This is a genomic window from Roseomonas genomospecies 6, assembly GCF_008365375.1.
Lineage (GTDB): Bacteria > Pseudomonadota > Alphaproteobacteria > Azospirillales > Azospirillaceae > Azospirillum.
In genome coordinates this window covers 224,602-338,627 of record NZ_QOKW01000002.1, presented here as the reverse complement: position 1 = coordinate 338,627, position 114,026 = coordinate 224,602, and the positions used below count along the sequence as shown (strand labels likewise).

100 protein-coding genes and 5 tRNA genes (2 of these 105 only partly in view) are annotated in these 114,026 nt (G+C 69.1%); 66 read left to right on the top strand and 39 right to left on the bottom strand.

The features are described from left to right. A protein-coding gene (locus tag DS843_RS04010; RefSeq protein ID WP_167525192.1) for a response regulator crosses the window boundary here: on the bottom strand, positions 1-2,179 show its 5' portion. It extends 893 nt beyond the left edge of the window; only the first 2,179 of its 3,072 coding nucleotides appear in the window; the start codon lies at positions 2,177-2,179; the stop codon falls past the left edge of the window. A 254-nt stretch (positions 2,180-2,433) separates the two neighbouring features. On the opposite strand from DS843_RS04010, the gene DS843_RS04005 reads away from it, so the two are divergent. Then, positions 2,434-2,634: a hypothetical protein gene (locus DS843_RS04005; RefSeq protein ID WP_149467600.1), complete on the top strand. Its 201-nt coding sequence runs from the start codon at positions 2,434-2,436 to the stop codon at positions 2,632-2,634. 60 nt (positions 2,635-2,694) lie between these two features. Here the strand turns inward: DS843_RS04005 and carA are convergent, their stop codons facing one another. Beyond that, a complete protein-coding gene (carA, locus tag DS843_RS04000) occupies positions 2,695-3,870 on the bottom strand; it encodes a glutamine-hydrolyzing carbamoyl-phosphate synthase small subunit (protein WP_149467599.1) in 1,176 nt (391 codons plus the stop codon). Positions 3,871-4,314: 444 nt separating this feature from the next. On the opposite strand from carA, the gene DS843_RS03995 reads away from it, so the two are divergent. From DS843_RS03995 to DS843_RS03980, 4 genes are all read left to right on the top strand, one after another. Further along, the gene (locus DS843_RS03995) at positions 4,315-4,776 is read left to right on the top strand and encodes a GatB/YqeY domain-containing protein (RefSeq protein ID WP_149467598.1); all 462 of its coding nucleotides are present in this window, start codon (positions 4,315-4,317) and stop codon (positions 4,774-4,776) included. 29 nt (positions 4,777-4,805) lie between these two features. Then, positions 4,806-6,728, top strand: coding sequence for a DNA primase (dnaG, locus tag DS843_RS03990; protein WP_149467597.1), 1,923 nt, complete (start codon positions 4,806-4,808; stop codon positions 6,726-6,728). Between the two features lie 185 nt (positions 6,729-6,913). Continuing rightward, positions 6,914-8,875, top strand: coding sequence for an RNA polymerase sigma factor RpoD (rpoD, locus tag DS843_RS03985; RefSeq protein WP_149467596.1), 1,962 nt, complete (start codon positions 6,914-6,916; stop codon positions 8,873-8,875). 147 nt (positions 8,876-9,022) lie between these two features. After that, positions 9,023-9,098 (top strand) — tRNA-Ile (locus tag DS843_RS03980). A gap of 5 nt (positions 9,099-9,103) precedes the next feature. Here DS843_RS03980 and arsN2 read toward each other — a convergent pair. Both arsN2 and DS843_RS03970 read right to left on the bottom strand, forming a co-directional pair. Further along, positions 9,104-9,562 (bottom strand): arsenic resistance N-acetyltransferase ArsN2, encoded by a 459-nt coding sequence (gene arsN2, locus DS843_RS03975; RefSeq protein WP_208852175.1) that lies wholly within the window; start codon positions 9,560-9,562, stop codon positions 9,104-9,106. A 132-nt stretch (positions 9,563-9,694) separates the two neighbouring features. Beyond that, positions 9,695-9,771: transfer RNA gene (locus tag DS843_RS03970), tRNA-Arg, on the bottom strand. A 211-nt stretch (positions 9,772-9,982) separates the two neighbouring features. Between DS843_RS03970 and DS843_RS31045 the strand changes: the two genes are divergently transcribed. The 5 genes from DS843_RS31045 to DS843_RS03950 all read left to right on the top strand — a co-directional run bounded on the left by DS843_RS31045 (position 9,983) and on the right by DS843_RS03950 (position 16,089). Beyond that, complete coding sequence (locus DS843_RS31045) at positions 9,983-10,480, top strand: hypothetical protein (protein WP_167525191.1); 498 nt, start codon at positions 9,983-9,985, stop codon at positions 10,478-10,480. 23 nt (positions 10,481-10,503) lie between these two features. Continuing rightward, complete coding sequence (locus DS843_RS31040; protein ID WP_167525190.1) at positions 10,504-11,157, top strand: phosphatase PAP2 family protein; 654 nt, start codon at positions 10,504-10,506, stop codon at positions 11,155-11,157. A 148-nt stretch (positions 11,158-11,305) separates the two neighbouring features. Next, positions 11,306-14,677: a DEAD/DEAH box helicase gene (locus DS843_RS03960; protein ID WP_149467594.1), complete on the top strand. Its 3,372-nt coding sequence runs from the start codon at positions 11,306-11,308 to the stop codon at positions 14,675-14,677. Positions 14,678-14,785: 108 nt separating this feature from the next. After that, positions 14,786-15,325 (top strand): hypothetical protein, encoded by a 540-nt coding sequence (locus DS843_RS03955; protein WP_149467593.1) that lies wholly within the window; start codon positions 14,786-14,788, stop codon positions 15,323-15,325. Next, the gene (locus DS843_RS03950) at positions 15,322-16,089 is read left to right on the top strand and encodes an endonuclease III domain-containing protein (RefSeq protein WP_286191921.1); all 768 of its coding nucleotides are present in this window, start codon (positions 15,322-15,324) and stop codon (positions 16,087-16,089) included. The genes DS843_RS03955 and DS843_RS03950 overlap by 4 nt, the downstream gene beginning before the upstream one ends. A 118-nt stretch (positions 16,090-16,207) precedes the next feature. Here the strand turns inward: DS843_RS03950 and DS843_RS31035 are convergent, their stop codons facing one another. Continuing rightward, entirely contained in the window at positions 16,208-16,468 is a 261-nt protein-coding gene (locus DS843_RS31035) for a hypothetical protein (protein ID WP_167525189.1), read from the bottom strand. 193 nt (positions 16,469-16,661) lie between these two features. Between DS843_RS31035 and DS843_RS03940 the strand changes: the two genes are divergently transcribed. Then, positions 16,662-19,313, top strand: a complete 2,652-nt coding sequence (locus DS843_RS03940) for a glycosyltransferase (RefSeq protein ID WP_149467591.1) — start codon at positions 16,662-16,664, stop codon at positions 19,311-19,313. Positions 19,314-19,392: 79 nt separating this feature from the next. On the opposite strand, the gene DS843_RS03935 is transcribed toward DS843_RS03940, so the two are convergent. From DS843_RS03935 to DS843_RS03920, 4 genes are all read right to left on the bottom strand, one after another. Continuing rightward, positions 19,393-20,250, bottom strand: a complete 858-nt coding sequence (locus DS843_RS03935) for a hypothetical protein (RefSeq protein ID WP_149467590.1) — start codon at positions 20,248-20,250, stop codon at positions 19,393-19,395. 87 nt (positions 20,251-20,337) lie between these two features. After that, positions 20,338-20,688: a hypothetical protein gene (locus tag DS843_RS03930; RefSeq protein ID WP_149467589.1), complete on the bottom strand. Its 351-nt coding sequence runs from the start codon at positions 20,686-20,688 to the stop codon at positions 20,338-20,340. A gap of 72 nt (positions 20,689-20,760) precedes the next feature. Beyond that, entirely contained in the window at positions 20,761-21,210 is a 450-nt protein-coding gene (locus DS843_RS03925) for a hypothetical protein (RefSeq protein WP_149467588.1), read from the bottom strand. Positions 21,211-21,350: 140 nt separating this feature from the next. Further along, positions 21,351-23,594 carry a DNA topoisomerase gene (locus tag DS843_RS03920; RefSeq protein ID WP_286191920.1) on the bottom strand — a complete coding sequence of 748 codons (2,244 nt, stop codon included), beginning with the start codon at positions 23,592-23,594 and terminating at the stop codon, positions 21,351-21,353. A gap of 45 nt (positions 23,595-23,639) precedes the next feature. Here DS843_RS03920 and DS843_RS03915 point away from each other — a divergent pair, with 45 nt between their 5' ends. The 8 genes from DS843_RS03915 (at position 23,640) to DS843_RS03880 (ending at position 33,280) form a co-directional block, all read left to right on the top strand. After that, positions 23,640-24,425, top strand: a complete 786-nt coding sequence (locus tag DS843_RS03915; RefSeq protein WP_286191919.1) for a trypsin-like serine peptidase — start codon at positions 23,640-23,642, stop codon at positions 24,423-24,425. Between the two features lie 112 nt (positions 24,426-24,537). Beyond that, positions 24,538-24,885: a RidA family protein gene (locus DS843_RS03910; protein WP_149467585.1), complete on the top strand. Its 348-nt coding sequence runs from the start codon at positions 24,538-24,540 to the stop codon at positions 24,883-24,885. A 229-nt stretch (positions 24,886-25,114) separates the two neighbouring features. Beyond that, positions 25,115-27,256 (top strand): elongation factor G, encoded by a 2,142-nt coding sequence (gene fusA / locus DS843_RS03905; RefSeq protein ID WP_149467584.1) that lies wholly within the window; start codon positions 25,115-25,117, stop codon positions 27,254-27,256. A gap of 208 nt (positions 27,257-27,464) precedes the next feature. Then, a complete protein-coding gene (locus tag DS843_RS03900) occupies positions 27,465-28,037 on the top strand; it encodes a tetratricopeptide repeat protein (protein ID WP_149467583.1) in 573 nt (190 codons plus the stop codon). 122 nt (positions 28,038-28,159) lie between these two features. Next, entirely contained in the window at positions 28,160-29,698 is a 1,539-nt protein-coding gene (locus tag DS843_RS03895) for a DegQ family serine endoprotease (protein WP_149467582.1), read from the top strand. 179 nt (positions 29,699-29,877) lie between these two features. Then, complete coding sequence (locus DS843_RS03890) at positions 29,878-30,555, top strand: winged helix-turn-helix domain-containing protein (RefSeq protein ID WP_149467708.1); 678 nt, start codon at positions 29,878-29,880, stop codon at positions 30,553-30,555. 31 nt (positions 30,556-30,586) lie between these two features. Then, positions 30,587-31,984 carry a sensor histidine kinase gene (locus DS843_RS03885; RefSeq protein ID WP_149467581.1) on the top strand — a complete coding sequence of 466 codons (1,398 nt, stop codon included), beginning with the start codon at positions 30,587-30,589 and terminating at the stop codon, positions 31,982-31,984. A 225-nt stretch (positions 31,985-32,209) separates the two neighbouring features. Beyond that, positions 32,210-33,280 carry an AI-2E family transporter gene (locus DS843_RS03880; RefSeq protein ID WP_149467580.1) on the top strand — a complete coding sequence of 357 codons (1,071 nt, stop codon included), beginning with the start codon at positions 32,210-32,212 and terminating at the stop codon, positions 33,278-33,280. Between the two features lie 19 nt (positions 33,281-33,299). Here DS843_RS03880 and DS843_RS03875 read toward each other — a convergent pair whose 3' ends face one another. Beyond that, positions 33,300-34,832 (bottom strand): MDR family MFS transporter, encoded by a 1,533-nt coding sequence (locus DS843_RS03875; RefSeq protein WP_149467579.1) that lies wholly within the window; start codon positions 34,830-34,832, stop codon positions 33,300-33,302. Positions 34,833-34,958: 126 nt separating this feature from the next. Here DS843_RS03875 and DS843_RS03870 point away from each other — a divergent pair, with 126 nt between their 5' ends. The 3 genes from DS843_RS03870 (at position 34,959) to DS843_RS03860 (ending at position 36,637) form a co-directional block, all read left to right on the top strand. Next, positions 34,959-35,552, top strand: coding sequence for an ABC transporter ATP-binding protein (locus DS843_RS03870; protein WP_149467578.1), 594 nt, complete (start codon positions 34,959-34,961; stop codon positions 35,550-35,552). Then, positions 35,552-36,355: an ABC transporter permease gene (locus DS843_RS03865; RefSeq protein WP_149467577.1), complete on the top strand. Its 804-nt coding sequence runs from the start codon at positions 35,552-35,554 to the stop codon at positions 36,353-36,355. The genes DS843_RS03870 and DS843_RS03865 overlap by 1 nt, the downstream gene beginning before the upstream one ends. 69 nt (positions 36,356-36,424) lie before the next feature. Next, positions 36,425-36,637 carry a hypothetical protein gene (locus DS843_RS03860; RefSeq protein WP_149467576.1) on the top strand — a complete coding sequence of 71 codons (213 nt, stop codon included), beginning with the start codon at positions 36,425-36,427 and terminating at the stop codon, positions 36,635-36,637. 87 nt (positions 36,638-36,724) lie between these two features. On the opposite strand, the gene DS843_RS03855 is transcribed toward DS843_RS03860, so the two are convergent. After that, positions 36,725-39,259: a PAS domain S-box protein gene (locus DS843_RS03855; RefSeq protein WP_149467575.1), complete on the bottom strand. Its 2,535-nt coding sequence runs from the start codon at positions 39,257-39,259 to the stop codon at positions 36,725-36,727. Further along, the gene (locus DS843_RS03850) at positions 39,256-42,339 is read right to left on the bottom strand and encodes a chemotaxis protein CheB (RefSeq protein ID WP_286191918.1); all 3,084 of its coding nucleotides are present in this window, start codon (positions 42,337-42,339) and stop codon (positions 39,256-39,258) included. The genes DS843_RS03855 and DS843_RS03850 overlap by 4 nt, the downstream gene beginning before the upstream one ends. 646 nt (positions 42,340-42,985) lie before the next feature. On the opposite strand from DS843_RS03850, the gene DS843_RS03845 reads away from it, so the two are divergent. From DS843_RS03845 to DS843_RS03835, 3 genes are all read left to right on the top strand, one after another. Next, complete coding sequence (locus DS843_RS03845) at positions 42,986-43,231, top strand: hypothetical protein (protein ID WP_149467574.1); 246 nt, start codon at positions 42,986-42,988, stop codon at positions 43,229-43,231. Positions 43,232-43,445: 214 nt separating this feature from the next. After that, on the top strand, positions 43,446-43,631 hold the full coding sequence (locus DS843_RS03840) for a hypothetical protein (RefSeq protein WP_149467573.1): 186 nt from the start codon (positions 43,446-43,448) through the stop codon (positions 43,629-43,631). Between the two features lie 4 nt (positions 43,632-43,635). After that, the gene (locus DS843_RS03835; protein WP_149467572.1) at positions 43,636-43,986 is read left to right on the top strand and encodes a hypothetical protein; all 351 of its coding nucleotides are present in this window, start codon (positions 43,636-43,638) and stop codon (positions 43,984-43,986) included. 39 nt (positions 43,987-44,025) lie between these two features. Here the strand turns inward: DS843_RS03835 and sppA are convergent, their stop codons facing one another. Together sppA and DS843_RS03825 are read right to left on the bottom strand one after the other, a co-directional pair. Then, on the bottom strand, positions 44,026-45,777 hold the full coding sequence (gene sppA / locus DS843_RS03830; protein WP_149467571.1) for a signal peptide peptidase SppA: 1,752 nt from the start codon (positions 45,775-45,777) through the stop codon (positions 44,026-44,028). A 27-nt stretch (positions 45,778-45,804) separates the two neighbouring features. Continuing rightward, positions 45,805-46,377: a peroxidase-related enzyme gene (locus tag DS843_RS03825; protein WP_149467570.1), complete on the bottom strand. Its 573-nt coding sequence runs from the start codon at positions 46,375-46,377 to the stop codon at positions 45,805-45,807. 220 nt (positions 46,378-46,597) lie between these two features. Here DS843_RS03825 and DS843_RS03820 point away from each other — a divergent pair, with 220 nt between their 5' ends. Further along, positions 46,598-47,692 carry a response regulator gene (locus DS843_RS03820; RefSeq protein WP_149467569.1) on the top strand — a complete coding sequence of 365 codons (1,095 nt, stop codon included), beginning with the start codon at positions 46,598-46,600 and terminating at the stop codon, positions 47,690-47,692. A 6-nt stretch (positions 47,693-47,698) separates the two neighbouring features. Here DS843_RS03820 and DS843_RS03815 read toward each other — a convergent pair whose 3' ends face one another. From DS843_RS03815 to fabI, 3 genes are all read right to left on the bottom strand, one after another. Beyond that, complete coding sequence (locus DS843_RS03815; protein ID WP_286191917.1) at positions 47,699-48,262, bottom strand: invasion associated locus B family protein; 564 nt, start codon at positions 48,260-48,262, stop codon at positions 47,699-47,701. Positions 48,263-48,267: 5 nt separating this feature from the next. Then, the gene (aroC, locus tag DS843_RS03810) at positions 48,268-49,344 is read right to left on the bottom strand and encodes a chorismate synthase (RefSeq protein WP_149467568.1); all 1,077 of its coding nucleotides are present in this window, start codon (positions 49,342-49,344) and stop codon (positions 48,268-48,270) included. Between the two features lie 205 nt (positions 49,345-49,549). Beyond that, the gene (fabI, locus tag DS843_RS03805) at positions 49,550-50,398 is read right to left on the bottom strand and encodes an enoyl-ACP reductase FabI (RefSeq protein WP_149467567.1); all 849 of its coding nucleotides are present in this window, start codon (positions 50,396-50,398) and stop codon (positions 49,550-49,552) included. A gap of 136 nt (positions 50,399-50,534) precedes the next feature. Here fabI and DS843_RS03800 point away from each other — a divergent pair, with 136 nt between their 5' ends. Continuing rightward, entirely contained in the window at positions 50,535-51,866 is a 1,332-nt protein-coding gene (locus DS843_RS03800; RefSeq protein ID WP_149467566.1) for a YihY family inner membrane protein, read from the top strand. Between the two features lie 132 nt (positions 51,867-51,998). Then, positions 51,999-52,580 carry a manganese efflux pump MntP gene (locus tag DS843_RS03795; RefSeq protein WP_149467565.1) on the top strand — a complete coding sequence of 194 codons (582 nt, stop codon included), beginning with the start codon at positions 51,999-52,001 and terminating at the stop codon, positions 52,578-52,580. Positions 52,581-52,590: 10 nt separating this feature from the next. On the opposite strand, the gene DS843_RS03790 is transcribed toward DS843_RS03795, so the two are convergent. After that, positions 52,591-53,601 (bottom strand): radical SAM/SPASM domain-containing protein, encoded by a 1,011-nt coding sequence (locus tag DS843_RS03790; protein ID WP_149467564.1) that lies wholly within the window; start codon positions 53,599-53,601, stop codon positions 52,591-52,593. Between the two features lie 138 nt (positions 53,602-53,739). On the opposite strand from DS843_RS03790, the gene DS843_RS03785 reads away from it, so the two are divergent. Together DS843_RS03785 and DS843_RS03780 are read left to right on the top strand one after the other, a co-directional pair. After that, entirely contained in the window at positions 53,740-54,876 is a 1,137-nt protein-coding gene (locus DS843_RS03785) for a sialidase family protein (protein ID WP_149467563.1), read from the top strand. Positions 54,877-54,950: 74 nt separating this feature from the next. After that, positions 54,951-56,111: a phosphoserine transaminase gene (locus tag DS843_RS03780; protein ID WP_149467562.1), complete on the top strand. Its 1,161-nt coding sequence runs from the start codon at positions 54,951-54,953 to the stop codon at positions 56,109-56,111. Between the two features lie 87 nt (positions 56,112-56,198). On the opposite strand, the gene DS843_RS03775 is transcribed toward DS843_RS03780, so the two are convergent. Continuing rightward, on the bottom strand, positions 56,199-57,908 hold the full coding sequence (locus DS843_RS03775; protein WP_149467561.1) for a hypothetical protein: 1,710 nt from the start codon (positions 57,906-57,908) through the stop codon (positions 56,199-56,201). A gap of 292 nt (positions 57,909-58,200) precedes the next feature. Between DS843_RS03775 and DS843_RS03770 the strand changes: the two genes are divergently transcribed. The 4 genes from DS843_RS03770 (at position 58,201) to DS843_RS03755 (ending at position 63,466) form a co-directional block, all read left to right on the top strand. Further along, a complete protein-coding gene (locus DS843_RS03770) occupies positions 58,201-59,364 on the top strand; it encodes an ATP phosphoribosyltransferase regulatory subunit (RefSeq protein ID WP_149467560.1) in 1,164 nt (387 codons plus the stop codon). Between the two features lie 87 nt (positions 59,365-59,451). Then, entirely contained in the window at positions 59,452-60,744 is a 1,293-nt protein-coding gene (locus DS843_RS03765) for an adenylosuccinate synthase (RefSeq protein ID WP_149467559.1), read from the top strand. A 117-nt stretch (positions 60,745-60,861) separates the two neighbouring features. Then, a complete protein-coding gene (locus DS843_RS03760; RefSeq protein ID WP_149467558.1) occupies positions 60,862-62,904 on the top strand; it encodes a serine/threonine-protein kinase in 2,043 nt (680 codons plus the stop codon). A 34-nt stretch (positions 62,905-62,938) separates the two neighbouring features. After that, positions 62,939-63,466 (top strand): hypothetical protein, encoded by a 528-nt coding sequence (locus DS843_RS03755; protein WP_149467557.1) that lies wholly within the window; start codon positions 62,939-62,941, stop codon positions 63,464-63,466. A gap of 51 nt (positions 63,467-63,517) precedes the next feature. On the opposite strand, the gene rpoH is transcribed toward DS843_RS03755, so the two are convergent. Together rpoH and DS843_RS03745 are read right to left on the bottom strand one after the other, a co-directional pair. Next, positions 63,518-64,402, bottom strand: a complete 885-nt coding sequence (rpoH, locus tag DS843_RS03750; protein ID WP_149467556.1) for an RNA polymerase sigma factor RpoH — start codon at positions 64,400-64,402, stop codon at positions 63,518-63,520. Between the two features lie 198 nt (positions 64,403-64,600). Beyond that, positions 64,601-65,653, bottom strand: a complete 1,053-nt coding sequence (locus DS843_RS03745; RefSeq protein WP_149467555.1) for an RluA family pseudouridine synthase — start codon at positions 65,651-65,653, stop codon at positions 64,601-64,603. A 46-nt stretch (positions 65,654-65,699) separates the two neighbouring features. Here DS843_RS03745 and DS843_RS03740 point away from each other — a divergent pair, with 46 nt between their 5' ends. The 4 genes from DS843_RS03740 (at position 65,700) to DS843_RS03725 (ending at position 67,330) form a co-directional block, all read left to right on the top strand. Beyond that, positions 65,700-66,026: a hypothetical protein gene (locus DS843_RS03740; RefSeq protein ID WP_149467554.1), complete on the top strand. Its 327-nt coding sequence runs from the start codon at positions 65,700-65,702 to the stop codon at positions 66,024-66,026. Then, the gene (locus tag DS843_RS03735) at positions 66,023-67,072 is read left to right on the top strand and encodes a threonine aldolase family protein (protein ID WP_149467553.1); all 1,050 of its coding nucleotides are present in this window, start codon (positions 66,023-66,025) and stop codon (positions 67,070-67,072) included. The genes DS843_RS03740 and DS843_RS03735 overlap by 4 nt, the downstream gene beginning before the upstream one ends. Before the next feature lie 69 nt (positions 67,073-67,141). After that, positions 67,142-67,217: transfer RNA gene (locus tag DS843_RS03730), tRNA-Glu, on the top strand. A gap of 37 nt (positions 67,218-67,254) precedes the next feature. Next, positions 67,255-67,330: transfer RNA gene (locus DS843_RS03725), tRNA-Glu, on the top strand. A gap of 75 nt (positions 67,331-67,405) precedes the next feature. On the opposite strand, the gene DS843_RS03720 is transcribed toward DS843_RS03725, so the two are convergent. Then, a complete protein-coding gene (locus DS843_RS03720) occupies positions 67,406-68,242 on the bottom strand; it encodes a transglycosylase SLT domain-containing protein (protein WP_286191916.1) in 837 nt (278 codons plus the stop codon). 753 nt (positions 68,243-68,995) lie between these two features. Here DS843_RS03720 and DS843_RS03715 point away from each other — a divergent pair. Further along, the gene (locus tag DS843_RS03715; RefSeq protein WP_149467552.1) at positions 68,996-69,691 is read left to right on the top strand and encodes a sigma-70 family RNA polymerase sigma factor; all 696 of its coding nucleotides are present in this window, start codon (positions 68,996-68,998) and stop codon (positions 69,689-69,691) included. A gap of 204 nt (positions 69,692-69,895) precedes the next feature. On the opposite strand, the gene DS843_RS03710 is transcribed toward DS843_RS03715, so the two are convergent. Beyond that, positions 69,896-70,060, bottom strand: a complete 165-nt coding sequence (locus DS843_RS03710; protein WP_149467551.1) for a DUF1328 domain-containing protein — start codon at positions 70,058-70,060, stop codon at positions 69,896-69,898. A gap of 329 nt (positions 70,061-70,389) precedes the next feature. On the opposite strand from DS843_RS03710, the gene DS843_RS03705 reads away from it, so the two are divergent. After that, complete coding sequence (locus DS843_RS03705; protein ID WP_149467550.1) at positions 70,390-71,022, top strand: hypothetical protein; 633 nt, start codon at positions 70,390-70,392, stop codon at positions 71,020-71,022. 22 nt (positions 71,023-71,044) lie between these two features. Here the strand turns inward: DS843_RS03705 and DS843_RS03700 are convergent, their stop codons facing one another. From DS843_RS03700 to tldD, 3 genes are all read right to left on the bottom strand, one after another. After that, positions 71,045-73,120 carry a YjbH domain-containing protein gene (locus tag DS843_RS03700; protein ID WP_149467549.1) on the bottom strand — a complete coding sequence of 692 codons (2,076 nt, stop codon included), beginning with the start codon at positions 73,118-73,120 and terminating at the stop codon, positions 71,045-71,047. Positions 73,121-73,330: 210 nt separating this feature from the next. Next, on the bottom strand, positions 73,331-73,855 hold the full coding sequence (locus DS843_RS03695) for a glycine cleavage system transcriptional repressor (RefSeq protein ID WP_149467548.1): 525 nt from the start codon (positions 73,853-73,855) through the stop codon (positions 73,331-73,333). 162 nt (positions 73,856-74,017) lie between these two features. After that, positions 74,018-75,451 (bottom strand): metalloprotease TldD, encoded by a 1,434-nt coding sequence (tldD, locus tag DS843_RS03690; RefSeq protein ID WP_149467547.1) that lies wholly within the window; start codon positions 75,449-75,451, stop codon positions 74,018-74,020. Between the two features lie 169 nt (positions 75,452-75,620). Here tldD and DS843_RS03685 point away from each other — a divergent pair, with 169 nt between their 5' ends. From DS843_RS03685 to DS843_RS03640, 11 genes are all read left to right on the top strand, one after another. Continuing rightward, positions 75,621-76,982 carry a DUF3422 family protein gene (locus DS843_RS03685; protein ID WP_149467546.1) on the top strand — a complete coding sequence of 454 codons (1,362 nt, stop codon included), beginning with the start codon at positions 75,621-75,623 and terminating at the stop codon, positions 76,980-76,982. 471 nt (positions 76,983-77,453) lie between these two features. After that, a complete protein-coding gene (coxB, locus tag DS843_RS03680; RefSeq protein WP_149467545.1) occupies positions 77,454-78,314 on the top strand; it encodes a cytochrome c oxidase subunit II in 861 nt (286 codons plus the stop codon). Positions 78,315-78,380: 66 nt separating this feature from the next. Continuing rightward, a complete protein-coding gene (gene ctaD / locus DS843_RS03675; RefSeq protein WP_149467544.1) occupies positions 78,381-79,994 on the top strand; it encodes a cytochrome c oxidase subunit I in 1,614 nt (537 codons plus the stop codon). An 82-nt stretch (positions 79,995-80,076) separates the two neighbouring features. Beyond that, complete coding sequence (gene cyoE, locus DS843_RS03670; protein WP_149467543.1) at positions 80,077-81,006, top strand: heme o synthase; 930 nt, start codon at positions 80,077-80,079, stop codon at positions 81,004-81,006. Then, positions 81,003-81,137 carry a hypothetical protein gene (locus DS843_RS31720; RefSeq protein WP_256380051.1) on the top strand — a complete coding sequence of 45 codons (135 nt, stop codon included), beginning with the start codon at positions 81,003-81,005 and terminating at the stop codon, positions 81,135-81,137. The genes cyoE and DS843_RS31720 overlap by 4 nt, the downstream gene beginning before the upstream one ends. 37 nt (positions 81,138-81,174) lie before the next feature. After that, on the top strand, positions 81,175-81,795 hold the full coding sequence (locus tag DS843_RS03665; RefSeq protein WP_149467542.1) for a cytochrome c oxidase assembly protein: 621 nt from the start codon (positions 81,175-81,177) through the stop codon (positions 81,793-81,795). 71 nt (positions 81,796-81,866) lie between these two features. Continuing rightward, on the top strand, positions 81,867-82,745 hold the full coding sequence (locus DS843_RS03660; RefSeq protein WP_286191915.1) for a cytochrome c oxidase subunit 3: 879 nt from the start codon (positions 81,867-81,869) through the stop codon (positions 82,743-82,745). Between the two features lie 31 nt (positions 82,746-82,776). Then, positions 82,777-83,211: a DUF983 domain-containing protein gene (locus DS843_RS03655; protein WP_475849037.1), complete on the top strand. Its 435-nt coding sequence runs from the start codon at positions 82,777-82,779 to the stop codon at positions 83,209-83,211. Between the two features lie 5 nt (positions 83,212-83,216). Next, on the top strand, positions 83,217-83,954 hold the full coding sequence (locus tag DS843_RS03650) for an SURF1 family protein (RefSeq protein WP_149467703.1): 738 nt from the start codon (positions 83,217-83,219) through the stop codon (positions 83,952-83,954). A 12-nt stretch (positions 83,955-83,966) separates the two neighbouring features. Further along, positions 83,967-85,478: a carboxypeptidase M32 gene (locus DS843_RS03645; RefSeq protein ID WP_149467541.1), complete on the top strand. Its 1,512-nt coding sequence runs from the start codon at positions 83,967-83,969 to the stop codon at positions 85,476-85,478. Between the two features lie 321 nt (positions 85,479-85,799). Continuing rightward, complete coding sequence (locus DS843_RS03640; RefSeq protein WP_149467540.1) at positions 85,800-87,143, top strand: glycoside hydrolase family 5 protein; 1,344 nt, start codon at positions 85,800-85,802, stop codon at positions 87,141-87,143. 127 nt (positions 87,144-87,270) lie between these two features. On the opposite strand, the gene DS843_RS03635 is transcribed toward DS843_RS03640, so the two are convergent. The 4 genes from DS843_RS03635 to DS843_RS03620 all read right to left on the bottom strand — a co-directional run bounded on the left by DS843_RS03635 (position 87,271) and on the right by DS843_RS03620 (position 92,770). Next, positions 87,271-88,608, bottom strand: coding sequence for an HlyD family type I secretion periplasmic adaptor subunit (locus DS843_RS03635; RefSeq protein ID WP_149467539.1), 1,338 nt, complete (start codon positions 88,606-88,608; stop codon positions 87,271-87,273). Between the two features lie 14 nt (positions 88,609-88,622). Beyond that, on the bottom strand, positions 88,623-90,359 hold the full coding sequence (locus DS843_RS03630) for a type I secretion system permease/ATPase (protein WP_167525187.1): 1,737 nt from the start codon (positions 90,357-90,359) through the stop codon (positions 88,623-88,625). An 80-nt stretch (positions 90,360-90,439) separates the two neighbouring features. After that, entirely contained in the window at positions 90,440-91,069 is a 630-nt protein-coding gene (locus tag DS843_RS03625) for a calcium-binding protein (RefSeq protein WP_167525186.1), read from the bottom strand. Between the two features lie 252 nt (positions 91,070-91,321). Next, a complete protein-coding gene (locus DS843_RS03620; RefSeq protein WP_149467536.1) occupies positions 91,322-92,770 on the bottom strand; it encodes an ATP-binding response regulator in 1,449 nt (482 codons plus the stop codon). A gap of 512 nt (positions 92,771-93,282) precedes the next feature. Here DS843_RS03620 and DS843_RS03615 point away from each other — a divergent pair. From DS843_RS03615 to DS843_RS03605, 3 genes are all read left to right on the top strand, one after another. After that, positions 93,283-93,675 carry a hypothetical protein gene (locus DS843_RS03615; protein WP_149467535.1) on the top strand — a complete coding sequence of 131 codons (393 nt, stop codon included), beginning with the start codon at positions 93,283-93,285 and terminating at the stop codon, positions 93,673-93,675. A gap of 265 nt (positions 93,676-93,940) precedes the next feature. Next, complete coding sequence (locus DS843_RS03610) at positions 93,941-94,345, top strand: response regulator (RefSeq protein ID WP_149467534.1); 405 nt, start codon at positions 93,941-93,943, stop codon at positions 94,343-94,345. A 29-nt stretch (positions 94,346-94,374) separates the two neighbouring features. Further along, positions 94,375-94,746: a hypothetical protein gene (locus DS843_RS03605; protein ID WP_286191914.1), complete on the top strand. Its 372-nt coding sequence runs from the start codon at positions 94,375-94,377 to the stop codon at positions 94,744-94,746. A gap of 74 nt (positions 94,747-94,820) precedes the next feature. On the opposite strand, the gene DS843_RS03600 is transcribed toward DS843_RS03605, so the two are convergent. From DS843_RS03600 to DS843_RS03590, 3 genes are all read right to left on the bottom strand, one after another. Then, positions 94,821-94,906: transfer RNA gene (locus tag DS843_RS03600), tRNA-Tyr, on the bottom strand. Between the two features lie 135 nt (positions 94,907-95,041). Further along, positions 95,042-95,680 (bottom strand): nitrogen fixation protein NifQ, encoded by a 639-nt coding sequence (locus tag DS843_RS03595; protein WP_149467533.1) that lies wholly within the window; start codon positions 95,678-95,680, stop codon positions 95,042-95,044. 121 nt (positions 95,681-95,801) lie between these two features. Continuing rightward, positions 95,802-96,245: an SRPBCC family protein gene (locus DS843_RS03590; RefSeq protein WP_149467532.1), complete on the bottom strand. Its 444-nt coding sequence runs from the start codon at positions 96,243-96,245 to the stop codon at positions 95,802-95,804. Between the two features lie 93 nt (positions 96,246-96,338). Between DS843_RS03590 and DS843_RS03585 the strand changes: the two genes are divergently transcribed. Next, the gene (locus DS843_RS03585; RefSeq protein WP_149467531.1) at positions 96,339-96,758 is read left to right on the top strand and encodes a secondary thiamine-phosphate synthase enzyme YjbQ; all 420 of its coding nucleotides are present in this window, start codon (positions 96,339-96,341) and stop codon (positions 96,756-96,758) included. Between the two features lie 18 nt (positions 96,759-96,776). On the opposite strand, the gene DS843_RS03580 is transcribed toward DS843_RS03585, so the two are convergent. Together DS843_RS03580 and DS843_RS03575 are read right to left on the bottom strand one after the other, a co-directional pair. After that, positions 96,777-97,166, bottom strand: a complete 390-nt coding sequence (locus DS843_RS03580) for a YkvA family protein (protein ID WP_149467530.1) — start codon at positions 97,164-97,166, stop codon at positions 96,777-96,779. Positions 97,167-97,173: 7 nt separating this feature from the next. Next, positions 97,174-98,490, bottom strand: a complete 1,317-nt coding sequence (locus DS843_RS03575; RefSeq protein ID WP_149467529.1) for a lytic murein transglycosylase — start codon at positions 98,488-98,490, stop codon at positions 97,174-97,176. A gap of 207 nt (positions 98,491-98,697) precedes the next feature. On the opposite strand from DS843_RS03575, the gene DS843_RS03570 reads away from it, so the two are divergent. From DS843_RS03570 to DS843_RS03545, 6 genes are all read left to right on the top strand, one after another. Beyond that, complete coding sequence (locus DS843_RS03570; RefSeq protein ID WP_149467528.1) at positions 98,698-99,048, top strand: hypothetical protein; 351 nt, start codon at positions 98,698-98,700, stop codon at positions 99,046-99,048. 43 nt (positions 99,049-99,091) lie between these two features. Beyond that, a complete protein-coding gene (locus tag DS843_RS03565) occupies positions 99,092-99,862 on the top strand; it encodes a DUF72 domain-containing protein (protein ID WP_149467527.1) in 771 nt (256 codons plus the stop codon). Between the two features lie 44 nt (positions 99,863-99,906). Further along, positions 99,907-102,585: a DUF2339 domain-containing protein gene (locus DS843_RS03560; protein ID WP_149467526.1), complete on the top strand. Its 2,679-nt coding sequence runs from the start codon at positions 99,907-99,909 to the stop codon at positions 102,583-102,585. A 93-nt stretch (positions 102,586-102,678) separates the two neighbouring features. Next, a complete protein-coding gene (locus DS843_RS03555) occupies positions 102,679-103,986 on the top strand; it encodes a hydroxyacid-oxoacid transhydrogenase (RefSeq protein WP_149467525.1) in 1,308 nt (435 codons plus the stop codon). A 112-nt stretch (positions 103,987-104,098) separates the two neighbouring features. Beyond that, the gene (locus DS843_RS03550) at positions 104,099-105,187 is read left to right on the top strand and encodes a CgeB family protein (RefSeq protein ID WP_149467524.1); all 1,089 of its coding nucleotides are present in this window, start codon (positions 104,099-104,101) and stop codon (positions 105,185-105,187) included. Between the two features lie 385 nt (positions 105,188-105,572). Further along, a complete protein-coding gene (locus DS843_RS03545; protein ID WP_149467523.1) occupies positions 105,573-106,652 on the top strand; it encodes a glycosyltransferase in 1,080 nt (359 codons plus the stop codon). Between the two features lie 35 nt (positions 106,653-106,687). Here the strand turns inward: DS843_RS03545 and DS843_RS03540 are convergent, their stop codons facing one another. Next, positions 106,688-107,788 (bottom strand): GNAT family N-acetyltransferase, encoded by a 1,101-nt coding sequence (locus DS843_RS03540; protein WP_167525184.1) that lies wholly within the window; start codon positions 107,786-107,788, stop codon positions 106,688-106,690. A 138-nt stretch (positions 107,789-107,926) separates the two neighbouring features. Here DS843_RS03540 and DS843_RS03535 point away from each other — a divergent pair, with 138 nt between their 5' ends. Further along, positions 107,927-108,418 (top strand): GNAT family N-acetyltransferase, encoded by a 492-nt coding sequence (locus tag DS843_RS03535; protein WP_149467521.1) that lies wholly within the window; start codon positions 107,927-107,929, stop codon positions 108,416-108,418. 91 nt (positions 108,419-108,509) lie between these two features. Here the strand turns inward: DS843_RS03535 and DS843_RS03530 are convergent, their stop codons facing one another. After that, a complete protein-coding gene (locus DS843_RS03530; protein WP_149467520.1) occupies positions 108,510-108,725 on the bottom strand; it encodes a hypothetical protein in 216 nt (71 codons plus the stop codon). Between the two features lie 368 nt (positions 108,726-109,093). Then, the gene (locus DS843_RS03525) at positions 109,094-109,348 is read right to left on the bottom strand and encodes a hypothetical protein (protein WP_149467519.1); all 255 of its coding nucleotides are present in this window, start codon (positions 109,346-109,348) and stop codon (positions 109,094-109,096) included. 214 nt (positions 109,349-109,562) lie between these two features. On the opposite strand from DS843_RS03525, the gene fumC reads away from it, so the two are divergent. The 4 genes from fumC (at position 109,563) to DS843_RS31030 (ending at position 112,537) form a co-directional block, all read left to right on the top strand. After that, entirely contained in the window at positions 109,563-110,969 is a 1,407-nt protein-coding gene (fumC, locus tag DS843_RS03520) for a class II fumarate hydratase (protein ID WP_208852174.1), read from the top strand. Between the two features lie 19 nt (positions 110,970-110,988). Next, a complete protein-coding gene (locus DS843_RS03515; protein ID WP_149467517.1) occupies positions 110,989-111,192 on the top strand; it encodes a ribbon-helix-helix domain-containing protein in 204 nt (67 codons plus the stop codon). 324 nt (positions 111,193-111,516) lie between these two features. After that, the gene (locus DS843_RS03510; RefSeq protein WP_286191912.1) at positions 111,517-112,218 is read left to right on the top strand and encodes a DUF599 domain-containing protein; all 702 of its coding nucleotides are present in this window, start codon (positions 111,517-111,519) and stop codon (positions 112,216-112,218) included. 142 nt (positions 112,219-112,360) lie between these two features. Next, the gene (locus DS843_RS31030; protein ID WP_167525183.1) at positions 112,361-112,537 is read left to right on the top strand and encodes a hypothetical protein; all 177 of its coding nucleotides are present in this window, start codon (positions 112,361-112,363) and stop codon (positions 112,535-112,537) included. Positions 112,538-112,589: 52 nt separating this feature from the next. Here DS843_RS31030 and DS843_RS03505 read toward each other — a convergent pair whose 3' ends face one another. Then, positions 112,590-114,026, bottom strand: partial view of an EAL domain-containing protein gene (locus DS843_RS03505; RefSeq protein ID WP_149467515.1) — the 3' portion only. Its footprint extends 246 nt past the window's final position; the window shows 1,437 of its 1,683 coding nt (coding positions 247-1,683); the start codon falls outside the window, past its right edge — the gene reads right to left on this strand; it ends in the stop codon at positions 112,590-112,592.

The following is a 114,026-nucleotide window of genomic DNA, read 5'->3' as shown; positions in this document are numbered from 1 at the left end:
CGTCCACCGTCTTCGGCTCCAGCCGCTGCCGGCGGGAGAAGGCCAGCAGGTGCTGGGTCAGGGTGGCGCCGCGCTCCACCGCCTTCTCGGCCATGTCCAGCGCCTGGAGATGGGCGCCGCCGCTCTCGCAGGCGGAGCGCAGGAGGTAGAGGGACGTCCCGATGGCCTGGAGCAGGTTGTTGAAGTCGTGGGCGATGCCGCCGGTGAGCTGGCCGATGGCCTCCATCTTGCGGGCCTGATGCAGCGTCTCCTCGATCTCGCGGAGCGCCTGCTGGGTGCGTTCCTGTTCCTCCACGTCGCGGGCGACGTGATAGGCGCCGATGCGCCGCCCGCTGGCGTCCAGGATGGTGCCGAAGGCCAGCTCGTAGCGCTTGCGCGTCAGGTCGGGGTCGCCCAGCTCCTCCACGATGGTGAAGCGCTCCCCGCCCAGCGCGCGGCTCCACAGGGACTCCGTGGTGACCTGCGCCGTAGGCAGATGCTTCAGCGTGTCCAGCAGGCTTTGGCCGATGGCGGGGCGGTGGCCGTACAGCGCCTCCATCTCCCGCTGGTAGGCGCCGTTGAAGAGGATGTAGCGAAGCTCCTGATCGACCGCGACGATCAGGTCCGTGGAGCTTTCGATGATCGCGGCGAACAGGCGGCGGTCGGAGGCGTGGCGGTCCACCAGCTCGCCCAACTGCATCTCATGGGCGCGGCGGCGCTCCGTCACGTCTTCCAGGATGCCGACGGCGCGGGCGGCGCCGTCCGGATCGGTCAGGCAGGACCCGCGCATCGCCAACCAGCGCACCTGCCCGTCGGGCGATCCCACCGGGAATTCCGCCTCCAGCTCGCCCTTCGACGGATCGTCGCGGTAGAGCGCGGCGCGGATGGCGTTGCGGTGGTCCGCCGCGACGTTGCGAATCCAGGATTCGACCGAGGCGCCGTCCAGCGCCGGGACTCCGAGCAGGGCGGCGGTGCGGTCCGACCCGTGGAAGCGGCGGCTGCGCGTGTCGAAGCGCCACACTCCCAGCCCGACGACCTCCATCACCAGCCGCTGCTGCGCCTCGCTGTCGCGCAGCCGGCGGGCGGCCCGGTTCAGGGCGCCGGCGACCGCGTTGACCTCGCGGATCGGCGCGGGGGCGATCATCGGCGCGGGGGCGTGCGGGCCGTCGCGCCCCAGCGCCAGGGCGGAGCCGGCCAGCGCCGCGACCGGGTCGGCGATGCGCCGCCCGACCGCCAGCACCATGGCCAGACTGACGAGCAGAAGCAGGCCGCCACCCGTCAGCACCAGCGTGACCGAGCGGCGCAGGGGTTCCGCGATCAGATCCTGCGGCACGCCGACGGCGACGGTCCAGCCCGACAGTTCCGATCGGGCGAAGGCGTTGAACAACGGCGTGCCATCCCGCGCGACGAGGGAGAAGGTGCCGGAACTGGCCGAAGCGGTCCGGCGGAACACCTCCGCCGGGATCGCCGTGCCGGTGAAGGAGTCGGGTGCCGCGGTCCGCGTGATGAAGAAGCCCTGCCGGTCCCACAGGGCGGCGATCCACCCGTCCGGAAGCCCCTGCCGGCGCAGGATGTCGATGAACAGTTCAGCCGGAATGTTCATGGTCAGGACGAGTTCCGACGGTCCGCTGCGCGTGATGGGCAGCGCGACGGCGACCAGGGGGCGCTGGGCGACGGAGCCGGTGAAGATCTCGGAGATCTGGGTCTGGCCGCTTTCCGCCGTCCGCCGGATCAAGCCGGCAACCGCGGCGCGGGGAAGCGGATCGCCGAACGGGCGGCGCGTGTTGACAAGCTGCTGGCCCTGGGCGTTGCTCAGAACGATGTGGACGCCCTCGCGCCGGGCGCTCTTGTGGTGAAGCACCTCGGTCGCCTGCCGGTGGAAGGCGGCGAGATCGCCCTTGTCGAGATGCGGGGAGGTGGTCAGGACCTGGAGCGCCGTCTCCATCGCCATGAGTTCGCGGTCCACGGCGACGGCCAGCGTCCGGGCCAGATCCTGGCCGGACCGCTCGATCGCGGCGCTCTGCGTCTCGGCCATGCGGAAGACCGTCCAGCCGGCGAACCCCAGCATCGGCAGCATCGCCGCCATGACCAGCAACACCAGCCCGGTGCGGAGCGACAGGCCGCCGGCCTTGGGCCGGTCGTCGCCGGGTGCTCCGCCGTTTTCGATGGCGGTGTCTTCATCCTCCGCGTGCACAGGCACGAGATACCATACTCCCGTATGAACGGTGCGGGGCGCGTCCATAACCATCGCAGAGTCCGGCGGCAAAGGACACAGCTTTGACTGCCCTTCGGCTGTGAGGGGGAATCTATAAAAGGTGGGTGGATAGAGGTGGAACCCGCCCAACCGGACGCTGTTGGCGGAAAAGGAGGCAGACCGGATGGAAGGGCCGGTGGAGGATGTCTGCCGGACCGGTTCGGACCGTGATTCCGGTTGCCGAACGGGGAGATTGCGCCATGGACGAACATCGGAAGGAAGGTCGGGCGGACCAGCGCCCGAAGGACGAGCCGCCGGCGGGGCGGGGCGCCGCGAGGGACAAAGCCGCGCCGGAATGCGACAGCGCCGATTTCGGACAACCCGCCGGATCGCCCGGCGGGCGCGGCGGAGCCATCCCCTATGGCGGGGTGAAGCGCATGGAGCCGCGGAACCGCTCCTGAACAGCGAAAAGGAGCCGCAAGCGGCTCCTTTTCCTCATTGGGCATCATGCCTTCAGGGCGTCAGGCCGGCTGCTTGCCGTCCATCAGAGCCACGAACCGGTCGAACAGATAATGGCTGTCCTGCGGGCCGGGCGAGGCTTCGGGGTGATACTGCACCGAGAAGACCGGCTTGTTCTTGAGCCGGATGCCCTCGTTGGAGCCGTCGAACAGGCTGACGTGGGTCACCTCGGCGTCGGCGGGCAGGGTCTCCTCCATCACCACGAAGCCGTGGTTCTGGCTGGTGATCTCAACGCGGCCGGAGGCCAGATCCTTCACCGGATGGTTGGCGCCGCGGTGGCCCAGCGGCATCTTCTTCGTCTTGGCGCCCAGCGCCAGCGACAGCATCTGGTGGCCCAGGCAGATGCCGAACATCGGCAGTCCGGTGTCCAGCAGGCCCTTGATGGTCGGCACGGCGTATTCGCCGGTGGCCGCGGGGTCGCCGGGGCCGTTCGACAGGAAGACGCCGTCCGGCTTGTGGCGCATCACCTCATCGACCGTGGCGGTGCCCGGAACGACCGTCACCTTGCAGCCGGAGGCGGCAAGACAGCGCAGGATGTTGCGCTTGGCGCCGAAATCCATCGCCACGACGTGGAAGCGCGGGGTCTCCTGCTTGCCGTAGCCGGCACCGAGCGTCCAGGCGCTCTCGTCCCAGCCGTAGGTCTGGCGGCAGGAGACGTCCTTGGCAAGGTCCATGCCCTCCAGCCCCGGCCAGCCCTTGGCCTTGGCGACCAGAGCGTCCAGGTCGAACCTGCCGTCCGGCGCGTGGGCGACGACGCCGTTGGGCGCGCCCAGATCGCGGATGCGGCGGGTCAGGCGGCGGGTGTCGATGCCGGCGAGGCCGACCAGCCCGTAGCTCTTCAGCCAGTCGTCCAGATGGCGGGTGGCGCGCCAGTTCGACGGATCGGTGATGTCGGCGCGCAGGATCAGGCCGCGCGCGGCGGGGGTCACCGTCTCGATGTCTTCCGGGTTGGCGCCGGTGTTGCCGATGTGCGGGAAGGTGAAGGTGATGATCTGGCCGGCGTAGCTGGGGTCGGTCAGGATTTCCTGATAGCCGGTCATGGAGGTGTTGAAGCACACCTCGCCCACCGAATCCCCCACTGCACCGATGCCTCGGCCCTTGAAGACGGTGCCGTCGGCCAGAACCAGGACACCGGTGTAAGCGCCGGCATCGCCCGCCGGGAGAGTCGATTGAGCCATCCTTCAGACCTTATCAAGAGCCGCCGCGGGCCACATATGACATGCATCGCGGAACGTCGGCGCCGCGTCCCGTCCCGCTGGGCGCACGCGTCGTCGTCGGTCCGTGCCCCGCCATCCCGGTTCCTTGCGGTCGGGTGTCTGAGCCTGGATCGATTAGTCGGGACGGGTGGGCCGGTCAACCGTATATGACGATTGGCACCCGGATTTCCAGCGGCGCGTTTGCATATTCGCCGTGTTCCGCCGGTGGGGCTTGGACTGGAGAGGGCTTCGGGAAGGGCGCAGGAGGCGGCTCTTCGGAATTGACGTGGCAATCCGATGCAAATTTAGGAATATTGCCGGTTCGCGCTGGCCCCCGCTGAAATCCCCCTGGGTTTCCGGAAACGGTGCGGATGTTCCCGATCCGATGTTGATCGTTATCGACCTGATGAACACGAGGACACACGCATGCTGCGCACGCGCCTGAACGAATCTTTGAAGCAGGCGATGCTCGCCAAGAACCAGCGCGCCGTCTCGACCGTGCGCCTGATCCTGGCCGCGCTGAAGGACCGGGACATCGCGGCGCGCTCGCGCGGCGTCACCGACGGCATCGACGAGGCGGAAATCCTCTCCATGCTGCAGACGATGATCAAGCAGCGCGGCGAGTCGATCAAGCTGTACGAGCAGGGCGGGCGCCTGGAACTGGCCGAGCAGGAGCGCGAGGAGATCGCCGTCATCGAGGGCTTCCTGCCCAAGCAGATGTCGGACGAGGAAGTGGCCGCCGCCGTGAAGACGGTGGTCGCGGAGGTCGGCGCCACCTGCATCAAGGACATGGGAAAGGTGATGGCGGAACTGAAGGTGCGCTACGCCGGCCAGATGGACTTCGCCAAGGTCAGCGGCACCGTGAAGCAACAGCTTTCGGCCTGCTGATCCTGCCATAGCTCGGGTGCCGCCTGCCCATGGCCTTCCCGCCCCAATTCCTGGAGGAACTGCGCACCCGTCTGGCCCTGTCGGACGTGGTGGGCAAGCGCCTGCGCCTGATCCGCGCCGGACGCGAATACAAGGCCCCGTGCCCCTTCCACAACGAGAAGTCCCCTTCCTTCTACGTCAACGACCAGAAGGGGTTCTTTCATTGCTTCGGTTGCGGGGCCCACGGCGACATCATCGGCTTCGTCATGCGCCACGACAACCTCGCCTTCCCGGAGGCGGTGGAGGCGCTGGCCGGCGAGGCGGGCATGCCGGTTCCCCGCGCCACGGAAGAGGACAAGCAGCGCTACGAGCGGCGCAAGACTCTGCATGATCTGGTGGAGCAGGCCGCCCGCTGGTTCGAGCAGCAGCTTCACGCCCCCGCGGGCCGCGCCGGTCTGGAGTATTTCCAGCGGCGCGGGCTGGACACCGACAGCATGGCCCGCTTCCGCCTGGGCTTCGCCCCCGGCGATTCCGGCGCGCTGCGCGGCCAGCTTCTGAAGCAGGGCTTCTCGGAAGAGGACATGGTCACCGCCGGACTGCTGAAGCGGCCGGAGGACGGGCGCGCGCCCTACAGCTTCTTCCGCAACCGGGTGATCTTTCCGGTGACCGACCGGCGGGGCCGGGTGGTCGCCTTCGGCGGGCGCATCCTGGAAGGCGACGGCCCGAAATACGTCAACACCGCCGACACGCCGCTGTTTCACAAAGGCACGCTGTTGTACGGCCTGTCGCGGGCGCGGCAGGCGGCGGCGGACGGCAAGCCGGTGATCGTCGCCGAAGGCTACATGGATGTGATCGCGCTGGTCCGCGCCGGCTTCGAGGGCGCGGTGGCGCCGCTCGGCACCGCCCTGACCGAAACGCAGGTGCAGGAGCTGTGGAAGCTGATCCCCGACGCGGAGAAGGTGCCCTTCCTCTGCTTCGACGGCGACAAGGCCGGGCGCCGGGCGGCGTGGCGGGCGGTGGAGCGCATCCTGCCGCACCTCGCCCCCGGCCAATCCGCGCGCGTCGCCTTCCTGCCGGAAGGGGAGGACCCCGACAGCCTGATCCGCCAGCAAGGCCCCCGCGCCATGCAGGAGGTGCTGGGTGCCGCCATCCCGCTGTCCGAGGCGGTCTGGCGCATGGAGACCGAGGGCAAGCCCACCGACACCCCCGAATCAAAGGCGGCGGTGAAGGCCGCGCTGGAGGCGCGGGTGAGCCAGATCGCCGACCGCGACGTGCAGGTCTTCTACCGCACGGAGATGCGCCGCCGCGTCGACGAGGCCTTCGCCCCGCCGCCGCGCCAGCGCAACGACCGCGGCCCCTGGGTGCCCGGCGGACAGTGGCAAGGGGGAGGGCGCTTCGGCCAGCCGACGCGCCGGCACACGCCGGGCCTGCCGGGCCTGCGCACCGCGCCGCCGCCCGGCCACCGCCGCCGCAACCCCGGCAATCTCGCCGCCGCGCGGGAGCGCGTCCTGCTGGCGGTGATCATCAACCACCCCGAACTTTTCGACGAGTTGGGCGAATCGTTGGGCATGCTGCCTTTTCCCGACCGGGAATTGGAGGAATTGCGCCAAGCCGTCATCGGATTGCTTGCCGAACGGCGGGAAAACGACTCGGGGCTTGACGCCGCATCGCTTTGTCGCCACTTGTCTTCCGCCGGCTATGATACCATTGTCCGCTCTCTGCTCAGCGAGTCGACCTATGTCCATGCCGGCTTTGCACGCCCGGACGCATCCTCCCTGGACGCGAAGCGGGGGTGGTGGCCGACATGGCATCACCTGCATCACAGGCAGGTGATGGCCGATTTGAGAGAGGCGGAGGCGGCATTGGCCCGTGACAACAGCGAGGCGAACTTCGCGCGGGTCGTGGCCCTTCAACAGGAGGTCATCAGGTCCGGAATGGGTATGACGGATGACGAGGATCTCGACGATGCATAGCGCCCGGCGCCGCCGGGCGTGGTGCGGAAGGGAAGGGCCGGAGGGAATGAGACCTGGAAGGGTCTGGCCGGACAAGGCTCCGGGCGGTTCACAACCGGTTTAAGCAGGTGCGGATCGACAGCGGGGGGCCGCTGCGGTGCGCGCTATGGGTTTTTATTATGGGGTAATGCGGGGGCATCGATCGCATGGCCACGAAAGCTGCGAACAGCGTTGAAGTTTCCGAAGCCCGGGACGAGGCCGGCGACGGCCCGCTCATGGACGGCATGGGTCTTGCCGTCAAGAAGATGATCGCCCGCGGCAAGGAGCGTGGCTACGTCACCTATGACGAGCTGAACGCTGCCCTGCCGCAGGACACGTCGTCTTCCGAACAGATCGAAGACACGATGGCCATGCTCTCCGAGATGGGCATCAACATCGTCGAATCGGAAGAGCAGGATTCGGAAGGCAACGCCAACGCCGACGGCGAGGGTGAAGGCCGGTCCGCCGGCAATCTGGACGACGACGACATCGGCCGCACCGACGACCCTGTGCGCATGTACCTGCGCGAGATGGGTTCGGTCGAGCTGCTGTCCCGCGAGGGCGAGATCGCCATCGCCAAGCGCATCGAGGCCGGGCGCGAGATGATGATCGGGGCGATTTGCGAATCGCCGCTGACCATCCGCGCCATCCTCGAGTGGCACGACGCCCTCATGGAAGGGAAGATGCTGCTGCGCGACATCATCGACCTGGACGCCACCTATGGTGGCGGCCCGGACGGTGAGGAGATGCCCGAAGGTCTGGCCGACGTGGTGGAAGCCGCGCCGGAGGAGACCGAGGAGGAGCGTCCGCCGCGGCCCGAGGGCGAGGGCGAGGAGGAAGGCGACGAGGATGGCGACAACAGCCTGTCCCTGTCCGCCATGGAAGCCGCGCTGAAGCCGCAGGTCATCGAGACCTTCGAGAAGATCAAGGCCACCTACGACAAGCTGCACAAGCTGCACGAAGGCCGCATCGCGGCCATCCAGAGCGGCGAGGACGTGGCCAAGCAGTCCGACAAGAAGTACGACAAGCTCAAGACCGAAATGGTCGAGCTGATGAACACGGTGCGCCTGAACAACCAGCGCATCGAGCAGCTCGTCGAGCAGCTCTACGCCCTGAACCGCAAGCTGACCGGCTTCGAGGGCAAGCTGCTGCGCATGGCGACCGACTGCCGCGTGAAGCGCGAGGACTTCCTGAACCACTATTTCGGGCACGAACTCGACCCGAACTGGCTGGAGCGCATCCGCGGGCTGAACCCCAAGACCTGGGGCAAGTTCTACGACAAGTACGAGGCCGACATCCGCAAGACGCGCGAAGGCGTGTCGAGCATCTCGGATGAGGCCAAGCTGCCGATCAGCGAGTTCCGCCGCATCGTCTCGACCGTCCAGAAGGGCGAGAAGGAGGCGAGCCGCGCGAAGAAGGAGATGGTGGAGGCCAACCTGCGCCTCGTCATCTCCATCGCGAAGAAGTACACGAACCGCGGCCTGCAGTTCCTGGACCTGATCCAGGAGGGCAACATCGGCCTGATGAAGGCGGTGGACAAGTTCGAGTACCGGCGCGGCTACAAGTTCTCGACCTACGCGACCTGGTGGATTCGTCAGGCGATCACCCGCTCCATCGCGGACCAGGCGCGGACCATCCGCATCCCGGTCCACATGATCGAGACGATCAACAAGCTGGTCCGCACCAGCCGCCAGATGCTGCACGAGATCGGCCGCGAGCCGACCCCGGAGGAGCTGGCCGAGCGTCTGATGATGCCGCTGGAGAAGGTCCGCAAGGTCCTGAAGATCGCCAAGGAGCCGATCTCCCTCGAAACGCCGATCGGCGACGAGGAGGATTCGCATCTCGGCGACTTCATCGAGGACAAGAACGCGGTCCTGCCGCTCGACGCCGCCATCCAGGCGAACCTGCGGGAGACGACGACCCGCGTGCTGGCCTCCCTGACGCCGCGCGAGGAGCGTGTTCTGCGCATGCGCTTCGGCATCGGCATGAACACCGATCACACGCTGGAAGAGGTCGGCCAGCAGTTCAACGTGACGCGCGAGCGCATCCGTCAGATCGAAGCCAAGGCCCTGCGCAAGCTGAAGCACCCGTCGCGGTCGCGCAAGCTGCGCAGCTTCCTGGACACCTGAGGGTTTCCCGGGCGAAGTCCCCGGACGGAACACGGTCGTATGGAGAGCGGGGGCCTTCGGGTCCCCCTTTTCATTTTGGGCCTTCTGCGGCGTTGAACGGGGTTGCATAAGTTCCCCATTCTGGGCACATTCGGCCTCCCTCGGACAGGGCCTGTAGTTCAGCGGTTAGAACGCGCCGCTCATAACGGTGTTGTCGTCGGTTCGAATCCGGCCGGGCCCACCATTTCCTCAAATGTTTTGCTGAACCAGATCGCGGCGCAGGCAGACGGCGCTGCCGGGGCACAGATCGGTGAACTGCGCGCTGGCACGGATGTCCGGCGGCGCCTCGCTCCGCTCCGCCCGTTCGAAGCCGATGCGCTCGAAGAAGCCGGCGGCGCCGGTGGTCAGAAGCCACAACCGGTCCAGGCCGAGCGCCATGGCCTCCCGGCACACCGCCTCCACCGCCGCGCGTCCATCGCCCTTGTGGCGCCGCTCCGGCGGGATGACGACCGAGCGGAGCAGCCCGTCGCGTCCGTAGACCTCCAAACCGCCATAGCCGACAAGCCCGCCGGGGCCGTCGAGGCGCCAGAAGCGCCGTCCTGGGGCCGTGATATCCTCGTTCGGCAATCCTTCGGAGGCGAGGAGGGCGGCAAGCGCCGGCAGTTCTTCCTCCGTCAATCGCGTGGCCATCACCGGTCGCGTCATCATGGCTTCCTCCGGTTCGGCGCGCCCGCGATTCGGATGCCGGCGCGCGCTGGAAACGACGAAAACGCCGTCGGATCGGGCGATCCAACCGCGTGAGGCGAACTTTGAAAAGAGAAAGTCCCAGGAAGAGGAGAGTGGCGCGCCCGAAGAGATTCGAACTCCTGACCCCCAGATTCGTAGTCTGGTGCTCTATCCAGCTGAGCTACGGGCGCTTCTCTCTGCCGCGGCGTCGGCGGGGCCGTCGTCTGCGGTGGCGCGGTTTTTAATCGGAGCGTGGCCGGAAGGCAACCAAAATCGACCGGCTCGTGAAATTTTTCCGGCAGGGGGAGGTCAGCCCTTTGACGGACTACAGAATGGCGGCGGTTGGGCTTACCTTGACGGGGTCGGCGACCTGCCAGAAGGACATTTGAGGACAGCATGGGTATGACGTTTCCGGGCCGCGCCCTTTCGGGGCCGGCGGCTTTCGTTGCGCTGGCGGCGCTTTCCCTTCCGGTGGCGAGCGGTGCCGCATGGGCGGCGGAGAACCGGCCCGGCGCGGCGGTCCTCGTGTCGGCGGCCATCGGGAACGAGGTCGTGCAGATGATCGAACTCGGGCCGAAGGTCATCCAGGTGACCGTCAACGACCGCGTCGTCTACGAAGACCGCGAGGGGCGCACCCTGTCCTTCGTGAACGCCTACAACATGGAAGGGCGCTGGCTGGTGCTGCTCCAGGAGAGCGTGGACGGCAAATGCGCCGCGCGTTACCGCGTGCTCGACCTCGGCGGGGCGAAGCCCGCCGTGTCGCTGCCCTTCGGGACCTGCAGCGACGCGCCGAAGGTGGAGCTGGCCGACCGCACCCTGACCGTCTCGCTGCCCGGTTCCGACGGAAAGAGCACGGCGGCCTGGAACTACCGCGACGGTCTGCTCGTTCGCTTGCGCTGAATGGAAAGGGAGCGGCAGGGACGGTGGGACATCTGAACCTCTGGCACATCAACAAGGCGATCACGCTCCTCGGCAGCACGGCCTTCGTGCTGCCGGTGGCGGGCATCCTGATCGTGATGCTGTGGCGCCGCCATTCGGCGGTCACGGCGGCGCGCTGGCTGGCCATCCTGGCGATGCTGATGGGGTCGGTGGCGCTTCTGAAGATCCTGGGCCACGCCTGCGGCTTCCGCCTGTTCGACGACCGGCTGACCAGCCCCAGCGGCCACGCGGCGCTGGCCGCCGCCGTCTATGGGGCGATCGGGGTGACGGCGGCGCGCTCGCTGGACGGGTGGCGGCGCGGGGTGATCGTCCTGGGCGCCCTCGGTCTGGTCGGGGCGGTCGCGGCCTCGCGCATCCTGCTGCGCTACCATTCGGTGACGGAGGTGGTGGTGGGCCTCGGGCTCGGCGGGCTGGCGGTGGCGGCCTTCGCGCAGAGCTTCCACCGACTCACACCCTCCCGCCTCAACCTCAACCCGCTGGTCCTCGCCCTGGTCGTGCTGTTCGGCGTGGCGACCTACGCCCTCGGCGACCGCACCAACGCGGAGCCGATGCTGAAGCATTTCGCCTATCTGCTTCGCGAGGAATCGCCGGTCTGCGGCCCCGCGCCGCCCTTGAACAGCCTGCTCGAACGGCTCTAGCCGGTGGCTCCCATGGTCCTCGCACGGAGGATGTTTGTGGCCCGACAGCGGTTGAGGGTTGAGAGTGGGCTTGCGGCGGGGCATGGTGAGGGCTTATACCGACGCCCCCGTTCCTGACCCGTTCTATTTCCGGCATCCCCTCCGCCCCATGTCGCTGTTCGGCTCCCTTCCGCGCGCCGCCACCAACGCCAGCGCGACGGTCCCCTTTTCGCAGGAGGACCTGGCGCGCGTCTTCGATGCGAAGACGCTGCAACGGGGGCGCACGCTCATCCTGACCGGCGCGGTGACGCTGCTGGAGTCGGAAGGGCGGATCGCGGCCACGGTGACCGACCTGGGACGGACCCTGTCGGTGACGGTCGTCCCGGTGCGCGGGCGCAGCCGCGTGGTGTTCGACAAGAGCTGCACCTGCGGGCGCAACACCTGCGCGCACATGGCCGCGGCGGCCCTGATGACCTTGGACGCCCGTCCGGAAGGGCGGCAGATGTCCCTGTTCGATCCGCCCCCGGCGGCGGGCTCGCCGTCGGCTCTTCCGCCGATCCCCGAACCGGACCCCGAACCGCCTCCTCCGCCTCCGCCCGATCCGGTGCTCAGCGTCCGCTGGACCCTGGAGCCGGGGAAGGACGAAGCGGCCATGTTCGTCTCCGCCGTCATCGCGGTGGAAGGGGCGGGGGAGGACGTCTCCACCCCGGCCAGCCCGCGCGACGTGCTGGCCCGCGCGCCGCGCAACCTGGACGGCGACGCGGACCGCGCCATCGCCCGGCTGCTGGGCGGCGGCGGTGCGGTGCGTACGCCGGTCGCCAAGAGCCGCGGCGACGTTGTGGACCGCATCCTGCGCCGGCTGCTTGGCTGCGGACGGCTGCGCTGGCGCGGCGGCACGGTGCTGGCGGAGGGGGCGGCCATGGCCATCCGCGCCTTCCGCGACCCGGCGACGCGCAAGCTGCGCCCGACCGGCCTGCCGCCGGGGGCCGCGCTGATCAAGGGGCAGGGCTACTGGTGCGTCGATCCCAAGGCCGGCACCGTCTGTCCCGTCGAATTGCAGGTGGTGGAGGTGCCGAAGCCCAAGGCCGCGGCGCCTCAGCCCCCCGCCAAGGCGGCGCCCCTGAAGGCGGCGCCCCTGAAGGCGTCCGCCCGCTCTGCATCGGCAAGGCCCGCACCCGCCCGCTCCGCACCGGAACGCCCGACCATTCCGGCGGCGGCCTTCGCGGCGGCCATGCCCGGCGCCATGCCCGGCGGTGTGCGCATGGGCTCCGACCCCGCCGCGACCATCGTGGAGCGCGACCCGCGCGTCGTCGCCCGGCTGGGCCGGGTGGTGTCGCCGGACGGCGGTCTGGTGGACGTTCTGCGCCTGTCCTTCGACTATGGCGAGGAGGATTCGCCCTCCGAGATCGAACCCGACGACCAGCGCCAGTTCGCCCGGGTGGAGGAGCCCGCCGGGGCCGTCTTCGTCCGCCGCGACAAGGCGCTGGAGCAGGGCGCGCTGGACCGGCTGGCGGCCTTCGGCTTCGCCCAGGCGCGGATCGAGCCGCCCAAGGGCCAGTTGAACGCCCGCGGCACCCGCGTGCACTGGCTGACCGGCAAGGACGCCGAGGAGCGCTGGTCGACCTTCCTCACCACCGAGGTGCCGGCCCTGCGCAAGGACGGCTGGACGGTCGAGATCGGCGCCGACTTCGGCACCCGCGTGGTGGAGGCGAACGAAGAGGTCGCGGTCGCCGTGCGCGATTCCGGCGACGGCTGGTTCGACCTGGACGTCGGCGTGGAGATCGACGGGGAGCGCCGCGCCCTGCTGCCCATCCTGGCGACCCTGATCGAGCGCGGCGGCATGGACGCCACCCGCGTCATCGACGGGCGCGCCCATCTGGTGCTGGACGACGGCAACGTGTTGGCCCTGCCGGCGGAGCGGGTGGAGCGGCTGCTCAGCGTCCTGGAATCCATGCTCGATAGCGGGCGACGTCTGGACGACACGCTGAAGGTGCCGCTGACCGAGGCCGACGGGCTGCTGGACATCGACGACCTGATCGCCCGGCGCACCGAGGACACCGGCCAGATCGACCGCTACCTGCGCACCATCCAGGAGCAGGAGATGCCGGCGGAGATGGACCCGCCGCCGGGCTTCCAGGGCACGCTGCGCGACTACCAGCGCGTCGGTCTGGCCTGGATGCAGGGGCTTCGGGCCAACCGGGTGGCCGGCATCCTGGCCGACGACATGGGGCTGGGCAAGACCGCCCAGACGCTGGCCCACATCGCCATGGAGGAGAAGGAGGGGCGGCTGACCGACCCCAGCCTCGTCGTCGTGCCGACCAGCCTCGTCCCCAACTGGGTGGCGGAGGCGCAGCGCTTCACGCCGCACCTGCGGGTGGTCGTGCTGCACGGGCTGGACCGGCACGAGAAGCTGGGTGACCTCGACCGCGCCCACATCGTGGTGACCACCTACGGCGTGGTGGGCCGCGACGTGGAGATGCTGAAGCGCCGGGACTGGCACCTGCTGATCCTGGACGAGGCGCAGGCCATCAAGAATCCGGACAGCAAGGCCACCCGCGCCGTCTGCGCGCTGAACGCCCGCAACCGGCTCTGCCTGTCCGGCACGCCGGTGGAGAACAATCTGGGCGAGCTGTGGAGCCAGTTCGCCTTCCTGATGCCCGGCCTGCTGGGCGACCGCAAGGAGTTCGGGCGCCGCTACCGCACGCCCATCGAGAAGCGCGCCGACGGCACCCGCGCCAAGCAGCTCATGCGCCGCATCCGCCCCTTCCTGTTGCGCCGCACCAAGGAAGCGGTGGCCAAGGAACTGCCGCCGAAGACCGAGGTGGTGGTCCGCATCGACCTGGAGCCGGCGCAGCGCGACCTCTACGAGACCATCCGCCTGTCGGTGAACGAGACGGTGCGGGCGGCGCTGGCGGTCAGCGGCGTGTCGCGCAACGCCATCACCATCATCGACGCGCTTCTGAAGCTGCGGCAGGTCTGCTGCGACCCGCGTCTGGTCAAGATTCCCGCCGCCGGCAAGGTGAAGGAGACCGCCAAGCTCGACGCGCTGACCGACATGGTGCTGGAGATGGTGCCGGAAGGCCGCCGCATCCTGATCTTCTCGCAGTTCACCACCATGCTGGACCTCATCAAGCTGCGGCTGGAGGAGGCGAAGATCGGCTATGTGGAGCTGACCGGGCGCACGCTGGACCGGGCAGAGCCCGTCAACCGCTTCCAGAACCGCGAGGTGCCGGTCTTCCTCATCAGCCTGAAGGCGGGCGGGCGCGGCCTGAACCTGACGGCGGCGGACACGGTGATCCACTACGATCCCTGGTGGAACCCGGCGGCGGAGGACCAGGCGACCGACCGCGCCTATCGAATCGGGCAGGACAAGCCGGTCTTCGTCTACAAACTGATCGCCGCCGACACGGTGGAGGAACGAATCCTCGACCTGCAACGGCGCAAAGGAAACCTGTCCGACGCAACCATCGAGGGCACGGGTCTCATCAGTGCACTTGAAGGCGGGGACATCGACTATCTGCTGGGTAGGGCGGCGGATTGACCGCACCCTCGGGGTTACCGCCCTTCCCGGTCTGGCCTTCGCGGGCGTATGGCATAAATCCTTGATGACGAAAGCACCGCGTTCGTTTCCCTTGCAACGGGGAGGGCCATGGCATCGACGAAGCGGGACACCGCACCCGATCCGGAACGGCTCATCGGCGCGTGGCGCGACGCCGCCGCGGACGCCCGCCGTTGGCGTGACGATCCGGACCGCGTGGCCGCCCTGAAGGCGGCGCGCATCCGGCTGCACCAGCCGCCGCCGCCGCCGCCGCGCCCGCCCCAGCGGGTGCTGGCCGACGAGCTGCGCGCGGCCCGCGCCGCCTGGGAGGAGGGGCAGAGGCTGGACGGCACCGCCCGCGCGCTGGCCTACGCCAACCTCAAACGCTGGGAACCCGGCCTGTTCGGCTACAGCGAGACGCAGCGCTCCACCGCCGGCAAGATCGCCGCGTCGGAAGCGGCGGAGGCCCGTCGCGACGCGCAGGAGCGGGCGGAGGCCCAGGCCCTGATCCGCGCCTTCCGCCGCGTGCAGGATCGCGCCCGCAGCACGGCCCGCGCCGTGCAGGCCGATCCCCGCGCCCGCGCCATGGCGGCGGACGAGGGGTTGATGCTGCCGGGCGGGAGCCCGTCCGGCGGCGTGACGGCCCCGTGAGGCGCGGCCTCAAGGCCAACGACGATCAGGCGTCTTTCGCCTTGTTGCCCGCGGCCTTGCCCGATGAAAAGCTGCTGGAGATCCACCGCCGGCTCTGCCTGATCTTTGGCTGTCCGATCGCCTATTTCCGCGCGCTCGACCCGCTGAGCGAGCTGGTGTCCTCGCTGCTGTCGCACCGCACGCGCAACGCGGCCTCGGGAGCGGCCTTCCGGGCCTTGCGGGCGCGCTGGGGCGAGGATTGGGCCGCGGTGCGCGACGCCGATCCGGCGGAGGTGCAGACGATCATTGCCGGAGTGACGTGGCCGGAGCAGAAGGCGCCGCGCATCCAGGCGATCCTGCGCCGCATCACGGACCTGCGCGGCGAACTGTCCCTGGATTTCCTGGCGGAGATGACGGTGCCGGAGGCGCGGGCCTGGCTCCAGGAGCTTCCCGGCGTCGGCCCGAAGACCAGCGCCGCGGTGATGAGCTTCAGCAGCCTGCGCCGTCCCGCCCTTCCGGTGGACAGCCATCACCACCGCGTCGCCGTGCGCACCGGGCTGATCCCACCGACCGTGGCGGTCGGCCCGTCGCACACCATTCTGGAGGCGCGGCTGCCCCCGGAGTGGACAGCCCAGGAAATCTACGACCATCACGAGGTGATGATGTTGCACGGGCAGCGGGTCTGCTTCCACCGCAACCCGGCCTGCGAGCGCTGCGTCCTGCTGGATGTGTGCCCGGAGGGGCAGGGGCGGATGGGGGATGGGCGGACGTTGCCCCCTCCCTAACCCTCCCCCTCTTCGAGGTGGAGGGCGAGGTGGAGGAGACTGCCGCCGCTTCGCGGAAGGCACCCTCTCCCGCGAGAGCGGGGGAGGGCCGGGGAGGGGGCAGAGGGTTCCAAAACGTTCAATTCACCAACGGCGGGCGGCGCAGGCCCGGCAAGGGGGACGGGTTGCTCTTCTGCGGGCGTTCCCCCGTGGCGGCCTGTTCGGCGGCGTCCAGCATGGCTTCGGCCTGCTTCTGCACCGCGGCGGCGCGGGCACGGTCCACGGGGTCGGGGCTTTCCTTCCGGACATAGCCGGCGGCCTGTTCGGCGAGGTCGAGGGTTTCGACCACCTCTTCCATCGTTTCCTCCAGCGCGGCCACATCGACCTTCTTGCCGGTCATTTCGTCTTCTCCCGTCGTTGCGGTTGGTGAAGCCAACAGGAGCGGGGTGGCCGCCGTTCCCAATTCGGTAACCCGGGCGGCGGCCCTGGAAAAAAATCCGGAAGGGCGCGGGAATAGTTTTTTGCAGCGCACGTTCGTCTGTGTGTCCGGTGGCGCCCGCCACCCATCCCATCCAGGCTTGCGAAATCCCCACATGAGCAACCCGAAGCGTTCAATCCGGTCTGCGGCCTTGGCCGCGGCGATGCTCGCCGTGACTGCCGGCCACGCGTCCTTCTGGTCCTGGCGCAACGCGCCCACTCCTGTGGACGCAGTGCCGGGGCGCATCGAATCCGTCTCCTACTCCCCGTCGGGCCGCGACTACGACCCGAACCACCAGCCGGTGGTCGATGCGGTGGAACTGGACCGTGACATGACCGCCATCGCCGGCTTCGCCGACGGTGTCCGCACCTACTCCACGCTCGGCTCTCAGGGCGACGTGCCGGCCATCGCCGCCAAGCACGGCCTGGACGTCACGCTGGGCGTCTGGCTGAGCGACGACAAGGCCCGCAACGAGCGCGAGGTCGCCCGCGCCATCGTGCTGTCCCGCACCGTGCGCGGCATCGAGCGCGTCGTGGTCGGCAACGAGACTCTGCTGCGCGCCGAGCTGACCGACGCGGAACTGGCCTCCTACATCCGCCGCGTCCGCGCCGGCGTGCCGAAGCACATCACGGTCGGCACCGCCGACGTGTGGTCGGAGATCGTCAAGGCGAAGGAGACCATCGCGGCGTCCGACTATATGGGCGTCCACGTCCTGCCCTATTGGGAAGGCGTGCCGGTGGACAAGGCGCTGACCTGGATTCGCGACCGGCTGGACACCGTGCGCAAGGCGCATCCGGGCAAGCCGCTGTTCGTGGGCGAGGTGGGCTGGCCGTCGGGCGGCGAGAACTTCCACGACGCCTACCCGACGCCGCAGGCGCAGGCCTTCGTCGTCCGCAACTTCGCCGCCGAGGCGGGGATGCTGGGCATCGACTACAATGTGGTCGAAGCGTTCGACGGCATCTGGAAGTCCAGCATCGAAGGCTCGCCCGGTCCGACCTGGGGCGTGCTCGACGCCGACCGCGCGCCGAAATGGCCGCTGGCCGGCGACGTCCCGGCCCCCTGGGGCGACCGCATGGGCGCCGCCGTGGCGCTGGCCCTCGGCCTCGCCCTGTCGGCCTTCGCCGCCTTCCGCCGCCGCACCAACATGACCTACGCGCTGGCCGCGTCGGTGGGCGCCAACATCGTCGGCTTCGGCGTCGGTTCCGCCGTCGCCGGTGCCTACGCCGAGTATTTCACCTTCGGCGCCGCGGCCACCTGGGGCTCCGCCTTCCTGCTGGGCGCTCTAATGATGTCGGTGGCCTTCGCCGACCTGACCGAGGTCGCCCGCCGTCTGTTCACCGGCCGCGCCCCGGCCCTGCTGCCGCGGGTTCCCGCGGCGCCGGAGCACAAGCCGATGGTGTCGGTGCACATCGCCGCCTGCCGCGAGCAGCCGGACGTGCTGGCCGCCACGCTGACCTCGCTGGCCCGCGTGGACTACCCGGACTACGAGGTCGTCGTCCTCATCAACAACACCGAGGACGAGGCGCTGGTCCGCCCGGTGGAGGAGCTGTGCGCCGAGCTGGGTCCGAAGTTCAAGTTCCACTGGTACAAGAAGATTTCCGGCTTCAAGGCCGGCGCGCTGAACGCCGCGCTGCGCCACACCGACCCGCGGGCCGAGATCGTCGCCGTGCTGGACGCCGACTACACGGTCGATCCGGACTGGCTGAACAAGCTGGCCCCGACCTTCGCCGACCCGCGCGTCGGCATCGTCCAGGCCCCGCAGGAGCACCGCGACGGCCATGAGACGGCTCTGAAGGCCGCGATGACCGCCGAATACCGCCCCTTCTTCGACGTCGGCATGCAGGAGGGTCTGACCTCCCAGGCCTTCGTCTGCCACGGCACGATGATCATGCTGCGCCGCTCCGCCATGGATCGGGTGGGCGGCTGGTCGGAAGAGGGCATCTGCGAGGACACGGAGCTGGGCATCCGCATCCTGTCGGCGGGCTACCGCGCCGCCTACACGGACGAGCGGCTGGGCCAGGGCCTCGCCCCCGACAACTTCATGCAGTTCCGCAAGCAGCGCGACCGCTGGGTCTTCGGCTCCACCCAGATCCTGCGCGCCCACTGGCGGAAGTTCCTGCCCGGCGCCAAGGAGCTGACGACCGGCCAGAAGATCGGCTATCTGACCAACTGGGCGCGCTGGTGGTCCGATGCGGTGGGGGTGCTGGCCGCCGGTGCGGCGGTCACCTGGACCTTCGCGTCCCTGGTCCTGCCGCTGCACCTGCCGCCGGTCCAGGCCACCGCCGCGGTGCTGGGCGCCCTGGTTCTGCGCGCCGGGTCGAGCCTGCTGGCCTCGCGCTACGCCTCCGGCAATTCGTGGAAGGAGAGCGTCGGGGCCTGCGCCGTGGGCATGGCGCTGTCCACCACGGTGGCGCTGGCGGCTCTGCGCGGCGTGGTCCGCAAGCGCGACGCCTTCCGCGTCACCGCCAAGGGCGGCAAGCGGACCCAGGGCGCCTTCTGCGCCAAGCCGGAAGCCTGGCTGTCGGGTGCGCTGCTGGCCTCCGCGGTGACCGCGTGGTTCGCCAACCCGCTGGGCACCCTGTCGCTGGACCTGTGGGCGGTCCTGCTGGCCGCGATGGCCGTGCCGAACCTGATGGCCGTGGGCCTCGCGATCGGCGACATGTTGCCCGCCGGCACCCCGCGCCCGGCGCCGCTGCCCGCCCCGCAGGGCTCGGCCCAGCCCGCCGCCGCCCAGGCCAAGGCCGCCAACCAGCCGGTCGCCGCGTAACCTCCCGCATCGGCCCCGAACGGAAAAGCCCCCTTGCCGCCGGCAGGGGGGCTTTCTTCGTTCTGGAGAAAGATGGGGTTCAGCGCTTGCCCTTCTTTCCCTGGATGCTGGTGATCTGCTGGGTGGCGAGGTTGCCCTGGCCGATGGCGGCGTTGAAGGCGCTGCCGACGTTGTTGAACTGGATGCCGCCGCTGGCGAGCGCCGCGGGCAGATGCGGCAGCGGGCCGAAGTTGCTCATCACCGGGTCGAAGAAGCCTTCGGGAGGCGGGCCGCCGTTGCCGGTGGTTACGCCCGGCTGGGGTTTCGGAGTCGGGGCCTTGGCCGGCGCCGGAGCCTGCACCGGAGCGGCGGCCTGGACCGGGGAGGGCGTTTGCCCGAAGGAGGCCGGCACGGCGGCCTGCTCTGAAACATTGCCCCCAGCGGCACCGCCCCCAGCGGCACTGCCCCCAGCGGACCCGTCACCACCCTGGATGACGTACTGCTCCGTCACGTTGCTGTCGCCGAAGGACAGGGCCAGCGAGCTGTCGAAGTTGTTCACGATGAAGGGCGCGTCGATGAAGGTGAAGTTCGGCACGATGGGCTCCGGCGGCGGCTGGCGGCTGGCGGCCAGCGCCTGACCCTTGTTGAAGCCGCCCAGGAAGCCGGCGTCGCCGCGGATCTTGGCGATGGCCTGCTGGTGCGTGGCCTGACGGCTGACGTTGGGGTTGGTCACCGTCGCCCCTGGAGGCGCGCTGCGCCGGGCGGCGTTGACGAAGACGGGCTGGCGCGGCAGCAGGGGCGGCATCCCCATGCCCATGCCCATCGACATGCCGACCGCCGCGCCCAGCTGCGGGTTGACGGAGAAGCCGCCGGCATCCTGGGCGGCGGCGGTTCCGCCCAGCAGCGCCAGGGCGGCGAGGCCGGGCAGCAGCGGCGCGAAGCGGCGGGTGCGGACCATGGCGGGGCTCCTCTGTTCGGCGGTGTGCGCTGATCCTAGGGCGGAGGGCCGGGGAGCCGCTGTGAGGCGGACCACAGTCGGGGCGCTTTACGCCTCTTCCTCAAAAGGGAAGTTCTTGCCGAAGGGATGGTCGGGCAGCGGCACGGCCTGCGGGGGCAGCGGCGGCATGGGCATCGGTTTCAGGTCCGGCTGGGCCGGGCCGCGGCGGCAGGCGGTGTGGCCGTTGACGGTTTCGCAGGTCAGCGCGCCCGGCCCGGTCACGCAGGTCGTCCGGTCGTTGACCGTCTGGCACGACAGCGAGCCCGAGCCGCGGCTGCACACCGTCTTCCCGTTGACCGTCTGGCAGGCGAGGTTCTCGGCGGCGGCGGTCTGCGGGGTTCCGGCCACGGCCAGGATGACGGCGAGCGCACCGAAGACCGGCAGGGCGAAGCGGAGCATGGCGGCAGTCCTCCAATGAGGAATCCGGAAGGGGGCGCCGCCTTGCGGATCGGCGGCGCCGGACGGGGTGGATCACTGGGCCTTGAGACCGAACAGAGTCTGCCCGGCGGCGTTGCCGATGCCGGCGCCGACGTTGGTCGTCACCCCGACGTTGGTGTCGAGCAGGCCGCCCTTGCCGAAGCCGAAGGTGACGCCGGTGACGTTCTGCTTCGCCTTGTTGCCGATGCCGGCTGCGACGTTGGTGGCGACGCCGACGTTGGTGTTCACCAGCGACCCGCCGGTGCCCTGCTGCATGGTGAAGACGTTCTGCTTGGCCTTGTTGCCGATCCCCGCGGCGAGATTCGTCGCGACGCCGACGTTGGTGTTGGCGACGGAGGGTCCCGCGGCGAAGGGGCTGCCGAAGCCCGGCTGCATCATCATCGGGTTGACCGGCATGCCGCCGGTCTTCAGGTCGTTGGCGAAGGCGTGGGGGGCGGCGAGCAGCGTGGCGGCAGCGGCGGCGATCAGGGTCAGGCGGCGCATGGGCTGGGTCTCCTCCGGGGGTGTGGCCGTGTGTGGCTCGATGTCCGTGGAGGAGAGGGTAGGCGGATGACGCCCCCGCCGCTGTGGCCCGGGCCACAGTCGGGGAGGGATTTGAAGTCTCTTTGCCCCCACCCCGGCAATCAACGCGCGTGGCGGTCCAGGAACTGGCGGCAGGAGTCGAAGTCCTGGAGCACGGCGTCCGGCAACTCGACGCCCTTGCGGTCGGCGAGGCTGCGGGCGAAGGCGACCATCTTGTCGGTCGGGGCCTTCCGCCGTGCGCCGCCGGGAGGAGCCACGGGTGGCGCCACGGGAGGCGTCGTGATGGCCTCGGCGGCGGGGCTGATCGAGTCGGGCACCTTCGGCGCGGCCTTCGCCTTGCGGCTGCGGCGCGGCTTCTTCGGCGCTTCGGCCTCCGCACCGGCGGCAACGGCAACCGCCGGCTTGCGGCTGCGCGTGCGGGGCGTCCCTGCGGCCCTGGGGGTGGCGGAGCGCCGCCGCCCGGCGCCCCGTCCGGCGCGGACCGGAGCGCCGCGGACGCCGAGATCCACCGCGGGACCCCGGTTGCCGACCAGCGCGCCGATCAGTCGCCCGGCCTCGTCGGCGATGCCGTCGATGACGCTGCGGAAATCGGCGCGCCCGGTGACCACCTCGTCCAGCCGCATCTCCCACAGGGCGGTGGTGCCGGGATCGACCAGGGTGGGGGCGGCGCCGCGCAACGTCTCGAACAGTTGCAGCCCGGCGGGGGTGGGAACCAGCCATTTGCCGTCGGCGCCCAGCAGGTTCTGCCGGCGCAGGCCCTTGATGATCTCGGCGCGGGTGGCCGGGGTGCCGATGCCCTTGGCCTCCTTCAGCCGGTCGCGCAGCGCCGGGTCCTCCACGAAACGCCAGGCGTTCTGCATGGCGTCCACCAGGGTGCCTTCGTTGTAGCGCGGCGGCGCCTGGGTCCGCTTGGCCTCCACCCTGGGGTCGGAGAGGCGGGCGGGCTCGCCGTCAGTCAGCGGGGGGAGGGTCTGCTCCTCCTCCTTCTCCTCCGGCTTGCCGTCCGTCTCGGCGGAGCCGAAGGCCGCCTTCCAGCCGAGCTTCAGGGGGATGCGCCCGACCGCGCGGAAGACCACCGGCTTACCCTCGACCGGAACGTCCATCAGGACGGTGGTCTGCCGGTACTCGTAATCCGGCATCACCGCGGCGAGGTAGGAGCGGCAGATCAGAGCGTAGAGCCGCTTCTCGTCGTCGGTCAGGCGGTTCAGCCGGCTTTCCAGATCGTCCAGGACATTGACGTTGGGCACGATGGCGTGGTGCGACACGCCCTCCAGCGCCTTGTCGCAGAAATGGCCGGACTTGCCCCGGCGGATCACCGGGCGGGACAGGTCCAGATGGGCGAATCCGCGCAGCCGGGTCAGCGCCCCGGTGATGGCCGGCACGTCGGCGATCTGGTTTTCCGACAGATAGCGCGCCTCGGCGCGCGGGTAGGTGATGAGCTTCTTGCCCTCGCCGTCGTAAAGCTCCTGCGCGACCTCCAGCGTCCGGTCGGCGGTCCAGCCCCAGCGCTGGCCGCAGGTCTTCTGGAGCGCGGGCAGGTCGTAGAGCTTCGGCGGGGCCTGCCGCCGGTCCTCCACCGTCACCGACAGAGGGCCGTCGTGGCCGTCCGCGGCGCGGGCGATGGCCTCCGCACGGGCGCGATCCTTGATGCGGTCCTTCGGCGGCGGGGCGTGGCGCATCAGGAAGGAGCCGCCCGCGGCGGTGGCCGTCGCCACGACCTCGAAATAATCCTCCGGCTTGAAGTTGCGGATCTCCAGCTCGCGCAGGCAGACGATGGCCAGGGTCGGGGTCTTCACCCGCCCGATGCCGATCACCCCGCGCGTCCCGGGCGCCAGAAGCGTCTTGGTCGCCGTGCGGGTCAGGGACAGGTTGAAGATCTGGTCGGCCTGCTGGCGCGCCACCGCCGCCTCGTAGAGCGGGCGAAGCTCCGTGTTCGGCTTCAGCTTCGCGAAGGCGTCGCGGATCGTCTTGGGGTCCTGGGCGGTGAACAGGGCGCGCTGCACCCGCCCGCGGAAGCCCAGATGCTCCAGGATCTCCTGCCCGATCAACTGGCCCTCGCGGTCGCAGTCGGTGGCGAGGATGACCTGATCGCACCCTTTCAGCGCCGCCTTGATGGCCGCCAGCTTCGCCGTTTTGTTACCGCCGCCGTCGGGTCGGGTCGGGTAGAGTCCGTCGGGCTTGAGCAGGGTGGGCGACCAGCGCTTCCAGTCCGGGTTCACCTCGTCCGGTTCGGCCAGCCGCAGCAGGTGCCCCTCGGCCGGCAGGATGCGCCCGTAGCGCTCCCCCAGCGCGGCGCGCAGGTCCTTTGCCTGACTGGATTTTTCCGTGATGATGAGCGTGGCCATGGCCGCCATGGTAAGACGATTATGAAAACGTATCAAGAACGCTTGATGGCCGTCCTGCGCGGATTTCTTGTCGCAGCGACGCTGCTCCTATCGATCCTGCTGGCCGCCCTTCCGGCGGCGGCGCAGAACCCGCTGCTGCCGGGGATCGGGGCGAAGGACCGGCGCGTGGTGGTGGACGCCGCCCGCGCGCCCTGGAACAGCCTGGTCAGGGTGCAGAGCAATCTGGGCGCCCGCTGCACCGGCGTGCTGGTGGCGCCGCGCCGGGTGGTGACCGCGGCCCATTGCCTGCTCAACCGCGCGCAGCGCTTCCTGCCGGCCTCCTCCCTGCACGTCCTGTTCGGCTACGACCGCGGGGAGTATCGCCAGCACCGGGCCGTCGCCGCGCTGGAGACCGGCGGTCCCTATGACCGGGAACGGCGGCTGGACGGGCTCGTCGGCGACTGGGCGGTGCTGACGCTGGACGGCGACGCGCCGCAGGGGGTGGCGCCGCTGCCGCTCGCCCGAGTCCCGCCGGAACCGGGCACGCCCCTGATGCTGGGCGGCTACAGCCAGGACAAGGCCCACATCGTCACCGCCGACACCGGCTGCGCGGCGCGCGGACTCGACGACACGGAGCGGGGGGCGCTGCTGGTCCACGACTGCGACGGAACGCGCGGAGTCAGCGGGGCCGCTTTGCTGGTCCGCACACTTGATAATGGCGGGGCGGGGGAGGGCTGGGCGGTGGCCGGCATCGCGGTGGCCGCGGTCGGCGGGCCGTCCCCCCGCAACATCGCCGTGCCGACCGCCGCTTTCGTGGCCGCGGTCGAGGGAAATACGCCTTCTTTGCGGTGATGCGCGGGCGCTGGGCAGCTTTGAGCGGTGCCGCCTCATTTTTTGCTAGGCCGTTGGGCGTGAATCGCATAGACGTACGCGCGTTCAAGACCCCGTAACCGGAGCCGTACCCATGTCGATCCAGCGCTTCCATTCCGGACCGCGCATGAGCCAGATGGTCATCCACAAGGACACGGTCTACCTGGCCGGCCAGGTGGCCGACGATCCGACTCCGGACGTGGAAACGCAGACCCGCCAGATCCTGGGCCAGATCGACGCCCTGCTGGCGGAGGGCGGCACGGACAAGAGCAAGCTGCTGTCCGCCACCATCTATCTGACGGACATCGCCACCTTCGGCGCGATGAACAAGGCGTGGGAAGCCTGGGTCGACCCGGCCAACACGCCCGCCCGCGCCACGGTGGAAGCGAAGCTCGCCGCGCCGGAGTATCTCGTTGAAATTCAGGTGACGGCGGCCAAATAAGCTGCGTAACGGGGCGACCCGGCTCCCTCGGTTGGGGTTTGCCGGCGTGGCCCACCAGACTGTGAGGGCCGCGTGCTTCGAAAAAATCCGGAAGGCTTGACCTTCCGGATTTACAGAACGTTAATCACGCCTTAACAGATCACCCGTAAAACCCCGACCAACCTCTGCCGCCGGAGCGGACGACCGTCGTTGCGCTTCGATAGCTGCGTTACAGTAATGGATTCGCAACATGCCGCGCCAAACGCCTCTTTCTGACATCCGGAACATCGGCATCATCGCCCACGTCGATGCCGGCAAGACGACGACCACCGAGCGCATCCTCTATTACACCGGTCGTAAGCACACGATCATCGACGTGCACGAGACGAAGGACCTGAAGTCCTCGACCACGACCGACTACATGGAGCAGGAGCAGAAGCGCGGCATCACGATTCAGTCGGCTGCCGTCTCGGCCTTCTGGCGCAACAAGAAGATCAACGTCATCGACACCCCGGGCCACGTGGACTTCACCATCGAGGTGAACCGCTCGCTCCGCGTGCTCGACGGCGCGGTCGTGGTGTTCGACGGCGTGGCCGGCGTGGAGCCGCAGTCCGAGACCAACTGGCGTCTCGCGGACAACTACAACGTCCCGCGCATCTGCTACGTCAACAAGATGGATCGTTCGGGTGCGAACTTCCAGCGTTGCGTCGGCATGATCAAGAGCCGCCTGAACGCCCGCCCGGTCTGCATCCAGGTTCCGCTGGGCTCGGAAGACAACTTCCGCGGCATGGTCGACCTGATCGAGATGAAGGCGTACGTCTGGTTCTCGGACGACAAGGACGCCAAGTGGGAAATCTGGGAGGTCACCGACGATCTGGCGAGCAAGCTCAACCTGACCGTCAAGGAAGACCTGGACAACATCGCCAGCATCCCGGCCCTGCGCGCCGAGCTGGTCGACACCGCGCTGGAGATGGACGACGCGGCGATGGAAGCCTACCTGGAGTCGGGTGAGGAGCCGTCGGCCGAAGTGCTGCGCGCCTGCCTGCGCAAGGGCACCATCACCAGCACCTTCACCCCGGTCCTCTGCGGCTCGTCCTACAAGAACAAGGGCGTCTGCCAGGTTCTGGACGCGGTCGTCGACCTCCTGCCGGCCCCGACCGACGTCGAGGCCATCAAGACGGTGGACGAGGACGGCAACCCGAACGGCGAGCGTCTCAGCTCCGACGAAGCGCCCTTCGCGGCGCTGGCCTTCAAGGTCATCAACGACACCTACGGCTCGCTGACCTTCGTCCGCGTCTATTCGGGCGTGCTGACCAAGGGCATGTCGGTCCTGAACACGACCCGTGGCAAGCGCGAGAAGATCGGCCGCATGGTCGAGATGTTCGCCGCCCAGGCCAACCCGATCGAGGAAGCCCGCGCCGGCGACATCATCGCGCTCGTCTCCCTGCAGGAGACGGACACCGGTGACACGCTCTGCGACGCCTCGGCGCCGGTGATCCTGGAGCGCATGCGCTTCCCCGACCCCGTCATCAGCGTCTCGGTCGAGCCGAAGACCAAGGGCGAGCAGGAGAAGTTCTCCATCGCGCTCGGCAAGATGGTCCGCGCGGACCCGTCGCTCCGCCTGGAGACCGACCGTGAAACCGGCCAGACCATCCTGCGCGGCATGGGCGAGCTGCATCTGGAAGTGACGCTGGACCGTCTGCGCACGGAGTTCGGCGTGGAAGGCAACATGGGCAAGCCCCAGGTCGCCTACCGCGAGACGATCACCAAGCCGGTCGAGTACACCTACACCCACAAGAAGCAGACCGGCGGTTCGGGCCAGTTCGCCGAAGTCAAGATCGTCTTCGAGCCGCTGGAGCGCGGTGAGGGCTTCGTCTTCAAGGACGAGACGGTCGGTGGCACGGTGCCGCGCGAATACGTCCCGTCGGTCGCGAAGGGCCTGGAAATGCAGAAGGAAGAGGGCGTCCTCGCCTCCTATCCGACTGTGGACTTCCGCGCCCGCCTGGTGGACGGCAAGTACCACGACGTCGACTCGAACGCCCTGACGTTCGAAATCGCCGCCAAGGCCTGCTTCCGCGAGGCTCTGAAGCTCGCCGCTCCGATCCTGCTGGAGCCGGTCATGAAGGTCGAGGTCGTGACCCCGGACGATTACCTGGGCGACGTCATCGGCGACGTGAACCGCCGCCGCGGCACGGTGCTGGGCCAGCTCGAGCGTGGCACCAACATCGCCGTGGAGGCCCATGTGCCGCTGAACGAGATGTTCGGCTACATCGGCCAGCTCCGTGGCATGACCTCGGGCCGTGCGTCCTACTCGATGGAGTTCAGCCACTACGAGCCGGTGCCGCGCAACGTCACCGAGGAAATCGTGGCGGGCCGCAGCAAGGCCGCCTGATAAAGGCCGCCTGATGGCGGGCTGTTGCCTCCAGGAAAACGGGCCGGCGGAGCGATCCGCCGGCCTTTTTCTTTGCCTGGGCGTCATTGCCTCGGCCTCATGGGCGGAGTATGGGGCGGAGTATGCCGCCGGGATGAGGGACTCTTCTTGCGGCGACACCACCTTTGGATGAGTGTTGCGCACAGGTGACGCATCCCAGTTTTTGGGTATGACCCAGCGAATCTTCTTGCCCGTGGCCTTCCTGGCCCTTCTGCTCCTCGGCGCTTCCGGCCCCGGTACGCGGGCTTGGGCAGGGCAGGAGGACGCGCGACTCGGTGGACTGTTCCAGGATCTGCAGACCGCCGGCGATGCCGTCGCGGCGGAGGCGGTGGAGAACAGCATCTGGGACATCTGGCTGGAGCATCCCAACGACGATCTGATCGTCCTGATGCACCACGGCGTGCAGGACCTGAACGCCGACCGCTACGGCGAGGCTCTGGCCGCCTTCGATCAGGTGGTCGCCGCCGACCCGACCTACGCCGAAGGCTGGAACAAGCGGGCCAACGCCGAATATCTGCTGGGCGATTACGACGCCGCGGTGCGGGACATCCGCCGGGTGCTGGCTCTGGAGCCGCGCCATTTCGGGGCGCTGGCCGGGCTGGGCCTCGTCTATCTCGCCATCGACCAACCGGCGGGGGCGCTGCGCGCCTTCGACGCGGCTCTGGCCATCAACCCGCATCTGGAACTCGTGCGCCGGCAAGCCATGAACATCCGCCTGCGCATGGCCGGTTCGGCCCTGTGAACGCGGCGGCGTCTTCTATTCCCTCCCTGAAAATCATTTAATCCGCCCGCAAGCCCCCCGTGACCCGGCGCCCGCTACTTATGGGGCAACGATCAACGCACGCCAGTCACGGAGAGCAACCGATGTCCACCCCCGCCAACGCCGGGTCCGCCCCGCGATCGAGTCGGGTGCGGCGCACCATCGCCGCCCTTCTCCTCGGCACCACGGTGCTGACCGGTCCATTCCTCATCGCCGCCCCGCAGCCCGCCGCCGCCGTGGAGAGCGTCCCGTCCCAGAGCGTTCCCGGAAGCTTCGCCGACCTGGCGTCCCGGGTGTCGCCCGCCGTCGTGAACATCTCCACCACCCAGCAGGTGAAGGCCGAGCGCGCCAACCCGCGGCTGCCCGCCTTCCCGCCGGGATCGCCCTTCGAGGAGTTCTTCCGCCAGTTCCAGGACCAGCTCGGCCAGGATGGCGTCCCTGATGGCGGTCCGGAGGCGCAGCCGCGCGGCAAGGTCGGCTCGCTCGGCTCCGGCTTCATCATCGACGCCGCCGGCCATGTGGTGACCAACAACCACGTCATCGACGGCGCCGACGAGATCACGGTGACGCTCCAGGACGGAACGGAACTGCCCGCCACCCTGGTCGGGCGCGACGCCAAGACCGACATCGCCCTGCTGAAGGTGAAATCCGACAAGCCGCTGCCGTCCCTGGAGTGGGGCGACAGCGACGCCGCCCGCGTCGGCGACTGGATCATGGCCGTCGGCAATCCCTTCGGCCTGGGCGGCACGGTGACCAGCGGCATCATCTCGGCCCGCGGGCGCGACATCCACAGCGGCCCCTACGACGACTATCTCCAGCTCGATGCCGCCATCAACCGGGGCAACTCCGGCGGCCCGACCTTCACCATGGACGGCCGGGTGATCGGCATCAACACCGCCATCTATTCGCCGAACGGCGGCTCGGTCGGCATCGGCTTCGCCATTCCGTCCAACATCGCCAAGCAGGTCGTGGCCCAGTTGAAGGAGAACGGCCATGTGGAGCGCGGCTGGCTGGGCGTGAAGATCCAGGAAATCTCGCCGGAGATCGCCGAGTCGGTCGGCCTGTCGCAGCCCAAGGGCGCCCTGGTCGCAGAGGTGACCCCGGACAGCCCCGCCGCCAAGGCCGGCGTCCGCCAGGGCGACGTGATCCTGTCCTACGGCGGCAAGCCGGTGAACACGCTGCGCGACCTCACCCGCCGGGTGGCCGACACCAAGGCCGGCGACAAGGTGGACCTGACCGTGGTCCGCAAGGGCAAGGAGATGACGCTCGCCGTCAGCATCGCGCCGTTGCCCGCGGAGCAGCGCGTGGCCGCGGCGGAGGAGGCCGGCCCCGCCGCCGACAGCGCGGTGGAAGCCGTGAAGGGGCTGAAGCTCGCCCCGCTGGACGGCGCCGCCCGCAGCCGGCTCGGCCTCGGCGCGGAGGTGAAGGGCGTGGTCGTCGCGTCGGTCTCTCCCCAGGCCGGTGACGTGGCGGTCCGTCCGGGCGACGTGATCGTCAAGGTCGGCGACAACGCCGTGACCTCCCCCGCGGAGGTGACCCGGAGCCTGCACGAGGCCGAGAAGAACGGCCGCAAGGCGGTCCTTCTGCTGGTCAACCGCGGCGGCAACGAGAGCTTCGTCCCGCTGAAGCTCGGCAAGGCGTGACTTGGGGAAACACCGGTGCTTCTCTCCCGTCACCGGTGACGGGGTGGAGGATGTCCGCGGCGCGAGCCCCCGCTCCGCAGGCATCCTCCACCCTACGTTCCGTTTGGCCTTCCATCTTCCGGGATGGGCGAAGGCCATTCGACTTTGGACCGGCGGAAGGATGCGGTAATCTCATGCTCATGAAAGTCCTCGTCATTGAAGACGACCAGCAGGCCGCCTCCTACCTCGCCAAGGGACTGAAGGAGGCCGGGCATGTCGTGGACGTCGCCAACGACGGCAAGGAGGGGCTGTTCCTGGCCGGCTCCGAGCATTACGACGTCATGATCGTCGATCGGATGCTGCCGGGCCGCGACGGGCTGTCGCTGGTCGAGATCCTGCGCGCCACGGGCAACGACACGCCGGTGCTGTTCCTGTCGGCGCTCGGCAGCGTGGACGACCGGGTGAAGGGGCTGAAGGCCGGCGGCGACGATTACCTGACCAAGCCCTACGCCTTTTCCGAATTGCTCGCCCGGATCGAGGTGCTGGTGCGCCGCCGCAGCGCCGCCCAGCCGCAGACCCGTCTGGTGGTGGCCGACCTGGAATTGGACCTGCTGTCGCGCACGGTCCGCCGCGCCGGCAAGTCCATCGACCTGCTGCCGCGCGAGTTCGCCCTGCTTGAGTATCTGATGCGCAACGCCGGCAGCGTGGTGACCCGCACCATGATGCTGGAGAATGTGTGGGACTATCACTTCGACCCGCAGACCAACGTCATCGACGTGCACATCGCCCGTCTGCGCCAGAAGATCGACAAGGATTTCCCGACTCCGCTGATCCACACGGTGCGCGGCGCCGGCTACAGCCTGCGGGCGCCGCAGTGACGATGGTGGGGATGGTGGCAGGCGGTGGAGCGTGAAGGCTGCCGCTTCCACCCTGCGGCTTCTGCGCACGACGCCGTTCCGGCTGGCCCTGCTTTACCTGGGCCTGTTCATCATTTCGGTCAGCGTGATCCTGGCGGTCGTGTACCGCTCCACCGCGGGCTTCCTGGAGGAGGAGATCGGCGCCACCATCGCGCTGGAGGTTGCCGGGCTTCAGGACCAGTACCGCAACGCCGGCCTGCGCGGGCTGGTCGATTCCGTGCGGGAGCGCAGCGCGGTCTCCCACACCAACTCCATCTATCTGCTGACCACGCCGGGCGGAGTCATCCTGGCCGGAAACCTGTCGGGCTGGCCCGATGCGGAACCGGGGCCGGGCGGCTGGACCCACTTCAAGATTTCCGACTACGGCGGCGTGAACAACCGGCCCTCCACCGCCATGGCGGTGTCCTTCGTCCTGCCCGGCCAGTTCCGCCTGCTGGTGGGCCGCGACATGAGCGAGCTGGACCAGCTCCGCGGGCGCATGGCCGTGTCTCTGCGCTGGGTCTTCCTGGTGACGGTGGCGCTGGGGCTGGGCGGCGGCCTGCTGCTGGCGCGTGGCGCCATGCACCGGATCGAGGCGATCAACCGCACCACCCACCGCATCATGGCCGGCGACCTGTCGGGCCGCGTTCCGCGGGGCGGCGGTGGGGACGAGATCGACCGGCTGGCCGGCAACCTGAACGCCATGCTGGACCAGATCGAGCGGCTGATGACCGGCATGCGGCAGGTGACCGAAAGCGTGGCGCACGACCTGCGCACGCCGCTGTCGCGTCTGCGCGCCCGCGTCGAACTGGCCCTGATCCGTGAGACCGAAGACCCGGAGGTCTACCGCGCCGTGCTTCAGGACACGATCCTGGAGGCCGACCGGCTGCTCGCCACCTTCACGGCGCTGCTGTCGATCGCGGAGGCCGAATCCGGCGCCAACCGCAAGGCGCTGGAGCCGGTGCAACTGGCCGGGGTGGTGCGGCTGGCCGCCGACCTCTACGAACCGGTGGCGGAGGAGAAGGGTCTGACGCTCACCACGGACATCCGGGCGGAACCGACCGTGCACGGGAACGAGCAGTTGCTGGCCCAGGCCGTGTCGAACCTGCTGGACAACGCCATCAAATACACGCCGGAAGGCGGGCGGGTGGCGCTGCGTCTGGAAGGCGAGGGGACGGGACAGGCCGCCCGCATCACCGTGGCGGACAACGGTCCGGGCATCCCGCCCGACATGCGGGAGAAGGTGCTGGAGCGCTTCGTCCGGCTGGACGCCGCGCGGGCCTCGCCGGGGAACGGGCTGGGGCTCAGCCTCGTGGACGCGGTGGCGCGGCTTCACGGCGCGTTGCTGCGGCTGGAGGACAACGCGCCGGGGCTGCGGATCGGCATCGTCTTCCCGAAGGACGCGGGTTGAGCCGTCCCCGCAAGAAAAGAGCCCGCCGTTTCCGGCGGGCTTTTAAGGTGACATCAGCGAGAATGACTCCTTGGCGTCAGACATGATATGGGGCGCCAACCGCCGGCGCGCATTCGGATAAGCGTATTAGCACGAAGGTACTAGCGGCGCGGCGGTGCAACTCTTTCCTGCGGGCGGCGTTTGTCCATCGGACCGGCAAGCCGGTGGCAACGGCGGATGGGAACGATGGACGCGACCGGACAGGCCCCCTTGCAGGCCGGCGAAGCGGCGACCGCCGGGCGGAGCAGCGCGACCGAACTGAAGCTGTTCACCTGGAAGGTGCTGATCGCCGCGGGCGTGCTGGGCACGCTGTTCCTGGCCTGGCAGGTGGCGGACGCGCTTCTGCTGGTCTTCGCGGGCGTGCTTCTGGCGATCCTGTTCCAGCGCATGGCCGGGCTGGTGCGCCGCTTCACCGGGCTTCCGCAGGGCTGGGCGCTGGGCGTCGTGCTGCTGTTGCTGGCGGCGCTCCTGGTCGGCGGCGGGTTCCTGATGGGCCATTCGGTGGTCAGCCAGTTCGACCAGCTCTCGCAACAGGTCAGCGGCGCCGTGCAGCAGCTTCCGGCGTCGCTGCGCGACCAGATCATGGAGCAGGGGCGGGACGCGTCATCCTGGATGAACCGGCTACGCTCCGTCGCGTCCAGCGTCATGTTCTTTCTGGGCGATCTGGTGGTGGTGATGTTCACGGCCATCTATCTGGCGGCCTCGCCCGGAGTCTACCAGCGCGGCGTCGTCCTTCTGGTGCCGCCGCGCGGCCACGACCGCGCGCGGGAGGTGCTGGACGTGACGGGGGAGTCGCTGTGGAAATGGCTGATCGGACAGTTGGCCTCCATGGCCATCGTCGGCGTGCTGACCACGGCGGGGCTCCTGCTGCTGGGCATCCCCAGCGCCCCGGCGCTCGGCCTTCTGGCGGCCCTGCTGGAGTTCATCCCGCTGATCGGCCCGTTCCTGGCCGCCGTTCCGGCGATCCTCATCGCCTTCGCCCAGTCGCCGCAGGATGCGCTGTGGGTGGCGGGGCTCTATGTGCTGATCCAGCAGGTGGAGGGCAACGTCGTCATGCCGCTGATGCAGAAGAAGGTGGTGGACCTGCCCCCCGTCATCACCATCGCCGCCATCGCGGCGGGCGGGGTGCTGTTCGGGCTGATGGGCATGTTCCTCGCGACACCCTTCGCGGTCGTCCTGCTGGTGCTGGTGAACATGCTCTACATCGAGGACAAGCTGGGGCAGGGGCGGCACTTCCCCAGCGAGGAGCAGGAGTGAGGACCAGGAATGAGGGCGGTCACGCCGCCTCCACCTTGACGTCCGCGGCGGAGCGCAGGGGAAGCTCCTTCAGGAACAGGGTCATCACGAAGGACAGCACGGCCAGCCCGGCGGCCAGCAGGAACAGGGTGGAGAAGCCGTGCTCGAACACCGATTGGGCGGTGGCGCGGGCGGCGGGCGGCAGGCCGGAGAGGGCGGAGGGGCCGCGCTCCATCACCTCGCGCCCGCTGATGCCGGGTAGGCCGGCGGCGTTCAGCCGGGCCTCCGCGTCGGCGGCGAAGACCGCGCCGAACACCGCCACCCCCACAGACCCGCCGAGCGAGCGGAAGAACCCCACGGAGGCCGTGGCGGCGCCGAGATCGCGCCGGTCCACCGCGTTCTGGACGGCGACCGTCATCACCGGCATGACCAGTCCCAGCCCGATGCCCAGCGGGATCAGGATCAGCGTGGACCACAGCCCGCTTTCCGACACCGTCGGCGACAGCCCCAGCGCCAGATACATCACCGCGGCCAGCGCCAGCCCGGTCAGCGGGAAGACCTTGTAGCGCCCGGACCGGGAAATCAGCCGTCCGCCGCCCCCGGCACCCAGCACCATGCCCAGCACCATCGGCAGCAGCAGGAAGCCGGAGGTGGTGGCGCTGGTCCCGGCGACCAGTTGCGACCGCATGGGCAGATAGACGATGCCCGCGAACAGGACCATGGCCGACACGGCGACCACCGGGTTGGCGACCGCCACCACCGGCTCCCGGAACAGGTGGAGCGGAAGGATCGGTTCCTTCACCCGCCGCTCGTGCCACAGGAAGACTGCCAGCATCGCGAGGCCCAGCGCGCTCAAGCCGAGGATCGTGGGGGAGGTCCAGGGCAGGGCGATCCCGGCGCGCGACACCACGAACAGCAGGGACGTCACCGTGCCCATCAGCAGCGCCGCGCCCACATAGTCGATGCTCGGCTGCGCCCGCCCGGCGGGCAGGCGGTCCAGCGCCCGGCTGGTCATCAGCAGGGCGGCGGCGCCGATCGGCAGGTTGATCAGGAAGATCCAGTGCCAGCTCAGCGATTCCGTGAAGACGCCGCCCAACAGCGGCCCGGCCACGCTGGACAGGGCGAAGATGCCGCCGATGTAGCCCTGGTAGCGCCCGCGCTCCCGCGGGGCCACCACGTCGCCGATGATGGTGAAGGCCAGCGCCATCAGGCCGCCGCCGCCGAGTCCCTGGATGGCGCGGAACAGGATGAGCTGCCCCATGCTCTGCGCCAGCGCGCACAGCACCGACCCGACCAGGAACAGGAAGATCGCCACCTGGAGCACCCGCTTGCGCCCATAGAGGTCGCTCAGCTTGCCGTAGATCGGCGTGGTGGAGGTGGAGGCCAGCAGATAGGCGGTGACCACCCAGGGCAGGTTTTCCAGGCTTCCCAGGTCGTGGGCCATGGTCGGCAGGGCCGTTGCGACGATGGTCTGGTCCATCGCCGCCATCAGCATGGCGAGCGCCACGCCGCTGAACACCCGCATGATCTCGCGGTGGGTGAAGACGGCGTGCTCGTTGGAGGCGTCGGTCATGGTCTCGGTTCGGGCCGGAATAAACGGTGGGGCGTACCATAGCCCCCGGGACGCTCCGCGCAAGGACTCCGCCGCGGATGGCTGCTAATCTCCCCGCCGCCTTTCCGAAATAGTCGCCATCGGCCCATGCTGACCGTACGCAATCTGTCCACCCGCGTGCTGAAGCCCGCCTCCTTCCGGCTGGAGGCCGGGGAATGCGTGGCCGTGCGGGGGAAGTCCGGCTCGGGGAAGTCCGTGCTTCTGCGCGCCCTGGCCGACCTCGACCCCTCGGACGGAGAGGTGCGGCTGAACGGCGTCCTGCGGGAGGATCTGCCCGCTCCGCTCTGGCGCCGCCGGGTGACCTACGTCGCCGCGGAGTCGGGCTGGTGGGAGGACCGGGTGGGCGCCCATTTCGCGGAGCCGGACCGCGCCGCCGCGCTCGCCGGGGAACTGGGGCTGCCGTGGGAGGTGATGGAGTGGCCCGTCGCCCGCCTGTCCACGGGAGAACGGCAGAGGCTCGCCCTGGTCCGCGCGCTGGTGCAGGGGCCGGAGGTGCTTCTGCTCGACGAGCCGACCGGCCCGCTGGACGCGGAGGCGACGGAGCGGGTGGAGGCGCTTCTGCGCGGCGAACTGGCGCGCGGGGCCGGGGTGCTGATCGTCACCCATTCGCCCGAGCAGGCCGCCCGGCTGGCGCACCGGCACCTGCTGGTGAGCGGCGGTGTGGTGACGGACGGGGTGTGATGCCGCTGATTTCCCTTCACTACACCGACCTTGCCGTCGCGGCGCTGCTCCTGCTGGTCAACGGGGGCCTGTCCACGGCCCTGGCGTTGGGGCTGGCGCGGCCCCTGGCGGTGGCGTCGATGCGGATGGTGGTTCAGCTTTCCCTGGTCGGGCTGGTGCTGACCCGGCTGTTCGCCCTGGAATCGCCCTGGCTGACCCTGGGCGCGGCGCTGGTCATGCTGCTGTTCGCCGGTCAGGAGACGATGGCCCGGCAGGAACGGCGGCTGGCCGGCTGGTGGGCCTACGGCATCGGCACCGGGGCGATGGGGGCGGCGGCGGGGATCGTCCTGCTGCTGGGCCTGTCCACGGCGGTCCGGCCCGACCCCTGGTGGGACGCGCGCTACGCCATTCCGATGCTGGGCATGGTGCTGGGCAACGCGATGAGCGGGGTGGGGCTGGCGCTTCACACGCTGACGGCGGCGGCGCGGGAGCGGTCCGCCATCGAGGCGCAGCTCGCGCTGGGCCGCACCCGCTGGGTGGCCCTGCGTCCCGTGCTGCGCCACGCGCTGCGCACGGCGCTGATGCCCACGGTCAACGGCATGGCGGCCATGGGGGTGGTGGCCCTGCCGGGCATGATGACCGGCCAAATCCTGTCCGGCGTCGATCCGGGGGAGGCCGTGAAGTACCAGATCCTCATCATGTTCCTGATTTCCGGCGCCACGGGGCTGGGCGTCCTGGCGGCGGCGCTGGCGACGGTGCGGCGGCTCAGCGACCGGCGGCACCGGCTGCGGCTCGACCGGCTGGTGCGGCGGAGCGGGGCGTAAGGAACCCGGACGGGCTCGCCGCGGTTGAACCCGATTGGTACCCAGCATTGGCGACGGGGGGCGCGGAGCATGGCGCACATCGTGGAAATCCGGAACGGCGCGATCGTCGGCAACGACGAGCCAACGGACGAGTATCTGCCCGTCGGAACCCACATCGCCCAGGCCGATGGCTTCTACGTCAGCTTCGGCATGGACGTGGAGGGCCCCTACGCCCGCAACGACGCGGAGGACCGGCTGAACCATCTGAAGCGCGCCACCCAGGCGGATTTGGAGCGTCCTTAAGCGTAGCGGCGGCCAAGGCCCCCACCCTAACCCTCCCCCGCTTCGCAGGGGAGGGTTAGGGTGGGGGCAAGGCCGCCGCTACGCCAGCTACGTCGGCTCCGTCTCCCGGTCGCGCTGCTCCAGGCTGGTGCGCACGGTGCGGCGCAGGTCGTCGGGTTGGATGGGCTTGTGCAGCAGGGCGCATTGCGCCCCGGCGGCCTCGCGCAGCCGGTCGGAGGAGGTGTCGCCCGTCAGAAGCACCCCCGGCAGGTCGGGGCCGAAGCGGCGGCGCAGCGTGTCCATCAGCATCAGGCCGGTGTCGCCGTCCGGCAGGCGGTAGTCGGTCAGCACGAGGTCGGGCACCAGCGTGCCGTCCACCAGTTCCAGGGCTTCCGCCACCGAACCGGCCTCCGTCACGCGGTAGCCCCAGCCGTCCAGCATCAGGCCCAGAGCCATGCGGATCACCGCGTCGTCCTCGACCAGCAGGACGGTGGCGTCGCCGTCCGCATCGCCGCCGGACGAAGCGAAATCGTCGTCCAGCGTATCGCCGCAGTGCCGCTGGTCCAGGATGGCGCCCTTCGGCAGGGTGACGGCGAAGCCGGAGCCCTTGCCCGGGGCCGAGGTCACCTCGATGGTGCCGCCCAGCATGTGGACGAGGCGCCGCGCGATGCTGAGCCCCATGCCGAGGCCCTCCCGCCGGTCGCGGGCGGCGTTGCCGATCTGGTAGAAGTCCTGGAAGATGCGGTCGAGCTGGTTCTCGGGAATGCCGATGCCGGTGTCCCACACCTCGAACCGCAGGGCGCCGCCGCGCCGCCGCGCGCCGAACAGGACCCGGCCCTGCCGCGTGTAGCGGATGGCGTTGGTCAGCAGATTGCGCAGAACCCGTTCCAGAAGCCCGCCGTCGGTGTTCGCGGTCAGCCGCACCGGCACCGTGCGCAGCGTCAGGCCGGCGGAAAGGGCGACCGCCCGGAATTCCCCGTGAAGGCGCTCCATGATCACCCCCACCTCCACCGGCGTGGTGTGGGGGGTGACGAGCCCGGCCTCCAGCTTGGAAATGTCCAGCAGGCAGTCGAGCAGGCCGCCGAGCGAGGTCACGGTGTCGCGGAGCTGGATCGCGATGCGGCGCGCCTCCTCCGGGATCGGCTCCTTCAGCAACAGCCCGGACAGCAGCGTCAGGGCCTGGGCCGGCTGCCGCAGGTCGTGGCTGGCCGCCGCCATGAAGCGCTCCTTGGCGTCCAGCGCCACGTTCAGGTCGCGCTCCATCGACTTGATGGCGGAGATGTCGGTGACGCTGGAGACCACCGCCTCGGGCCGCCCGTCGGCGCCCGGCACAGGGTGGCTGGACACGCGCAGCCAGCGGGTGGAAGCCCCCGCGCCGTCTCCGTCGGCGATTCCGATGATCTGTTCGACGACCGGCTTCCCGCTGTCCACCGCCCGGGCGGCGGGCGGCGGTCCGGTCAGGCGGGCGCCGTCCGCGCCGATGAAGCGCCGCTGGGCCGCGCGCCCCTTCCGGTCGCCCGGAGTCCGGCTTTCGTAGGGGCGGGCGCGGGGGTCGAGCAGGATGCCCGCCGGTCCGGCCATCAGCCGCTCCGCCATGGCGTTGGCGACCATCACCGTGCCGTCCACCGACCGCATCGCCAGCCCTTCGGACAGGGACTGCACGAGCGTTCGGTGCCGCCGTTCGCTCTCCGCCAGGGCCAGTTCCGCCGCGCGGCGGGCGGTGACGTCGCGGAAGGCCACCACCGCTCCGGTGATCGCCCCGTTCTGAAGGATCGGGGATACGGTCATCTCCGCCACGACATCCTCGCCGCCCTGCCGCCGCAGGCGTCCGTCCGCCACCTGCCGGACCTGCCCGTCGGCCAGCGACAGCGTTACCGCGCGCCGCGCGCCGTCCGACGCACCGCCGGCCAGGATGTCGAAGCCGCGCCCGACCAGTTCGGACGCGCCGAAACCGGTCATCGACTGGCCGGCGGCGTTCACGAAGGTGATGGCGCCATTGGCATCCAGGCCGCAAATGCCGTCCGCCACCGCCTGAAGGATGTGGTGATAGGCGGCGCGGGTGCGCTCCGCCTCGTCGCGGGCGTTCTGAAGCTCACCGACCCAGACGTTGCGCTCCGTCACGTCGGTGATGGTCAGAAGGACGTCGCCCTTGTCGGCGTCGTCCAACTCGACCATCCGGGCGTCGGTCAGGCCGTCGATGGCGCTGTGGGCGCCGACGAAGGCGTATTCCTGGCGCGTCCATTGCCCGGAATCGCGCAGCCGGGACAGCGCCGTGAACAGGCGCCCGTGGTCCAGCGATTCCACCATGAGGGTCAGCGGGCGGCCCTTCAGCCGGCGCAGCGGCAGGCCGAACTGCCGCTCCGCGGCGGCGTTGGCCTCGCAGACGATGCCCATGGCGTTGACGGTGAAGCAGGCCAGCGGCACCGACTGGAAAAGCTGGAGATACTGGATGCGCGAGGCTTCCAGGGCCTGCTGGGCGGTGCGCAGTTCCTCGTTCTGGATTTCCAGCTCGGCCTGATGCACGTACAGCTCGTGCAGGACCTCCTTGAGCGTGGTCGCCGAAACCTCCGCCCCTTCGAAGCCGCCCGAGTTGAGAGCCTGTTCCGCGCGCTTGCGAAGCCGTTCGTTCCGGAATCCGTTCACGCCGCGCCCCCGGCCGCCGTGTTTCGGTCGGTAAGGCCGCCTTGCGTCTTCTGGCCGTTCCGCCGCCCGCTCGCGCGCAGTTCCATCCGCTTCCGGTTGGTGATGTCGATGTGGCTGACCACCGCTCCCCCCGACAGTCCGGCCAGACGGCACGCATGCATCATGAACCAGCGCTCCTCCTTGTCGGAATGACAAGGGTATTCGATCGTGAACTGGTCGGTCTCGCCGGCCAGTATCCGGCGCAGCCCGTCGTTCACGGCACGGGCGATGTCTTCGCCTTCGGTTCCTTCCCCGGCGTTGCAGACATCAAGATAATTGGTACCCGGACCGCAACGTTCCAGCGCCGGTGCCCCATTCTTCTCGCCGAACACGCGCCAGGCGTGGTTGACCATGGTGATGGCGCCGTTGGAATCGATGACCGCGACATGCTCCGGCAGGCTGTTCAGCACGGTCTGGAGCTGCTCCGCCGCCGCCTTCGCCGCGGTGACGTCCACGAAGGTGACGACCACGCCGGCCACCTCGTTCTTCTCGGTCAGGTAGGGAAGGATGCGGGTCTGAATCCAGCGGTCGCCGCGCACGGGAACGTGCCGTTCCACGGGGCTGTGGTCGCGGAACACCGTCTCGATGTCCTTGAGGAACTCCGGATAGTCGATGTTGGTGGACAGGTGGGTGATCGACCGCCCGACGTCGCGCGGGATGATGTTGATGAAGCGGGCGGCCGCCGGGGTGAAGCGCCGGATCACCATGCCGCTGTCCAGGAAGACCGTGCCGATCTCCGTCGAGCGCAGCAGGTTGTCCAGGTCGTTGGTGACCTCCGTCAGCTCCTCCACCTTCGCCTGATACTCGGCGTTGACGGAGTACAACTCCTCGTTGACGGACTGAAGCTCCTCGTTGGTGCTCTGCAATTCCTCGTTGGAGGCGAGAAGCTCCTCGTTGGTCGCCTGGAGTTCCTCGTTGGCGGTCTCCAGCTCCTCGATGGTGGCCTGGAGGTTCTCGCCGCGGGACACCAGCTCCTGCTCCAGCCCGCGGATGCGCTCCGCGGTGTCGGTGTCGAAGTCGAAGTCGCTGTCCGGCAGGGCCAGGGTGGGGACGCTGGGGTCCAGCACGATCAGTGCGAAACGCCGTCCGGTCTTGCGCGCGACGAAGGGCTTCACGCGCAGGCTGACGGCGGGCAGCCCGTCGCGGTCCTTCACCGGGATGTTGGACAGGGCGAACTCCTCGCCGGAGCGGAAGGCCCGCGTCAGCGCCGTCCCGACCACCATGGAGACCGAGGAGGGCAGCAGCTTCAGCGCGTTCAGCGTGGCCTCGCCCGCCGGAACCTTCAGGATGGACGACGCCTCGCCGAACACATGCATGATGTTCATCTGGTCGTTGACCAGAAGGCTGGGCGGCACATAGGCCCGCATCAGCGTCGAGATCGCCTCGTCGATGGCGATCCCTTCCTCCTGCGCCTGCGACATGGCCTCGTCGCCGTGGCGGTGCACCGGGGCGGCGACGGTCGGAACCAGCAGCCGCGACAGCCGGTGGGTTCCCGTGCGCAGGCTCTGGAACAGCTTGTTGCGGCTGTCCAGGACGTGGAATTCCGCCGACAGGTCGCCCAGCGTCTCGCTGGTTCCCAGGAACAGGAAACCGCTCTGCCGCAGCGCGTACTGGAACAGGCCGAGCACCTTCCGCTGAAGCGGCGAGTCCATATAGATCAGCAGGTTCCGGCAACTCACCAAGTCGATCTTGGTGAAGGGCGGATCGCGCATGATGTTGTGGGCCGCGAAGACCACCATGCGGCGGATGTCGCGCGTCACCACGTAATGGTCGCCGCGGGCGGTGAAGTAGCGGGCCAGCCGTTCCTGCGACACGTCTTCGGCGATGGAGCGCGGGTATTCGCCCAGGCTGGCGATCTCGATGCTGTCCTGGTCGATGTCGGTGGCGAAGATCTTGACGTCGAAGGACCGGCCCATCCGTTCCTGCGCCTCGGCGAACAGGATGGCGATGGAGTAGGCCTCCTCGCCCGTGGCGCAGCCGCAGACCCACACGCGCACCATGTCGGTGGGGCTGCGCTTCGCCAGAAGGGTGGGGACCACCTTGTCGGCCAGCGCGGCGAAGGCGCCCTCGTCGCGGAAGAAGCGCGTGACGCCGATCAGCATCTCCTTGTAGAGGCTGACCGTCTCGGCGCTGTTCCGGCGCAGCAGCGCGGCGTAGTCGCTCATCGAATCGAGGCCGGCGGTGTGCATCCGCCGCTCGATCCGGCGCAGCAGGGTCGCCAGCTTGTAATGCGAGAAATCCACGCCGGTGACGGAACGGATGGCCGCCACGATCTGCGCCAGGGGGTCGTTGTCGCGGTCTTGCGGGCGGGGCGGGACGGGCAGGTTGCGGGACAGGGCCCGGCGGGCGTTCCCGATCAGGCAGGCCGGAAGCCGGTCGGGGGGAGTCACCGCGTCCACCTGCCCGGTGGCCAGCGCGCTGCGCGGCATGCCGTCGAACTGCGCCGATTCGGGGTCCTGCACCGCGACGAAGCCGCCCGCCGACTTGATCGCCAGAACACCGCGCGTTCCGTCCGAGCCGGTGCCGGACAGCACCACGGCCATCGCCCGCGGCCCCTGGTCCTTCGCCAGCGCGGTGAAGAAGATGTCGATGGGCAGGCTCATGCCGCCGCCCACGTCCTTTGCGGTCAGGCGCAGCCGCCCGTCCTCGATGGACAGGTGCTTTGCCGGGGGCAGAAGATAGACGGTGTTGCGCTCCACGGCCACGCCGTCGGCGGCCTGCACCACCGACATGGCGGTGTGCTTGGCCAGCAGGTCGACCATCAGGCTCTTGTGGACGGGCGACAGGTGCTGGACCACCACATAGGCAAGGTCGCTGTCCCCCGGCACGTTGTCGAAGAAGCGCTGGAGCGCTTCCAACCCGCCGGCGGACGCCCCGATGCCGACGATGCAGCAGACCCGTTCCCCGCCTTCCGGATAGGGACCGTAGACGGAGACACCGTCCTCCTCCCCGTCCTGCGCCGTCGGAGATTCGGGCGCGGCCCTCGAAAGAGGTCGCGCGGCGTCTTCGGTGGTCGGAAGGTCGTTGTCTTGTGGTTCCACGGAGTGCTTCGGTTCTGCGGGAAAAAAGGACGGCTTCACGGGTTATTTGCCGTCTCACCGTGACATTCAAACCCTCCCATGCGCGGCGCCGCTCCTTTTCCCTGCGCGACGGCGGTTGTGAAATGGCGAGGGGTCAAGCGGCTATATAGGAAGCAGTCCGGTCGGTCAATCCGTACAATCCGATGACGGAGGGGGCCAAGTGCGCCACGCTTTTCAAAGATCAGGTTTATCCAGGGCTCGGGATGTTCTTGACGATGCTCATATGACCAATGGATTGAATTGCTTCCGTCTGATTTCCTCCGAACCCGGTTCGGGTAGAGCGCGGTTTTGGAGACTTTCTGCCGCTCGGTCGTTTTCCATATTCGATCAGCGTCTATGCCCGAAGAGTAAGCGGGTGAATTCGTGCCGGTTGCGGAGCGTCCGTTCTTTTCCGGATTGCCATGCCCGTCTGAGATCGGGAAAGGTAAAATTCGAACGGATTTGCCACCGGCGCACAGCTTACCCAGAAAGTATGATGTGATGCGGGCACAACACTGTGCAGGATTTGCTACTTCGTTCGCTTATGTCGCTTTACGCGAATGGCGCTTTGCGCAATCTTTGATCCGTAGCCACTAATCATGAAAAATGTAGGAAAGGAGTGCGCCAGATGGAGCGCGAGGACGAATGTGCTCTCGACCGATATATCACGGCGATTCCGCCTAACCTGAGAGTAGTGGCCAAGGCTGCTTACGAGGAGCTGTCGAACAATCCCTTCCTGCCGGTCTTTTCGAAGGACGAAATAGCGCGGTTGATCTGCTCACCGGGATTTCAGAGTTATTTGGAAAGCGAGAACCGGACGAGCGCCGGTTCGCTGATGATGCTCTGTTCGGCGGGGCTTGCGACGCGCCATTGACACCACCGCGCCGCAGCCACTCTTCAGCAGGCCGGCGAGGCGTCGCCGGCCTGATTTTTCCCCGATCGGTTTGATGCATGCTCTCGCATTGTCACCGCTGTGAAGGCGGTGGTGAAAAGGATTTCTGCAACCATGAAAATGTTGCGGATTCTTCGGTATCGTATCAAAATTGGTGGTAGCGGGGCTTGCCGCCCCTGGGCTCGGAGCAACTGGTATGAGCGCCAAAAGACCGTCTTCTTCGATGAAGGGCGCCTTCAGCCGTCTTCAAGGTGAGCCGAGAGTCGTCGAAAACGTTCGGATCGCGTCGCCTGAGCAACAGCGCAAGGCGAACCAGCTATTTACCCGCCTCTCCAAATCGGTCGAGAAGACTGGCTGGAAGCCTTACAAGCCGGCGGGCTGACAGCATGCAGCAAATCAACATCCCATTACGCGGCTCGCGTGCGCAGGTCGTTTGCGCGCGCGAGGTAACGGATGATTTCCTGTTGGAGCGCTCAAAGCTCGGTACTCACGGCCTCAAAGCGGTTGAGCGTCTTGTCGAATCGTTCGACAGCCGTCCCGAGAGCAGGGGTGACATTCTGTTTCCTTCCACGCCGGTCGGAGCCGCCCACACCCGCTTCGACGGCGGCTTCTACATCTTTTTTCAACGCTTCAACGCGGCCCACCCACTCCGATACCTGATCAAGCTCTGGTGGTGCGGAACCTATGCGACCGGCTTCGGCGGGCCGAAGTTCGACTTCGAAAATCTCGAAGAGTAACGGGCGGCCAACAGAGGCGTTTGCCGCCCGGTCGATGCGTCACCGCCCGATTCCCAGCGGCGGCATGCGCGCCTCCACGGTACCGCTGCGGGCCGCGTTCACCAGCGGCGCCAATTCGGACAGCGCCGGGCGCAGTCCGGCCAGCACCGCCGCCGCCTCCACGAGGTCGCCCTTGCCGGAGGCGAGGTCGAGCAACTCCCGGAGCACCGGTTTCGGGCGAGGGTAGGGGATCAGGCTGACCGGGGCGTCCGGGTCCAGCTTCGCCGCCTGCTTGGCCAGCGTCACCGCCGTGGAGACGCCGCCCAACTCGTCGATCAGGCCGAGGTCGCGCGCCTGGGCGCCGGTCCACACGCGCCCCTTCGCGGCGGCCCGCGCCTGTTCCGGGGTGAGGTTCCGCGCCTCCGCCACGCGGGTCAGGAAGGTGGCGTAACTGCTGTCGATGATCGCGTTCAGCCGCTCCTCCCCCTCCGGAGTGAAAGGACGGAAGGGGGACCACAGCCCGGCGTTGGGGGCGGTGTCCAGGATGCCCCAATGCACGCCCAGCCGCTCCGACAGGCCGGCGACCGACATCTTGCCGGCCACCACGCCGATGGAGCCGGTCACGGTGGCGGGGGACGCGACGATTCGGTCGGCGGCCAAGGCGATCCAGTAGCCGCCGGACGCCGCCGTGCCACCCATGCTGGCGATCACCGGCTTGCCCGACTGGCGGGCCTTGACCAGCGCGCGCCGGATCGTCTCCGATGCCGTGACGCTGCCGCCGCCGCTGTCGATGCGGAACAGGATCGCCTTGACGTCGGGATCGTCCACCGCGTCCTCGACGGCCTCCACGATGGTCTCCGATCCGGCGGTGACTTCGCCCAGACCGGGCTTGCCGCTGTCGCCGCTCGTGATGGTGCCGGTGGCGTGGATCAGCGCGATGGCCGGGCCGCCGCGGTTCAGCGGCCCGGCAAGAGTCAGATAGTCCGCCGGCTCCATGGTTTCGGCGTCCGGCCCGGTTCCGGCGCGGCGCAGCGCCTCCTCCCGCGCCTCGTCGGCGTAGCCCAGCCGGTCGATCAGCCGGGCCTCCAGCGCCTCGCGGTCGAGCAGCGGTGCCCGCGCCATCGCCGTCCGAACGGCGGCGGGGGGAAGGCGGCGGCTGACCGCCACGCCGTCGACGATCTGGTTCGTCAGGTCGCCCAGCAGGGATTCCAGCATCTCCCGGTGGGCGGGGGTGAAGTCGGTCCGCGTGAAGCTGTCGGCGAAGCTCTTGTACTCCTCCCGCTGGAGGATCTGCGGCTGCACGTCCAGCTTGTCCAGAGCCCCGCGGGCGAAGGGGATCTGGGCCGACAGGCCGGTCAGGCCGAGCAGGCCCAACGGCTGCATCCACACCTCGTCGAAGGCGCTGGCCAGCAGATAGGAGCGGTTGCCCGCCCCGGTGTCGCCGTAGGATTCGGCGAAGGCGATGGCGAAGCGGCCCGACGCGCGGAACCGCTCCACCGCCGCCCGAAGCTCCTGGACCTGGGCGAAGCTGGCGCTGTCGCCGCCGAAGCGGGCCAGCACGCCCTTCACCCGCGGGTCCTCGCGGCCCCGCTCCAGGGCGTCCAGAACCTCCTGGAAGGTCGTCTCATGGCCCAGGAGGCTGCCCAACCGGTCCACGGTCCCTTCCGCCAGCGGATCGCGGAGGTCGAGTTCCAGCACCACGGCGTCGGGCCGGGCGGGTTCGTGCCGCATCACCAGGACGACCCCGGTGACCAGGGCGGCCACCACGAGAAAGCCGATGAGCGCGAACAGGCGGACGAAGAACCTCAGCATCCGGGCGGCTCCGGTGGTTGCGCGGGGTCAGCGGTCGAGCTTGTGGTACTCATGGTTCGGCAGCATGTCCACCGCCGAGGCGACGCGGTTCGACATGTTGTAGAAGCCGGCGGTGTCGGCGACGTCGAAGATCTCCTCGTCGCTGAGGCCGGCGTCGCGCAGCGCCTGGCGGTCCGGCTCGTCCATGGTCCAGGGCTCCTTGGTCAGCTTCCAGGCGAAGTCCAGCATGGCGCGCTGGCGCGGCTCCAGCTTGGCGGCGCGGTAGTTGAAGGCCAGCATCTCCCCCAACTCCGGATCGCCCGACAGCTTGCGCACCGCCTGCCCATGCGCGACGAGGCAGTAATAGCAGTGGTTGGCGGACGACACGACCACGGCGATCATCTCCCGCTCCAGCTTCGACAGGCCGCTCTCCCCGACCATCAGCTCGTTGTAGAGCTGGGCGAAGGTGCGCAGCTTCTTCGGGCGCAGGCTGTAGGCGCGCAGCACGTTGGGGACGAAGCCCAGCTTCTCCTCGCACTTGGCGAAGAGCGCCGCCATGTCCGGGTCGAGGTCGGACGTCTCGGGAACGGGCAGGGCCATGACGTGATCGGGCTGGGGCATCGTTGTGGTCTCCTCCGGATTATCCGCGCCGCTGACGCGCATCGTTGCCGGCGCGTTGTTTCGGGCGACAGGGTAGCGGCGCCGCCGCCGTTCGCAAAGCCCCACCTCCGGTCAAGGTGCAGTGGGGACGTCTGCAACCCTGCCTTTCGGAAGTTGTGTCTCGCCAATGACCGCTGGGCGTGAGAAGACAGCGTTCCGTTGCAACGCAGTGGTTCCACCGATGAACGATCCGGGCGGCAAGGGCGCGCCCAAGCTCGGCCTCCTCTCGGTTCTGGTGGTCGAGGACAGCGCCTTCATCCGCAACGTGCTGACCGCCACCTTGCGCACCATCGGCGTCGGCACGGTGCATGCCGAACCCGGCGGGGCGGAGGCCATCCGCTTCCTGGACGAGCGGCGGGCCGCCCTGCCGCCGGGCACGGCGCCGGTGGACGTCGTGATTTCCGATCTGGTGATGCCGGAGGTGGATGGGCTGCTGCTGCTGCGCTGGCTGCGCTACAGCCCGAAGTCGCCGGACCGCTTCCTGCCCGTGCTGATGCTGTCCGGCGCCGCCGACCGGCATTACGTGGAGCAGGCGCGGGACCTGGGCGCCACCGATTTCATCGCCAAGCCCTTTTCGGCGGGCACCATCGCCAGCCGCCTGCTGGCCGCCATCGCGCGCCCGCGGCGCTTCGTTCTCGCCAAGGGCTATTTCGGGCCGGACCGGCGGCGGACTCAGCGCCCCGTGGCGATGGACTGCCGGATGACCGGCCCCGGCGAAGTCCTGGTGGTGCACAGCAAATCGAAGGCCGTGGGAATCGACCGTTTCCCGGTCATCCATTTCGACCTTCCCAACCGGCTGGGCGCGAAGATGGGCATCGCGCCGAAGGACCCCGTGCCGGTCCTTCCCGACGAGGTTCTGGCGGCGGCGGAGGCGGAGATCCAGAACCGGGCCGGCGATTACGCCATCTGGATCGCGGGGGAGGTGGACGAACTGGCCCGCCGCGTCGAGCGGTTGGGAGTGGAGGCCGCCGCGGTCCCGGCGCTGATGGCGCAGATCAACCGGTCCGCCCACGAGATGCGCGGGCAGGGCGGCATCTTCGGCTATCCCCTCATCACCCGGATCGCCAAGTCGCTCTACGAGGCGACGCAGGGCGGCTTTCCCAGCGTCACCGGCAACGAGCGCCTGCTGCTGAAGGCCCATGCGGACGCCATCAAGGCGGTGATGAACGGGCGGATCAGCGGTGACGGAGGAGCGACCGGCCAGCAGCTTCTGGCCTCGCTGGAGCGTGCCAAGAAGAAGTACGCGAAGGCCGAGGGCGAGGGCGATCCGGCCTGAGTGCCGCTATTTCCAGCGGACGCCGGCCTCGCGGCGGATTTCCTCCATGCGTTCCAGCGCCGGCTTGAAGCCGGTCAGGGAGAAGCGGACCTCCGCCTTGCCGCCCCCCGGAGCGGAGCCGACGGCGGACACCTCCTTGGAGGACGCCAGCCGCTCCACCAGCTTGGCGTTGGTGTCCGGGTCGCTCACCGCGCAGGTGTTGGTCTCCCATTCGAACCGTTCGCAGGGATACTCCGGGCGGAACAGCGCCCGGTCCACCCAGACGCGGACGATCCGCGACAGGTCCATCGTCCTGTCGTCCAGACGGAAGCGCAGCCCGTCCAGCCAGCGTTCGCTGGAACGCAGCCAGACGAGCCGGGAGCGCCGGTCGGTGCCGGGACGGGACAACAACTCGCACTCGACGCGGCGGGGCTCGCTCCAGATCTGGCAGTAGAGCCGCCAGTCCTTGAAACTCTCCGAATGCTCCCGAAAGGCTGGAGGCTGGGCGGCGGCGGGAAGGGCGGCCAGCAGAAGAAGCCCCGCGATCAGTCCGCCAATCCGCGCACACGTCCTCGTTCCCGACACCCGCATGGGCCTCAGCCCCGTGCGTAGGCGCGCTGGCGCAGCAGGTGGTCGGCCAGCACGCAGGCCATCATCGCCTCGCCCACCGGGACGGCGCGGATGCCGACGCAGGGGTCGTGGCGGCCCTTGGTCAGGATGTCCGTATCCTTCCCCTCCAGATCCACCGTCTGGCGCGGGGTGAGGATGGAACTGGTCGGCTTCACGGCGAAGCGCACGACGATGTCCTGGCCGGTGGAGATTCCGCCCAGGATGCCGCCGGCCTGGTTGGACAGGAACTCGGGTTCCCCGTTCGGGCCGGCGCGCATCTCATCGGCGTTCTGCTCGCCGGTCAGGGTGGCGGCCTCGAAGCCGTTGCCGATCTCCACGCCCTTCACGGCGTTGATGGTCATCATGGCGCGGGCGAGATCGCCGTCCAGCTTGTCGTAGAGCGGGTCTCCCAGCCCGGCGGGCAGGCCGGAGGCCACGACCTCCACCACCGCCCCGATGGAGGAGCCGCTCTTGCGGATTCCGTCCAGATAATCGGCCCATTCGGCGGCGGCCTGCGGGTCGGGGCAGAAGAAGGGGTTGTTGTCCACCTCCGCCCAATCCCAGCGGCTGCGGTCCACCTTGTGCGGGCCGATCTGCACCAGCGCGCCGCGTACGGTCACCCCCTCGCCCAGCACCTTGCGCGCCACGGCACCCGCCGCCACGCGGCAGGCCGTCTCCCGCGCCGAGGAACGCCCGCCGCCGCGGTAGTCGCGGATGCCGTACTTCTTCCAATAAGTGTAGTCGGCGTGGCCGGGCCGGAACTTGGACGCGATCTCGCTGTAATCCTTGGACCGCTGGTCGGTGTTCTCGATCATCAGCGACACCGGCGTGCCGGTGGTCCGGCCTTCGAACACGCCGGACAGGATCTTGACCTGATCCGGCTCCTGCCGCTGGGTCGTGTAGCGCGACTGGCCGGGGCGGCGCTTGTCCAGCCAGGGCTGGATGTCGGCCTCACTCAGGGAGAGCAGCGACGGGCAGCCGTCCACCACCACGCCGATCGCCGGCCCATGGCTCTCGCCCCAAGTGGTGAAACGGAAAAGCGTACCGAAGCTGTTGCCGGCCATGGCGAGGACTCCCGATGCGACACGATGTTACCGCAGCTTGCGCGGTCGAGCGCGTTTCTTGCGGCGTTTCCACAAGCGCGTCAAGCACGAGGGCCGAAAATCGGAGACTCCGAAGGCCGAAACGAACAGCCCGGCCTTCTCGGGAGCGGATCGCGGCGGTGCCGGCGGGCGCCCCGGTGTGGACCGGGTACGCCCGCCGCCGGACTCACTCCGCTTTCGCGGCGCCGCCCAGCGAGCCCAGGAGCTGCGACACTTCCGCCGCGGCATCCACCGCCACCATGCCGACCGTGTGGTAGCCGGAGTCGACGTGCATCACCTCGCCGGTCACGCCGGTGCCGAGGTCGCTCAGCAGGAACAGGCCAGCGCCGCCGACCTCGCCGATGGTGACGTTGCGCTTCAGCGGGGCGTTCAGCTCGTTCCACTTCAGGATGTAGCGGAAATCGCCGATGCCGCTGGCCGCCAGCGTCTTGATCGGACCGGCGGAGATGGCATTGACGCGGATGTTCCGCCCGCCCAAATCGACGGCCAGGTAACGCACGCTCGCCTCCAGCGCGGCCTTGGCGACGCCCATCACGTTGTAGTGGGGCATCACGCGCTCGGCGCCGTAGTAGGAGAGGGTGAGCAGGCTGCCGCCGTCCTTCATCAGCGGAACGGCGCGCTGCGCCACCGAGGTGAAGGAGTAGCAGGAGATGTCCATCGTGCGCAGGAAGTTGGCCCGCGTCGTGTCCAGATAGAGGCCGTCCAGCTCGTTCTTATCGGAAAAAGCGATCGCATGAACCAGGAAGTCCAGCTTGCCCCATTCCTTTTCGATGGCGGCGAAGGTCGCGTCGACGCTGGCCTCGTCGGTGACGTCGCAGGGCAGCAGGAGCGGGGCCTTCACCTGCTCGGCCAGCGGCTTCACGCGCTTCAGCAGCGCGTCGCCCTGGTAGGTGAACGCCAGCTCGGCGCCGTGCTGCGCCAGCGTGGAAGCAATTCCCCAGGCGATCGAACGATCGTTCGCCACGCCCATGATCAGGCCGCGCTTGCCGTCCATGAGCGGCTTCGGGTTGGACATCCGTACCTCGTGCATCCAGAGTATGCTTTGAAAAGTGGGCCGCATCCTACACGAAAGACCGGCCCGGTCAAACCAAGGCGGGAGGCATCCTGTGGCTGAAACCGAAGGCACTTCCAAAGGAGCGTGGAGCCCCTTCGTGCGAATTCGGGAAGTCGGCGGCTTCATCGCCTATTCCTCCATGCGCTTCTACAACGACAACTGCTTCCAGACGGCGGCCTCGCTGACCTACACCTCGCTGCTGGCGCTGGTGCCGCTGATGACCATCGGTTTCGCCATCTTCTCCGCCTTCCCGGCCTTCAACGCGCTGCAATCGCGCATCCAGACGCTGCTGTTCAAGAACCTCGTGCCGGAGAACAGCGACGCCATCCTGCAGTATCTCTCGGCCTTCATGGCCAACGCCGGGCAGATGCCGGTGTTCGGGATCATCGGGCTGGCGATGTCCGCCGTGCTGCTGATCTGGACCATCGAGGGGTCGTTCGCCACCGTCTGGCGCGTGCGGGAGCCGCGGTCCTACGTGACGCGCATCCTGTCCTTCTGGGCCGTGGTGTCGCTCAGCCCCCTGTTCGCCGGCGCCAGCCTGTCGCTGTCCAGCACGCTGTGGGCGGTGCTGCAGTTCGCGCATCTGGAGGGGTTCGCCGACCCGCTGGTGGGCATCGGGTCGATCCTGCCCTTCACGCTGCAATTGGTCGGCTGCACGCTGCTCTACGTCATCATCCCGAACCGGGATGTGAGCTGGATGGACGCCGCCTGCGGCGGGGCCGTCGCCTCGCTCCTGCTGGAGCTGTCGAAGGCCGGGTTCGCCATGTACATGCGCGAATTCCCCGCCTACCAGACCATCTACGGCGCGCTGGCGACCGTGCCGATCTTCCTGTTCTGGCTCTACATCGCCTGGTCCACGGTGCTGTTCGGCGCCGTCATCACCGCCTCGCTTCCCGAATGGCGGGCCGGGAAGATCACCCGCGGCGGGCCGGAGGGGCTGCTTCCCGCGCAGCGTCTCGGGCTGGCACTGGCTGTCCTGCATGAGTTGATGGAGGGCACGCGGCTGGGCGTGGGGCTGCGTCGGCGGACGCTGGTGGGGCGCGTGCCGGTCGGGACGGTGCTGATCGACGGCATTCTGGAACAGCTCCGCGACGCCCATTGGGTGGCCCACACCACCCACAACGCCTGGGTCGTCACCCGCGACCTGGGCGAGGCCACGCTGTACGACCTGATGAAGGCCCTGGGCATCGGCCTGCGCGGCTCCGTCCGCGGACTGGGCGGGCTGGAGCTGCCCTGGCAGGACCGCACGGCCCATCTGCTGGAGCAGGCCGAACGGAACCAGGAGGACATTCTCGGCGTGCCGATCAAGGAGCTGCTGTCCGACCGTCCCGTCGAGACGGGGCCTCTGGAACCGGAATCGCAGGAGGCCGGCACGGCGGCGCGGGAGGGCTCGGGCGCCGTGCCTCTGCGGGCGAAGCGGCGGCCCTGAAGGCTGGGTTTACGGACGGTCTGCGGCCTTTCGCCCCACGGTCCTGCCGGTCCATCCGTTGATGTTTGAACAGATGTTCACAGTCTGGTAGCGGTCGCGGCGTCATCTTCAGCCGCCGACACAAGCCCTGCCATGACCTTCGCGACCGCCCTGATCCTCGCCTTCAGCCTGTCCATGGACAGCTTCGCCGCGGCGCTCGGCACCGGCGCCTGCCTGCGCCGCCCCGGCCTGTGGGAAGCGGTGCGTGTCGGCGCCTGCTTCGGCGGCGTCCAGCTCGCCATGCCGCTGATCGGCTTCGCGCTCGGCCTGACCTTCGCCACCGTGGTGCAGGAGGTCGATCACTGGATCGCCTTCCTGCTGCTGCTGGGTGTCGGCGGCAAGATGGTCTGGGAAAGCCTGTTCGGCGATGACGGGGAAGAGGACGCGGACCGTGCCGGCTGCGGCGGGCGCACGGCGCTCGGCCCGCTGATGCTCACCGCCGTCGCCACCAGCATCGACGCCGCGGCGGTCGGCGTGTCGCTGGCCGTGGTGGATGTGGACATCGTCAGCGTGTGCCTGCTGATCGGCGCCGTCACCTTCGGCCTGTCGTCGGGCGGTGTTCTGATGGGCCGCGCCGCCGGCCCGCTGCTCGGCCGCCGCGCCGAGCTGATCGGCGGGCTGGGGCTGGTCGCCATCGGCGTGAAGATCCTGGCCGAGCACACGCTCTGGGTTTGAGGCGGGCCGCTTACGCGGGTTCCCGGTATTTCGGGATGAGGTCCGCCGCGAAGCCGTCCAGATTGTTGTCGGCGGGCAGGGTCTTCACATAGTCGCAGCCGCGGCAGGCCTCGATCTCCTCGCGGCGGCCTTCCAGATGCTTCAGGCGGAAGTCGCGCAGCCGCTCGCCGTTCCAGATGTCGCGCAGCGACTCCTCGGCCACGTTGCCGACGATGGTCCCCATGCGCCAGTCGGCGCAGCAGACCGACACCTCTCCGTTGAAGTTGATGGCGAGCTTCAGGAAGGGCTCCGAGCAGACCTTCCGCGCGCTGTCCGGGGCGGCGGCGAAGGCGCTCTCCTCGGCCAGGGTTTCGCCATGCAGGGGATGGACGAACAGGCTGTCCGAGATCGGCGTGAAGGTGTCGATGAAGGTCTGCCGCTCCTCCTCCGTCAGCTCCACGTTGATGATCTTGCAATGCAGGTGGAAATTGCGCCCCAACTCCGTCTTGCGGCGGTGCAGATAGGCCACGTTGTCCACGATGGTCCGGAAGCGGTCGAAGCGCCGGGTGACGCGCTTGTACATGGCGTCGCTGGCCCCGTAGACGGACACCCGCATGGCGTCCAGCCCGGCGGCCAGCAGCGCGTCCGCCCGCTCCGGCGTCAGCAGCGAGCCGTTGCTGGTCATCTCCACATGGCGGGCGAGGCCGCGGGACTTCAGGAGATGGACCATATGCTCGATCCGCGTGTTCACCAGCGGCTCGCCGTCCTTGTAGAGATGGACGGATTTGATCGGCGCGTCGAATTCGGCGATGTCGTCGGCGATCTTGCGGAACAGGTCGAACTTCATGGCCCCGCGCGGGCGGCCGATCTCCTTCAGCAGGTCCGGGTTCCCGGTGGCGCAGAAGACGCAGCGGAAATTGCAGCCGTTCGACGGGTCGATCAGCAGCGAGAAGGGCGTGGTCAGCGGCAGCACCCGCGACAGGTCGTTGCGGTCGCGGTGCCGGCCATAGGGAATGTTCGCGGTGGTGGTCGCTTCGGTCATGACCTTCGCCGGGCAGCACGGTGGAGTGGAGCGTGACTATCAGGGGATCACGCGCTCCGTAAAGGAATCCTTCATCCCGCCGATTGGACAGTGCGCGATGCCCCCATGCGGCGGGTCCAAGGCAGGTTGTTCAGGGTCATGCTCGACATTCTTTCCCATCGCGTCGTCTACAGCGACCGGCGCTTCTACGCGTCCTTCCCTTCGGCGGCGACGCTGGCCGACGGGCGGGTGCTGGTGGCCTTCCGGCGCGCCCGCGATCACCGCTGGCTGCACGGGGAGCCTGCGGAGGGCAACGGCGACTTCAGCAGCGTGGACCATGTGGATTCGCGCTCCCACCTCGCGATCCAGCGCTTCACCCCGGATTTCGAGCCGGAGGGCGCGCCGCAATCCCTTCCCGCCGACCCGGAGGCGGGCGACCAGGACCCCAACCTGCTGGTCCTGCGCTCCGGACGGATCGTCATGGGCAGCTTCGGCTGGTACCCGCTGTCGGCGCGCCACGGCCTGCGCCTGCGGGAGAAGGGCGTTCATCTTCTGGGCAACCCGGAGACGTCGGGCACCTTCTTCCTGTTCTGGGGCGGCAGCACCCGGTTCAGCGACGACGACGGGCGGCTGTGGTCGGCGCACCGCTATCTGCCGGAATTGCCGGACCAGGGGCCGATCCTGCCGGGCCTGCGCCCGATGCTGGGCGGGGCCGTGCGCGGGCGGGCCGTGGAGGCCCCGGACGGCACGCTCCTGATGGCGACCTACACCGGCGGCCCCTACGCCAGCTATCTGTTCGCCTCCCGCGACCAGGGAGAGAGCTGGACCCTGCGCAGCACCATCGCGCGCGACCCGGCGGGCCGGGCCGGCTTCTGCGAGACCGCGCTGCATTTGATCGCGGACGGGCAGTTGATCGCCTTCCACCGCACGACCGGGCTGGGCGACCGGCTCGCCACCTCCGTCTCCCACGATCTGGGGGAAAGCTGGGCGCCCTGGATCGAGAACGCCGTCATCGGCCATCCCTACGACGCCTGCGCGCTGCCGGACGGGCGGCTGCTGGTCGTCTACGGCTACCGTCACGCGCCCTACGGCGTGCGCGCCCGCATCTGGGACAGTCGGCGGGAGACGTTGGAGGACGCGCCGGAGTTCGTCATCCGCGACGACGCGCCGTCGCCCGACGTCGGCTATCCCTGGGCGACCGTGCTGGCGGACGGGCGGGTGGCGGTCTGCTACTACATCTGCGACGCGGCGGGCGTGCGGCACATTCAGGCGACGCTGCTGCGCGTGAGCGGCTGATTGACGGCCTCCCGCGCAACTTCTATCGTCCGCCCCCGTTCCCGCAATCCCATGTTTTGGGGAGTAGACCGTCCATGAAGCCCGCCCGCCGGCCGTCGAACCCGCTGTTTTCCTCCGGCCCCTGCGCCAAGCGGCCCGGCTGGTCGTTGGACGCTCTGGACGGCGCGCTGCTCGGCCGCTCCCACCGGTCGAAGCCGGGCAAGGCGAAGCTGAAGGAGGTCATCGACCTGACCCGCGCGGTGCTGGCGATCCCCGGCGACTACCGCATCGGCATCGTCCCGGCCTCCGACACCGGGGCGGTGGAGATGGCGCTGTGGAACCTGCTGGGCGCCCGCGGCGTGGACATGATCGCCTGGGAGAGCTTCGGCAAGGAGTGGGTGACCGACGTCACCAAGCAGCTCCGCCTGCCCGACGTGCGGACCATCCAGGCCCCCTACGGCGAGCTTCCGGACCTGTCGCAGGCCGATTTCAGCCGCGACGTGGTGTTCACCTGGAACGGCACGACGTCGGGCGTGCGGGTGCCGGACGGCGATTGGATTCCGGCGGACCGCGAGGGGCTGTCGATCTGCGACGCGACCTCCGCCGCCTTCGCCATGGACATTCCCTGGAGCAAGATCGACGTCGCCACCTGGTCCTGGCAGAAGGTGCTGGGCGGCGAGGCCGCGCACGGCATGCTGGTGCTCAGCCCGCGCGCCGTGGAGCGTCTGGAGAGCTTCCAGCCCGACCGCCCGCTGCCGAAGATTTTCCGCCTCACGAAAAGCGCCAAGCTGATCGAGGGCATCTTCGTCGGCGACACCATCAACACCCCCTCCATGCTGTGCGTGGAGGACGCCATCGACGGGCTGCGCTGGTCGCTGTCGGTCGGCGGCCTGACGCAGCTCATCCGCCGGTCGGAGCAGAACCTGCGCATCGTCGCGGAATGGGTGGCGACCTCGACCTGGGCCGGTTTCCTGGCGGCGGAGCCGTCGATCCGCTCCTGCACCGCCATCTGCCTGCGCTTCACCGATCCCGAGGTGACCGCCCTGACGCCGGAGGCCCAGGCGGACTTCGCCAAGAAGCTCGCCGCGCTTCTGGAGAAGGAGGAGGCTGCCTTCGACGCCGGCTCCTACCGCGACGCCCCTCCGGGCCTGCGCCTGTGGGGCGGCGCCACGGTGGAGAACGAGGACATGGAGGCGGTCCTGCCCTGGCTCGACTGGGCCTTCGCCACCGTGAAGGCGGAAACCTTCGGGCGGTGAGGCCAAGTCCGTGATGCCAAGTCCGTAACGGCGCCCCGACGCACCAGCATGCGGCCTCTCTCAGCGGGAGAGGCTGCATCCCCGCCGTCAGACGAATCCGGCTTCGCCAAGCATCCGGTAGAACTCCCGCAGGGCGCGCTGCTGGGCCGCCGCGTCGGGCAGGTCCTCCACATATTTCCGGTCGAACTGCGGCTGGCGCAGATGGGCGACCACGCGCTGCCGGACCATCTCCAACGCCCGCCGGCTGCGCAGGATGCCGGGCGCGCAGATCTGCACCAGACGGTTCGCCCGCAGCCGAAGCGCGTCTCCGGGATCGTCCAGCCGCTCCACCACGCGGTCTTCGGTGATGTAGGCCACCAGAAGCTCGTCGAGATCGCTGGTCAGGCGGGTCCGAATCTCCTCCGGCAGGGCCGAGTCGGCGGCTTGGCGGTAGAGCAGGGTCAGCGCCTCCAGATTGTCGCGGGGCGGCAGACGGGAATGGACGAAGCGGCCATAGTTCGCCGGGTTGCCGGACAGTTTGCGCAGCAGCCGGGCGATGTCTCCGGTATGCCCTCGGCCCAGGTCCGAATCGGCCAGCGCCAACAGGAATCGCACTTGGCCCGCCGCGTCGGGGATGCGGTCGGTCACCTCCGCGATGGCCTGCCTGCGTCCCGGCGCGCCGCCGCCCTCCAGGAAGCGCAGATAGCGCAGGACGAGCGCCTCCGCCATCGGACCGCCCCCCGCGGGTCCGTCGGGACCGAGCGTGCGTTGCAGGACCTCCTGGAAGGCCTCCATCTCCTGCGCCGGGTCGTGCCGGTAGAGCGGCTGCGTGCCCTTCAACTGCCGGCGCACCAGATCCAGGATGACGAACCGCGTTTCGTCCAGGTCGTGGAAGGCCAGAAGCTCGTTCAACTGGACGGCGCGGTCGTCCTCGGCCCGTCGGATCGGCGACAGCCGGCCCCGCGACAGGTCGATCAGGTTGCACAGCGCCTCCGCCAGACTGCCCTGGGTGCCCAGAAGCTCCTGCGCGACGGACGGCGCGCCCAGCACGTCGGCGATCACCCCGTCCAGCAGCGCCAGCGGGCGGTCGGCGCCGCCCCCGTCCTCGCGCGCCAACTCGCTCAGGAAATCCAGCTTGGCCAGCCAGTTGCGCATCTGCACCAGCTCGCGCGACAGCACGACGCGGGCGAGGAAATCGCGCTCCTCCGCCGGCAGGCTGCCGTCCAGCCGGTCGAACATGAGGCGGAAGCCGGTGGCGGCGATGGCCGGCAGATCCTTGCGCGCCGCGGCGACCCGCGCGCGGTCGGTCAGTTCGTGCATCAGCAGGTTCAGTGCGTCGCGCCGCCCGCGCCCGTCCGTTCCGACCTTTTCCGCCTGAAGGGCCGCGACCCGCCCGACCGCGGTCGGCACGAGGTTGTCCGTGTTCAGCAACCGCGCCAACTCCGCGTGGTTGTGCAGCACCTCCGTCGGGGTGACGACGGAGCGCTCCACGTAATTGCGCAGCACGCGGTTCATGGTCATGCGGCTCTGCACGCCGTAGCAGTGGTCGAGCGTGAGGCAGACCGGAGGAGCCTCGTCGATGGGGGCGGCGGTCACGGTCCGTGAGACCTGACGGAACTCCGCATGGATTTCCGTCTCGACGTGGCGCCCGTCCTGGCGCCGCCAGTCGCGCAGCACCCGCATGCCCTCGACCCTGCCGCCGGACAGCAGCTTGCGGCCAAAGGCCATCGCTTCCGCCTCGGTGTCGAAGCGGCCTTCCAGGACCCAGTGGTCCAGCTTGTAGATCTGCACTTCGTAGCTGGCGGACGGGCGTGCCATGGCGCCATTGCCCCGATGCTGCGTGGCACGGATGGTCGCAGGATGCCGGACAATTCGCCTCGAACTCAACAGGGATTCGATGGGAATGCCTTCGTGTTTCGAACCTTTCCCATCGGGCGCCTGTTGTCCGCGCAGGGGAGACGGGCACACGCCGCGGGGCTTTTCCGTTTGCATGAGGAAGGGGGGTGGGGTATTGACCCGCTCCGTATGCCCGAGCACCGCATGCCCACCGGACGTGCGGGCTCTCGCCATGCCGACGGTTTGCCACTTATTCGACGAGACGACGCAGGCCATGCCCGCTGATTCCCTGAGCTCCGCCCTGTTGCCCGCCGGCCTGCACGACGTGCTGCCGCCCGAAGCGGCGCACGAAGCGGCGGCGGTGGCGCGCCTGCTGGCGGACTTCACCGCACACGGCTACGAGCGCGTGGAACCGCCGCTGGTGGAGTTCGAGGACAATCTGCTGTCCGGTTCCGGCGCCGCCATGGCGAAGCAGACCTTCCGGCTGATGGACCCGCTGTCGCAGCGCATGATGGCGGTGCGCGCGGACATCACCCCGCAGATCGTCCGCATCGCCACCACCCGCCTGAAGAACGGCGCCCGTCCGGTGCGGCTGTGCTACGCCGGGCCGGTGCTGCGCGTGAAGGGCTCCCAGCTCCGCCCGGAGCGGCAGATCACCCAGGTCGGCGTCGAGCTGATCGGCCCGCTGGAGGCCGAGGCGGACGCGGAGGTGATCCTGCTGGCCGCCCACGCCCTGGAAGGGGTGGGGGTGCGGCATCTGTCGGTGGACCTCTGCGTGCCGACCATGGTGGCGCGGGTCTGCCGCGGCCTGGGTCTGGGCGATGAGGACACCGCCCGCCTGCGCGAGGCGCTGGACAAGAAGGACGCCGCCGCGGTCGCCGCGGTCGGCGGACCGGCGGCCACGCTGCTGCACACGCTGATGGCCGCCTCCGGCCCGGCGGAGCGCGCGATGGAGGTGCTCGCCACGCTGCCGCTGCCGGAAACGGCGGAGAAGGACCGGCGCCGCCTGACCGACACGCTGCGCCTGCTGCGCGCCGCGCGCCCCGACCTGACGATCACCATCGATCTGGTGGAGCATCGCGGCTTCGAATACCAGACCGGCCTCAGCTTCACCTTGTTCGCGCGCGACGTGCGTGGCGAGCTGGGGGCGGGCGGGCGCTACCGCGCCGGCGTGCGTCCGGGCGTGGAGGAGGAGGGCGAGCCGGGAACCGGCTTCACTCTCTACATGGACACGCTTCTGCGCGCCGTTCCGGCGCCGGAGCCGGCCCGGCGCGTTTACGTGCCGCATGGCACCTCCTGGGCGGCGGCTGGCACGCTGCGCGCCGAGGGCTGGGTCACCGTGGCGGGGCTGGTCCCCGTGGCGGACCCCGCGGCGGAGGCCCGGCGGCTGAACTGCGGCTATCGGCTGGACGGCGGCACGGTCACGCCGCTGGCTTGAGACTTCACGAGGCGAAACCCCGCGCGGCGGGGACGCCTTCGCACGGGTAACGTTTTCTTTCTGCCTTCTTATTTTGCGGAGACACACATGGCCAACGTGGCGGTGGTCGGCGCCCAGTGGGGCGACGAGGGCAAGGGCAAGATCGTCGACTGGCTGTCCAGCCGGGCCGACGTGGTGGTGCGCTTCCAGGGCGGTCACAACGCCGGCCACACGCTGGTGATCAACGGCGTGACCTACAAGCTGAGCCTTCTGCCTTCGGGCGTGGTTCGGCCGAACAAGCTGTCGATCATCGGCAACGGCGTCGTCTTCGACCCGTGGGCCTTCATCCGCGAAGTGACGGCGATCAAGAGCCAGGGCGTCGAGGTGTCGCCCGCCACGCTCCAGGTCGCCGAGAACGTTCCGCTGATCCTTCCGGTCCACAGCGCGCTCGACAAGGCGCGCGAGGAGGCCCGCGGCGCCGGCAAGATCGGCACGACGGGCCGCGGCATCGGCCCGGCCTATGAGGACAAGGTGGCCCGCCGCGCCATCCGCCTGTGCGACCTCGGCGACGAGGCGGTGCTGAAGGAGAAGGTGGACATCCTGCTGGCCCACCACAACCTGCTGCTCCGTGGCCTGGGCGCTCAGGAGATGAAGCCCGCGGATCTGCTGGACCCGCTGCGCGAGATCACCCCGCAGGTGCTGCCCTACGCGTCGGTGGTGTGGAAGACGCTGGACGAGCTGCGCCGCGCCGGCAAGCGCATCCTGTTCGAAGGCGCCCAGGGCTCGATGCTCGACATCGACCATGGCACCTATCCCTTCGTCACCTCCTCCAACACGGTGGCCGGCAACGCCGCCGCCGGCAGCGGCATGGGGCCGCGCGCCGTCGGCTATGTGCTGGGCATCTGCAAGGCCTACACGACCCGCGTCGGCTCCGGCCCCTTCCCGACCGAGCTGTTCGACGACGTCGGCGAGCTGATCGGCCAGCGCGGCAAGGAGTTCGGCGTGGTCACGGGTCGCAAGCGCCGCTGCGGCTGGTTCGATGCCGTGATGGTGCGTCAGGCCGTGAAGACCGGCGGCATCGACGGCATCGCCATGACCAAGCTGGACGTTCTGGACGGCTTCGACGAGATCAAGGTGTGCATCGGCTACCGTCTGGACGGGCAGGAGCTGGACTATCTGCCGGCCAACGCCGCCGCCCAGGCCCGCGTCGAGCCGATCTACGAGACCTTCGAAGGCTGGAAGGACAGCACCCAGGGCGCCCGCTCCTGGGCGGAGCTGCCGGCCCAGGCGGTGAAGTACGTCCGCCATGTGGAGGAGCTGATCCAGGCCCCGGTGGCCCTGCTGTCCACCAGCCCGGAGCGCGACGACACGATCCTGATGAACGATCCGTTCCAGGATTGATGGTTTGTGGGGGAGGGGGCCACTTCGACCGCCTCCCCACACGCGTTAACAGTTTGTTTGCCTGTTTCGGGCGACTTAGGCTGGCACACGCACGCAGGCTCCGGGGATTCGAACGCCATGCCATCCGATGCCATGACCGCAGCCGCCGCGGATCGGATGATGGCCAACGCCGACCCGGTCAAGCTGGCCGAGCGGTACGAGATCCTTCCCAGCGCACCGCTGCCCGCGCTCAACGCCATCGGCGGCAACGCCTATTCCGCCAAGCCGCTGCGTGACAAGCGGTCCGAGGCCTTCGCGATCATCGGCCATGGCGCCACGCTGGCGCGCACCGACATCGCCGCCACCGTCGCCAGCCTCGACAATCAGGCGCACATGCGCCTGCTCGACTGGGGCATGGTGGATTGGCCGGCGAGCCAGGGGCGGCGCCTCTGCATGATCTTCGAGCGCCCGGCGGGCAAACGGCTGATGCACAGCCTGACCGAGGCCGCGGACCCGATCCCCGAAGACCATCTGACCCGCCAGATCATCCACCCGCTGGTCTCCGCCCTGAAGGAGCTGTCCGGCCGCGGCGTGGTCCATGGCGCGATCCGCCCGACCAACCTCTATTACCGCGATCTGGCCTCCAGCAGCCTGATGCTGGGCGAATGCCTGTCCACCCCGCCGGGCTACGGCCAATCGGTGCTGCTGGAAACGGTGGAGCGCGGCATGGCCTCCCCCGCCGGGCGCGGCAACGGCACCATGGCCGACGACCTCTATTCGCTGGGCGTCACGCTGCTGCTGCTGTTCCTTGGGCGCAACCCGGTGGCGACGCTGGAGGACGAGGCGATCCTCCAGGCCAAGATCGAGCGCGGGTCCTACCCCGCGCTGGTCGGCCAGATGCGCCTGCCGCTGGCCATCAACGAGGTCATCCGCGGCCTTCTGGTGGACGATCCCAAGCAGCGCTGGACGCTCCAGGACCTCGACCTCTGGGTGGCCGGGCGGCGGCTCAGCCCGAAGCAGCCGCAGGTGCCGCGCCGCGCCGCGCGCCCGCTGGAGTTCCAGGGCCAGGACTACTGGCATTGCCGGACGCTGGCCCGCGCCTTCGCCCGCCATGTGGCGCCCGCCGCCACCGTCATCGAGGGCGGGGAGCTGGACAAGTGGCTGCGCCGCTCCATGGGCGACGACGCGCGGGCGGAGGCGGTGGCGAACGCCGTGCAGACCGCCTCGACCACCGGCAAGGGCGGCAGCATGGCGGAACGGCTGGTGTCGCGCGTCTGCATGGCGCTGGACCCCGGCGCGCCCATCCGCTACCGCGGCAAGGCGATGATGCCCGACGGCATCGGCACCATGCTGGCCGACGCCTTTCTGCGGGGCGAGTCGCCCCAGCCGGCGGCGGAGGTTCTGGCGAATCAGCTTCCCATGTTCTGGGTGAGCGTGCAGAGCGACTTCAAGCCGGAGTTCGTGCCGATGGTGCAGAACTTCGATCAGGTCCGCGGCTTGCTGGACCGCACGGGACACGGGCTGGGGGTGGAGCGCGTGCTGTACGAGATGAATCCCACCATGCACTGCATCAGCCCGCTGGTGGCCAAGCAGATGCCGACCACCCCGGCGGAGCTGCTCCGCGCGCTCGACTGGATGGGGGCGGGGAGCGAGCGGCACAAGGACCCGATCGACCGCCACATCGCCGCCTTCCTGGCCGTGCGGCACCGGCGGACCGACGAGATGCTCTACACCCAGCTCGGTTCCAGCATCGAGCCGATGCGCCGGGTGATCGCCATGCTGACCATCCTGGCCGACGTGCAGGCGCGCACCGGCACCGACGGGCTGTCGCACCTCGCCGCCTGGGTGGTGTCCCTGCTCGATCCCGCCTTCCGCCGCTTCCACAGCCGCCCCCAGCAGGAGTCCGTCCGCAAGCAGGCGGACTCCGCCGCCCACAACGGGCGCCTGGGCGAGCTGCTGAAGATCGTGGACGATCCGGAGGCGTTGCGCCGCGACAAGCTGGAGTTCGAGGCCGCCCAGATCGCCTACCGCGAGGCCGACGCCGAGATCGGCAAGCTGCGGCAGAGCATCGGCGACCGGAACAGCATCATCGAATCCTCCGGGCGGCAGGTGGCGGCCATCGTGTCCAGCCTGCTGTCCACCATCGTGGTCGGCGGGATCATCCTCTTCTTCGCCTTCTGACGGCGGCCTTCAAACCAAGGATCGGGTGGCACCCATGGCGCGCGGCGGCAACAGCGGCGGGAAGAAGAAGAAGCGCAAAGGCAGCATGCTCACGCTGATCCTGCTGATCATCCCGGCGGGTCTGGTGGTGCTTCCCACGTCCATCCTGTTCGGTATCGGCATGATCCCGACCATGGTCGCCTACGTCACCGACCGCGACCCGGAAAAGTCGGCGCCGATCACCGTGGGGGGACTGAACTTCTGCGGCTGCATGCCCTTCGCCATCGAACTGTGGAAGCACAGCCACACCATCGGCGCCGCCGGCAAGATCTTCATGGACCCGCTGGCCTGGCTGGTGATGTACGGTTCGGCGGCGATCGGCTGGGCGCTCTATTTCGGCATCCCGCCGATGGTCGCGAACTTCGAGGTCATGCGCGCCGAAAAGCGGGTCAGCGCGCTGAAGGACGTGAAGGTCGGTCTGGTCCAGCAGTGGGGACCGGAGGTGGCCGGCGACCTGTTCGACGAATCGGGCGGTCTGTCGCCGGACGAACAGGAGCAGATGGCCGAACCCGCGGGGGCGTGAGGGCTTGCCCCCGCCCGCCACAGGCGGGCAGGGGCGGGCAGGGGCGGGGGATCACCCGGCCAGCTTCTGCTCCACCGCGGCGTTGCGGATGGCCTTCTGGAGCTTCTCGAAGGCGCGGACCTCGATCTGGCGGACGCGCTCGCGGCTGATGCCGTACTTCTGCGACAGATCCTCCAGCGTGGTGGGGGTGTCGCGCAGGCGGCGCTCCACCAGGATGTCGCGCTCGCGCTCGTTCAGGTTCTCCATGGCGGCGGTCAGCAGCTTGCGCCGCTTGCCCAGCTCCTCGCTCTCGGCCAGGGAGATTTCCTGGTTCGCCGTCTCGTCCACCAGCCAGTCCTGCCACTCGCCCTCGCTGTCGGCGCGCAACGGCGCGTTCAGCGAATGGTCGGGGGCGCCCAGGCGGCGGTTCATGTTGACGACGTCCTGCTCCGGCACGTCGAGCGTCGTGGCGATGTGGCGCACCTGCTCGGGCGACATGTCGCCTTCCTCGATGGCCTGCATCTGGCCCTTCAGGCGGCGCAGGTTGAAGAACAGCTTCTTCTGGGCCGCCGTGGTGCCCATCTTCACCAGCGACCAACTGTGCAGGATGTATTCCTGGATGGCGGCGCGAATCCACCACATGGCGTAGGTCGCCAGCCGGAAGCCGCGGTCGGGGTCGAACCGCTTCACCGCCTGCATCATGCCGACGTTGCCCTCGGAGATCAGTTCCGACAGCGGCAGGCCGTAGCCGCGGTAGCCCATGGCGATCTTCGCGACGAGCCGCAGATGGCTGGTCACCAGCTTGTGCGCGGCGTCCGAATCCTCGATCTCCTGCCAGCGCTTGGCCAGCATGTACTCCTCCTCCGCCGCGAGCATGGGGAACTTGCGGATTTCCTGGAGGTAGCGCGAGAGGTTGCTTTCGGAACTGATGACCGGAACGCTGGATATCGTCGCCATGTTGGACCCTCTCCGACGGCTGTTGTCCGTGCCTTCTACCGGGCACATGAACGTTTTCTGTTTCGCCGTTCTCTGTTCTGCGCCGCTTCCCCGCCCGCTTGTCCGTTCGATCCGTCGGGAACGGCCCCGGATGCAAGCGTGAGCGTGGGCGGCTGATGACGCGAAGAATAACCGACTTCTGCGCGTGGGTATAGTGGATTACAGCGATTCTAAGAAATCTGACAAATCTTTAATATCCGCGGGAAGGGGTGCCTGAAAGCGGACCGTCTCCCCCGTCGCGGGGTGCCGGAAGGTCAGCCCCGCGGCGTGCAACGCCTGTCTCGGAAAGCCAACAAACCGTTCGCGATGGGGTTCCGGCAGGGCCGAGGCGTGCTTGCCGCCGGCGCGTCCGGAACGCCCCTTGCCATAGAGCGGATCGCCCACGATGGGATGGCCGATGTGCGCCATGTGCACGCGGATCTGGTGGGTGCGCCCGGTCTCCAGCGTGCATTCGACCAGCGCCAGCGCGGTGCCGAAGGAGCGGACGACGCGGTAGCGGGTGGCCGCGTGCTTTCCGCCGCCGGTGACCACGGCCATCTTCTTGCGGTCGGTGCTGCTGCGCCCGATGTTGCCCTCGATCCGTCCCTCGCGGGGGGAGGGGACTCCCCAGACGAGCGCCCGGTAGGTGCGGCTGAGCGTGCGGCCGGCGAACTGCTCCGTCAGCGCGTGATGCGCGCGGTCGTTCTTGGCGACGACCATCAGGCCGCTGGTGTCCTTGTCGAGACGGTGGACGATCCCCGGGCGCCGCACGCCGCCGATGCCCGACAGGCTGTCGCCGCAATGGGCGAGCAGCGCGTTGACCAGCGTGCCGTCCGGATTGCCGGCGGCGGGATGGACCACCATGCCCGCGGGCTTGTCGATCACCAACACGTCCTCATCCTCATAGACCACGTCCAGGGGGATGTCCTGGGCTTCGGGCTGTGCAGGTTCAGCTTCGGGGATGAAAACGTCGAAAGTTTGGCCGGGCTTGACCTTCGCGGAGGGATCGGTCACCGCCTTCCCGCTGCCGTCGCGGACGCAGCCCCGCTCCAGCAGAGCCTGCACGCGCGAGCGCGACAGGCCGGGAAGGCCCGCGGCCAGAGCCTTGTCGAGCCGCTGCCCGCCGGATTCGGCCGGAACCTCCCAGTGGCGGTGCCCGCCTTCGGCGGTTTCGCCGTCCTCCGTTCCGGTGTATTCGTCGTCATCGTCGTCGATTTCGGTGCGTTCGGGCATCGTTCGGCAAAACTCCTCACATCCGCGCGAGAGTGGACCCCAAACCGTGCAGTTCCTCAAGGTACTCGTCGTCCTCATGGGCGTGATGATCATCGCCGGCTTCGCGATCATCGGCGTCGAACTCTACAAGCGCATGAGCGATCCGGACCGCCGGTCCGGTGCCGAGACCGAACGGCCCGTCCCTGCCGCGGGAAGGACGGAGGAGGTCGTGCTGGGCCTGCCGGCGGGCGCGCGCATCGGCGATCCGGTGGCGGTCGGCAACCGCGTCGTGTTCCGCGTCACCACACCGGACGCTCCGGACCGCCTCTATGTGATGGACCCCCGCACCGGCGCCATCGCCGTGACCGTCACCACCGGAGCCGCCGCGCCATGAGCACTCCCTTCATCCACGACTTCCGCAGCGACAATGTGGCCGGCGCGGCGCCGGAGGTGGTCAACGCGCTGGCCGCGGCCTCGGTCGGGTCCGCCGATCCCTATGGGCTGGACCCGCTGACCGCAGCCGTGACCCGCCGCCTGTCCGCCATCTTCGAGGCCGACGTGACGGTCTTCCCGGTCGCCACGGGCACGGCGGCCAACGCGCTGGCCCTGTCGGCGCTCGTCCCGCCCTTCGGGGCGGTCTATTGCCACCAGGAAAGCCACATCAACGTCGACGAGTGCGGCGCGCCGGAAATGGCGACCGGCGGGGCCAAGCTGGTGCCGCTGGCGGGGGAGGGCGGCAAGCTGACCCCCGCCGCGCTGACCGCGGCGCTGACCGGGGCGGGCATCGGCGTGGTGCACAAGGTGCAGCCCGCCGCCCTCAGCCTGACCCAGGCGACGGAGGCCGGCACGGTCTACCGTCCGGAGGAGGTGGCGGCCCTGTCGGACGCGGCGCACGCCCACGGCATGGCGGTGCATATGGACGGCGCGCGCTTCGCCAACGCGGTGGCCCGGCTGGGCTGCGCCCCGGCGGAGGTGACCTGGAAGGCCGGGGTTGACGTGCTGTCGCTGGGCGGCACCAAGGGCGGCTGCCTCGCCGCCGAGGCGGTGGTCTTCTTCAACCCCGCCCTGGCGGAGGATTTCGGCTTCCGCCGCAAGCGGGCCGGCCATCTGGTGTCCAAGGGGCGCTTCCTGTCGGCGCAGTTGGACGCCTGGCTGGCCGACGACCTGTGGCTGCGGCTGGCCCGCCATGCCAACGCCATGGCCGACCGGCTGTCCCAAGGGCTCGCCGCGCTGCCGGGGGCGGAGCTGGCCTATCCGGTGGAGGCCAACGAGGTCTTCGTGCGCCTGCCCGCCGCGGTGGCCGACGGGCTGGAGGCCGCGGGCTACCGCTTCTACCGGTGGGAGGGCGATCTGCTGCGTCTGGTCACCGCCTTCGACACGCCGCAGGCCGTCGTGAATTCTTTTCTGAAAATCGCAAAAGATCTGTCAGAAAAGGCTTGATCGGGTGGGGCGGGTTCGCTAAAAACCCGCCCACGCCGACGACGCCACGTCGTCAGACGACGAAAGACTGTCCCCTTCGTCTAGAGGCCTAGGACACCGCCCTCTCACGGCGGTAACAGGGGTTCGAATCCCCTAGGGGACGCCACTTCGATCGGCTGGCAACCGAGCATCGCCCGGTGAAGGTCCCCTTCGTCTAGAGGCCTAGGACACCGCCCTCTCACGGCGGTAACAGGGGTTCGAATCCCCTAGGGGACGCCATCCTTTCCGGCTACAAGTTTCCGGTACAAACGACCAACGGCCCGCCCATTCGGCGGGCCGTCGTCGTTTTCGGCGTCAGCGTTTTGCGGAAGCGCCCGAGCGGCTGGACAGGCTCAGTTCGGCCACCTCCTCCTGCCTTGCGGCGGGGAGGCCGGCGGAGCGCACCACGCCGGGGTCGTGGGGATGGACGCGGCGCGGGTAGACGCTGTGAACCTTCACCACGTAATCCTGCGTCTCGCGGTAGGGAGGGACGCCCTTGTACTGCACCACCGCCCCTTCGCCGGCGTTGTAGCCGGCCAGCGCCAGGGTCACGTTCCCGTCGAAATAGGCCAGCAGCCAGCGCAGATACTTCATGCCGCCGCGCAGATTCTGCTCAGGGTCGAAGGGCTTGGTCACGCCGAACCGCTCCGCCGTTTCGGGGATGAGCTGCATCAGCCCCATGGCGTTCTTTTCCGACACCACGTCCACGCGGTAGCCCGACTCCACGGCGATGACCGCCAGCACCAGCTCCGGGTCGAGGCCGTAGGTGGGCGCCATCTTGGTGACCATGGCGCGGATTTCCTTGGGCGGCATGCGGATCACGCCCCAGCGCACGCTCGGCGGTTCGCAGCGGTCGGGCGCCTTGCTCTTGGCGCTGGCCGGCTTGACCATCTGCGTCGCGTCCTCGCTGCCGAGCAGGGCGGCGCGGCGCAGCCAGGAGCGGCCAAGCTCCTCGTCCTTCGACACCGCCCCCCGCCCGGCCAGATGCATGCGCCCGGCGCGGTAGGCCGCCTCGGGATAGTCCTGGCGGGCCGCGCGGCAGTAGAGGGAGAGGGCCAGCCGCTCGTCGCGGTTCACCCCTTTGCCCACCTCGTACCGCATGGCCAGCTCGTATTGGGCGCGGGCGCTGCCCTTGTTCGCGAGCGCCTCCAAGGCACGGATGGTGCGGTCGGGCGCGCCTTGGGGATTCTGGGACTGGGCCGCGGCGGGTACGGCCGCTAAAAGGGACGCCAGAAGCCCGCCGACGGCCAGCGCCGACGCGGCTTTCGCCGTCCGGACAAGGGTTTTGCCAATTGGTGAGGGCGCCCGGTCTTTCGGTGTATGCGGGAAGATGGCTGTGCTAGCGCCAACGTCCGGCTGTCCGCGAAAGACGTAACGCGATATGGTCCCAGTCAAGAGGGGAAGCGGACCATAATGAAATAAGACTTCCGCTAAGGGACGGAAACGCCGCCTATACAGAGAAGAAGAACCGCTGGCAGCGGACCTGCGGATGGATGAATGAACGAATTCATCGTTGGCCATAGACATGGCTATCCCGCAAAGGAGATTTGAGGTCGGTTGGTGCGAGCCAGCCGGCCTTTTCCTTTTGAGCAAAGTCATGAAGCCTCCCGTAAGTTCGGGAACGATACATCATCCGCAATCGAGTGCTATGGGAGCAATCGGACAATCCATGGCATGTTCGAGGTAATCTCGCCAAATTGCGCAATGTCCTAGCCTTTTTCCCAACTGGCAGCCCCTTAGGTGGGCCATTACGTACTGATGGACCGACGATGGTCGTTGGAGAATCCGGTTACACCCGGGCGCATTCGGCGCAAGACGGGGGCCGGAGCGATGGTTCGGGCGTTTTCAGACGCGCCTGGAATGATCGGCACATCTTTCGGTACATAGGGAGGCAGCGTTCCACCGATGGCGAACCACGTCGCGAGTTCCTTGCGCCGTCCGGCAAGCAGCCCCGCGCCGCTCGACCCCGTCGCCCTAGAGCCGGTGATGGGAAGCCGCCGTGCGGACGAGGATGAGTTGAACGTTGCGAGCGAGGCCGAGGACGGCATAGAGGTCGAGGACGCAACCGATGCGGAGGAGCCCTCCGCGCCGCTGGCGCCTCCCGATCCGGCGGTCATCGCGCAGATCGAGGCGGAAATTCCGCGTCTGCGCCGTTTCGCCCGCGCCATGGTGCGGGACGCCACGCTGGCCGACGATCTGGTCCAGGAGTGCCTGGAACGAGCGCTGTCACGCCTTCATCTCTGGCGGCCCGGCAGCAACCTGCGCGCCTGGCTCTTCACGATTCTGCGCAACCTGCACATCAATGGCATCCGCCGCCGGCAGACGGTGGTGGATATCGATGGGGAAGGGCAGGCGGCCATCGGCGCGGCCCATGGCGGGCAGTTCGTGCGGCTGGAGTTGCGCGACCTGAAACGCGCGCTGGGCTTGCTGCCGACCGAACAGCGGGAGGTGGTTCTGCTGATCGGGCTGGAGGGCATCTCCTACGGCGAGGCCGCGGACATCCTGGGCATTTCCATCGGCACCGTGAAGTCCCGCCTGTCGCGCGGGCGGCGCGCGCTGCGCCAGCTCATGGAAGGGCACAGCCCGACCGACGAGGACTGATCCTCCCGCTTTCCACTGTTTCCCATGGATGCCGGCACAGAGAGACCGGCAACGCTCCGGATGGGGCGTTGCCGGTCAGGTGCGAGGCTAACATCGAGAGGCTTTGGGGGTACTCGCGCGTCCGAACCCTTCGAGACGTGGAGGCCGAACGCGGGCGCACTGCGGGAAACCGCCCGCCCGGACCCATCCGGGCGGGCGCTGGGTCTAGCGGCGCCTGACCAGGCCCAGAATCAAGCTCGCGGCAAACAAGACCAGGAAAAGGAAGAACAGGATTTGCGCGATGCCCGAAGAGGCCGACGCAACTCCGCCGAAACCGAGTGCGCCGGCAATCAGCGCGATGACGAAGAAAACAAGTGCCCAGTAGAGCATCCTAACCTCCCTCGCTCGGCCCGAAGCGCGTTACGGCTCGTCCGGCGCGCAGTCTGTTGACGTCCTACTCTGTGAAGAGCGATCAGTACTGTGCAGAACACTGCGCCGGACTGAAAGGTTCCCCGATACCGCCGACGCAAGGGGCTTTTTTTGGGTAGGGTGGGTCCCAAATGGGGGAGGGACATCCCGATACCGCTGGCTTGACCGAAACAACGGCCCGCAAGGGCTGTTGTCGGGGACGCCAGCCCGCTCGGTTCCGGCCTTGCGGGCGAAGAAGGCGCGGCACCGCTCCGCCGGTGCGAGACGCCGTATCGAGAGAAGAGGAAGCCATGAACGCCAAACTGTCCCTCGCCGTTCTCGCCGCGACGCTGGCCGCCGCTCCCGCCGCGATGGCCCAGACCTACCAGAACAACGCGCCGCAGGTTCCCTACGAGCGCTCCAGCCCGTCGGGTCTGCCGACCACCAGCCCGCAGGTGGAAAGCCTGCCCGGCGACCGGACCGACCCCTGGAGCGACCGGACCCACAGCCGGACGCCGGACGGCCGCATGCCCGACCGCGCGACCAGCGGCAGCACCGGCGCGTCGGGCGCCGCGGGCACCTACGGCAGCACCGGCACCTACGGGACGCCCGGCACCTACGGCAGCACCGGCGGCATGAACAACGCCATGCCGAACAGCGGCGCCATGGGGACCACCGGATCGGCCGCCGGCACCATGCAGGGCAACCGGCAGGTCATCATGAACGTCGATCCGAACACGAACCGGCGGGCAGAGCGCGGGCAGAACCGCAAGGAGCTGATGCAGACCTCGCTGCTGAACTATTTCAGCGCCGCCGGCTTCACGTCCGTCCGCGACTTCCGCAAGCAGGGCGAGAATTATGTGGCGGAGGCCCAGTCGGCCAATGGCACCTGGAGCACCGTGCTGCTGGACGCCAACACCGGGACGATCTCCGAAATCCGCTGATCTCCCAATCGCCGCGGTCGGTTCAGTCCATCAGCCGCGGCCACGATCCCGTCAGGCGGCCATAGCCCGCCGGGACCGACGCATCGTACAGGGGCAATGGCTGGCGCAGCCGTTGCCCCGCGTCGCGTCCAAGGGTACGCACCGCGGTCGCCAAACGCCCGTCCGGCGGCCAGGAACCACCGGGTGAGAAGGGCACGACCAGCGCGATCCCCTGGTCCAGCCGCCCGCCATAGCGGCTCTGCCCACCCTCCGGACCCTCCGTCCAGGTCATGTGGGCGGACAGGTTCATGCCCCCGTCGAAGGCGCGCATCAGCTCCAGCGTGCCGCCCCAATCCCCGCCGAGATAGCGGCCCAGCCGCAGCGCGCCCGTCGTGGCGGCCCCCGGCGCCTCCCAATAGAGGCTGGCATGGCCGGTGTCGCGTCCGCTTTCGCGGGCGATCCGCAGAACCTCCTCCGGCGGGCGCTTCCAGACGCGGTTGAGGTCCAGCCCCAGCGCCCAGCGCGCCATCGGCGGACGGTACAGCGCCTCCGCCCCGACGCCGCCGAACATCTCCTCGAAATGACCGATGGACAGGCGCGTGCTCCACGCCTCGGACGGCGCCGCGAGCCACGCCCCGTAGAGCCGTTCCACCCCGCCGACGCGGTCGGCGTAGCGCGGCAGGTCGCTGCGCACCGGCTCCGCCGCCGGGATGGCGTTGGTGTCGAGACGGTGCAGGTTGTGGCTGGCGTTCACCCGCAGCCCGCCGCTGAGAACCAGCCCGCGCAACGGCTCCGCCGTCATCACCGCGTCGCCGTAGGTCCGCTGCACCAGCGGTGCGCTCTGCTCGAACAGGCTGACCTCGGCGGTCGGGGTGAGGGTCAGGGTCAGCCGTGCCGGCCAGTCCGGGGGTGGGCCGGCGGAGCGCTCCACACGGGCGGTGCGCCAGATCTCCTCAGGGCTGCCGCGCTTGCGGGCGGCCCGTTCCACCTCCCGGCGCGACAGGGTGACGGCGGTGCCGTCCAGCCCCGCGCTGCCGGTGACCACGGTCAGCCATTCGACCTTCGGCGGGGCGCCGTCGGCCAGCAGGCGGGCGGCGCGCCCCACCTCCTGCGCCAGCGGGGCGGTGCCGGTTCCCGCCGGGTCCAGCCACAGGGCCGCGCGGTCCCCGGCGATCAGACCGGCGCGGGCGGGCAGCCGGTGAAGCCGGGCCAGGGCCACCAGGTCCGCGGCGGGCAGGGCGGACTCCGGCGAGGCAGGGCGGGCGCCGACCGCGGGCGGGGGCGTCCGCGGGGAGGCTTCCGCCTCCTCCCGCGGGTCGAAACGGGCGGCGAGGCGCAGCATGGCCCGCGATCCCTGCTCGATGCCGGCGCCCAGGTCCAGCCAGCGCCAGGGGCGGTAGGCGAGGCCGGCGTTCAACGGCAGGCCGGGGCGGAAGCGCGGGTCGTCCTGCTGCTGGGCGCGGAAACCGTCGGCGCTGTATTCGAGCTTGACGCTCAGCCCATCCAGCGGCGTGTGCCATTCGGCCCCGCCGAACAGGGCGGCGCGCTCCCCCGTGAACCACGCCTCCGGTCCGCGGGAGGACGCGTCGGCGGGGTTGCGGTCGCGCTTGAAGCGCCCGCCGAGAAAGCGCAGCGGGCTACGAAAATGCCCGTAATCGCCCAGCCCGCCCCAGCCGATCCCCAGACTGAAATCGACGTCCCACCATCGGCGGGAGGCCACCAGATACTCCCCCGCGAAGCGGCCTTTGCCGGGCAAGTCCAGCCCGGTGCCGGTGACATCCCGCCCGCCGACGGCGATCGCCGGCCACCAGGGTCCTTCGCGCAGCAGGCGCAGCTTGGCGTCCACCCCCGGTTCGCTGAGGCCGTGCCAGCTTGGATACACGCTGTCGCGCAGCGTGACCTCCAGGCCGGGAAGAAGCTGCGCCCCGGCGAAGACATGCCGGTGCAGGCCGCCCAGAACGGTCAGCCCGGCGGTGACGGTGCCGTCCGGCAGCCCGCGCGCGGTCGGCGTCTGGAGCAGCCCGGCGCCTCCCCAGTCGGACAGAGTCGCCTCAAGCCCCTCCGCCCGGGCGGGTAGGGTCGTGAGTGACAGCGTCAGGGCGAGGAGAACGCGTTTCACGCCATGGTGGAGTTGGTCGGGGAAAGCTCCCGATCCATGGCATTGTCATGCGTATGAATGCAACCCTAATCCCTCTCCCGTCTCGGGAGAGGGTGCCCGCGAAGCGGGCGGGTGAGGGTCGTGCAAGGATCAAGGCGCTGATCTTTTGGCAGCACCCTCACCCTCCCATGCTGCGCATGGGCCCCTCCCTCTCCCGGGGCGGGAGAGGGGCTACGGCGCCACGGCGGTGCAGGTCAGGCCCATGGTTTCCGCCGTGTTGGCGATGGCGGACAGGCAGGTGGCGGCGCGCTCCGGCGGGATGGAAACGGCGAAGCGGATGGCGTAGCGACCGCCCTCGTGGTCGGGCAGGGTCTGGGCGTCCAGCCGGACGATGTTCGCTTCGAACTGGGTGAAGATCTCCGACAGGCGGGCGATCAGGCCCGGCTGGTCGCCGCCCGACACCTCCACCCGGTGGGTGATGCGGGCCAGCGGGCCGGGGTTGGGGTCGAAATCGAAGGGCGTGACCTTGATCTGCGCGCCCTCCAGTTCCGGCAGGCTGGACAGCCCCTCCTGAACTTCCTCCACCGTCACGCCGCCCGGCAGTTCGCAGACCGCCGAGAACTCCGCCCCGGAGCCCATGACCGCGAAGGTCGCGTCGCGCAGGTTGGCGCCCAGCCCGAACAGATGGCCGGTGACCGCCGAAACGAGGCCGACGCGGTCGGGACAGAAGGTCGAAACCAGCGCGAGGGACGACACGGGGGGAGCCTCCGATGCTGGAGCCCTCTCCCGGCTGGGGAGAGGGGTGGGTGAGGGGGCGATGCGCCCGGCAGGGCGAAGAAAAACGCCGGATGAGTCGGCGTGGCGCGCCTTCGGCGCCCCCTCATCCTGACCTTCTCCCCAGCGGGGAGAAGGGAAACATCAGGCCGCCGTGCCGCCCACGGTCAGGCCGTCCAGGCGCAGGGTCGGCTGGCCGACGCCCACGGGCACGCCCTGGCCGTCCTTGCCGCAGGTGCCGACGCCGGGGTCCAGCTTCGTGTCGTTGCCGATCATCGACACGCGCGTCAGGCTGTCCGGGCCGTTGCCGATCAGGGTCGCGCCCTTCACCGCCGGGCCGAGCTTGCCGTCCTCGATCAGGTAGGCTTCGTTGGCGGAGAAGACGAACTTGCCGTTGGTGATGTCCACCTGTCCGCCGCCGAAATTCTTGGCGTAGAGGCCCTTCTTGACCGACTTGATGATCTCCTCCGGCGCGTAGGCGCCGGGGCGCATCACCGTGTTGGTCATGCGCGGCATCGGGTGGCAGGCGAAGCTCTGGCGCCGCCCGTTGCCGGTCGGGCGCATGCCCATCAGGCGGGCGTTCATGCGGTCCTGCATGTAGCCGACCAGGATACCGTCCTCGATCAGCGTGGTGCACTGGCCGGGGGTGCCCTCGTCGTCCACGGTGATGGAGCCGCGGCTGTTCTCGATGGTGCCGTCGTCCACGATGGTCACGCCGGGCGCGGCGATGCGCTGGCCCATCAGCCCGGCGAAGGCCGAGGTCTTCTTGCGGTTGAAGTCGCCCTCCAGCCCGTGGCCGATGGCCTCGTGCAGCAGGATGCCCGGCCAACCGTTGCCGAGAACGACGGTCATCTCCCCAGCCGGGGCCGGGACGGAGGACAGGTTGACCAGCGCCGAGCGCAACGCCTCGTCCACGAAGGCGCGCCACGTCTCCGGCTGCATGTAGTGTTCGTAGGTGACGCGCCCGCCGCCGCCATGGCCGCCCGTTTCCATGCGGTCGCCTTCGGCCACCACGACGGAGACGTTCAGCCGCACCAGCGGGCGCAGGTCGGCCACGCGCACGCCGTCGGCGCGGATGATCTGCACCGCCTGCCACTCGCCGCTGATCGAGCAGGAAACCTGCCGCACCCGCGGGTCCTTGGCGCGGGCGTAGGCGTCGATCTCCGCCAGCAGCTTCACCTTCGCCTCGAAGGGGACCAGGGGCAGGGGATTGTCCGGGATGTAGAGCGCGCGGTTGGTGCCGGCGGGCGGCTCCGCGAAGGTGCCGGCGTGGCCGGCCTGGACGGCGCGCACCGTCGCGGCGGCGCGGCGGATGGCGTCCTCCGACAGGCTGGAGGCGTGGGAGAAGCCGGTCGCCTCCCCGGCGATGGCGCGTAGGCCGAACCCCTGGGTGGTGTCGAAGCTGGCGGACTTCAGCTTGCCGTCGTCCCAGCCCAGCGATTCGCTCTGCGAATATTCCAGATACAGTTCACCGTCGTCCGTCCCCCGCAGCGCGTCGGCGACCACCCCCTCCACACGGGAACGGTCCAGGCCGGCGCGGTTGAAGAACAGATCGTCGGTGACGGCAAGCGCGCTCATGGGGACTCCGGGCTGTCGGTCTTTCGTAGGACGACACCACGGCACCGGCGCTCTCGCGCCCGCAACCGCGATGTGCTCTAAGATCAGACCTATAGTGTGGCGACGGGCGGCCCATCCGGCAAGGCTCGTCGTCCTTGGGCAAAAGGGGCTTGGAAGGGGAGTGGCCGCGATGACCGACGACGCGCTGGCGGTGGGCCGCAAGGGCAACGGAGACTCCGCCCGCTCCCTGGCCCATCCCCTGAAGAACCACGCCCTGCGCGTGACCCTGACCAACGAGGTGCACACCCGTCCGCCGGAAACGCTGTCCACCCCGGTGCGCGCCACCATGCTGGCGATGCTGTCGGGCGAGGGCGCGTCGGAGGCGGACCGGCTGCATCTGGAGAAGCTGTGCGACTGGGCCGGCGTTCCGCGCCCGCCCGCCGGGGCCACCCATTACAGCGGCTCCTTCGGCAGCTTCCGCCTGAAGTGGGAGCGGCACACCGAATTCTCCACCTGGACCGTCTTCCGCCCCAGCGCCGCGTCCGCGGCGGGCGTGCTGGTCGACCCCTTTCTGGAACCGGCGCTGAACGCGGTCCCCGGAGAATGGCTGGCCGGGCTTCCGGGGGAACTGATGGTCGGCGTCCATGTCGCCGTGCTGGACGCCGAATCGCCGGAGCCGTCGTCCAACATGCTGGCGGCCATGTTCGGCTCGCAGAGCTACATCGGGACGCGCATTTCCGGGCGGGCGGCGACGGCCTGGACGGACTTCCGCATTCATGGCGACGGCTTCTCGCGCCTTCTCATCGCCGACCACGCCATGACCCCCAACCAGGCGGGCCGCGTCGTGCAGCGCCTCCTGGAGATCGAGACCTACCGGGTGATGGCGCTCCTGGCGCTTCCGGTGGCGCGCGGCGTGCTGCCGCGCATCGGCCCGATCGAGGCCGATCTGGCCGACCTGACCACCCGCATCGCCACGCTGCGCGGGCTGGACGACGAGCGGGAGCTTCTGGACCGGCTGACCCTGCTGGCCGCCCAGACCGAGCAGATCGCGGCGGAGACCGCCTACCGCTTCGGCGCGGCGCGGGCCTATTACAACCTCGTGGAAAAGCGGATCGTGGAGCTGCGCGAGATCCGCATCGAGGGCCTGCCCACGGTGGGCGAGTTCATGGACCGCCGCCTCGCCCCGGCCATCCGCACCTGCGAGGCCGTGGAATCGCGCCTGCACGCCCTGTCCCAGCGGGTGGCCCGCGCCAGCGACCTGCTGCGCACCCGTGTGGAGATCGCCGTGGAAGGGCAGAACGCGGAGCTTCTCCTCTCCATGGACAAGCGGGCGCAGTTGCAACTCCGCCTCCAGGAGACGGTGGAGGGGCTGTCGGTGGTGGCGATCAGCTATTACTTGGTCGGCATCGTCGGCTACGCGGCCAAGGGCGTGAAGGGACTCGGGATGAAGGTCGATCCCGATCTGCTGGTCGGGCTGATGATTCCCATCGTCATCGCCTTCGTCTGGTCCGGCGTGCGCCGAATCCGCAAGGTCATCACCGGCGGGCACTGACGGTCCGGGAGCTTTTCCGATCTAATCCGGCGGAGGCGGCGCGGGGTCCGAAAGGGGCCGTCCGCGCAAGGTCGCTTGCGTCCGGCGGCGCAGCCATGCAAGCCTAAAAACTTGATTTTCCGAAACAATTCGCTATACCATCAAACTGCGACAGCTTGTCGCAGTGCGAAGCCGACACCGAAACTCAACTTCTGTTCTTATGTGGGCCTGAAACCGGTATTGCGCCTATGTCTTTCGTGTAGGGACACCTGACTTGTTCCCAAGCGCAGTGCAGGGTTAAGCTCGCGCTGCGGGGTCGCGCCACCAAAAAACGGCACGATCCCTGCATAAACCGGCACCGCCGCAACGCCCGGCCGCGTTTCCGTCCGACAGGGCCGGAACGCACCAGAGAAACAGGGGCGAAGGCGGGTCCGGCGGGAAGGGACGACCGCCGCCCGAGACCGTGGGCGACGGGCAACGAGAGGGTTGGGGATGAAGACGCAGACCCTGAACGCTGCCTTTCTGGCGGCGCTGACATCTTTGTGTGGATTTGCCGCTGCCGGTTCCGCCGCCGAACCCCACCCCTGGCAATTGGGGCTTCAGGAGGCGGCCACTCCGGTCAAGCATTCGATGGATTCGTTCCACGACCTGCTGACGGTCATCATCGTCGCCATCGTGCTTCTCGTGGCGGGGCTCCTCGCCTGGGTGGCGATCCGCTTCAACGCCAAGAAGAACGCGGTGCCGTCCACCACGTCGCACCACACGGCGCTGGAGATCGCCTGGACGGTGATACCGGTCATCATCCTGATCGTCATCGCCGTGCCGTCCTTCAAGCTGCTCTACGAGGCCGAACGGGTCCCCGAAGCGGAGATGACCATCAAGGTCACCGGGCGGCAGTGGTACTGGGATTACGAATATCCCGACCACGACAACATCGCCTTCTCCAGCTACATGATCCAGGAATCGGAACTGAAACCCGGCCAGAAGCGCCTGCTGGAGGTGGACAACCGGGTCGTGCTGCCGGTCAACACCACGGTGCGCGTGCTGGTCACCGCGGGCGACGTCATCCATTCCTGGGCCGTGCCGAGCTTCGGCGTGAAGAAGGACGCCGTGCCGGGCCGCGCCAACGAGACCTGGGTGCGGATCGAGAAGGAAGGCGTCTATTACGGCCAGTGCTCCGAGATCTGCGGCATCAACCACGCCTTCATGCCGATCGCGGTCGAGGCCGTGTCGAAGGAGGCTTTCGCCCAGTGGGTCGAGAAGGCCAAGACCGCTTACGGGACGCCCGACACCAAGCGCGACGTCGCCCAAATGCCATCCGCCGGGCTGCCGTCCGCCGGGGCCGTCCAGTGAGCCTCACGCTTTGGATGCAGCGGCACCTCAAAGAAAAATCATTCCGCCGACGCGAGGGTTAGAGACATGGCAAATGCCAATCCGGGGGAAGCGCAGGGACACGGCCACGGGCATGACCACGATCACCACATGCCGGGCTTCGTCGAGCGCTGGTTCTTCTCCACGAACCACAAGGACATCGGAACGCTCTACCTGATCTTCTCGGTCATCGCCGGGCTGATCGGCGGATTGTTCTCGGTGATCATGCGGCTGGAACTCCAGTCGCCGGGGATGCAGTTCCTCGCGGACGGGCAGGTCTGGAACGTGCTCATCACCGCGCACGGCCTCATCATGGTCTTCTTCGTGGTGATGCCCGCGCTGATCGGCGGTTTCGGCAACTGGTTCGTGCCGCTGATGATCGGCGCGCCCGACATGGCCTTTCCGCGGCTGAACAACATCAGCTTCTGGCTGATCGTCCCCGCCTTCATGCTGCTTCTCGGCTCCGCCTTCGTGGGGCAGGGGGCCGGCACGGGCTGGACGATCTACCCGCCGCTGTCCTCGCCGCTGGGCCAGAGCGGGCCGTCGGTGGACATGGCGATCTTCGCCCTTCACCTCGCCGGTGCCTCGTCGATCCTGGGCGCGGTGAACTTCATCACCACCATCTTCAACATGCGCGCGCCGGGCATGACGCTGCACAAGATGCCGCTGTTCGTGTGGGCGATGCTGGTGACCGCCTTCCTTCTGCTGCTGGCCGTGCCGGTGCTGGGCGGCGCCATCACCATGCTGCTGACCGACCGCAACTTCGGCACCAGCTTCTTCAATCCGGAGGGCGGCGGCGACCCAATCCTGTTCCAGCACCTGTTCTGGTTCTTCGGCCACCCCGAAGTCTACATCATGATCCTGCCGGCCTTCGGCATCATCAGCCACATCGTCTCGACCTTCTCGCACAAGCCGGTGTTCGGCTATCTGGGCATGGCCTACGCGATGGTCGCCATCGGCGTGGTCGGCTTCGTGGTGTGGGCACACCATATGTATACGGTGGGTCTGGACGTCGACACGAAGGCCTACTTCACCGCCGCCACGATGATCATCGCGGTGCCCACAGGGGTGAAGATCTTCTCCTGGATCGCCACCATGTGGGGCGGGTCGATCGAATTCCGGGTGCCGATGCTGTGGGCGCTGGGCTTCATCTTCCTGTTCACGGTGGGCGGCGTGACCGGCGTGGTGCTGGCCAACGGCGGCATGGACATCGTGCTGCACGACACCTATTACGTGGTCGCGCACTTCCACTACGTGCTGTCGCTGGGTGCGGTCTTCTCGATCTTCGCCGGCTGGTACTACTGGATCGGCAAGATGTCGGGGCGCCAGTATCCGGAGTTCTGGGGCAAGGTTCACTTCTGGACGACCTTCATCGGCGTGAACCTGGTCTTCTTCCCGCAGCACTTCCTGGGTCTGGCCGGCATGCCGCGCCGCATCCCGGACTATCCGGACGCCTACGCCGGCTGGAACATGATCTCCTCGTTCGGGGCGTATCTTTCCTTCGCGTCCACGCTTCTGTTCGTGTGGATCGCGTACAAGACCCTGCGCAGCGGCGAGAAGGTCGATGCGGCCTATTGGGGTCCGCAGGCGGGCACGCTGGAGTGGACCGTCAGCTCGCCCCCGCCGTTCCATGCCTTCGAGACGCTGCCGCAGGTGAAGTGACCGTTTGGACGTGACCAAGTCGCCGGGGGTGCCGGGAGGCTGCCTCCGGCCAGAGAGCCGAAAAGCCAGAGGATAGTGCAGAATGACGGACCTGAGCATTGAACGGGTCTCGACAGGTCCGGTCTCCGGATCGACGCCGGGTGACTACATCGAGCTGCTGAAGCCGCGGGTGATGTCGCTCGTGGTGTTCACCGGGCTGGCCGGCATGGTGCTGGCGCCCGGCCACCTGCACCCCGTGCTGGCGGCGGTGGCGGTGCTGTGCATCGCGGTCGGGGCCGGGGCCTCGGGCGCCATCAACATGTGGTACGACCGCGACATCGACGCGGTGATGTCCCGCACCGTCCGCCGCCCGATCCCGTCGGGGCGGGTGGAGCCGGAGAACGCGCTGGCCTTCGGGGTGATCCTGGCGGCGGCGTCCGTCGTGGTGATGGGGCTGGCGGTCAACTGGGCGGCGTCGGCTCTGCTGGCGCTGACCATCGGCTTCTACGTCTTCGTCTACACGATGTGGCTGAAGCGGCGGACGCCGCAGAACATCGTGATCGGCGGGGCCGCCGGCGCCTTCCCGCCGATGATCGGCTGGGCGGCGGTGACGGGCGGGGTCGAACTGCCCTCCATCCTGCTGTTCCTGCTGATCTTCCTGTGGACGCCGCCGCATTTTTGGGCGCTGGCGCTGTTCCGCAACGGCGACTACACGCGCGCCGGTGTGCCGATGATGCCGGTGGTCGCCGGGCCGGAGTCCACCAAGCGGCAGATGCTGGCCTACACGCTGGTCCTGCTGCCGGTGGCGGTGGCGCCGTACTTCCTGGGCATCGGCGGCCTTGCCTATCTGATCGGGTCGAGCCTGCTGGGCGCTTTCTTCGTGCTGTGCGCGGTCCGCGTTCTGCGCGCGACCGACGACAAGCCGGCCAAGCAGATGTTCGGCTTCTCGATCCTCTACCTGTTCCTGCTGTTCGCCCTGCTGATGGGCGAGCATCTGGTGACCGGAATCCTGACGAGCGGAGGCGGGGCATGACGATCATGGACGAATCCCACGAGGAGCGCCGCAAGCGGCTGCGCGGGCGCAACTACGCGGTCCTGGCCGCGCTGATCGGGCTGGTGGTGATGTTTTACGTCATCACGCTGGTGCGGATGGGCGGGCACTGACCGCCGCGACCGGAACGGCAGGGGAGGGCACAGCGTGATGAGCGACAGACCCAAGAATGACCGGCTGAAGCGGAAGAACCGACTGTTCCTGGGCGGGCTGTTCGGCCTCGTCTTCGGGATGGTCGGGCTGGCCTACGCCTCGGTGCCGCTCTACGCGCTGTTCTGCCAGGTGACCGGCTTCGGCGGCACCACCCAGCGGGCCGATGCCGCTCCCGAACGCCAAGTGGACCGCGTCATCAAGGTCCGCTTCAACGCCGACGTGAACAACGCGCTGCCCTGGCGCTTCAAGCCGGAGCAGCGGGAGCTGACGGTGAAGCTGGGCGAGATGGGGCTGGCCGCCTATCAGGCCGCGAACCGGGCGGACCGCCCCACGGTGGGCACCGCGCTCTACAACGTCACGCCGGACAAGGCGGGCAAGTACTTCAACAAGATCGAGTGCTTCTGCTTCACCGAGCAGGTGCTGGAGCCCGGACAGTCGGTGGACATGCCGGTGGCCTTCTTCGTCGATCCGGCGCTGGCCGAGGACCCGGCGATGGAGGACGTGACCACCATCACCCTGTCCTACACCTTCTTCCGTGCCAAGGACGAGAATCAGGTGCTGGCGCAGCACGCCGCCCAGGCGACGGGTGCGACGAGCACCGGCACGGCGGCGAACTGAGGGCGCCTTTAAAAAAAGAGACAGTCTGAGCGAAGAAATCGGGCGAAACAAACCGGGGTTGGAAAGAGACGATGGCCGACATCACGCACGCGCATATGCCGCACCCCCCAGCCTCCGCGCACGGCGCGGGCGAAGAGGCGGGCATACCGCATCCCTACCATCTGGTGAAGCCCAGCCCCTGGCCCCTTCTGGGCGCCTTCGCGGCCGGTCTGTTCGCGACGGGCATGGTCATCTACATGCACGACGGGGGCTGGCTGCTGGCCGCGCTCGGTTTCGCGTCCGTGCTGGCCGTGATGTTCGGCTGGTGGCGCGACGTCATCAAGGAGGCGGTGCGCGAGAAGGCGCACACCCCGGTGGTGAAGATCGGCCTGCGTTACGGCATGGCGCTGTTCATCGCGTCGGAGGTGATGTTCTTCGCCGCCTTCTTCTGGGCCTTCTACGACGCGGCGCTCTACCCGAAGGTGTTCGCCGAGAACCCGCAGGGCGTCTGGCCGCCGCCGAACATCACGGTGCTGGAAACCTTCCACCTGCCGCTGATGATGACGCTGATCCTGCTGCTGTCGGGCGTCACCGTCACCTGGGCGCACCACGCCATTCTGGAGGGGCGCAACAGCGAGGCGGCCCGCGCGCTGGGCCTGACGGTCCTGCTGGGCGTGATGTTCACCTTCTTCCAGGGTTGGGAGTACGCCCACGCCGCCTTCGGCTTCAAGGAAGGCATCTACCCGTCCACCTTCTACATGGCGACCGGCTTCCACGGCTTCCACGTCATCGTCGGGACGATCTTCCTGGCGGTCTGCTGGTTCCGCACCATGAAGGGCCACTTCACCCCGAAGAGCCATTTCGGCTTCGAGGCGGCGGCCTGGTACTGGCACTTCGTGGACGTGGTGTGGCTGTTCCTGTTCGTGTCGATCTACTGGTGGGGGTCGCTGGGCGCCACCAGCGGGCATTGATCGAACCCCCTGTCGCCTTGTGAAGCCCTTCGTGAAGCCCTTCTCCTCCGCCGGGGAGAAGGGTTTCCCGTTCCAAGAGGAGGCGGGTGATTTGTCCACCTACTATCCCAACCTGTCGCCGCTGACCGCCGGCCTGCGCTGCGCCTGCCCGCGCTGCGGGCGGGGCAAGCTGTTCCAGGGTTACCTGACGGTCAACGAGCGCTGCGCGGTCTGCGGCCTGAACCTCGCCCGGCAGGACAGCGGCGACGGACCGGCGGTGTTCCTGATCTTCATCCTGGGCTTCCTGGTCGTGCCGGTGGCGCTGTGGGTGTCGATGTCGGTGGATTGGCCGCTGTGGCTGCACGCCATCGTTTGGAGCGTCGTTGTGCTGGGGCTGGCGCTCGGCATGCTGCGCCCGGCGAAGGCCTATGTCGTGGCGCTCCAGTACCGCCACCGCCGCAACGAGTTGGAGGACCCGGACGCGTGACCGCCATGACCGCCGCCGCACCCCGCCGCTTCCGCCCGTCGCTGTGGGCGACGCTCATCACCGTGCCGTCCGTTCTGGTCATGCTGGGGCTTGGCACATGGCAGATGCAGCGGCTGGAATGGAAGGAGGATTTGGTCCGCCGGGTGGAGCAGCGCCTGCACGCCGCCCCCGTCCCGCTGCCACCCTCCATCGCCGATCCGGAGGCGCTGGAGTTCCGTCCGGTGACGGTGACCGGGCGCTTCCTGAACGACAAGGAGATGCTGCTGATCGCCCGCCCCCGGCAGGGGCAGGTCGGCTACGAGCTGCTGACCCCGCTGCAACGCCCGGAGGCCGATGGCGGCGGCGTGGTGCTGGTCAACCGCGGCTTCCTCCCCCTGGACAAGCGCGCCGCGGCCAACCGCCCGGAGAGCCGTGTCGAGGGGCCGGTGACCGTCACCGGTCTGGTCCGTCTGCCGCAGCCCGCCGGCTGGCTCCAGCCGGCCAACCGGCCGGGGGCGGAGGCCTGGATGCGGCTGGACCCGCCGGCCATGGCGGCCTCCGCCGGGCTGGCGGGAGTCGCCCCGCTGGTGGTGGAGGCCACGCCCGACCCGGCGCGCGGCAACGCGCCGCTGAACGGCATCCAGCCGCTGGTCGAACTGCCCAACAACCACGCGCAATACGCCTTCACCTGGTATAGCCTCGCCGCGACGCTGGCCGTCGTCTATGTCCTGTCCCAACGCCGGAGAACCGGTCCGGCTTCCTAGGAGTTGCGTCCCATGAGCGTTGCCTATCAGGAATTGGAACGCCGCTTCGCCCGGATCGCCGCCATCGGCGACGCGCTGGGCATTCTGAGCTGGGACAGCCAGACCATGATGCCCGACGGCTCCAGCGACGGGCGGGCGGAGCAGACCGCGACCCTGACGGTGCTCGCCCACGAGCTGGAAACCGACCCCCGCGTGGCCGACTGGCTTGCCGAGGCCGAGTCCTCGGGCGGGCTGGACGGGGACGGGCTGGACGATTGGCAGGCGGCCAACCTGCGGGAGATGCGGCGCACCCACCGCCACGCCACCGCCGTGCCCGCCGACCTGATCGAGGCGACCAGCAAGGCCATCTCCGCCTGCGAGATGACGTGGCGCACCGCGCGGGCGGACAGCGACTTCGCCATGCTGCTGCCCAGCCTGTCGGAGGTGCTGCGCCGCGTGCGGGAGTGCGGAGAGGCCAAGGCGGCGGCCATGGACCTGTCGCCCTACGACGCCATGCTGGACGAACACGACCCCGGCGCCCGGTCCGAACGGATCGACACCCTGTTCGCCGGTCTGGCGGGATTCCTGCCGGAGCTGATCGGGCGGGTCCTCGACCGTCAGGCCGCCGAACCGGCGCCGCTGCGGCCCGAGGGTCCCTTCGCCGTCGCCGACCAGAAGGCGCTGGGCGAGCGGCTGATGCGTGCGGCGGGCTTCGACTTCACCCGCGGGCGGCTGGACGTGTCGCTGCACCCCTTCTGCGGCGGGGCCACCGGGGACGTGCGCATCACCACCCGCTACGACGAGGACGACTTCACCAAGGCACTGATGGGCGTGATGCACGAGACGGGGCACGCGCTCTACGAACAGGGGCGCCCGCGCGACTGGCTGCGCCAGCCGGTCGGGCAGTCCCGCGGCATGGCGGTGCACGAGAGCCAATCGCTGATCGTGGAGATGCAGGCCTGCCGCTCTCCGGAGTTCCTGTGCTGGCTGGCCCCGGTCGCGCGGGAGGCGTTCGGCGGCTCCGGCCCCGCCTGGGAACCGGACAATCTGCGCCGCCTCTACAGCCGCGTGGAGCGCGGCCTCATCCGCGTGGACGCCGACGAGGTGACCTACCCGGCGCACGTCATCCTGCGCTACCGGCTGGAAAAGGCGCTGATCGGCGGGAACCTCGCCCTGGCGGACCTGCCCGGCGCCTGGAACGACGGCATGCTGGAACTGGTCGGGGTGGCGCCTCCGAACGACCGGCTGGGCTGTCTCCAGGACATCCACTGGCCGTCCGGCGCCTGGGGCTATTTCCCCAGCTACACGCTGGGCGCCATGACCGCCGCCCAGCTTTTCGAGGCCGCGGCGCAGGCCGATCCCGAGATCCGTCCCGCTCTGGCGCGCGGTGACCTCGGGCCGCTGGTGGCGTGGCTGGGTGTGAACGTGCACGGCAAGGGATGTCTGCATGCCTCGGGCGACGAGTTGCTGACGGCGGCCACGGGGCGCCCGCTCGACGCCGCAGTGTTCCGGCGGCATCTGGAGAGCCGGTATCTGGGCGTGTAGCGGGGCGCTTGCCCCCTCCATTCGTCCCCATCAGGCCAGAAGAACCCAAAAATCTGCCGCACGCAAAAGGCTGAACGGTAATCCTCCTTCGCTTCCACATCCCGCCCAGACCGGAGATGCGATTCGGCTTCAAAAGAGCCTCAAAGCAGCGCAAGCACTCGCCGCGTCTCCATTGGCTCAAATGCCACAGAAATCCATTCTTCCGGACATGGTCACACATGCCATGGATTGCAGCAATTGCCCGACATTCCCGGCAATATTTCGTTAACCATAAGCCTCCAGCCTCCAGCCCAACGCGATTGGCAACGAGGGCTGAGAACAATGAGCATCGCCAAGGGCTTCCTGCACACGGACGGCAACCAGATCGTCGATTCGTCGGGCCAGAACGTCAAGCTGACCGGCGTCAACTGGTTCGGTGGAGAGGGCTTCGTCTTCAACCCCAACGGCATGGACATGCGCGGTTACTGGGGGATGATGGAGCAGATGAAGGAGCTGGGCTTCAACACCATCCGTCTGCCGTGGAGCGACGCGGCGCTGGACGCCGACCGGGCGACGGGCATCGACACCTCCAAGAATCCCGACCTCGCGAACAAGTCCCCGCTTGAGGTCATGGACAAGGTGATCGACTACGCCGGGCGCATCGGCATGAAGGTCATCCTCGACCACCACCGCTCCAGCGACGGTGCGTCGGCCAACGAGAACGGCCTGTGGTACGACGACAAGTACCCGGAGTCGAAGATGATCGAAAACTGGAAGATGCTGGCCGAGCGCTACAAGGGCAACGACACGGTCATCGGCGCCGACCTGCACAACGAGCCGCACGGTCAGGCCACCTGGGGCGGCGGCGACAAAGCCACCGACTGGGCCTGGGCCGCGGAGCGCATCGGCAACGCCATCCAGTCCGTGAACAAGGACTGGCTGCTGCTGGTCGAGGGCGTCGAGATCCACGAGAACCAGTGGGAATGGTGGGGCGGCAACCTGCGCGGCGCCAAGGACCGCCCGATCGAGTTCGATCATCCGGACAAGCTGGTCTACTCGGTCCACTCCTACGGCCCGTCCATCCATGAGATGGAGTGGTTCAAGGCCAGCGACTATCCGAACAACCTGCCGGGCCAGTACACCGACAACTGGGGCTGGCTGCTGAAGGACAACAAGGCCCCCGTGCTGGTGGGCGAGTTCGGCGGCAAGCTGGAGACCGACCAGGACAAGGCCTATATGGCCAAGCTCATCGACTACATGAACGGCGACCTGGACGGCAACGGCACCAACGACCTGGGCGCCGGCAAGGAAGGGGCGAGCTGGACCTACTGGTCGTGGAACCCGAACTCGGGCGACACCGGCGGCATCCTGAAGGACGATTGGCAGACGGTCGACCAGACCAAGTACAACGCCATCAAGGAAGGCCTGTTCGACGGCGGCGGCAGCCCGGCCAAGGCCGCCTGGTCCCCGGCGAAGGCCCAGGCCCTGGCGTTGGACGGGGGAGAGGGCGACATCAACGTCCTGTCCCACACGGTGGCCCAGCCGCAACCGGTGGACCACGGCGCCGCCGCGTCCGTGGAGGCCGCGCTCGCCGCCCAGACGGCGGTGGAGCTTCAGCCGGCGGATGCCGCGCACGATGCGTCGGCGCTGCATCACGACCCGCTGGACCTGCACACCGGCGCCTGACGGGCTGGCCGCTTGTCCCTCTCCCACCCCGGGGAAGGGACAAGCGGCCTGAACCGTGCCGGGTTTCCCGGAGGCTCCATTGAAAATGTCAATGGGCCGAGGGATCGGCGCGGCACCCGCCACCGGATCAATCCTCGGTCAGCGCGTGAGCCATGGCGTCCTGCAACGGCGCCAGCACATAGTCGATGGCCCGGCGCTTGCCCGTCGCGATCAACACGTCCGCGGGCATGCCCGGATGCAGGGCCGCCGGGCCGAGGCGCTCCAGCGCGCCGGGCAGCGGACGGACGCGGGCCACGAAGTAGGGGGCGTTGGTCGTGGGATCGGTCAAACGGTCGGCGGAGACGTCCAGGACGGTGGCGTCGATCGGCGGCGTGCGGCGGGACGAGAAGGCGCTGAGGCGGACCTGCGCGGTCTGGCCGGCCTTCACCACGTCGATGTCCAGCGGGTCGATGCGCGCCTCGATGGTCGGCGGGCCGCTGCCCGGAACGATGTCCATCAGCGGCTCGCCCGGCTTCACCACCCCGCCCACGGTGAAGACGTTCAGCTTGACCACGCGGCCCGGAACGGGGGCGCGGACCTCCGTGCGCTCCACCGCGTCGCGGGCGGCCTTCAGGCGGGCGGCGGTCTGGTCCAGGGCGTTCTGCGCCTCCTCCATGTCCGCGGCGATGTCGGACCGGCGGGCCGTCTCCTTGGCATGGATCTGCACATCGGCGACCGCCACGGCCTGCTCGGCCAGCAGGGCGCGGGCGCGGGCCTGATCGCGGGTGCCCGTCAGGTCGGCCATGGCCCGCTTCAGCGACAGGACCCGCGTCTTGCGCTCCAGCCCCCTGTTGAACAGGTCCAGCACCCCGGCCAGTTCCTCCTCGATGAAGACGATCTGCTCCGCTGCCGAGCTTTCCTGGGCGCGATGGGCCGTCACCTCCCGTTCGGCCTGGAGGCGCTGTTCGCGCAGGACGGCCATCTCGCCGTCGTGGCGGGTCCAGCGGGCGGCGAAAAGCTGTTGCTGCACGGCCAGGGCGCGCCGGGCGGCGGGTGCCCCGTCCACCATGTCCTTGGGGACGGAGAAGGCGCGTTGCCCGGCGTACTCGGCGCGCAGGCGGGCCATGCGCACCAGGGCGGCGGCCTGTTCGTTGACCAGCTCCTCCAGCGTGGCGCGGCTCTGCGTCCCTTCCAGGCGGAGCAGGGTCTGGCCGGCGGCCACCGTGTCGCCGTCGCGCACCGCCAGTTCGGCGACGATGCCGCCCTCCAGATGCTGGACGGTCTTGCGGTTGCCGTCCACCACCACGGTGCCCGGCGCGTGGGCGGCGCCGTCGAGCGGGGCCAGGAAGCCCCAGCCGAGCCCGGCGCCCAGCGCCAGGGCGATCACCGCGCATCCCGCCCGGACCGCCCCGGCGATGGAGGGCTCCGCGTGGCGCGGCTCCGCCGGGATGGTGTGGCGGCTGAGGATCATGTCGGTTGCCGTCATGTCGAAATCTCCGGTCAGAGGGTGGCAGCGGCGGGAGCAGGGGCAGCGGCGGGAGCAGGGGCGGGGACGGCGCCCATCCGCCGCACCATTTCGGCCCGCGTGGCGGTCTGGTCGATCATGCCGTCGCGCAGCACGACGATGCGGTCCACGGCGTTGAGGACGGAGGCGCGGTGGGCGATCACCACCACGGCGGCACCGCCGGCCTTGGCCTCCGCGATGGCCTGCAGGAGCGCCGCCTCGCCGGACTGGTCCAGGTTCGCGTTGGGCTCGTCGAGGACGATCAGGCGGGGGTCGCCGTAGAGTGCGCGGGCGAGCGCGATGCGCTGCCTCTGCCCGCCGGAGAGAAGGGCGCCACCCTCGCCGATCTCCGTCCGGTAGCCGTCGGGAAGGCGCCCGATCATCTCGTGCACGCCGGCCCGCCGCGCCGCCGCGGTCACCAGCGCCGGGTCGGGGTCGCCCAGCCGGGCGATGTTGTCCTCCACCGTGCCGCCCAGCAGGCTGACGCCCTGCGGCAGGTAGCCGACATGCCGACCGCAGTCGTCGCGCCGCCAGCGCCACACGTTGTGGCCGTCGAGATAGACGCCGCCCTGGGTCGGCTCCAGAACGCCGACCAGCAGGCGGGCCAGCGTGGATTTGCCCGCCGCGGAGGGGCCGACGATGCCCACCGCCTCGCCCGGTTCGACCGAGAAGGAGATGCCGCGCAGCGTCGGGCGGTCCGCACCCGGCGGGACGTAGGTCACGCGGTCCAGCAGCAGATGCCCGCTGGGCCGGGGCAGGGGGGCACCCGTGCCGGACGCCGCGTCCGCCGTGAACAGGCCGCGCAGGCGGCGGAAACTCTCGCGGGCCGAGGACCAGTTCCGCCAGGAGTCGATCAACTGTTCGAAGGGGGCCAGCGCGCGGCCCATCAGGATGGAGGCGGCCAGCATGCTGCCCGGCGACACCTGCCGTTCCAGCACCAGCATGGTGCCGGCGGCGAGGATCGCCACCTGGGCCGTCATGCGGCAGACCTTGGCGAGCGAGGCGACGGACTGCGCCCGGCTGGTGGTCTCGTTGACCAGCCGCAGGTGATCGTCCTGCGCCGCCTCCCAGCGGCGCCGCAGGTTGCCCATCATGCCCATGGCGGCGACGGCCTCCACGCTGTGGGACGCGGCCTCGACATCGGCGCCGTGGCGGCACAGGGCTCGGTTGGCCGCCGCCGCGCCCGGCATGGTCAGCATCCGGCCCAGCAGGCTCACCGCCACCAGAAGCAGGATGCTGCCCCCGCAGACGAGGCCGTAGAGCGGGTGGATGAGCGTCAGGAACAGCAGGAAGACGAGGCTGAGCGCGGCGTCGAGCGGTGCCGTGATGCTCGGCCCGGACAGGAACTGGCGCAGTTCGTTCACGTCGCGCAGCACCTGGGCCGGGCGGCTGCCGCCGCCGCGCAGCAGGCCGCCCATCGACGCCTCCAGCGCGTCCATGGTCAGGCTGCGGGCCGCCAGATGGCCCATGGCCTGGGTCAGCCGCCCGCGGATGGCCTCGACCAGACCGAACACGGCGAAGCAGCCCAGCGCCAGAAGCGACAGGGCCACCAGGGTCTCCACGCTGCGGCTGCCCAGCACGCGGTCGTAGACCTGCATCGTGTAGAGCGGCATCGCCAGTTGGATCAGGGCGAGGAAGACGCTGAACCCGCCCGCGGCGGCGAGGCCGGTCCCGATGCGCCGCCGAAGCGCGCGCAGGGCTGGAGGGGTGTGGCGGGATTCCCTTGCGGCCATGGGAAGGGCGCTCCTGTCGTCTTGAAAGGGAGAAGGGGCGCGCCGGGAAGGACGGCGCGCCCGGGACCTCGTCAGGCGCATCAATAGAAGGAGATGTCGCCCATCGGGTTGTCGCCCTTCACGATCAGGTCGTGATAGCCGGTGTCGTTCGCCGCGTTCCAGGTCACGACATAGTGGCCGTCCTTCTGCCAGATGCTGTATTGGCCGTCGGCGGGCGTGCTGGTGTTCCCGGCGTAGCTGTAATTGCCCTTCAGCCAGATCTGGTCTTCGTCCTTGAAGTCGGTGATGGTGTCGGCCTGACCGGCGTAGATGTCGCCGCTGTCCTTCGTCTCGAAGTAGAACCAGTCCGCTCCGGCCCCGCCGGTGAGCTGGTCCTTGCCCATGCCGCCGTAGAGGTCGTCGAAGGTGTCGCCGCCGCTCAGCGTGTCGTTGCCGTCGCCGCCGTACAGCTTGTCATAGCCGCTCTCGCCGTAGAGCTTGTCGTCGCCGCTGCCGCCATAGAGCGTGTCGGCACCGTAATAGCCCATCAGCAGGTCGTTGCCCGCCTCGCCATAGAGCACGTCGTTGCCGTTCCACCCATCCAGCGTGTCGTTGCCGTACCAGCCCATGATGGTGTCGTTGCCGTCGTAGCCCTGCACGTAGTCATTGCTGACGCCGTACTTGATCATGTCGAGGAAGTCAGCGTTGTTGGTGCCGTACACGTTTGCCATGATGCGTTTCCTTCGGATCGGGGATTGTGCCATGCATAGGGGGAGGCGCTTCATTCGGCTTTCTTCTTGCCGGTTCGCTCTGAGAACCTCGCCCTTGCACAGCCATTCTTGCCGAAGACCGCATCCGGCACTGTTGTCCGCTTCACAGTTCTGGTCAGGACCGGAAAGACGCGCCGGTCAACGCCGCCGGACGGTGCCGCCCCGGCTGCGCGCCCTCATCGACCATCTGCGCGCGCCGGGCCGGGGGGCCGTTCACCGCTCCATGACCTCGCCCAGCGTGGTGGCGAGGTCGGCGGGCTCCACCGGCTTGTGCAGCAGGCGGCAACCGATGGCGCGGGCCTCGCGGAGCCGTTCCGGGGCCGTGTCGCCGGTGATGATGATGACCGGGACGTCCCAGCGGCGGCGCACCAGTTCAGCCACCGTGCGGCCCGTCTGCCCGCCGGGCAGGCGGTGGTCGGCCAGAACGACGTGGGGGCGGTTGCGCAGCCGGGGCAGGCGCGCGGCCAGCTCCTCCGCGGAGCCGAGGGCGATCACCTGGACGCCCCAGCGCTTCAGCAGCATGGTCATGGCGTGGCGCACCCGCTCGTCGTCCTCGACCAGCAGCACCCGCCGGCCCCGCATGCGGTCGGTGGGGGAGGTGGCGGGGGGAGCCGTGGCGGCGGCGCCGGTGGCGGCGGCCGCCATGGCGCGGGCGGCGGCGGTCAGGCGGCGGTTGCGTTCGGGCGCGGGAGTGGGGCGCGGAACGGTCACCGTGAAGACCGTCCCCCGCCCGACCTCCGAGCGCATGTCCAGGGTGAGGCCCAGCAGACGGGCCATGCGCGCCACCAGCGGCAGGCCGAGACCGAAACCCTTGGTGGCGCTCCGCTCCGGGTTGTCGAGCTGGTGGAACTCCTCGAAGATGGCAGCGCGGGCGTCGGGGGGAATGCCGCGCCCGTCGTCCCATACCTGGAACTCCAGCGCGCCGGGGCGCCGCCGGCATCCCAGGACCACCCGCTTTCCCCTTCCCCCGCCATGGCGGATGGCGTTGGACAGCAGATGCGTCAGTATCCGCTCCAGAAGCCGCGCGTCGGTTGACACCGGGGCGGCGGAGGTGCGGACGCGCAGCCTTGTCCCCTCCGCCGTGGCGGCCTCCTGGAAGTCCTGGGCCAGACGGCGCATCAGCGCGTCCGGGTGGAACTCCGTGATCGAGATGTCGACGGCGCCGGCCTCCAGCCGGGCAAGGTCCAGCAAGCCGCTCAGCATGCCGTTCAGGCTGTCGATGGACGCCTGGAGCAGGTCCGCGGTCTCCCGTGCGGCGGGGTTGGAGCCGACCGCGCCGCGCAGGAGGTGGGCGTAGAGGGCCGCCGCCTGGATCGGCTGGCGCAGGTCGTGGCTGGCGGAGGTCAGGAAACGCGTCTTGGCCCGGTCGGCCCGCTCCGCCGTCTCGCGGGCGCGGCGCAGTTCCTCCTCCCGCTCGTGGCGGCGGTCTTCGGCGTGGTGCAGCCGTTCGCGAAGCCGGATCATCTCCCGGCGCTGTTCGACCAGCTCGTTGGCCAGACGCGCGCTTTCCTCCACCAGACGGCTGGCGTCGCGCCGCAGGTGGTCCGCGGTCCGGGCCCCCTCGGCAAGGCTGCGGTTCAGTGCCCCCAGGCTTTCCCGCAACTGCTCTCCGGTGTTTGTCCTGGCCTCGTCCGGTTTGTCCAGATCCGGATGTTTCGTCATGTGTGTCTCCACGATGGCCCCCGCTCACCGCCGCAAACCGACTTTCACAAGTCGCTCTCGTCCGTCAGGCCCAACAGAGCAGATCAGGAAATGTTGTCGTGCCGACCGATGATTTCGGCGTGCGCGCCGTGCCTCGTCATCACCCCAAGGCTGTCGGGAGGGGGTGGCGACACCCGATGCCGAAAAAGGCGGCATATTGTCGCGTATCCGACGTGTATTGCAGACGACGGGCCGGCACCGCAACCGGCACCCGGCGGCATGAAGGTGGCACAAGGACGGCGCCCGCGCTGTTGATGCTGCAGGCGCCGTTTCCGCGGCGACGAGGGTGCGCATTGCGCATGGGCCGAACGGTTGGACCCTCAAGGCGGTGCGGAAAGCCGGCAAGCCGGTTGCCTCGCAAGCGAACGGACGCGGGATTCCACCATGCGGGATTTTCTTGATGTTGTTCGTTTGGCGAACAACCTGATGTCCATGGCGCGGCGCGGCCCGTGACTGGTGTATTGGAGGCAGGTTTGATCAACCCATTGATTACGGCCACCGCCGGCTGGTCCGAGGCGGTGGAGGAGCGGGCCAAGCGGCTGCTGCGTTATCAGGTCGGGACCGAAGGGCCGGCGGGGGTGCCGGTGACCGTGAAGACCATGTTCGAGCGCTGCGGCTACACGCCGGTTTCCAGCGCCCGCTTCCTGATGTGCATTCCGCCGCTGACCGCGGTGCGCGAACTGGCCAAGACCGTCGCCCGGTTCGAGATCGACGGCGAGGTCTGCCCCGACCCGGTGGGCGTGGCGGAGGCGGCGCTGTCCTTCGCGGGGCGTGCGGTGGCCGTCCATGAATTGCACCCGGAGCGCCGGTTCGTGGCCGGTGTGATCGCGTTCCTCCTGGGGTTGCAGGGAACCAGCCGGCGGTAGCGCCGGTCCGCCGCCGGTCTGCGGTGAGCGTGGGAGCCGTGCCCTGTCCCGCGGCCCTTGTCCCACGCCCGTTGTCCCGCGGCCCTTCGCCGTGCCCTGCCGCCCACCTTCCGCCGCAAGGAATCCATCAATTTTTAAAAGTTGTAACCGTCCTTTGGTTGCTCGCACGGCGGAGTCGATTTATCAGTGTTCGACTGCATGACCAAGGGCTGGTCCCACCAGTTCCCTGGCCAGTTCCCGGGCTCGGGCGAAGGAGGGTGCGGCGATGGACAGGAAGCCGGTCGATTACGGGCAATTCAGCATCCTGGTCATCGAAGATCAGCCCTTCGTGCGCCGGACCATCATGCAGATCCTCTCCCAGATCGGCTTCCGCTCCATCGCCGAGGCCGACAACGGGGAGACCGGCATGCAGGAATGCATCCGCAGCACCCCGGACGTGATCGTCTGCGACATCGACATGAAGCCGGTGTCCGGCCTGCAATTCCTGGCCGAACTGCGGGCCAGCGCGGAGGTGCGGAACCGCCGCACGCCGGTGGTCTTCCTGACCAACCACACGGAATCCGAAATCGTGAAGAAGGCCATGGCCCTGGGGGTCAACGGCTTCGTCGTGAAGCCGCCATCCTTCGGCGCCCTGAAGGAGCGGGTGGACCGCCTGCTGGCCGGCAAGTGAATGGGCGGGCGAGTGAGGGGATGGGTGGCGTGACGGGCGTGGGCGTTGTGGTGCGGCGCGCGGTGGTTTGCGGTCTGGCGATCCTGCCCTTGGCCGCCTGCTCCGGGGAACCGGGCGAATCCGACATGCGCAAGCTGGTGGAGGCGCACACGAAACGGGCGCTGGACGGGCAGGGGCAGGGTGGTTTTCGCGGGTTCGACGGCTTCCGCAAACAAGGCTGCGTGGACACCAAATACAGGAACGGCGCGCCCAAGCCGGACGACAAGCAGTATGATTGCTATTACGAGGCGCGCTTCGCGCCGCAGCCGGGGCTGCCGGTGATGAGCGTGAACGGCAAGGGCCGCTTCACCCGCACCGACAAGGGGCTGACCTTCGAGGATCTGGGAGCCCAGCCGCGCTGAGGCGGGAACAATCCAGCGGTGTCCGGAAAAGAAAACGGCCGGTCATGACCCTGTCATGAACCGGCCGCGTCAGATGGTGGAAGGGGCTGGATTCGAACCAGCGTACGCGTACGCGGGCAGATTTACAGTCTGCTGCCTTTAACCACTCGGCCACCCTTCCGCTGATGCTTGACGCGACCATCGGAGTCCTGCCATCCGTCCGGCCTTGACTGGCCTTCCGTGCGGCGGGTGGCGATATCTAACGGGTGACGCGGCGTGGGTCAAGCGGCTTTCTTCGTTCGCATCGTTTCTTTGTTCACGCCCCTTCGCCAGACCCTCCTTCGCCACGGGCGGCACGGGCCAGCGCGCTCAGCGGGTCGCCGTCCTCCGGGCTGAAGCAGGCGGCGAAGTCGTCGCACACCTCGCAGTTCGGGGATTTGCAGAGCATGAGCCCTTCGCGTTCGCACAATTGGCGGTAGAAGAACTTCTTCCATTTCATGTCGGCGCCGTTCAGCGCGACCAGCGACGGGAAGTGGCGGCGGAACATGGCGTTCAGTTCCCGCCGGTCGGCGAAGCCCATGTCCTGCCAGAGATGGTTCGGTTCCAGCGAACGGCGGGCGACGATGGCGGCCAGCCACTCCTCCTCGACGGTCCCGGCGGCGCGGTGGTCGAGCAGGAAGGCCCGCAGGTCCTCCTCCTCGATGGCGTCCTCCCCGCTGTCTTCCGGCAGGGTGGAGAGGAGATCGGCGAACCCCGCCGCGTGCCGCCGGATCAACTCCGCCAGCGCGTCGCGCGTCAGCCCCAGGGAAGCCGTGACGGCGCGGCTGGGATGCTGCGCGGCCAGCCCCAGGATGCGCGCGAACAGCAGCCGGTCGAGCGCCGGACCATCCGGAAGGCTGTCCAGCGCGTCAGCGGGCGGATGAGTATGCGAAGCAAGGGCCGGGGCGGCGATCATGGTCGGCGAACTCCCGCATCGGGGGTTTCGGTACGGTCATGACCGTTATGGTGGATCAAATTCCCACAACTGCGAAGTGGTTTTTTGCAGGTGCGTTGTCGCCGCCTGCCCGGCGTTCGCCTCAACCGTTCACGACCTCCGCCGTGAAGCGCTCGAAGAAGCCGTCGATCACCCGGTCGGCCTTGGCCTTGACCAGCTTGACCGCCAGCCGCCCGACGGCGCCGCCCAGCGCCGCCGCGAGCGTGAAGGACAGGTGCGTGTGGCCGTCCACCTCCTCCAGCGTGATGCGGGCCTCGCCCTTGACGGCGCCGGCGAGACCGCCCTTGCCCTCGGCGTAGAGGATGTAGAAGCGCGGCGCGTCCTCCGGCGCCACCCGGACATGCCCGGCGAAGCGCGCGTTCAGCGGACCCACGGTGGCGCGCACGCGGGCGGCGTATTCGGTGTCCGACAGCCGGTCCATCTCTTCCAGCACCGGGATGCAGCGTTGCAGAACGGCGGGATCGCAGAGCGCGGTGAAGACCCGCTCGCGCGCCGCCGGAATCCGGTACTGGCCGTTCAGTTCCATGGATCACCTGTTGTTGGGTCGGGAATAGCAAGCGATTTGGTATATGGATGCCCCGCTTCCAAGACGCGGGATCGAATAGGGAGGGCGACAAACATGCGGCAGGCCGTCACGACGCTGACCACCCGGACCCGCGGCCAGGGCCTGTTCGAGGTGACGGAGCCGGTGGCCCGCTGGGTCGCCGGGCAGGGCATGGGGACGGGCTTGCTGACCGTCTTCTGCCGGCACACCTCGGCATCCCTGGTCATCCAGGAGAACGCCGATCCGGACGTGCGCACCGACCTGGAGCGCTTCTTCAAGCGGCTGGTGGCCGAGGACCCGGCGCTCTACGACCACACGCTGGAAGGGCCGGACGACATGCCCGCCCACATCCGCAGCGCGCTCACCACGGTGCAGCTTTCCATTCCCGTGCTGGACGGGCGGCTGGCGCTGGGCACATGGCAGGGGATCTATCTGTTCGAGCACCGGACCCGGCCCCACGACCGGACGCTGGCGCTGCATCTGCTGGGGGAGTAGGCGCGGGCCTTCGCGGCCTCACCGCAGCCAGTTCTCCAGATGCGGTTCGAGCCACCAATACAGGGCGACGGCGGCAACCAGCCACAGCCCGACCATCAGGGCCGCCGCGGCGTAGCTGACCGGTCGTTCGGCTTGCCGGGCGGCGGCGGTGCGATGCTCCTCCAGCACCTCCGCCGGGATCAGGCGGATGACCAGCAGGATGCCGAGCGGCACGATCAGCAGGTCGTCCAGGTATCCCAGGACCGGCACGAAATCCGGGATCAGGTCGATGGGACTGAGCGCGTAGGCCGCCACCGCGGCGGCGGCCACGCGGGCGTACCAGGGCGTCCGCGGGTCGCGCGCCGCCAGATAGAGCGCGATCACGTCGCGCTTGATCCGCCGTGCCCACGCCTTGGCCGCCGCCAGCATCCCGCTGCTAACCGGCCGCCGGGGCGGGGGCCGCGCTCTGGCGCAGCCGCTCCAGCAGGGATTTGGTGGCGAAGCCGTCCGGCACGGCGCCGATCGACTGCTGGAAGCGGCGCACGGCGTTGCGGGTGTTGGCGCCGACGATGCCGTCCGCCGTCCCCGGCTCCATGCCCAGCGACGCCAAGCGCTCCTGAAGCTCGACCCGCTCATCGCGGCTCAGCGCCGGTTCGTGGCGCGGCCAGCTTCCCTGCACGCCGGACCGGCCCGCCAGACGGTCGGACAGAAGCGCCACCGCCAGCGCGTAGCTGGTGGAGGGGTTGTACTTCATGATGGCCCGGAAGTTCTCGCGGACCAGGAAGGCCGGCCCCTGCGCCCCGGCGAGCATCAGGACGGCGGCCCGCTCCTCCTCGCCGCCCGCCAGTTCGCCGCCGTTCAGGGGGCGGACGCCCAGGCGGCGCCATTCGGACACCGGCTTGGAGATGTTGTATTCGGCTTGGTCGTAGGGGAAGCCGGCGGGCAAGGTGACCTCCTCGCCCCAGCGCTCGCCCGCGCGCCAGCCGTTGGCCTGCACGAACTTGGCGGTGGAGGCGAAGACGTCGGGCAGGCTGCCCCAGATGTCGCGCCGCCCGTCGCCGTCCTCGTCGGTGGCGTGCTTCAGGAAGATGGTCGGCATGAACTGGGTCTGGCCCATGGCGCCGGCCCAGGACCCGCTCATCCGCTCCGGCGGGATGTCGCCGCTGTCGAGGATGCGCAGCGCGGCCAGAAGCTCCGTCCGGAAATAGCTGGCGCGGCGGCCTTCGTAGGCCAGCGTCGTCAGAGCGTCGACGACGGAGAAGCCGCCGGTGAAGTTGCCGAAATCGGTCTCCACGCCCCAGAAGGCCACCAGGATCTCCGCCGGGACGCCGGAGCGCTGGCTGACGCGGCGCAGCAGCGCGCCGTTGTCCTGGATGCGCTGGCGCCCGTTCTGGATGCGCCGCTCGTTGACGGCGCTGTCCAGATACTGCCAGGGCTGGCGGTTGAACTCCGGCTGGGAGGAGTCCAGCTCCACCACCCGGTCCGACAGCTTCACGTTGGCGAAGGCGCGGTCGAAGGTCTGCGGACGGATGCCCTGGCCGAGCGCCTCCGCGCGCAGGGACTTCAGCCAGTCGGCGAAGCTGACGGCGGGCTGGGCCGGCGTCGGCGCCACGCTGGCCGGAGCGGCGGCGGACGCCTTCGCGGTTCCGGACACGGTGTTTGCAGAAACGGGCGGGGCGTCGGTCGTCTGGCAGCCGGCCAGGATCGCGGTGGCGAGCAGGAGGCGGGCGGGAAGGGACAGCAGGGGGCGCATGCGCTCTCGTGACCATCAGGGAAAAGCTGTGCCGGAGCCTAGGACGGACGGCCCTTTCACTCAATGGACAAGTTCAGGGGACAGCCAGGGCTTGACCATGAACAAAACTTGAACAAACGGGCCGGAATGCCCATATCCAGTGCACTCCGAAATCACGAGAAAGACGTTCGCGGCCCGCCCCCCGGCGCGCCGCCGAGAGGGTTTGCCATGCCGTATTTCCCGACCATCGAACTCACCCCGCAGGTGTCCCTGCTGCTGGCGCGGGGGGCTCTGCGCCTGAATCCCGGCCAATGGGTGCGGGGTCCGAAGGGGCATGGCCGCTACCTCCGCACCGATCCGCGCACCGGCACCACCTATGTAAGCTGGCTGCGCCCCGGCGACGATTGGGAAACCGCGTCGCAGAGGTTCAGCCGGGCCTGCCGGAAGGGCTTTGTCGGACGCTACCGCGGCGGCTACGAAGCGGAGAAGGCGCGCCGGGAGATGGCCCGGCTGATCGCGGACGCCGACCGCTCCGAAAGCGTCCCGCCGCGGGACGAGCGGCAGCCGACGCTGTTCTAAGGCGGGAACCCCGCGCCCGCACGCGTCCATGGAGAGCAGAGGCTTGGCCGAAGGGACCTTGAACGCCATCCGCATCGGTTGCGCCGGGTGGAGCATCCCGAAACCCTCCGCCCCGGCCTTCCCGGCGGAGGGCACGCATCTGGAGCGCTACGCCCGCGTCTTCCCGATGGTGGAGGTCAACAGCCGCTTCTACCGCCCGCACAAGCCGGAAACCTGGGAGCGCTGGGCGGCCTCCACGCCGCCGGATTTCCGCTTCGCGGTCAAGCTGCCGCGCACCGTCACGCACGAGCGGCGGCTGAAGGACTGCGCGGCGCTCCTGGATCATTACCTCTACGAGGTCGGGCATGCCGGCGAGCGGCTGGGGCCGCTTCTGGTGCAATTGCCGCCGACGCTGCGCTTCGACGCGGCGGTGGCCGGACCCTTCTTCGTGGCCCTGCGCGAGCGCTTCGCCGGGCCGGTGGTGTGCGAGCCGCGCCACCCGAGCTGGTTCGCGCCCGAGCCGGAACGCCTGCTGGTGGACCACGCCGTGGCCCGCGCCGCCGCCGACCCGGCCCCGGTGCCCGAGGCGGCGGAGCCGGCGGGCTGGGACGGGTTCCGCTACTGGCGCCTGCACGGATCGCCGGTCATGTACCGCAGCGCCTACCCGCTGGATGCGCTGGACCGGCTGGCGCGGCGCTTCCGGGACGAGGCGCGGGACCGTCCGGTCTGGTGCGTCTTCGACAACACGGCGGACTTCCACGCGGTCGACGACGCGCTGACGATCATGGGCCGTTTGGATGCCTCTATAGGTCAGAGAGACAAGCCCCCCGCCTGACCGCTATCGTTCCGGCAAAGCAAGCGCAGCCGGGGCGGTCGGGCATGGACGTCATCCTTCTGTTGCTGGCCGGGGCCATCGTCGCCCACCGGCTCAACCGCCGTCTGGCGGCGCAGGAGCGTGAGATCGCCCGGCTGCGGCTGGCGCTGGAGGGGATGCGGGGGACTCCGATTGCCGAGCCGGTCAATGTCCCCGTCGTGGATACCATTGCCGCAGCGGAGGCACCGCCGGACCCGGCTCCGATCCCTCCGCAGTTGCCGCCGGAGCCGCCTTCACCCCCCATCTCCATCTGGAGCCGTCTTGAGGACGCGCTGGCCGGGCGCTGGCTGATCTGGCTGGGCGGGGCAACGGTCGCCCTGGCGGCGGCCTTCTTCATCAAGATGTCGATGGAGCAGGGCTGGCTCGGCCCCGGCGTCCGCGTGACGCTCGGCCTGCTGTCCGCCGCCGCGCTGATGGTCGGCGGGGAGTGGCTGCGCCGCCGTGGAGGGGTCACCGAACCGGGAAGCCGCGACCCGGTGCCCCCGGCCCTGACCGCGGCGGGTCTGTTCACGGGCTTCGCCAGCGTCTATGGCGGCTATGTGCTCTACGGCCTGTTCGCGCCGCCGGTGGCCTTCGCGCTGCTCGGCGGGCTGGCCGTGCTGGGCATGGCGCTGTCGCTGTTGCAGGGACCCTACATCGCCGCTCTGGGGCTGCTCGGTGGCTTCGCGACGCCGCTCCTGGTCTCCTCCATCGGAGGGTCCGCCTGGGGCCTGTTCGCCTATCTGGTGGCTTTGTCCGGAGCCGGAATGACGGTGGTGCTGTGGCGTGGCTGGCGCTGGTTGGGGCTGGGCACGCTGGTCGGGGCGTCGGGCTGGGTGCCGGTCTGGTATGTGGGCGGCTGGAGCCCCGGCGATGCCCTGCCGGTCGGAATCTATCTGCTGCTGACGGCGGGGCTGTTCCTGATGCCCGCTTTTCTGGCGGGGCCGGTGGAGGCGGTCCCGCGCACCTCCCTGTTCGACATGCTGCGCTGGAAGGGGCGCCCGCGCGCCGACCGTCTGGCCGTCGCGGCGGTGACGGTGCTGGGTCTGCTGACGGCGATGCTCGTCACCGTGGACGGGCACCGCACGGGATCGCTGGTGATGCTGGCCCTGTTCGGGCTGCTGTGCATCGCCGCGGGGCGGAGGATCGAGCGGATCGCCGGCATCGCCTGGATCGGCGCCCTTGCCATCCTGCTGGCCTTCGCCGGCTGGACGGTGCCGCGCTGGCCCCTGCCGCCGCCCGCCGTCACCGTGGACGGGCACCCCATCGTACCGCCGCCCGGTTCGGGACTGCCGCTCCAGTCCGGGCGGTTCCTGTGGGCGGTGGCCGGCTTCGCCCTGCTGTACGGGATGTGCGGTTTCCTCGCCCTGTGGCGGTCGGGGCGGGCGGCGCTGTGGTCGTCGCTGGCGGCCTGGATGCCGGTGGTCCTTCTGGCGCTGGCCTATTGGCGGCTGGACCCGCCGCGGGCCGACACGCTGTGGCCGATGGCCAGCCTGTTGCTGGCGGCCCTTCTGGTCGCCGGAACCAGCCCGCTGGCGCGGCATCGGCACCAGCCGGGAATCGCCCTCGGGCTGGCCGCCTTCGCTGCGGGGGCCGCCGGGGCGCTCAGCCTCGGCGCCGTCATGATGCTGCGGGAGGCGTGGCTGACCGTGGCGCTGGCCGCGCAGGTCCCGGTTCTGGCGTGGCTGGAGCGGCGCATGGGGCTGCGCTCGCTGCGCGCGGTGATCCTGCTGGTGGCGGGCGCCGTCCTGGTCCGGCTGGCGCTGAACCCGTATGTTCTGGAGTATGGAGGCGAGGGGCTCGGCTGGATCGTCTACGGCTACGGCCTGCCGGCAGCGGGCTTCTTCCTGGCCGCCCATTGGCTGCGCTCCGCGCCCGACGGAAAGGGCGATGGCAGGGGCGATGGCAGGGGCGATGACAGGGTGGTCGCGCTGCTGGAGGCCGGCGGGCTGGCCTTCGTCACGCTGCTGCTGTCGCTCGGCATCCAGGCCCTGACGCGCGGCACGCTGGATGAGCCGCCCGACACGCTGCGCGAGGTGGCGCTTCACACGCTGGTCTGGCTGGCGCTGGCCCTTGTGCTGGCGACGGAGCGGCGCTGGCGGGCGCGGCCCGTGGCGGTGTGGGGACGGCGCATCCTGGCCGGGCTGGCGGCGGTCCAGGCGGCGGCGCTGCATCTGGCCGTCCTGAACCCGCTGTGGAGCGGAGAGGGCGTGGGAACGTGGCCGGTGGCGAACACGCTGCTTCTCGCCTATGGGCTTCCTGGCCTGCTCGGACTTCTGTTCCTGTGGGTGGAGCCGCTGCCGGCCCGCCTGCGTCCCTGGGTGGCGCTGCTGCCGCTGGCGCTGCTCGGCATGAATCTGGCGCTGGAGATCCGCCACGCCTTCCAGGGGCCGGTCCTGTCGGGGCCGGAGTTGCCGGACGCCGAATGGTACGGCTATTCCGCCGGTTTCCTGGCGGCGGCGGTGCTGATGCTGGTCGCCGCCCTGCGTTTCCGGCTGGGCTGGCTGCGTCATGTGGCGATGGCGCTGATGCTGGCGGTGGTGGCCAAGGTCTTCCTCAGCGACATGGCCGAGCTGGGCGGGCTCTACCGCGTCGCCTCCTTCCTGGGGCTGGGGTTGAGCCTGATCGGCGTCGGCTATCTCTACCGGCGGCTCCAGGGCGGTGGCGGCGAGGCGGACAATCGGTTGGGCGAACAGTCCGGTTGACAGGCGGCGGCCTCCCGCGTTCCGATGGCGCATAACGAACGCGCAAGCGCACCTGTCAACGCGCAAGCGCGCAACCAGGGAGGTCCGAGACCCATGCCCAACTCCATCGCCCATCCCATCCTGCCCGACGGCGACACCGGCTTCACGGTGGAGGCCGCGTCCATGAAGTTCGGCCGCGGCATGCTGGCGGAGGCCGGGAACGACGCGAAGGCCATGGGCATGCGCCGGGTGGCCCTGTTCACCGATCCCCATGTGGCCGGGATCGCGCCCTTCGCGGCGGCGCTGGACTCGCTGAAGGCGGCGGGGCTGGACGTCGCCGTCTACGACCGCTGCGCGGTGGAGCCGACCAGCGCGTCCTTCCTGGAGGCGGCGGCCTTCGCCCGCGACGGCCAATTCGACGGCTATGTCTCCATCGGCGGCGGGTCGGTGATCGACACGGCCAAGGCGGCGAACCTCTACGCCACCCATCCGGCGGACTTTCTCGCCTACGTCAACAAGCCTCTGGGGGAGGGGCGCCCGGTGCCCGGCCCGGTGAAGCCGCACATCGCCTGCCCGACGACCTGCGGCACCGGCAGCGAGACGACCGGGGTCGCCATCTTCGACCATGTGGAGATGCGGGTGAAGACGGGCATCTCCTCCCGCTTCCTGCGGCCCAATCTGGCGCTGGTGGACCCGGCGACCATCGACAGCCTGCCGCCGGGCGTCATCGCCTCCACCGGCTTCGACGTGCTGACCCACGCCATCGAGAGCCACACCGCGCGCTCCTACCGGTCGCGCCCCCGGCCCGACGCGGCCAACCCGCGCCCGCCCTACCAGGGCGCCAACCCCTGGTCGGACATCGGCAGCCTCCAGGCCATCCGTCTCGGCGGGCAGTATCTGGAGCGCGCCGTCAACGACCCGGCGGACGAGGAGGCGCGCGACGCCCTGATGTTCGCGGCGACGCTGGCCGGGCTGGCCTTCGGGAACGCGGGCGTCCACATCCCCCACGCCATGTCCTACTCCGTCGCCGGGATGAACCACAGCTTCACGGCGCTCGGCTACGAGAAGGCCAACCCGATGGTGCCGCACGGCATCTCGGTGGTGCTGAACGCGCCCGCCGCCTTTCGCTTCACCGGCTCCGCGGCGCCCGAGCGGCACCTCCGCGCCGCCGAAGCGCTGGGGGCGGAGGTGCGCGACATCTCTCCGGCGGACGGCGGCGCCATGCTGGCCGCCCGGCTGATCGCCATGATGCGCGCCACCCACCTGCCGAACGGCCTGTCCGCGCTCGGCTATGGCGCGGCGGACATCCCGGATCTGGTGCGCGGCGCGATGGCCCAGCAGCGGTTGCTGACCATCGCGCCCCGGCCTGTGACGGAGGAGGATCTGCGGGGTCTCTACGCCGACGCCATGACCTATTGGTGACGCGATCGATCGGTGTCGGTCCGGCGGGAGGCACCCCCTCCGCGCGTCTCCCGTTCCCGGAACACGGCCCGACAGGTTTCGTTGTTCCGGGTGGAGGCATAGCGTCGGCATCATGAAAATCATCATCTTCGGACAATCGATCAGCTCCTCCTGGGGCAGCGGGCACGCCACCCTGTGGCGCGGGCTGGTGAAGGCGCTGGCGCGGCGTGGCAACCGCGTCGTCTTCCTGGAACGCGACACGCCCGAACGGGCGGAGCACCGCGACCTGTGGGAGATTCCCGGCGGCGAACTCCTGCTCTACGACCGTTGGGAGGACGTGGCGGCGGCGGCGCAGCGCCACGCCGACGAGGCGGACGTCGCGATGGTCACCTCCGGCTGCCCGGACGGGGCGGCGGCCTCCCATCTGGTGCTGGGATCGAAGGCGCGGCGCACGGTCTTCTACGACCTCGACACGCACGTCACGCTGGCCCGGTCCGAAACGGGGGAGCTGCCGGACTATCTGCCGCCGGAAGGGCTGGGCGGCTTCGACACCGTCCTCAGCAGCACCGGCGGGCGGGCGCTGGAGGCGTTGAGGACCCAGCTCGGCGCGCGCTTCGTGGCGCCGCTCTACGCCTGGGTGGACCCGGACCTGCACCGGCCCGCCGAACCGGTCCGGCGCTTTCTCGGCGACCTGTGCCATCTCGGCGCCTGGGTGGAGGACAGGCGGGCGGCGCTGGAGGCGTTGTTCATCGAACCGGCCCGGCGGCTGACCCGGCGGCGCTTCGTCATCGCGGGCGGCGGCTATCCGGAGGGCCTTCCCGATGGCCTTCCTTGGGGCGGCAACGTCCATCTCGTCCGGCATCTTCCCCCGGCGGAGCACGCGGCCTTCTTCTGCTCCTCCACCCTGACGCTGAACGTGACGCGCCACTCCCTGAAGGCGCTGGGCTGGTGCCCGTCCGTCCGCCTGTTCGAGGCGGCGGCCTGCGGCGTCCCGGTGATCTCCGACGAGTGGGAAGGGATCGACGCCTTCTTCGAGCCGGGACGCGACATCCTCGTCGCGCGGGAAACCGATGACGTGACCACGGCGATGATGCTGCCGCGCGGCCATCTCGCCACGCTGGCCCACCGCGCGCGGGCACGCACGCTGGAGGAGCACACGGCGGAACGGCGCGTTCGGGAATTGCGCTCGATCCTCGACATCAAGGGTGGTGGCGACGATTGACCCGGCATCCCCTTTTTTGGAAGTAAGCCGTCCTGGGCGCCTTGGCCGTCCGGTCCGGGTTCCCCGGTTCCGAGGTCGTCATCCCGGCGCAGGACGGCTATCCCTTCCGCGAGGCGTTCCACTTCCAATACCCAGGTTACCGGCGGCCCGTTTTGGTAGAAAAACAAAGGCGGACGATGAACCCGGGGGTTTTCCGGTTCCTGATTTTCTCCAGAGCGCAAGACATCGGAGAGAAAGAAGGGCGTTGGTCAGACAATAAGTTTCAATAAATAACACCACAGGGACATGGGATGAACGAAGCGGTGATGCACAGGAACAGGCCGGCTGGAAGAGTTCGCCAGGGTGTCCGCGCCCCTTCGGGCCTCCGTCTTCTGGAGGCGGCGCGATGGCTCTGACCGTTCTCACCGTCGCATCGCCCTTCGCCCCGGTCGGCGCCGACCCGGAGAATGAAGGCACGGCGGAGCAGGTGGCCGGCGCCATCGACGCCGCCCTGGTGCGCGCCGGCCACCGCTCGGTCGTCATCGCGCCGGAGGACTCGGCGGTGGCCGGGACGTTGATCCCGCTGGCGCGGGTCCATGGCGGCGCCCACGGGCAGGTGCCGGACGAGCGGGCGCAGGCCGCCGTCCTGAGGCGCGTCGCCGCCGTGGTCGCCGGGGCGGTGGAGGACCACGCGCCGGATCTCGTCCACATCCATGTCCGGGACTTCGACGTCCTGCTGCCGCCGCAGGACGTGCCGGTCCTGGCGACTCTCTACCAGCCGCTGGAGCGCTACCGGCTGGACGCCCTGCTGTCCCCACGGGCGAACCTGCACCTCCAGCCGGTGTCCGCCGCCCAGACGCGCGGGGCGTCGCCGGGGCTGGACCTGCTGCCCCCGCTGGAGATCGGGGTGGCGGTGGACCGTCTGCACATCCGCGTGCCCAAGCGCCGCTTCGCCGTCTGCCTGGGCGACATCGAGCCGGAGGCGGGCTTCCACATCGCCCTGGACGCGGCGCGGCAGATCGACATGCAGCTTCTGCTGTGCGGCGGCCTGTCGCGCGGGGCGGAGGAGCAGCGCTATCTTCAGGAGGAAATCCGCCCCCGGCTGGACCCTAAGCGCCGCTTCCTGGGGCGGATCGGCTTCGGTCGCAAGCGCTGGATGCTGGGGGCCGCGCGCTGCCTGCTGGCGCCCAGCCTGATGTCGGAACCGACCCCGGTCGCGGCGCTGGAGGCGCTGGCCTGCGGCACCCCGGTGGTGGCCTTCCCGACCGGCGCGCTGGCCGACCTCGTGGAGCCGGGAGTCACCGGTTTCCTGGTGAAGGACGCGGAGGAGATGGCCCGCGCCATCGAGGATTGCGAGACTCTGGACCCCGACGCCTGCCGCGCCACCGCCCGCGCCCGCTACTCGCTGGACGGCATGACGGAGCGCTACCTGTCACGCTTCGAGGAACTGGCGTCCGGCACGGCGAAGGCGGCGGGGGTGGCGTAGGCGGCCATCGCAGACAACGGCTTTGCCCACACCCCTCACCCGTACAGCTTCGCCATCAGCACATGGTCGGTCAGCCGCCCGTCGATCAGGCCGTGGCGGCGGGCCACCGCCTCCTCCCGGAAGCCGTGTTTGGCGTAGAAGCGCCGGGCGCGGCTGTTGTGGCCGAAGACCCAGAGCGACAACCGGTGCAGCCCGCGCGCCCGCACCCAGAGATCCGCCGCGGCGATCAACCGCCCGCCGATGCCTAGCGCCCAGAAGTCCCGGCGCACGGCCAGCCCCAGCCCGGCCTCGTGCGCGGTGCGGGCGTAGGCGCCGGTCCACAGAGACAGCGACCCGGCGATGGTGCCGTCCACCACCGCCAGCAGCGTGACGGTGCGGTCCCCGATCCTCTGCTCGGCCAGAAAGCGACGGGCCGCCGCCACATCGGGCAGGGACTCCGCGGCGGTGCGCATCAGGAAATGGGTCTCGCTCCGCACCGCGCGGTCGTAGGCGAGGTAGGCGGCGGCGTCCGCGGGGAGAGCAGGGCGAATCTCCAGCCGCCCGACCGGAGTTGGGGCCGGCGCCGGGGCCAAGGGCGGGGGCGGGGCGTCCGGTGTCAGGGCTGGCCATTCGGGAACGTCCTCCGCCCCGATGGCCTTGCCCATCAGCCGCTCGTTGCGCCACGCGCCGTTGACGCGCAGGGCGTCGCGCATCTGCCCCTCGTCGAGGAAGCCCAGCCGCTCATAAAGGGATAAGGCGCGCGTGTTGGTCTCGGCGACGGTCAGTTCCAGCCGGTGCGCTCCGCCGCGCCGCGCCCAGTCCTCCGCCGCGGCGAACAGGCGGGTGGCGATGCCGCGCCCGTTCCAGTCGCGCCGCACCCCGACCGCCAGAGTCACCACGCCGCGGTTGCGCAGGAACCGCCCGCCACAGGCGCTGAGATAGCCGACGAGTTCCGCCGGGCCGTTCGGAGCCGTCTGCGCCGCCACCTGGGCCACGAAGATCGTCGCGTTTCCCGAGGCCTGGAAGGCGGCGAGGTCGCGCGCCCAGAAGGGACGCTCCCCGGGCTCGCGGAGCAGGAAATCGCTTTCGGCGTCGATCCGCGCGACCAGGGCCAGCAGGGCGTGGCGCTCGCCGGGCCGGGCTTCGCGAACGGTCAAACCACTATTGCTTTCAAGGTCCCGCATGGCGCGCAGCCTAGGCGCGCCCGCGCCGGATGGCAAAGCGGTTGTTGCCAGGGGTTGTTGCCGGGTGGCTGGCGCGGCTATCGTCGCGCCGCGTTGAAATCTGGAGCCGCCATGCCCACCGTGACCATCCGTCCGGCCGTCGAGGCCGATTGCCCGACCATCCTCCGCTTCGTCCGGGAACTGGCCGAGTTCGAGAAGGAGCCCCACGCCGTGAAGGCGACCGAGGAGGATTTCCGGCGCGACGGCTGGGGCGAGCGCCCGGTGTTCGAGGCGCTGATCGCCGAACTGGACGGACAACCCGTCGGCTTCGCGCTGTGCTTCCGCAACTACTCCACCTGGGAAGGACGGGCCGGCCTCTTCGTGGAGGATCTCTACGTCACGCCCGAAGCGCGGCGCTACGGCGTGGGCCGCAAGCTGCTGGCGACAGTGGCGAAACTGGCGGCGGAGCGGGGCTGCCGCCGTGTCGATCTGAATGTGCTGGACTGGAACCCGGCACGCGATTTCTACCAGCGCATCGGCTTCAGACAGATGGAGGAGTGGCTTCCCTACCGGCTCACCGGCGATGCGATCAAGGCGTTGGCCGCGCAGGCGGATGAGGCTTGAGGGAAGGAAAAGGTCGGTCCGTTCCGGCGGGCTGCGGGTCAGGGCTCGTCGTGGGCCCCGACCGCATCGCCACCACGGTGTCCGCTCGCCTTCAGGCGGCCTTTGCCAGCATCGCGGCGTTCAGCAGATCCAGGTAGCCGGACCGCTCCTCGCGCAGGGTGGACAGCAGGTCGCACAGGCTTTCGCGGATGAAGGGGTCGTTCTGGCCGTCGATCCGGTTCTGGGTGAGCTGGATGAACTCATCGACCAGGGCGATGTGAACGCGAGAGGAAGAGGTAATCTGTTCGGTGGTGGTGGCGATCAGCATTTTAAAACTCCGTTTTGTCTTGTGTGTTCGTGATGGGTCTATTTGGCCATGTGCCGGTTAACGACTTACTAACGGAGGCTTCGCGGGGCTGGTGTCTTGAGGGGTAATCCTGCGCACTGCAAATATGACGGATTTTACCCCTTTGGATTACCACTTTTCTTTAGGTGATAGTGTTTGTTCTCTGCGACTTTCAGCCTTTTCAAGGGCTTCCGGCGAAGGTCGTACCGCTGGGACCGGCATAGGCGGGAAGTGGCGGAACCTTCAAGGCGATGTCCGCAAGCCTTAAGCCGCCGCGGCGGGGCGTTGACAGGCCGTCCCGCCGGGCGGAGTACATCCTTTGCATCGCCCGGAGCACCGGGCGCGACCCGTCACGCGGCGCGGGGAATCCGCCCGGCGGCGCGGTCCATGTGATCGGCGCGTTCCAGCGCGCGGGCGACCAGATCGTCGAACAGGTCATTGACGAGAGCGGCCATGCGCACCGGAGCCCCGCCGGGCTGCGGCCCTTCCATCAGAAGCGAGCCCTCTTCCCCGGGACCGACCACGCGCCAGCCCTTCGCCTTCATCTCGGCGACGCGCGTCTTGGAAATGAACGCGCGAACGTGGTCCATGGCGAACTCGCTCATTCAATTCTCCCAGGGTTGACAGGGAAGGTCCGGTCGGTCTTGCACGAACGGTAGCGCAAGGATCGGAACGCAACAAGAACAAAATGGGCGTGGGCCGTTCTTAATGGGGACAGGAAGGGAACCCAAAGGAGGTTCGCGCGCTGTTTCCCCTTGCCCGGCGCGCGATTCGGGAAAAAATGCGCTGACCGGAACGACGTCAAAAACCCGCGAGGACATGGCCATGACCGGCAAGACCGGGATGCGCACCGAAACCGACAGCTTCGGGCCGATCGAGGTTCCCGCCGACCGTTACTGGGGCGCCCAGACTCAGCGGTCGCTGCACAACTTCCGCATCGGCGGGGAGCGCATGCCTCCGGCGCTGGTGCGCGCGCTCGGCATCCAGAAGAAGGCGGCGGCGCTCGCCAACATGGCGCTGGAGGTGCTCGACCCCCGGCTGGGCCGTGCCATCGTGGAGGCGGCGGAGGAGGTGATCGACGGCACGCTGGCCGATCATTTCCCGCTGGTGGTCTGGCAGACCGGCTCCGGCACCCAGACGAACATGAACGCGAACGAGGTCATCTCGAACCGCGCCATCGAGGCGCTGGGCGGCGAGATGGGGTCGAAGAAGCCGGTCCACCCCAACGACCACGTCAACATGGGGCAGTCGTCCAACGACAGCTTCCCCACCGCCATGCACATCGCCGCGGCGGAGCAGATCCACCACGAGCTTCTTCCGGCGCTGGAGCATCTGCACGCGGCGCTGGCTGCGAAGGCGGCGGAGTTCAGGGACATCGTCAAGATCGGGCGCACCCATCTCCAGGACGCCACGCCCCTGACGCTGGGGCAGGAGTTCTCCGGCTACGCCACCCAGATCGCCTATGGGATCGAGCGGGTGAAGGCATCGCTGCCGCAGCTCTACCGGCTGGCCCAGGGCGGCACGGCGGTCGGCACCGGGCTGAACGCCAAGGCCGGCTTCGCCGAGACCTTCGCGGAGGAGGTGGCGCGCATCACCGGGCTGCCCTTCGTCACGGCGGACAACAAGTTCGAGGCGCTGGCCACCCACGACGCCCTGGTCGATGCGCACGGCAGCCTGAACACGCTGGCGGTGTCGCTGATGAAGATCGCCAACGACATCCGCCTGCTCGGTTCCGGCCCGCGTTGCGGCATCGGGGAAATCTCCTTGCCGGAGAACGAGCCCGGCTCCTCCATCATGCCCGGCAAGGTGAACCCCACCCAGTCGGAGGCGATGACCATGGTCTGCGCCCAGGTGATGGGCAACCAGACCACCGTCAGCATCGCCGGCGCCACCGGTCACTTCGAGCTGAACGTCTTCAAGCCGGTGATCGCCTACAACGTGCTGCAATCCATCCGGCTGCTGGCCGACGCCTGCAACAGCTTCACCAACAACGCCGTGCTGGGGATCGAGGCGAACCGCGAGCGCATCGGGCAACTGCTGAACGAAAGCCTGATGCTGGTCACCGCGCTGAACCCGCACATCGGTTACGACAGCGCCGCCAGGATCGCCAAGAAGGCCCACAAGGAGGGGACGACGCTGAAACAGGCCGGCGTGGCGCTGGGCCTGCTGACCGAGGAGCAGTTCGACCAGTGGGTAAAGCCGGAAACCATGGTGAAGCCCCGGTGATTAGGGGTATGCAACCCCCATGAAGAAGCGCTCCGTCCTCATCGCCGGGCACCCGACCAGCGTCTCCCTGGAAGAAGAATTCTGGGAGGCGCTGAAGGGCATTGCGCAGGTGCGGGGCGTGTCGGTCAACGCGCTGATCGAAGAAATCGACTCGACACGCAGCGGCAACCTGTCGAGCGCCATCCGGGTCTATGTGCTGAACGCGGTGCAGGGGCGGGGGTAGGCGCGCTCTTGTCCCCTCTCCCCTCCGGGGAGAGGGAAGGGACCCGCGCAACGCGCGGGAAGGGTGAGGGTGCTGGCGAGGATCAAGCCTTGATCCTTGATTTTACCCTCACCCGGCTCTCGACGGATGCCAATGGCATCCGCCTGTCGCCGTCAGCGCTGGCTTTCAGCCAGCGCGAGAGGCCGGTGCGCGGGCACCCTCTCCCGAGGCGGGAGAGGGGATTCAGGCACCCATCCTGGACAGGGGGCGGGGGGAGGGCTACACCCTTGCGCCGGATCGTTCCTTCCCCCCCTCGCGCCAGAGTGTCCGCCCGTGACGCCCGACATGACCGTCCTCGATGCCGTCGCCTTCCTGTGGTTCCTGGTCTGCTGGGCGGGCTTCACGCTGATCCAGGACCACATGCTCAGCGGGCGCATGGTGGTCAACCAGCATTTGAAGAAGGCGCGCCGCCATTGGATGGAGCGGATGCTGGAGCGCGACAACCGGATCATGGATTCGCAGCTCATCGGCCACACGATGCAGAGCTGCACCTTCTTCGCCAGCACGAACATGCTGGTGCTGGCCGGTCTGGTCGGTGCCTTCGGCGCGGTGGAGAACGCGCACAAACTGGTCGGCACACTGTCCTTCACGGTCCAGACATCGCGCGAGTTCTTCGAGTTGAAGATGCTGCTGCTCGTGGCGATCTTCACTTTCGGCTTCTTCAAGTTCACCTGGGCGCTGCGCCAGTACAACTACTGCTGCGCCCTGATCGGCTCCGCCCCGCTGCCGCCGGTGCCGCCCGAGGAGAAGACGGCCATGGCGGAAAGCATCGCCGCCGCCATGACGCTGGCCGTCACGGCGCTGAACGGCGGCATGCGCGCCTACTACTTCGCCATGGCGGCGCTGGCCTGGATGCTCGGCCCCTGGTTCTTCATGGTGGCCACCGCCGCGGTCCTCGCCGTTCTGGCGCGCCGGCAGGGCTTCTCCGACACGGAGAAGGTCATCCGCGTCCAAGTCGAGGCCCTGGAGAAGCACGCCCGGCGGTGACGCACGTCTTTGGCGAAAAAGACGTTAAAATTCTCTCAATCTGCGACGTTATGGCCACTACGCTGCAGCGCGGATCAATGCTTTTGTCATATCCGATTGATCCAGGCGTGCGTTGCAGCATGCCACGGCTTGGGGGTGCACCATGGACGTCGATACCGCGGTTTCGGTCTTGAACACGCTGGACGAGGCGGAACGCCTCCTGGGGGAGGTCCGCCTGCATCGCGGAGCCTGCGGTGCGGCCAAGGATTTCATGGACCGCAACCGCGAACTGCTCGACCAGGCCCGCCGCCACATCGACTCGGCGCACGAGCTGGTCTGACCCGCCGGTCCCAGCCCGGACTCTCCTCCGGACGTGCGGTATCCGCCGCGCGTCAGCGCTTCCGGAGGACCTTGCCGCCCTTGCCGCCCATCTTGGACCAGTCCTTCGCGAAGTACGCGAAGTCGCGGGACGGGCGGCTGTAGAGGTAGCCCTGCGCCAGCGGCACCCCCAGCTCCGTCAAAAGCTGCGCGTGCTCCGGCCCCTCCACCTGCTCCCCGATCAAGCCCAGTCCCAATTGGCGGCACACGTCCACCATGGACCGCAGCATCGCCATGTCGCGCGCGCTCTGCACGGCGCCGCGGACGAAATGCCCGTCGATCTTGGCGAAGTCCGCCTGGATGCCGTAAAGCGACTGGAAGGAGGTCGATCCGGCCCCGACGTCGTCCAGGCAGATGCGGAAGCCGGCGGCGCGCAGTTTTTGCAGGACCTCGTTCAGCCGGGCGATGTCGGTGACGACGACCGTCTCCGTCACCTCGACCAGCAGCTTGCGGGCGAGATCGCCATAGGGCTCCGTCACCGCCAGGAACTGGCGCAGGAAGATCGGGCTCATCAGCGTCTTGGCGGACAGGTTGATCGCCACGTCCGGCAGGGTGGGTTCCTTGCGGTGGGCGTTCATGGTGTCCAGCACCGACTGCGTCAGCAGCAGGTCGAAGTCGTAGATCAGCCCGACATCCTCGGCGAAGGTGATGAAGTCCGCCGGTGACGGCATGCCCTCCACCCGCGTCAGCGCCTCCAGATGGTGGACGGTGCGGGTTTCGATGTCGACGATGGGCTGGAAGACGACGAAGAAGTCGCGCTTCTCGATGGTCGCGCGCAGGCGGCCGATGCGGTCCACCGCGTCGGACAGCATGCGCTTGGCGCCGTCCTCCAGGCTGGAGATGGTGAACTCCCCACCCTGGGCGGAGGCGAAGGCCTGCACCGTGTAGACCAGCGCGCGCGCCGCGTCGGCGGGGTCCAGCCGCTCGTCCGACACGTCCAGCGACCATGTGCGGATGCCGCCCGGCAATTCGCCGCCCGCGCTCTGGATGATCTGGGTGATGTGGCTCTGCACCTCCTGCCCGTCGATGTCGGAGGCATGGACGACGCCGTAGCGGTCCGTGGCGAGCTGCCCGGCGCTGTCCCCGTTGGCGGAAATGGCCCGCAGATAGGCCTCGATCCCCTGCGTCACCTCGCCCGCCGCCCCTTCGGGCAGGGCCTCCACCATCGCCTGCAACCCATCGATCAGCAGCAGGGTCAAGGCGTTGTCCAGCCCCTTCTCCCGCGCCTTGATGATGCGGTCCTCCAGGATGTGGCTGAAGGCGTTGCCGTCCAGGAGTTGACCCGCCGCGGCCAGCGCCTCGTTCGTGTTGCGCGGGCCGGAGGCCAGCAGGACCGTCAGGAACAGCGATCCCGGGCAGGAATCGAGCCGGCAGCCGCCCAGCAGCGCCGGAAAGCGGTTGCCGTCGCAGCCCTGGAACACGACGCGCGCCGGCTTGATGCGGCCCTTGTC

Coding starts and splice junctions, on each gene's coding strand:
- fumC (WP_208852174.1), top strand. CDS start 109,563: ATGGCCATGACCGGCAAGACCGGGATGCGCACCGAAACCGACAGCTTC.
- DS843_RS03785 (WP_149467563.1), top strand. CDS start 53,740: ATGCTCGACATTCTTTCCCATCGCGTCGTCTACAGCGACCGGCGCTTC.
- DS843_RS03555 (WP_149467525.1), top strand. CDS start 102,679: ATGCCCAACTCCATCGCCCATCCCATCCTGCCCGACGGCGACACCGGC.
- DS843_RS03900 (WP_149467583.1), top strand. CDS start 27,465: ATGACCCAGCGAATCTTCTTGCCCGTGGCCTTCCTGGCCCTTCTGCTC.
- DS843_RS03915 (WP_286191919.1), top strand. CDS start 23,640: ATGGCCGTCCTGCGCGGATTTCTTGTCGCAGCGACGCTGCTCCTATCG.
- DS843_RS03510 (WP_286191912.1), top strand. CDS start 111,517: ATGACCGTCCTCGATGCCGTCGCCTTCCTGTGGTTCCTGGTCTGCTGG.
- DS843_RS03760 (WP_149467558.1), top strand. CDS start 60,862: ATGCCATCCGATGCCATGACCGCAGCCGCCGCGGATCGGATGATGGCC.
- DS843_RS03590 (WP_149467532.1), bottom strand. CDS start 96,245: ATGGAACTGAACGGCCAGTACCGGATTCCGGCGGCGCGCGAGCGGGTC.
- DS843_RS03775 (WP_149467561.1), bottom strand. CDS start 57,908: ATGGCACGCCCGTCCGCCAGCTACGAAGTGCAGATCTACAAGCTGGAC.
- cyoE (WP_149467543.1), top strand. CDS start 80,077: ATGACGGACCTGAGCATTGAACGGGTCTCGACAGGTCCGGTCTCCGGA.
- DS843_RS03955 (WP_149467593.1), top strand. CDS start 14,786: ATGGCATCGACGAAGCGGGACACCGCACCCGATCCGGAACGGCTCATC.
- DS843_RS03815 (WP_286191917.1), bottom strand. CDS start 48,262: ATGCGGGTGTCGGGAACGAGGACGTGTGCGCGGATTGGCGGACTGATC.
- carA (WP_149467599.1), bottom strand. CDS start 3,870: ATGGCTCAATCGACTCTCCCGGCGGGCGATGCCGGCGCTTACACCGGT.
- DS843_RS03715 (WP_149467552.1), top strand. CDS start 68,996: ATGGCGAACCACGTCGCGAGTTCCTTGCGCCGTCCGGCAAGCAGCCCC.
- rpoD (WP_149467596.1), top strand. CDS start 6,914: ATGGCCACGAAAGCTGCGAACAGCGTTGAAGTTTCCGAAGCCCGGGAC.
- DS843_RS03910 (WP_149467585.1), top strand. CDS start 24,538: ATGTCGATCCAGCGCTTCCATTCCGGACCGCGCATGAGCCAGATGGTC.
- sppA (WP_149467571.1), bottom strand. CDS start 45,777: ATGCTGAGGTTCTTCGTCCGCCTGTTCGCGCTCATCGGCTTTCTCGTG.
- DS843_RS03525 (WP_149467519.1), bottom strand. CDS start 109,348: ATGAGCGAGTTCGCCATGGACCACGTTCGCGCGTTCATTTCCAAGACG.
- DS843_RS03925 (WP_149467588.1), bottom strand. CDS start 21,210: ATGCGCCGCCTGACCCTGATCGCCGCCGCTGCCGCCACGCTGCTCGCC.
- DS843_RS03630 (WP_167525187.1), bottom strand. CDS start 90,359: ATGGCCGCAAGGGAATCCCGCCACACCCCTCCAGCCCTGCGCGCGCTT.
- DS843_RS03710 (WP_149467551.1), bottom strand. CDS start 70,060: ATGCTCTACTGGGCACTTGTTTTCTTCGTCATCGCGCTGATTGCCGGC.
- DS843_RS31035 (WP_167525189.1), bottom strand. CDS start 16,468: ATGACCGGCAAGAAGGTCGATGTGGCCGCGCTGGAGGAAACGATGGAA.
- DS843_RS03705 (WP_149467550.1), top strand. CDS start 70,390: ATGAACGCCAAACTGTCCCTCGCCGTTCTCGCCGCGACGCTGGCCGCC.
- DS843_RS03780 (WP_149467562.1), top strand. CDS start 54,951: ATGAAGCCCGCCCGCCGGCCGTCGAACCCGCTGTTTTCCTCCGGCCCC.
- DS843_RS03865 (WP_149467577.1), top strand. CDS start 35,552: ATGCCGCTGATTTCCCTTCACTACACCGACCTTGCCGTCGCGGCGCTG.
- DS843_RS03770 (WP_149467560.1), top strand. CDS start 58,201: ATGCCCGCTGATTCCCTGAGCTCCGCCCTGTTGCCCGCCGGCCTGCAC.
- DS843_RS03860 (WP_149467576.1), top strand. CDS start 36,425: ATGGCGCACATCGTGGAAATCCGGAACGGCGCGATCGTCGGCAACGAC.
- DS843_RS03585 (WP_149467531.1), top strand. CDS start 96,339: ATGCGGCAGGCCGTCACGACGCTGACCACCCGGACCCGCGGCCAGGGC.
- aroC (WP_149467568.1), bottom strand. CDS start 49,344: ATGGCCGGCAACAGCTTCGGTACGCTTTTCCGTTTCACCACTTGGGGC.
- DS843_RS03840 (WP_149467573.1), top strand. CDS start 43,446: ATGAGCGCCAAAAGACCGTCTTCTTCGATGAAGGGCGCCTTCAGCCGT.
- DS843_RS03535 (WP_149467521.1), top strand. CDS start 107,927: ATGCCCACCGTGACCATCCGTCCGGCCGTCGAGGCCGATTGCCCGACC.
- DS843_RS04005 (WP_149467600.1), top strand. CDS start 2,434: ATGGACGAACATCGGAAGGAAGGTCGGGCGGACCAGCGCCCGAAGGAC.
- DS843_RS03820 (WP_149467569.1), top strand. CDS start 46,598: ATGAACGATCCGGGCGGCAAGGGCGCGCCCAAGCTCGGCCTCCTCTCG.
- DS843_RS03575 (WP_149467529.1), bottom strand. CDS start 98,490: ATGCGCCCCCTGCTGTCCCTTCCCGCCCGCCTCCTGCTCGCCACCGCG.
- DS843_RS03755 (WP_149467557.1), top strand. CDS start 62,939: ATGGCGCGCGGCGGCAACAGCGGCGGGAAGAAGAAGAAGCGCAAAGGC.
- DS843_RS03765 (WP_149467559.1), top strand. CDS start 59,452: ATGGCCAACGTGGCGGTGGTCGGCGCCCAGTGGGGCGACGAGGGCAAG.
- DS843_RS03515 (WP_149467517.1), top strand. CDS start 110,989: ATGAAGAAGCGCTCCGTCCTCATCGCCGGGCACCCGACCAGCGTCTCC.
- DS843_RS03545 (WP_149467523.1), top strand. CDS start 105,573: ATGGCTCTGACCGTTCTCACCGTCGCATCGCCCTTCGCCCCGGTCGGC.
- DS843_RS03940 (WP_149467591.1), top strand. CDS start 16,662: ATGAGCAACCCGAAGCGTTCAATCCGGTCTGCGGCCTTGGCCGCGGCG.
- dnaG (WP_149467597.1), top strand. CDS start 4,806: ATGGCCTTCCCGCCCCAATTCCTGGAGGAACTGCGCACCCGTCTGGCC.
- coxB (WP_149467545.1), top strand. CDS start 77,454: ATGAAGACGCAGACCCTGAACGCTGCCTTTCTGGCGGCGCTGACATCT.
- ctaD (WP_149467544.1), top strand. CDS start 78,381: ATGGCAAATGCCAATCCGGGGGAAGCGCAGGGACACGGCCACGGGCAT.
- DS843_RS03735 (WP_149467553.1), top strand. CDS start 66,023: ATGAGCACTCCCTTCATCCACGACTTCCGCAGCGACAATGTGGCCGGC.
- DS843_RS03570 (WP_149467528.1), top strand. CDS start 98,698: ATGCCGTATTTCCCGACCATCGAACTCACCCCGCAGGTGTCCCTGCTG.
- DS843_RS03795 (WP_149467565.1), top strand. CDS start 51,999: ATGACCTTCGCGACCGCCCTGATCCTCGCCTTCAGCCTGTCCATGGAC.
- DS843_RS03920 (WP_286191920.1), bottom strand. CDS start 23,594: ATGGCCACGCTCATCATCACGGAAAAATCCAGTCAGGCAAAGGACCTG.
- DS843_RS03745 (WP_149467555.1), bottom strand. CDS start 65,653: ATGCCCGAACGCACCGAAATCGACGACGATGACGACGAATACACCGGA.
- fusA (WP_149467584.1), top strand. CDS start 25,115: ATGCCGCGCCAAACGCCTCTTTCTGACATCCGGAACATCGGCATCATC.
- DS843_RS03620 (WP_149467536.1), bottom strand. CDS start 92,770: ATGACGAAACATCCGGATCTGGACAAACCGGACGAGGCCAGGACAAAC.
- DS843_RS03825 (WP_149467570.1), bottom strand. CDS start 46,377: ATGCCCCAGCCCGATCACGTCATGGCCCTGCCCGTTCCCGAGACGTCC.
- DS843_RS03880 (WP_149467580.1), top strand. CDS start 32,210: ATGGACGCGACCGGACAGGCCCCCTTGCAGGCCGGCGAAGCGGCGACC.
- DS843_RS03935 (WP_149467590.1), bottom strand. CDS start 20,250: ATGGTCCGCACCCGCCGCTTCGCGCCGCTGCTGCCCGGCCTCGCCGCC.
- DS843_RS31030 (WP_167525183.1), top strand. CDS start 112,361: ATGGACGTCGATACCGCGGTTTCGGTCTTGAACACGCTGGACGAGGCG.
- DS843_RS03845 (WP_149467574.1), top strand. CDS start 42,986: ATGGAGCGCGAGGACGAATGTGCTCTCGACCGATATATCACGGCGATT.
- DS843_RS03875 (WP_149467579.1), bottom strand. CDS start 34,832: ATGACCGACGCCTCCAACGAGCACGCCGTCTTCACCCACCGCGAGATC.
- DS843_RS03625 (WP_167525186.1), bottom strand. CDS start 91,069: ATGGCAAACGTGTACGGCACCAACAACGCTGACTTCCTCGACATGATC.
- arsN2 (WP_208852175.1), bottom strand. CDS start 9,562: ATGATGACGCGACCGGTGATGGCCACGCGATTGACGGAGGAAGAACTG.
- DS843_RS03895 (WP_149467582.1), top strand. CDS start 28,160: ATGTCCACCCCCGCCAACGCCGGGTCCGCCCCGCGATCGAGTCGGGTG.
- DS843_RS31045 (WP_167525191.1), top strand. CDS start 9,983: ATGACGTTTCCGGGCCGCGCCCTTTCGGGGCCGGCGGCTTTCGTTGCG.
- DS843_RS31720 (WP_256380051.1), top strand. CDS start 81,003: ATGACGATCATGGACGAATCCCACGAGGAGCGCCGCAAGCGGCTGCGC.
- fabI (WP_149467567.1), bottom strand. CDS start 50,398: ATGTCCAACCCGAAGCCGCTCATGGACGGCAAGCGCGGCCTGATCATG.
- DS843_RS03835 (WP_149467572.1), top strand. CDS start 43,636: ATGCAGCAAATCAACATCCCATTACGCGGCTCGCGTGCGCAGGTCGTT.
- DS843_RS03580 (WP_149467530.1), bottom strand. CDS start 97,166: ATGCTGGCGGCGGCCAAGGCGTGGGCACGGCGGATCAAGCGCGACGTG.
- DS843_RS03635 (WP_149467539.1), bottom strand. CDS start 88,608: ATGACGGCAACCGACATGATCCTCAGCCGCCACACCATCCCGGCGGAG.
- DS843_RS03790 (WP_149467564.1), bottom strand. CDS start 53,601: ATGACCGAAGCGACCACCACCGCGAACATTCCCTATGGCCGGCACCGC.
- DS843_RS03890 (WP_149467708.1), top strand. CDS start 29,878: ATGAAAGTCCTCGTCATTGAAGACGACCAGCAGGCCGCCTCCTACCTC.
- DS843_RS03660 (WP_286191915.1), top strand. CDS start 81,867: ATGGCCGACATCACGCACGCGCATATGCCGCACCCCCCAGCCTCCGCG.
- DS843_RS03645 (WP_149467541.1), top strand. CDS start 83,967: ATGAGCGTTGCCTATCAGGAATTGGAACGCCGCTTCGCCCGGATCGCC.
- DS843_RS03595 (WP_149467533.1), bottom strand. CDS start 95,680: ATGATCGCCGCCCCGGCCCTTGCTTCGCATACTCATCCGCCCGCTGAC.
- DS843_RS03530 (WP_149467520.1), bottom strand. CDS start 108,725: ATGCTGATCGCCACCACCACCGAACAGATTACCTCTTCCTCTCGCGTT.
- DS843_RS03960 (WP_149467594.1), top strand. CDS start 11,306: ATGTCGCTGTTCGGCTCCCTTCCGCGCGCCGCCACCAACGCCAGCGCG.
- DS843_RS03560 (WP_149467526.1), top strand. CDS start 99,907: ATGGACGTCATCCTTCTGTTGCTGGCCGGGGCCATCGTCGCCCACCGG.
- tldD (WP_149467547.1), bottom strand. CDS start 75,451: ATGAGCGCGCTTGCCGTCACCGACGATCTGTTCTTCAACCGCGCCGGC.
- DS843_RS03550 (WP_149467524.1), top strand. CDS start 104,099: ATGAAAATCATCATCTTCGGACAATCGATCAGCTCCTCCTGGGGCAGC.
- DS843_RS03870 (WP_149467578.1), top strand. CDS start 34,959: ATGCTGACCGTACGCAATCTGTCCACCCGCGTGCTGAAGCCCGCCTCC.
- DS843_RS03995 (WP_149467598.1), top strand. CDS start 4,315: ATGCTGCGCACGCGCCTGAACGAATCTTTGAAGCAGGCGATGCTCGCC.
- rpoH (WP_149467556.1), bottom strand. CDS start 64,402: ATGGCGACGATATCCAGCGTTCCGGTCATCAGTTCCGAAAGCAACCTC.
- DS843_RS03665 (WP_149467542.1), top strand. CDS start 81,175: ATGAGCGACAGACCCAAGAATGACCGGCTGAAGCGGAAGAACCGACTG.
- DS843_RS03930 (WP_149467589.1), bottom strand. CDS start 20,688: ATGCTCCGCTTCGCCCTGCCGGTCTTCGGTGCGCTCGCCGTCATCCTG.
- DS843_RS03685 (WP_149467546.1), top strand. CDS start 75,621: ATGACCGACGACGCGCTGGCGGTGGGCCGCAAGGGCAACGGAGACTCC.
- DS843_RS03650 (WP_149467703.1), top strand. CDS start 83,217: ATGACCGCCGCCGCACCCCGCCGCTTCCGCCCGTCGCTGTGGGCGACG.
- DS843_RS03640 (WP_149467540.1), top strand. CDS start 85,800: ATGAGCATCGCCAAGGGCTTCCTGCACACGGACGGCAACCAGATCGTC.
- DS843_RS03610 (WP_149467534.1), top strand. CDS start 93,941: ATGGACAGGAAGCCGGTCGATTACGGGCAATTCAGCATCCTGGTCATC.